Consider the following 115343-nt stretch of genomic DNA (forward strand, 5'->3'; position numbering starts at 1 on the left):
CTGGACGAATCGCGAAGCTGCCGAGCGGGATGCCCGGAATATTGTGCATGCCGTAAACCTGGTCGATCGCGAAACGATCCATCAGGCCGTCCTTGATCATCGCGGCGGCTCCGGCGCCGCCCTCCTCCGCCGGCTGAAAGATCATCACGGCATCGCCGGCAAAATTGCGGGTCTCGGAGAGATAACGCGCTGCGCCCAGCAGCATGGCGGTGTGGCCGTCATGGCCGCAGGCATGCATCTTGCCGGGGGTCTTCGACTGGTAGGGCAAATTGGTTTCTTCATGGATCGGCAGCGCATCCATGTCGGCACGCAGCCCGATCGCCTTGACGTTGCGGCCATCGGCCGGCTTGCGGCCCTTGATCACCCCGACCACGCCGGTCTGCCCGAGCCCGGTGACGACCTCATCGCACCCGAATTCCCTGAGACGATCGGCAACGAATCCAGCGGTCCGATGCACATCGTAGAGAAGCTCGGGATGGGCATGCAGGTCCCGGCGCCAGGCCATGATGTCGGGCTGGAATTCGGCGATACGATTGACGATAGGCATAATGACATTCCAAAGCAGAGCTGCCTGCGGCAGCCAACATTCGATCCGTCATCTCTACCATGGGTGCATGGTCAGCCCAATATCCGGCAGGCGCCAAAAAGCAGGCGAATTGACCGAAAAATGGGATGATATCGTGTTTTTCGAGCGCGATACTCTACGATTTCGGCATCAAACCGGGCGCATTGTCGGGCCACTTCGCGATTGTCGCCTCGTCGATATTCAGATGCTGGGCGACCAGCGCCGGCGGCGTATGGGTCAGCCAGTTGGTCAGTGACACCTCTTCATAGCGAGAGGCGCGGAACACCCCGATGAATTGCAGATCCGTATCGCCGATATTCTCCACATAGTGTCCGAAATTGCGCTTGACGTAACCGATATCGCCAGCCGTGAAATCCGTGGTCCTGGCGTTCGGTCCGGTGTTGAAAACCGTCATGCGCGCCTTGCCCTTGATATAGTACTGCCACTCGTCCGCGTTCGGATGCCAGTGCATCTCGCGCACGCCACCGGGGCGGACCGTGACCAGCGCGGCTGAGATCGATGTGGAGACGGTGAAGTTGCTGCTGTCGGCCACCCGCACATCACCACCGGCGTTCTGCTTCGTCGGCGGTGACGACGCAAGCGAGAAGACGAACGGATGCGGCGCTGCGCTTGCATTCCTGCCGGCCGCCTTGCGATCGGCGGCGAGGTCGCCGGGTAAAGTCCCTTGAAAGATCCAGAGATTTTGCAGCGGGATTTTCGCGAATGTCTCCGCCGGCACACCGAAATTCTTGGCCAGCACCTCCGGCGGCGTATGGGCGAACCAGTCGGACAGCAGCAGGGTGTTGAACTCGTTGGCCTTGCCATCGTCGAAGCAGATCACGAACTCGCAGCCGTCCGGTCCCAGCCCCTGCAGCGAGTGCGGCGCGCCGGCGGGGAAATACCAGAGGTCGCCCGCTTTGACGTCGGCGACATAAGGCCGCCCATGCACGTCGAGAACCGTCACACGGCAATTGCCGTAGGTCATGATCGCCCACTCGGCGGCCTGGTGCCAATGCAGTTCGCGGATGCCGCCGGCCGTCAGCCGCATGTTGACGCCGGAGATCTCCTCCGAAATCGCGAAGTCAGCCTGCGTCACCTGGCGCGCCCAGCCTCCGTTCTGAATGCGCTTCGGCGCGATGTTGAATGACGCCCAATCCAGCGGCAAACCGCCGATGTGGGTGGCCGGTGGAGATTGGGACGAGGGAAATTGACCGGCGATCGCCGGGTTCTGCGGGCCGGGGTCGGTCAGATTTCCTGGTCCCCTGGCGTTGACAGCACCTTGCGGCGGTTGGTCGGGATTGCCGAACGAGGCGGCACTTGCAGCCGAAGCGGTCATGACGGCGCCTGCCGCCGACACTGCCAATAGATCTCGTCTTGAAAACATGGCGATCACCCCTGATGAAAATCAACTCACCAGAGACATAAGCCGCTCGCGGTCCCGTACCATTAAATTACGATTTAGAGGACTGAAGGGAGACCATGAACCGAGATCGGTGCAGCACCGTTGTGCGTCAAATCGGTTTCCCCCCTCGCCCGAAAATGCTCTAACGCCATGATCAAAAAGCGGACATGCCACGGGATCGGGAATGACCAGACGGCTTGAGGGAGACTTCGACTACATCGTTGTGGGTGCAGGAACGGCAGGCTGCATTGTCGCCAACCGCCTCTCCGCCGATCCCCGCAAGCGGGTGTTGATTCTGGAGGCCGGCGGCAGGGACAACTGGATCTGGTTTCATATCCCGGTCGGTTACCTCTTCGCGATCGGTAATCCCCGCTCCGACTGGATGTTCAAGACCGAGCCCGAGCCCGGCCTCAACGGCCGCGCGCTGGCCTATCCCCGCGGCAAGGTGATCGGCGGCTCGTCGGCGATCAACGCCATGATCTCGATGCGCGGCCAGGCCGCCGATTACGACCACTGGCGGCAGCTGGGCCTGACCGGCTGGGGCTGGGACGATGTGCTGCCCGCCTTCAAGACGCTGGAGGATCATTTCCTCGGCGCCAGCGAGCACCATGGCGTTGGCGGCGGCTGGCGCATCGAGGCGCCGCGGTTGTCGTGGAAGGTGCTGGATGCGGTGGCCGATGCCGCGGCCCAAATGGGAATTCGACGCACCGGCGATTTCAACACCGGCAACAACGAAGGCATCGGTTATTTCCACGTCAACCAGAAGCGCGGCCGGCGCTGGTCCGCCGCGCGCGGCTTCCTCAAGCCGGCCCTGACGCGTCCGAACCTGCGGCTCGAAACCAATGTGCTCGCCGATCGCCTGATTGTGGAGAACGGTCGCGCCGTCGGCGTGCGCTTTATCCAGGGCGGAGAGATTGTCGAAGCGCGGACCAAAGGCGAAGTCATTCTGTGCTCGGGCTCGATCGGGTCGACCCAGGTGCTGCAGCGCTCCGGCATCGGACCGCGGGAGTGGCTGGCGCCGCTCGGCATCGATACGGTGCTGGCGCGCGAGGGGGTCGGCCGCAATCTGCAGGACCATCTGCAGCAACGCGCGATCTACAAGGTGAACGGCATCCGCACCTTGAACGAGACCTATTATTCGCTGCCACGTCGCGGCTGGATGGGGCTGGATTATCTGCTGCGCCGGCGTGGACCGCTGACCATGGCGCCCTCGCAACTCGGCATCTTCACCCGCTCCGATCCACATCAGGAGCGCGCCAACATCCAGTTCCACGTGCAGCCGCTGTCGCTCGACAAATTCGGCGAGCCGCTGCATCGCTTTCCTGCCATCACGGTCGCAGCCTGCAACCTGCGGCCAAGTTCACGCGGCAGCATCCGTTTGCGGGACGCCAAGCCGGACGCCGCGCCGATCATCGCACCGAACTATCTCGATACGTCGGACGATCGCCAGGTAGCGGCGGACGCCATCCGCGTCACCCGCCGGCTGATGCGGCAGGCCGCGCTCTCGCCTTATCGTCCCGACGAGTATTTGCCCGGCCCCACTATCGGCGACGACGATGCCGCACTGGCCAAGGCCGCCGGCGACATCGGCACCACGATCTTCCATCCGGTGGGCACCGCCAAGATGGGCCACACTGATGATCCGATGGCGGTGGTCGACGAGCGACTGCGCGTTCACGGCATCGACGGGCTGCGGGTGATCGACGCCTCGGTGATGCCGACCATCACCTCGGGCAATACCAATACGCCGACCGCGATGATCGCCGAGAAAGGCGCAGCGATGGTGGTTGCGGACGCGCGGTAAGCAATAGCAACTCGCAGACGAATGAGTGTGGCGGACGATGCGTCGGGCGTTATCCGGAAAATAGATGGCAGTCAGGCATGTCGGCTTTGGCCCAACCGGAAGTGCCGTCTAGTTGACGCCCCTAGCCTTGCCATCCTTCTTCCAAAGCGCCTCGTCGTATTCAGCTTGCGAGAGGCTATCCCTGATCCGCGTGAACGCTTGCTCAGCCTCAACTTGGGCCTGCTCAAGCGTGGGAGCACGGCCTCGGCACCAGTCAGGCATGTCCATCATCGGGAAGTTGATGGACCACATCCAGTGCTCCACAGGTGACGCGGGGACAAGCAGGGTTAGCGGAGCGATTGTGCCGACGTTGTCGCCATCTACAACCGGCCAATAGGTGGTGAGATCGAGGGTCGTCTCCGGCCACATCGCGATGGCGTTCGTCTCCAGCCGCATCGTGAGGGCGTATGTCATGCTCGTGACTCGCATTTTTGCCGCCGCAATCAACGCATGGTTACCTTAACGGCCGCATCCGGACAATCTCCAAGGAGAATTTGCAGGCGGCGAACTGTGGAATCGTCGTCCGCAACGGGCCAAAGCGGACAAACACCATCGATCGCCTGGCATCCATCGGCGATCAAGGGCGAAGGGATAATTGAAGAATGCACCCCGGCGTCGGGCGTTTCTGAAGATGCCCCGTCAACGACGCTGGCTGAGCAGCCGGAACACCCGTTCACAACTCTGTTATTGCGACCCGTCGCGCTCTTCGCCTGCCTCAACTGGCCACTTCGCCCTTGTTGTTGTACCCTGAGCGGAGCAACTGCACGATCGCCAGGAGGAATTCGCATGACCGCCGTCGTGTTCAACCGTCGCAACCTCCTCGCCGCCGGCGGCTCCGTCGTGGCAACCGGAGTCCTTGCAACCGGGATTTCCGGGTTCCTGTTGCCCGCCCGCGCGGCAGGCCTCGCACCGACCGATTCGATGTCGGGCGGGGCGAACAACTACCGCAAGGGTGCGCCGACTGTGGATCGGATCGGCAAGGGTGGCTTCTGGATGAGTGGCACTGTACGCCGCGCAGGCGACGGGGCTCCGCTTGCCGGGCAGCGCATCCAGATTTGGGCGCACACCACCGAAGGGCAGGAACACGAGCCGCAGAGCCATGGCGCCACGCTCACCGACAAGAACGGGGTGTTCCGTCTCGAGATGCCGCAGATCATTCCGATCTTTGGCCAACCGCATGGTCACCTGGCCTATGACAGCGGTGAATTCAAAACCGTCTTTCTGCGTCCCGTGATGCGGAGCGCAAAAGAGACCAGCCTGGAAGCGCACTTCGTCCTTCAACCGGCCTGACCGAGTTGGACGCAAAAAGAATGAGATTGGCCCGGGTGACCATGATCTGGGCCACCCTTACCGTCGCCGTTTGCCTGCCGATCGCCGCTGCCGCGGCGAGCCCGCTGCTCGCATGGCGCGGTCCGATCTACATAATCGCCGGCTTCGCGGGGATTATCGCACTGGGTCTTGTGCTGGTTCAGCCTTTGCTGATTGGCGGATACTTGCCTGGACTGTCAGCTTATCGCGGGCGGCGCGCGCATCACTGGATCGGAGGTGCGCTGGTCGTGGCGGTGGTGATCCATGTCGGGGGACTTTGGTTCACCAGTCCGCCGGACATGATTGACGCCCTCCTCTTCTCATCGCCGACGCCGTTCTCCCTTTGGGGTGTGACCGCGATGTGGGCCATCTTCGCCGTCGCGCTTTTGGCAGCACTCCGCCGGCGATTGGGACTGCGACTGCGAACATGGCGCATTGCCCATATACCCCTTGCGGTGGTGATCGTCATAGGCAGCGTGGTCCATGGCATGCTGGTCGAGGGCACGATGGAGACGATGTCGAAGGCGGCGCTTTGCACGCTGGTCCTCGGCGCGACCATCAAAGTCATGGCTGACTTGTGGAGAAAGCGATCGACGTCGCGCGGAGAAAGCAGTGTGCGACAGTAAAGATGCGAGCCGGGTCGTGATCGCAAGACGCGCGCCACAGCAATGAGACCGTGAGCGCACCCAACTCCACCGAAGCCGGCGAGCCAGTCGGGCACGCCAGGCCACATCTACACACTTCACACGCCGGCTCGGCGGTACGATCGACATCAACGTTGTCATCTTTCCCAGCGCAGCGGACGTTTCCAACGGCCATTCCGGCGGCCGGCAAAATTGCACTGAATACAATACTTATATTGCACCGAGTCACCGCTCGGAGCATTCTAGTACCCGGAATCATAGCCAAGTGACACGAGCAAACACTGTACGTGCCCACCGATTCTGAATCACGTTTGATCAAAGTGGGTACTAGCACCATCGAACCGGACAACACGCAGCGATGAACCCGCGCGCCGGGGCGCGGCAATCCTTGGAGATTTTTGGAGAGGAGCAATGGAACTCACGGTCACCACGGTCCTGATTGCGTTTGCCGGCGTGTTCCTGATCTGCTTCATGAAAGGCGCATTCGGCGGCGGATTTTCCATTGTCGGCATTCCGCTGTTGTCATTCGTAATGGATCCGGTGACGGCTGGCGGCCTTCTGGCGCCGTTGTTCATCGCAATGGACCTGTTCGCACTTCGCTACTGGAAGCCTTCGACATGGTCGAAGCCGGATCTTGCGATGCTGTTGCCAGGGCTCGTGATCGGCATCGGGCTCGGCTATCTGCTGTTCCGCGCGATGGACCATCGTGCCGTAGCGATCGTGATGGCGATGGTGACCTTGCTCTTTGTCGGTCTGTGGCTTGCCGGAGGCTCGGAGGTCACAATTCGTCCGCGGTCGACACCGAAGGCGATCACGGCCGGTCTCGCTTCGGGCGTGACCACCATGGTCGCGCACTCCGGTGGGCCGCCGCTTGCGATGTACCTGCTGCCGCTCGGCCTCACCAAGGAGATCTACGCGGGAACGACGAGCATGTTCTTCACGGTCGGCAACGTGACCAAGGCGGTGCCGTGGCTGCTGCTGGTGAGGCCGACAGGCAACGTCTGGATCGTGATGGCGGCCTGTCTGCTCGCCATACCCGCCGGCGTCTGGCTCGGCTGGCGACTTCACGGCAGGCTGGACCAGCAACAGATCTATCGGGCCTGCTACGGACTGCTGGTCGTGACGGCGTTGAAGTTACTGTGGGACGGTGTGTCCGGCTATCTCGCATAAATTGGACTACGGCGCGCTCAGCGCGCCGCAGCCACCGGAGCCGTCTTGGTTGGAGAAGCCTTGGTTGGAGAAGCCTTGCCCGGCACCACCAGATTGACGATGACAGCCACCGCGATGTTCAGCGACAGCGCCAGCAGGCCGGTATACATCGTGATGGCCGTGTCGCCGAAATGCAGTGTGTGCAGCGGCTTGAGCCCGTCGGCATAGGCGAAGTACGTGCCGCCGAGGAAGCCGACCGCCCAGCCCGCGAGCAGCGCCGGGGCGCGGAACCAGCCGATGAACAGCCCAAACACCAGCGCGGGCAGCGTCTGGATGATCCACATGCCGCCAAGCAGTTGCAGATCGAGCGCGAACTGGATCGGCAGGACGATAATCGCCAGCAACGCACCGAGCTTGACCACCAGCGAGGTCACCTTCGCCACCTGCGCTTCACCGGCATCGCTGATGTCCGGATTGACATAAGCACGCCAGAAATTGCGGGTGAACAGGTTGGCGGCGCCTATGCTCATCACCGCGGCCGGCACCAGCGCGCCGATCGCGATCGCGGCGAACGCGAAGCCGGCGAACCAACTCGGGAACAAGGTCTGGAACAGCGCCGGCACCACGTCGTTGTTGCTGGAGAGTTGCAGGTGCGCCGCATGGCCCATGTAGCCGAGCAGCGCCAGCAAGCCGAGCAGCAGCGTGTAGGCCGGCAGCAGGATCGCATTCTTGCGAATGGTGTTGGCGCCGTTGCTGGCGAATATGCCGGTCAGTGTGTGCGGATACATGAAGGCCGCCAGCGCGGATCCCAGCGCCAGCGTGGCGTAGGCGACGTACTGATTGCCGCCGAGCAGAATGCTGCCGCTCCCCTTGGCCTTGAACGCGGCGTCGGCCGCGTTGAACACCGCGGCGTAACCGCCGAGCTTCGAGGGGATCAGCGCCACCGCCGCGATCACGGCGATGTAGATCATGATGTCCTTGACGAAGGCAATCAGCGCCGGCGCACGCAGCCCCGACGAATAGGTGTAGAATGCCAACACCAGGAAGGCGATGATCAGCGGCAGTTCACCGCTGAGACCGAGCGCCTTGATCACGGCCGCCATGCCGATCAGCTGCAGCGCGATGTAGGGCATGGTGGCGATGACACCGGTCACGGCGACCGCAAGCTCCAGCGCCTTGGATCCGTATTGGCCGCGCACGACGTCGCCTGCCGTGATGTAGCCATGGTCCTTGGCGACCTGCCACAACTTCGGCATCACCGCGAACACGAAGGGATAGACAATGATGGTGTAGGGCAGCGCGAAGAAACCGTAAGCACCCACTGCATAAACCAATGCGGGCGCTGCAATCACCGTATAGGCGGTGTAGAAATCGCCGCCGATCAGAAACCAGGTGATCCAGGTGCCGAAGTTGCGGCCGCCGAGCCCCCATTCATCGATGCGCGCCAGCGTCTCCGGCTTGCGCCATCGTGCGGCGAAGAACCCCATGATGGTGACGAGGACGAAGAAGAAAACGAAAACACCGAGTGCGACCGCATCGATCTCAGTCTTCATGCTTCACACTCCTGTATGCGAGCCAGATCAACAGGGAGGTGATGGGCACCCAGGCGAGCTGATACCAATAGAAGAATGGAAATCCGAGAACCACGGGATCATGGGTGTTGTAGAGCGGCACCCAGAGCAGGCCGATGTACGGAAGAACAAGCAGCCAGAGCCACCGGTTGGTTTTCATGATGATCCGGTCCCCGCAACAATCATGTCAAAATGTTGGAGACTGGATAGCCAGAGTGTCGCAGCAGGTAAAGAGCCGTGGCTGCAGAAGCGTCGTGCGGAACCGCACCGATGATCTGCCATGCGTCTCGCAACGACATCGTTGTGCAGTTGCGAGAACTGCACAACGATGCGGAAAACTACGGCCTGATCGCCATCGTCACCGGTCCCGGTGCGCGCACCGGTTCCGCCAGCCGCGCAAAGTCACATAACAGTGATCGTGTTTTGCGCGGGTCGATGATTTCTTCTACCCAGAATTTTTCGGCCGTGCGAAACGGCGAACGCAATTTGTTCAATCGATCTTCGATTTCCGCAAGCTTGGCTGCGGGATCGGTTGCCTCATCGATATCAGCGCGATAGGCCGCTTCGATGCCGCCTTCCAGCGGCAGCGATCCCCAATAACCCGACGGCCACGCATAACGCAGCGACAGCCGACCAGCCGGCTGGTTGGCGGCCCCCGCAACGCCGAACGCATTGCGAATAATGACGGTGCACCACGGAATCTTCGTCTGGTTCATCGCCGTCATCGCGCGCACGCCATGACGGATGGTGGCGGCCTTCTCGGCTTCAAGGCCGATCAGGAATCCCGGACAATCCTGCAGGTAGACCACCGGCAGATGGAAGGTCTCGGCGAGATCGACAAAACGCACGATCTTCTGGCAAGCTTCCGCGGTCCAGGCGCCACCGTAGTGATAGGGATCGCTGGCGAGCAGCGCGACGGCCCGGCCATCGAACCGCGCGAAGCCGGTGATGATCGAGCGCCCGAAGTTCTGGCCCATTTCGAAGAACGAGCCCTTGTCGACCACCGTCTCGACAATGCAGCGCATCTTGTAGACCTGCCGACGGTTGCGCGGCACGGCTTTCATCAGGCTCTCGTCGGCGCGTTCCGGATCGTCATCGCAGACGATGGTCGGCGGCAAGCCGTAGACCGAGGACGGCAGATACGACAGGAAACGCCGCGCGCAGGCAAACGCCTCCTCCTCGGTGTCGACGGCATGATCGACCGCGCCACTGCGGGTCTGGATCTCCCAGCCACCCAGTTCCTGCTTCTCGAGCTTCTGGCCGAGGCGCGCGACCACCGGAGGCCCGGCGACGAACATCGCCGAAGTCTTCGTCATCACTGAATAGTGGCTCGCGGCCAACCGCGCGGCACCAAGGCCCGCCACCGATCCGAGGCCGAGCCCCACGACGGGCACGACCGCCATATTGGCCATGGTGAAATAGAAGCCACGCGTGCCGCCGACACCGCCGGGCAGATTTGCGGCGCCGGTGGTCTCGATGGTTTTCACCGAACCGCCGCCGCCGGAGCCCTCGATCACGCGAATGATCGGCAGCCGGAATTCCGCCGCCATGGTTTCCGCCATCAACGGCTTCTGCGGGATCGACGCATCGGCCGAGCCGCCGCGCACGGTGAAGTCGTCGCCGACCACCACCACGGGCCGGCCGTCGATGCGACCGCGGCCGAACACACAGTTGGCCGGCGTCAGGGTCTTGAGCTCGCCCTTGTCATCGTATTCGGCGCTGCCGGCAGTCGCGCCGACTTCATGAAAGCTTTCGGTATCGACCAGCTTGTCGATCCGCTCGCGGACCGTCAGCCGGCCGGACTCATGTTGCCGCCTGACCTTGTCGGGGCCGCCCATCTGCTGCGCGAAGGCTTTTCGGCGCGCCAACTCGTCCAGCTCCGGCTTCCAGTTCATTCCGTTTCTCCCAGCCGCCGGTGACGATAAGCGATTGTTTTTTTATGGATTGGGACGCTGTCGTCTCGACGAAGGGATTGTCCTCGACGCTGTCCGACATGTTGAGCACGGCCTGCGACAGTTTCAGCAGTTTCGGCGCGACCTCGACGCGCAGCCGGGTTTCATCATACATCGCCGCGAGCAGCCCGATGGTGATCACCAGGAAGTCGCGGTACTGCGGCGACCATAGCGGCACCGAAATGCCGGTGACATGCGGATTCCACAATCCATTGGAAATCACGTAGCCATTGTCGCGCAGCGAGCGGCGGTTGGCCTCGATCCGCGGCTGCAGCAACCGCGCGTCGTCGGGAATCTCGCGCTGCATTTCGGCCAGCAGCGCGGCACAGGCATCGGGATGCAGCGCCGCGGTGTAGCCGTGGCCCGCCGCGGTGCGCGCGATGTCGATCCGGCTTCCGGTGGTCGACTGCAGGCCGACCGCATCGTGCGCCCGCGCATACTCGAGATAGACCATGTGGAAACGATCCGGCGCGACAAAGCCGATGGTGCCGGGAATCTGTTCGGCGACATCTTGCATCAACAGGCGAACCAGGGAGCGAAACCGCAGCCCCCGCATCATGGATGTGCTCATCGCAACGGCGCCGGGTCCGAGCCGGTACTTCTGATCCTGCGGCAGATACACAAGCTGGCCCATGCGGGTCAGTGTGTGGGTTAGCCGCGACACTGTGGAGCGCGGCAGACGGCAGCGGTTGGCGATCTCCAGATTGCCCAGCCGCGCTTCGTGGCCCTCAAAGCAGCGCATCACGTCGAAGGCGCGCGACACCACCTGAATGACATCGTTTTCCGCAGTGCCGTCACTGGCGAGCCCACTCTGCCGGCCCAGGCGTTCGGATCGTCGTCCCATTAGACCGTGCTCCCGCTGACCGTGACGGGATTCGCGCACCTGACTGCGACTGGACTTGGCATGCTTCTTCCCATGATTTTCCGTTATACGGAATAAAATTTCCGCTTGTGGAATAGGCTACCTCAGGCAATCTCCGGCCACAACAACAACAGCGCCGGCGCATGGGCACCCGCGCCAACAGAATGGTCTGGGGGAGGACACGTGGCTGACATCAAGATCACGAGCGACGTCGCGGGACGTGTCTGCGAATTGCTTCTCGGCACCGGCGCAACCGTCGCCAATGGCGACGACATTGCGTTGGTCGAGGCCATGAAAATGGAAATACCAGTCGCCTCGACCGTATCAGGCAAAATCAAGTCGGTGCTGGTGAGTGTCGACGACATGGTGGCCGAGGGCCAGACCATCGCGGTGATCGAGACGTAACACGACACGTCGCTGCCGTGCCGCGATCCAGTCGGGATCGCGGACCCGGCACCCGGTCAAATCAAGGCCAGTTGGATGTGCGACAGGCCGAGGCGATGGCCCGCGCGGCTGAATCAGACTGGGCGCCGGACAACTGCCGCACCAGACAAGCATAATAACCCTTGTTGCTTTCGTGCAATAAGGAGTCGCCGTTGAGTGCGAGCCAGTTGCAGGCGGAACGAATGTACTGGACAGCCACGGCGGATCTCGTGTCGTGGATCGCAGACAGCACGCATTGAGCCTGCACTTTCATGCTGTTGGTTTGCGCGATGACGGATCCAGAGGACAAAAGAAGCGTTCCGGCAACGACAATGGCTGCGAGAGCCGTCAACAGCACGCGTGATTGACCCGCCAGTTCGCGCAGCGCCGTCTTCAGGACCTTGCCATAGTTGTTCTTCGGCAACTCGGTGAGTTCGACATAACGCTTCGGTCGCTTGAAACGCGCAATGTGTGCAAGGCAGTGGGCGTCGAGCGCGACCTGGTCGAACACAGCCCCCGGCGCAATAACGAGATAGGCGACGATGTTTTCGCCCCACTCCGGATCGGGCACGCCGATGACGGAAACCTCCTTGACCGAGGGATGCGCCAGCAGCACCTCCTCGACCTCGCGCGGGTAGATGTTGGTGCCGCCGGAAATGATCACGTCCTTGGAGCGGTCGGACAACGTCAAAAAGCCGTCGGCATCGAGCCGGCCGACATCACCGGTGCGCAGCCAGCCGTCGACCAGCGTCTCCGCCGTAGCCTTCGGATTGTTCCAGTAGCCCAGCATCACCGGTGGCCCCTTGGCTTCGATCTCCCCGACCTCGCCCGCCGGCAACGCTTTTCCGTCGGGGCCGGTGACCCTCACGGATACCGCGCTCTGTGCAACGCCGACCGAGGCCAGACGTTCGACATAACGCGGGTGATCGACATCACCGTGACGCACCCGCGACAGCGATGTGATGGTCATCGGCGATTCACCCTGACCGTAGATCTGGACAAAGCGCTGGCCCATCACCGTCATCGCCGCCTTGATATCGGCGAGATACATCGGACCGCCGCCATAGACCACGGTCTTGAGCCCTTCACCGGTCTCACCGCGAACGCGTGCGGTGGCGACCAGCCGCTGCACCATGGTGGGCGCGGCGAACATCGACACCGATCCGATCTGGCGCGCCAGGGTCAGTACCTCGTCCGCATCGAACCCTCCCGATGGCGCCACCACATGCCGGCAGGCCATCCGCACATGGATGAAATTGTAAAGACCGGCGCCGTGAGAAATCGGCGCGGCATAGAGCACTGCATCGGACGGCTGCACGTCGTCGACATCAGCGAGATAACACAGCGACATGGCAACGAGATTGCCGTTGCTGAGCATCACACCCTTCGGCCGCCCCGTGGTGCCGGAGGTATAGAACAGCCACGCCAGATCGTTCACCTCGCGTTGCACCGGCGGCGCGATCACTCGCGCCTCGCGCAGCGCCGCAAAAGCGGTGCTCCCGACATCGATCAGTGTCAGCCCGTTCGGGAGGTCTTCTCTGACCTCGCCAAGCGCCGGCCCGGTCTCGCCATCGACGAACGCCAGTTTGGCTTCCGCATTGCTGCAGATCCACGCGGCTTCCCGGGCGTGCAGCTTGGCATTGATCGGGATCGCAGCGGCGCCCGCCCACCAGATGCCGTACAGGCACTCCAGGTATTCGGTGCAATTGTGCATGAACACCGCCACCCGATCGCCGGGTTGGATGTCATGTGCCCTGAGATTGGCGGCAATCGACGCGGCGCGCCGCGCGAAGGTGGCGTAGTCGGCCTTGAGCTCGGTGCCGCTCAACAGCGCGGGCGCTGAGGGCGACAGCCGCGCGCTGGCCGCGAGCCATTCGGCAACATTCATAGGTTAGCGCGTCGGCTCAAGGATCGAAACGTAGTTCGCGACCGCAGCACCGCCCATGTTGAAGATGCCGGCGAGCTTCGGACTGGCAAGCTGCATGCCTTGCGGCGCTTCGCCGGCGAGTTGCATCGCGCTCATCACATGCATCGAGACGCCGGTGGCGCCGATCGGATGCCCTTTCGCCTTCAGGCCGCCGGACGCATTGACCGGAAGCTTGCCGCCGATCTGGGTCCAGCCTTCTTTGATGGCGCGGGCGCCCTGCCCCTTCGGCGTCAGTCCCATCGCTTCATATTCGATGAGCTCGGCGATGGTGAAGCAGTCATGGGTTTCGACGAAAGACAGATCCGACAGCGTGATGCCGGCGGACTGCAGCGCCCGTCCCCAGGCCACGGAGCAGCCTTCGAAATCGATGATGTTGCGCTTGGACATCGGCAGGAAATCCTGCGCATGTGCCGTGGCGCGGATCGAGATCGCCCGGCGCATCGACTTTGCGGTCTCGGCATCCGTCAGCACCAGTGCGGCGGCGCCGTCCGACACCAGCGAGCAGTCGGTGCGCTTCAGGGGACCCGCCACAAATGGATTCTTGTCGCCTTCGGAGCGGCAATAGTCGAAGCCGAGATCCTTGCGCATCTGCGCAAAGGGATTGGCGACGCCGTTCTTGTGGTTCTTCGCGGCGATCATCGCCAGTGCATCGGACTGATCGCCATAGCGCTGGAAATACTGCTCGGCGATCTTGCCGAACACCCCGGCGAAGCCCGCAGGCGTGTCGCCGTCTTCCGGCAGATAGGAGGCGCGCAGCAGGTTGCGGCCGATCTCCGGACCCGGCGTCCTGGTCATCTGCTCGACGCCGACCACCAGCACGATTTTCGCGGCCCCTGCGCGAATGGTTTTGATGGCCTGATGCACCGCTGCCGAGCCGGTGGCGCAGGCGTTCTCGACCCGCAGCGCCGGCTTGAAGCGCAGCTCCGGCGAGGCCTGCAGCACCAGCGACGCCGTGAAATCCTGCGCCGAGAAACCTGCGTTGAAATGTCCCAGCACGATTTCATCGACGTCGCCCGGCGCGATGCCGGCGTCCGCCATCGCATCGGTCGCAACCCGCACGACCAGGCTTTCGATTGTCTCAGCCTCCAGTTTCCCGAACGGCGTGTGTGCCCAGCCGACGATCGATGCAGTCATGCTATCCTCCCGGAACTCGTTGTCAGACAAACCGCCGCGCGGGCGCCCATCGTTGACTTGCACGGGACTTAATCATTCCCCTCGGACGACATCAACCTGCAGGGTGACACTCCCACCATGCACGCCGGCTTGCTCTGTCATGTGTCGGTGGGCATTGCCCGCATGGCGAGAACCGATAGCATCGCGTCCTCATGCGACAATGGGGCTCCGCTTTGACCAATTCCTCTCCCACTCTGAACGATCTGTCCCAGGCGCTTGCCGATGGCAAGATCACGAGCCGCACGCTTGCGGAGGCCTGTCTGGAACGGATCCAGGACAAGGATGGCGAAGGCAGCCGCACATTCCTGCAGGTGGATGCGGACAAGGTCCGGCAGACCGCCGACGCCATGGACAAACTGCGCGCCGCGAACGCCGCGCCCTCGCGGTTCGCGGGCATTCCGATCTCGGTCAAGGACCTGTTCGACGTGCAAGGTGACGTCACGCGTGCCGGCTCCAGGGCGCTGGCCGACTCCCCATCCGCGGCGCGAGATGCCACCGTGATCGCCCGGGTGCGGCAGGCCGGCTTTGTCATCATCGGCCGGACCAACATGACCGAATTCGCCTATTCCGGCCTCGGCATCAATCCACATTATGGCACCCCGGCCAATCCATGGCAGCGGGCAACGCCGCGGGTGCCTGGTGGGTCGTCCTCAGGCGCGGCGATTTCGGTGTCGGATGGCATGGCCCACGCGGCGCTCGGCACCGACACCGGCGGCTCCTGCCGGATTCCCGCGGCGTTCGCCGGCATCGTCGGCTACAAGCCGACCGCGCGTCTGATCCCGCAGGATGGCATCGTGCCGTTGGCGCCCTCGCTCGATGCCGCAGGTCCGCTGGCCCGGTCGGTTGGCTGCTGCGCGAGTGTGCACGCGCTGTTGAGCGGACAGCCCGAGATCGAGCTCTCGAGACTCGACCTCTCCGGATTGCGTTTCGCCATTCCGCAGACCTTCGCGCTCGACGATCTCGACAAGCCGGTGGCGAGAGCTTTCGAAGCTGCGATTGACCGGCTCTCGCGGGCCGGCGCGCGCATCGTCAACGTGCCGTTCGAATCGTTCCGCCGGATACCGCCGATGAACGCCAAGGGCGGTTTCGCGGCGATGGAAAGCTATGCCTGGCATCGCGCGCTGATCGACAAGAAGCGCGCGGTGTACGATCCGCGGGTGGTCAACCGTATCGTCAAGGGTGCCGATGGCACGGCCGTGGACTATCTCGAGCTGCTGGCCGCGCGCAAGGCGCTGATAGCCGCCGCCGACGCAGAGCTTGCCCCGTTCGATGCGTTGTTGATGCCGACCGTCGCCATCGTGCCGCCGCGGATCGCCGATCTGGCCGGTGACGAGGCCTATAGCCGAGCCAACATCCTGTCACTGCGCAACACCAGCCTGATCAACGCCACCGACGGCTGCGCGATCTCGCTGCCGATACACGAACCGGACGACGCGCCGGTCGGGTTGATGCTTGCCGGCCGCGGCGGTGACGACCAGCGGCTGTTGGCGCTGGCCGCGGCGGTGGAGACGGCGCTGGCAGTTGCGTAAGCGGAGTTCAGCTAGTACCCGGAATCATAGCCAAGTGACACGAGCAAACACTGTACGTGCCCACCGATTCTGAATCACGTTTGATCAAAAGTGGGTACTAGCGGCGTTCCGGCGTCGCTGCGACGGAATCGCGTTCCACCAGTGCGCATTCCAGCTTGGTGATCGGATGCCGCCCCCTGCCGGCGCGAGGCGCCCCCTCGAGCTGTTCGATCGCCCATTGCCCCATCGCCAGATGCGGCAGGATCGCCGTGGTCAGCGCCGGAAACAGATGCCGGGAGATCTCCTCGTCATCGTAGCCGACCACGGAGATATCGTGGGGAATGCGCAGACCGGCCTCCTTCAGCGCCTCATAACAGCCGATTGCGGTCCGGTCGTTCTGGCAGAAGATGGCGCTGGGGCGTTCGTTGAGCGACAGCAGCTTCCGTGTGGCCGCATAACCCGCGCTGGCTGACCAATCGCCCTCCACCACGAGATCCGGATCGAACGGAATGTCCGCGGTGGCCAGCGCGCGCCTGTATCCGGCCAGGCGTTCCTGTGCCGCCTGCATCCATGGCTCGCCGGTGATGGTGGCGATGCGGCGATGACCGTGCTCGACGAGATGATGCGTCACGCGCTGACCGCCGGCGATCTCGCTCGGGATCACGGCGGGAAATGCCCGATCGGCGGTGTAGCAGTTGAGCAGGATGACCGGGATATCGAGATCGTGGAGAAACTCCGGCGCGGTGATCTCTCGCGTAAAGATCGTCATGTAGATCAGCGCGGAAATCCCGCGCGCGGTGAGCGACTGGATCGCGCGCGGCTCCATCACGGCATCGTTCATGGTCTGGGCGACCAGCAGCACATTGCCGGCATCCCATGACGCCTGCCGCGCCCCCTCGATGGCGACAACGGCCTCGGGGCTGGTGGCGAGCTGATCGACCACAAATCCGATGGTGCCATCGAGCATTGAGGATGGGACCGCGGCGCGGAGCGCAGGCATCTCCGGCGGGCTGTAGCCAAGCACGCGCGCCGCCTCGATCACCCGCTCGCGTGTCTGCGGCGACAGCCGGATACCTTGCGTGTTGTTGAGAACGAAGGAGACCGTTGCCTGGGAGCAGCCTGCGGCCCGGGCGATGTCGGTCATGGTGACACGCCGGAGCTGGCCGTCATCCCCGGCTTTTCGCCGCGACCGCTTCGAGGCGGCGCGCGATGTCGCTCTTGGCCTTTCTCTTGGAGCTGTCCCGGAGGCTGGCCCGGGCGAGTCCTTGGTGTCGTTCATCTCCATTCCGTCGCAGTTTCATTTCGCTAATATATATTAGCATTGAGCAACGGGCGACGACAACAAGCGGCACCAAGGGCCGCCCGGCTCCCGTCGATCGGTTCAGCGCCAAATCAAGCTTATGATATAAATACATATTTATCGAAAACCGAATTCACCGCGCAGTATCGACGGGTGCGGCGCAAAAAGTAATACTTATTTACTATTATAAATAAACCGCCTAGCCTCCCCCTTGCAGGTTGGACGCAGCATCCACCCGGACCCGCCCTGGGGAGGAACAATAGCCGTCCGCATCCGTAAAATGGCCCGGCACCCAACGCCGGAGCGAATGGGAGGAGTGACATGAAAACCATCATCACGGCCGTCTTCGCCACCACCACGCTTCTGCTCGGCACGTCTCTCGCAACTCAGGCCCAGGACAAGCCCACGCTGGCCTTTGTGGTGAATGGCGCCTCCGACTTCTGGAAAGCGGCCGAAGCCGGCGTGCGCAAGGCGCAGGCCGAACTGCCGGCCTACAACCTGACCCTGAAATATCCGGAACAGGCCGCGGTCGCGATCCAGCAGCGGCTGATGGACGATCTCGTCGCCGCCGGCGTCAAGGCCATCATGGTCTCGGCCGTGGATCCGAAGACCTCGACCGAAGCGCTGAACAAACTTGCGTCGCAGACCACGCTGTTCACCACCGACAGCGACGCGCCGCAGACCAACCGCATCGCCTATATCGGCTCGTCCAACGTCGATGCCGGCAAGCAGGCCGCCGAGATCGCCAAGAAGGCGATGCCGAACGGCGGCAAATGTTTGGGCTTCGTCGGCCTGCTCGGCGCCGACAACGCCAAAGAGCGCATCCAGGGCATGAAGGACGGCCTCTCCGGCAGCAAGATCGAACTGGTCGACGTGCGCGGCGACGACATCGACCAGACCCGCGCCAAGGCCAATGTTCAGGATGCGCTGGTCGCGAACCCGAACATCACCTGCATGGTCGGCTTCTATTCCTACAACACGCCGCGCATCTATGAGGCGCTGCGCGACGCGGGCAAGCTCGGCCAGATCACGGTGGTCGGCTTCGACGACGATCCGATTACGCTCGGCGGCATCAAGGAAGGCACCATCGCCGCGACCGTGGTGCAGCAGCCGTATGAGTGGGCCTATCAGGGCATGAAGCTGATGGCCGCCTATCTCAAGGGCGACAAGTCCGGCATTCCGGCGAACAAGCTGATCATCGTTCCGACCAAGATCATCGCCAAGGGTGATGTCGATGCCTATGCTGCCAACCTGAAGGCCATGGCGACGGGAAAATGACGGCCGGGACGTAACCGCTGCCACGTTGAAGACACCGCGAGAGACAGTATCCGGTCTGCGTCGATAGCGCGACCGGATACTGCCGCGTGATCCATCCGGCCAAATCGCTCATGCTGAACACGTTATCCGAAGACAGCACCGCCACCGCATCGCCCGCGACGACCTTCCTCGATCTGCAGGGCGTACGCAAGACCTATCCCGGCGTTGTGGCGCTGGACGGCTTCTCCATGCAGGTGGGCGGGGGTGAAGTGATCGGCCTGGTCGGCGAGAACGGGGCCGGCAAATCGACGCTGATGAAGATCCTCGGCGGCATCACCACTCCCGATCAGGGCACCATCACCATCGATGGCGTGCCGCATCAGGGCCTGACGGTCGACAGCAGCATGAAAGCGGGCATCGCCTTCGTGCATCAGGAACTCAATCTGTTCGACAATCTCGACGTCGCCGCCAACGTCTTCCTCGGCCGCGAGCGGCTGTGGGGTGGGCCGCTGCGGCTGATCGATCGCACCGCGCTGCGCTCAGCCTGCGCGCCCTTCCTCAAGCAGGTCGGCGCGAACTTCGGCCCGGACACGCCGGTGGCGTCGCTGTCGCTGGCCCAGCAGCAGATGGTCGAAATCGCCAAGGCGCTGTCGATGCGCGCACGCCTGGTGATCCTGGACGAACCGACATCGAGCCTGCCGGTGGCCGAGACCGACAAGCTGCTCGATGTCGTCGCCGGGCTGAAGCGCGATGGCATCAGCGTGATCTTCATCTCTCACCGGCTGCACGAGATCGAACGCGCTGCCGACCGCGTTGTGGTGATGCGGGATGGTACCCTGGCCGGGATGCTGCCGAAGGACGCCGTCCATCACGACACCATGGTCAAGTTGATGATCGGCCGGGCGCTGAAGGCGCGCGATCTGCCGCCGGCCCGGCAGCCGGGCGCGGTGGTGCTTTCGGCGCGTGGAATCCGCACCTCGGCCTACCCGCTGCGCAGGGTCGATCTCGAACTGCGACAGGGAGAAATCCTCGGCCTTGCCGGCCTTGTCGGCTCGGGCCGCACTGAACTCGCGCGGGTGCTGTTCGGCATTGATCGAAGCCTCGCGGGCACGCTGCATCTGGACGGCCGCGACCTGACATTGACATCGGCCACGCAGGCGGTGGGGCGCGGCATCTTCCTCGTTCCCGAGGACCGCAAGCTCGCCGGTGTGCTGCTCGACCTTCCGATCTGCCAGAACATCTCGCTGCCGGACCTGGACCGGCATGCCAGCCGGTTCCTGGTGTCGGCGGCCAGCGAAGCGCGGCTTGCCGAGACACAGCGATCCGCGCTTGGCATCAAGGCGCCATCGGTGACGACGCTGACCGGAACGCTGTCCGGCGGCAACCAGCAGAAGGTGGTGCTGGCGAAGTGGCTGGCGATGAAGCCCAGGGTCATCATCCTCGACGAACCGACGCGGGGCATCGACATCGGCGCCAAGGCCGAGATCTACACCCTGATGCGCAACCTCGCCGACGCCGGCGTCGCGGTGCTGATGATCTCCAGCGACATGGAGGAAGTGATCGGTGTATCCGACCGGGTCGCGGTCATGCACGAAGGACACATCTCCGGCTTCCTCGGAGGCGAGCAACTGACCCAGGAGAACGTGCTACTGCTCGCGGTCGGCAAACCGGCACGATGATGCAAACATCAAACGACATCCGATCACAGCGGCGATCGACGAGAAACGAAAGAGGAAGAGGAAGAGATGAGCAAGAAGGATCTGGGCCTGCTGATCCTGATCGTGGTGGTGGGCATCGTCGTCACCATTATCAATCCAAGATTCCTGCTGCCGATCAATCTCGCCAACACCTCCAACCTGATCGGGCTGTTCGGGGTCCTGGCGATCGGGCAGGCCTTCGTCATCATTACCGGCGGCATCGAGCTGTCGGTCGGCTCACTGGTGGCGCTGCTCGGCGTGCTGTTTGTCGACATGATCGCGGTGCGCGAACTGCCCTGGCCCATCGCCCTGCCCCTCATTCTGCTGCTGGGCGCCGTGATCGGGCTGGTGCACGGCTGGCTGGTCGCCCGGCTCAAGCTGCAGCCCTTCGTGGTGACGCTGTGCGGCCTTCTGATTTACCGCGGCATCGCCCGCTTCTACACCACCGACGGCACCGCGGGCTTCGCCTTCGGACAGAGCTTCCCGACCCTGGAATTCCTCACCGCCGGCCGCACCTATGGCGTGCCGAATTCGTTCATTGCGCTGCTAATCATCGCGCTGGTGATGTGGGTGGTGCTGCACCGCTCGGTGTTCGGGCGCTATCTCTACGCCATTGGCAAGAACGAGGAGGCGGCGAAATACTCCGGCATCCGCACCGACCGGGTGGTGATGAGCGCCTATGTCATCTGCGGCGCGCTGACGGCGCTCGCCGCGGTCTACTTCGCCATGTACACGCGCTCGATCTCGCCCGCGAGCCACGGGCAGTTCTACGAGCTCTACGCCATCGCGGCCGCCGTGCTGGGCGGCTTCTCGCTGCGCGGCGGCGAAGGCTCGCTGGTCGGCGTGGTGCTCGGCATCGTGCTGCTGCAGGAGTTGCAGAACCTGGTCAACCTGCTCGGCATCCCCTCCTCGCTCAACTTCGCGGTAATGGGCGGGGTGATCCTGATCGGCGTGCTGATCGATCAGCAATGGAGCGCCTTCCGCTCGCGCCGCATCGTGGCGGACGCGGCGCGCGGCGGCATGCAGGAGGCCGCATCCTGAGGGGACGCTACCCCCGGGCGAACAGCGCGTTGAGCTCGCCGTGAGCGATGGATCGCCCGAGAAAACTCATGGTGCCGCGATCGCGGATTTCACAGGCGCTATCGCGCAAGAAGCCGAGAGCCGAGCGCGCGATGGAGCCGCCGAGGCTGACCCGCTTCACACCGGCGTCGATGAGGGCATGGGCGTTGCCGGCAATGTTGCCCAATCCCATCACCACATTCAACGGACCGGCGATTTCCTTCACCAGCATGGCATGAACAGCGAGATCGCCGGGCCCCGGCGTGTAGGTACAATCGGCGCCGGCCTCGAGAAAGAGATTGGCCCGCTTGATGGCCACGCCTGCGGCGCCTTCCCTGAGCACCGCAAAGGCATCGGTTCGGCCCGTCAGTACGAAACTGGATTTTAAGGCCACGATACGCTCGCGGGCCGCGACAATGCGCTCGACCGCTAGCGTCTCGTCATAGAGTTCATTCGAGAGCGGCCGCTTGTCTTCGATATTGCCGCCAGCGAGGCCGGCCGCAATCGCATCCTCGATCGTCTGCGCCACATCCTCCGGGCGGTCGCCGTAGCCGGCCTCGAGATCGCCGTTGACCGGCAGATCGACCGCACTGGCGATCGCCCGCATGCAGTTGAACATCTCGTCCCGCGACACCGAGAGCCGCCTGTCGGCGACATGGTAATCCTGCCGTCCCAGCGAAAACGCGATGCCGGCGCTGGTGGTCGCGATGGCCTTGAAGCCGACGGACTGCAGCACGACAGCGCTCCCCGCATCCCAGGCATTGGGCATGACGAACCCGGGTTCGCCCTTTGCATGCAGCTTGAGGAAATCTCTGGCGTAACTGGCTTGCATTTTGATCCCTGAATAAACGCTCGATTTCGACGGCCGCCCACCTTCTAGGCCTTCAAAGTGGGTGCCGTCTAATGCATAATATAGGTCGATATCATCAGTTATTTGCATATAGAGGAACGATGGACTCCGACGCACTGATTACGTTTCTTGCGGTTCATCAGGTCGGCGGCATTTCGAAAGCCGCGATCAAGCTGCGACGCTCGCAGCCAGCCATCAGCCGGCGCATCGCGTTGCTGGAGCAGCAGCTGAAAGTTCCTTTGTTCGATCGCATCGGAAGTGGCCTCGCGCTCAGCGAGGCCGGCCGCATCCTGCTGCCGTTCGCCGAGCGCCTTGTCGCCACGCTCAAGGATGCCGGCGACGCAATGACATCCTTTCACAAGGCAGAAACCGGATCCGTGTCCGTTGCGGTGGTCGGTACGCTTGCCGACTTGAAACTGACCAAGGTCTTAAAACGCTTTCAGCTGGAAACACCCGACGTGCAGATCAAGCTCCAGACGGCGACAAGCGCCGATGTGAGCGCGCTGGTCCGGCGGGGCGAAGCGACCATCGGTCTTCGTTATCTCAACGATCCGTCGCCAGAGGTCGAAAGCCGCGACCTCAAGCCGGAGGCCCTGGTGATCGCCTGCAGCGCCGATCATCCGACGGCGGGCCGCCGGGTCAGCTCGATCGCGGCATTGAGGCATGAGAGATGGCTGGCGTTTCCACGCCGGCCCGGCGGACGGGATGACGCCGAGGCGATTATCGCGGCGCATTTCACGACGCACAACATCTTCGATGTCGCCTTTACGCCTGTCGACAGCCTCACCGCCCACAAGCGGCTGATCGAAGCCGGCTACGGCATCGCGCTGCTTGCGGACAGCGCGATCCGGGAGGAAAGAGCCCGGGGATCAATCGCCGTGATCTCGGTCCGGGGCTTCAAGGCGACAAACCCCGTCAAGCTCGTCACCCGGAAGGACGGTTATCTCAGTCCGGCCTCACGACGTTTCATCAAGTACGTCATGAGCGAGTTCTAGCAACGTACGGCGTTATCGCAGGGCCGGCGCAACCACTCTGCTGCCTCCCGCGGTCGTTCCGATGGCGATGCCGGCGAGGATCATGGCTGTTGACACGACAAGAGCAGCGTCAATCGTCTCTCCGAGAAAGATCGCTGAAATCGTGATCCCGACCACCGGCGTCGCGAGAACGCCGAGTGATGTCGTTGTCGCCGATACATGGCTGTTCACAACGGCCATGGCCCAATAGGCGAGCGCCGTGCCGATGACACCGCTGAAGCCGAACGCAACCATCAGCTTGGCATTCCAGACAACCTGCGGCTTTCCCTCAAACACGACGGCCATGATGGCCAGGACCACGGTCGCCAGCAGCGCCTGCCAGAGTACCAGCTGAAAGGGCGTCGAAATCCAGCGATGCACGCGCGTGTAGAGAATACTGACGGACCAGGCCAGCGCCGCCAGCAGCAACAGGCCGTTGCCCAGCAGCGCGCTCTGGTCGCGCCAGTCGAACGCACTCGGATTGAACATCAGAAGTAAACCGGCGACGCCGAGGGCGACGCCGGCGGCGCGTCGTGGGGGCATCGGCTCCCCGAGAAACATCCAGGCCGCGGGAGCCACCCAGAGCGGCGTGGTATAGCCGAGCACAATCGACCGGCCGACCGGCACATATTTCAATCCGGCGGCCATCAGTGCTGCGAACGCCACCATATGGAACAGGGAAATCACCAACACGATCGGAATGTCGCCGCGTCGTGGCACGACAAATTTTCCGGTTATCAAAAGCGCCGGCGCCAGCACGGCGACGGCAATGCCGGTTCGGATCGTCATTGCCCACAGCGGGGATACCTGCCCGACAATCACCTTGGTGACGACCCAGTTGATTCCCCAGGCCAGCACCACGAAGGCGAATAGGGCGATCGCGGATCTCGATGAGGGTGTTGGAGCAGTCATGTCGTCTCCGCAGCTTCAACACGCCGGTCATCGAGCGCCGCCCGATTGCAGCCGAGGCCGATTTTGGCTGGTCACACCACCGTGCGGTGGCGTTCGATGCAGGTGCGCAACACCTCGTCCATCGGCTTCGACCACCAGTCGTGGGAGAAGATTTCTATCTCCGAATAGCCTTCGAAGCCTTCGGCTTCGACAGCCCTGCGCAGTGAGGGAATGTCGATGGCGCCGTCGCCCATCATGCCGCGATCGTTGAGGATGTCCTTCGTGGGCACCATCCAGTCGCAGACATGAAACGCCAGCAATCGCTTCTTGCCGGTACGTTTGATCTGCGCATGGATCTCCGGATCCCACCAGATGTGATAGACATCGAGCGCGACGCCGAGCATGCCTGACGACGCCGGATCGAGCCGGTCGCAGAGGTCGAGGGCGTGCTTGGTGGTGTTGACGCAGGCACGATCCGCCGCATAGGCCGGGTGCAGCGGCTCGATGGCGAGCGGCATGTTGACCGATTTGGCATACTCCAGCATCTCCGCGATGCCGTCCTCGACCTGGCGATGCGCGGCGCCGAGGTCCTTCGAAGGGGCACTGCCCGGCCGCGAATATTGCGGTAGGCCGCCGACCACCAGCACGACGCAGGGCGCATTCAGCGCCTTGGCCTCATCCACCGCGCGACGGTTGTCGTCGCGCATGTCCTGGCGATGCGCCGCATCGGATGGGAACATGCCACCACGGCAGTAGCCTGACAGTTCGAGGCCGGCGTCGCGCACAGCCTTGACCGCACGCTCCAGCCCCACGGTCGCGACCTGATCACGCCACGGAGAGACCGCGCGGATGCCCATCCGCGCGCACGCATCGACGATTTGAACAAAATCGCCCTGCTTGCGGACTGTCGCCGTGTTCAGCGACAGCCAGCGATGATCTTTCGAAAAATCCCGCATCTCAGCCTTCAATGCCTCGCGTTGCCAGCACCGCCTTCATGCGCGCGGTGGCGCGCGCCGGGTCGGCGAACAGGCCGGCCTGGTCGGCAAGACGGAAGATCTCGGCCAGATGCACGGTGGAGCGCGTGCTCTCCTGCCCGCCGATCATGGTGAAATGGTCCTGGTGGCCGTTGAGATGGGCCATGAAAACCACGCCGGTCTTGTAGAACCGGGTCGGCGCCTTGAAGATGTGGCGTGACAGCGGCACCGTCGGCCCCAGCACATCGTGGAATTCCTTGACGTCGCCCGCCGCCAGCCGCGACACGGCATAGGACGCCGCAGGCGCGATGGCGTCGAAGATGCCGAGCAGCGCGTGGGAAAAGCCCTGCTCGTCGCCGGCAATCAGTTCGGCATAATTGAAATCATCGCCGGTATACATCTTCACGCGCGGGTCGAGGCGACGGCGCATGTCGATTTCGCGCTGCTTGTCGAGCAGCGACACCTTGACGCCGTCGACCTTGGCGGCATTGGCATTGATGATGCCGACCGCGGTGTCCATCGCGACATTGAGATCGCCGGTGCCCCAATAATCCTTCAGCGCCGGATCGAACATGTCGCCCAGCCAGTGAATGATCACGGGCTCGCGCACCTGCGACAGGATGCGGTTGTAGACCTTGGCGTAGTCGTCGGCGTTGCGGCCGATTTTGGCCAGCGCGCGCGACGCCATCAGGATAATCTGGCCGCCGGCCTTTTCGACGGCTTCGACCTGCTCTTCATAAGCACGGATCACATCATCGATCGTTTTGGCATCTTCCGGCGCCAGATGATCGGTGCCGGCACCGGAGGCCACCAGCGCGCCGCCGCGCGCCTTCGCCGCAGCCACCGAGCGCTGGATCAACTCCAGCGATGTCGGCCAGTCCAGCCCCATGCCACGTTGTGCGGTATCCATGGCTTCGGCGACACCGAGGCCGAGATCCCAGACATGTTCACGGAAAGCGATGGTCTTGTCCCAGTCGATCGCAGCGGTCAGCCACGGATCAACATCGGCGCGCGGATCGGCCACCACATGGGCGGCCGAATACACCACGCGATTGAGCGTGCCTTCCAGCCTGGCTGGAAAGGCCTTGGGCACGGCCGGATGATAGGTCTCAAGCGAGCCATCGGCGCGCGGCAATTGCAGCGACAGCCCCGATGCTGACGTCGTGTGCTTGTTCATGACAACCTCCCTCAGGCGCTGATGGCCGGCACGTCGATCCAGCGGCGCTCGCGCCAGCTCTGCAGGGCGCATTCGACCAGTTGCACGCCCTTGGCACCTTCCAGCAGCGTGTACCTGTACGGCGCGTCCTCGCAGACGTGGCGGATGAACATTTCCCACTGCTCCTTGAAGCCGTTGTCGTAGACGGCGTTGTCCGGAACCTTCTGCCAGTCGGCGTAGAAATCGTGGGTGCGCTTCTCGTCCGGGTTCCAGACCGGCCGCGGCGTGCCCTGGCGCGCCTGGATCACGCATTCGGTCAGCCCGGCCACCGCCGAGCCGTGGGTGCCGTCGACCTGGAACGTGACCAGGTCGTCGCGGTAGACCCGCGTCGCCCAGGACATGTTCATGTGGGCGATCACACCGCCCTTGAGCTTGAAGGTGGCGTAGGCGGAATCGTCGGCGGTCGCCTTGTACTTCTTGCCGCCCTCGTCCCAGCGCTCGGGAATGTCGGTGGTGCCCAGGCACGTCAGGCTCTCGACTTCGCCGAACAGATTATCCAGCACATAACGCCAGTGGCAGACCATATCGAGGATCATGCCGCCGCCATCCTCAGAACGATAGTTCCATGATGGACGCTGCGCCTGCTGCCAATCGCCTTCGAACACCCAGTAGCCAAACTCGCCGCGAACCGAGAGCATGCGACCGAAGAAACCGGAGTCGCGCAGCATCTTGAGTTTCTTCAGCCCGGGCAGGAACAGCTTGTCCTGCACGGTGCCGTGCTTGACGCCCTTGGCGTTGGCGAGCTTCACCACCGCCACGGCCTCTTCCAGGTTGGTTGCAATCGGCTTCTCGCAATAAATGTGCTTGCCGGCATTGATCGCCTTGGTCAGCAGGCCGGGACGCGCTTGCGTAGTGGCGGCATCGAAGAAGATGGTGTCGTTCTTGTCGGCCAGCGCCTTGTCGAGGTCGGTGGTCCAGCGCGTCACGTTCCAGGATTTCGCCAGCCGCTCGATCTTGTCGGCGTTGCGGCCGACCAGAATCGGATCCGGTACCACGCGGTCGCCATTGGCAAGCACCACGCCACCCTGGTCGCGGATCGCGACGATCGAACGGATCAAATGCTGGTTGAGGCCCATGCGGCCGGTGACGCCGTTCATGATCACGCCAAGACGTTGTGTCGCCATACTCAGTGCTCCTGAAGAAGTTTGGTCTGTGTTGATTGAAGGGACGAAAGCGAAGTCCAGTCCGGATGCACGCCGGAGGCAAAGCCGGCCGCGTGCAGGGAAGATGTCGACAGCGTGCCATCCTGGATCGACAGGCTGATACCGCCGCCATGGTCGGCGTAAAGATCGGGATGGGCCTGCGCGAACGCCATGGCCTCGTGCGCCGGCGCATCGCCAAAACCTGCGACGTAGTGATGGCCATTGCGCTCGGCATCAGCGAGACCGAGAAAAGCGCCAAGCGCCAGATCCTGTTGCACGCCGAGTCCGGCCTGGCAGGTCAGATCCTCGCCCGTGATGAAGAAGGTGTCGTGGTCGCCGCTCCATGTGGCCGCACGGGTCGCGTTCAGGAGCGATTTATAAAGCCCCTTGCAGGATTTCGACGACACGCCGCGATATCCCAGCGCCTTCGCCGCGGGAAAGGCGCCATAGGAATCGTCGGCCTCGTCGATGATGACAGCGACTTGCTCGAGTCCGTGCAACGGAGTTCGGGCAGTGACGTCCCGCGGCATCGGTTGTTCGATGTAAAGCAAACGCTGCGAAATCGCCCTCAACGCGATATCCTGCTTTAGCCGACCGACCAGATCGTGAAGCGCAGCGATGTCGGCGTATTGCTCGTTGGCGTCGAGGCTGAGGCGGACGTCACCGGGGAGCGTTTCAATCTCCTGCGCAATGGCCGCGAGCCGCGCCGCATCCGCCTCGACCGTACCGCCAAGCTTGAGCTTGAAATAATGCGTCCGTGTCGCGGCACCGATCGCACTGATGCCCTTCGGGCCGCTGACGTCATCGTCGAGCCCGACCGTGTGGCGGATCGCCACCCGGGGTGACGGCCTGCGGCTGCCGAGAAAGCGCGCGATCTCCGCGTCATCGAGGTCCGGTGTCAGCCGGTGATCGATCCCCGCGACATTACCGGCCATGCCTTCGAAAAAACCGATGCCGAACGCACGCAACAGCGCATCGAGAACGGCCTTGTCGATCTCCGCCGGCCCGAACGCGGCCGCCAGCGGCGGAATGTCCTCTTTCGCGCAGGCCGCGAATTGTGCTGCAATCCGCGCCGCATGCAGGGCAAACGGCGTCTCAAAGCCGTCGGTCGTCAGATAAAGGTCGCGGGCAATGGCGAGGGAACACCGCAGTTCATTGATGGTGTCGTCGATGCTGAGCTGCGGCCGTTTGTCGAACCATTTCGGCATCATCATCTCGGCGCTGGCGCCGACTGCTGTTCCCCTGCCCTCGACCTCGATCTCGACCCGCACGAATGCCTGCGGCGCACGGTCCACGGTCACCGCGCCGAACCGGAACGGCTTTTCGAACCGCATCGGACGCTCATAAAGCGCGATATCGCGTATGGTCAGTCGTGGGTTCATAGGGTCGTGCGTCATCGCCTGCTGCGCTTGACGATCCGGTCCGATCGAAAAGGGCGCGTTAAGTTGTTAAGTTCGAGCGCGCCGGTCGACGCGCGGTCTTGGGTCAGGGCTCGCTCAGTCGAGCGTGCCCTGCTTGTTTTTGGCGCGCTTAATCAAGCGCGCCCTGGGACTGGAAGTGCCCGCGGATCTTCTGAGTCAGTGCGATGAATTGCGGGTCGGCCATGATGTCGAGTGTCCGCGGCCGCGGCAGCGGTACGTCGTAGATCGCCGCGATCGCACCGGGACGTTCGGTCATCACCAGCACACGATCGGCCAAAAACACCGCTTCCGGGATCGAGTGGGTGATCAGCAGGACCGTCTTGCGGGTTTCGCGCTGGATGCGCTGCAGTTCGACATTCATGCGCTCGCGGGTCATGGCATCGAGCGCGCCGAACGGCTCGTCCATCAGCATGATCTTGGGATCGTGCACTAACGCGCGGCAGATCGAGGCGCGCTGCTGCATGCCACCGGACAATTGCCATGGCAGCTTCTTCTCGAACCCCTCGAGGCCGACCATCTTGAGCAATGCCTTGGCCCGCGGCAGGTACTTGTCGCGCGGCAGGCGTTTCATGTCGATCGGCAGCATGACGTTGCCGAGAATGGTCCGCCACGGCAACAGCAGCGCGTTCTGGAACACGATGCCGACATTGCCATGCGGCTTGGTGACCTTCTCGCCCTCGACCAGCACTTCACCGGTCGACGGTGGCAGCAGCCCAGAGATCAGCTTCAACAGCGTGGACTTGCCGCAGCCGGACGGCCCCACCACGACGAAGAACTCGCCGTCATTGATGTGAAAGTCGAGCGGCCGCAACGACGGCACGTCGCCGTCGCGGCTGCGATAGGTCTTGGAGACGCCGGAAATCTGGATTCCCGGCGTTCCCCGCATTTCGGTCTGGACCAGATAGGGCCGAGACTGAACCTTCGATGTCATCGCCATGATGTGTCGGTGCCGTGCTCAGATTTCAGGGCGTCTTGTTTCAAGGTGTCTTGTTTCAAGGTGTCTTGGGCGGCAGATAGTCGTTGGTGTAGAACGCCTTCGGATTTTCCAGTGCTTTGGAATCCAGGCCGCCGTACTCGACCATCAGGCTGACCGACTCGGTCATGTTCTTGTCGGTGACGCGGAACGGACGCTCGCCCTTGGTCTCCGGCGTGCGGTAGAGCGGAATGGTCAGTTCGAAGCCCTGGGTCAGGGTGTCGATCTTGCCGCCCTTCGGATTGGCGGTGAGGATCGATTGCGCCGCGGCCTTCGGATCCTTTTCAGCAGCCTCCACCGCCTTTGTCGTCGCCGCCATGAAGCGCTTCACCAAAGCTGCGTTCTGCTTGACATAGTCGGTGTTGGCGATGATGCCCGAGGACACCATGTGGATGCCGTAGTCGGCGAACTTGATCGGATAGACGTCCTTGCCGGTGGCGTCCTTGATCTTCATCGACTGGTCCATGACATAGCCGAGCAGCAGATCGGCCTGGCCGTTGATCACGGCGTTGAGCTTGGTCTGGCCGTCGCCCGCCACCGTCTTGAAGTCGGCTTCCTTAAGACCAGTGCGCTTGAGGAACAGCGGCCAGATCTGGGTCATAGAATCCGCCGGCGTGATCGCAACGGTCTTGCCTTTGATGTCTTCGGGCTTGCGGATATTCTTGTCGACAAATCCCATTGCCGACATCGGGCTGGTCTGCAGCAACACGCCGGTCGCAATCACCGGCGCGCCCTTGATCGCCGCGCGCATCATGGTGGGAACGTCGACATAACCGAAGTCCGCGGTCTTGGCGGCCACGGCCTGGGTGGTTGCCGCGGATCCGCGGCCTTCCTGGATTTCGAGATCGATGCCTTCGGCGGCGTAGATGCCTTTTTCCTTGCCGTAATAGAACGGCGCATGCTCGCCATAGACATACCAATTGAGCATCAGCACCACCTTGTCGGCGGCCGCAGCCGGTGTAACGGCGGACACGGCCGCCCAGGCCAGCGTGGTGATCGTAGCAATCAGGTATTTCATAACCGTCCTCCTCCAACTGATGCAGCCGTTCTGTGGGCTGCTTTTGCCGAAATATTATGCGGCGATCACGAGATCGCCGCGCTGGCTGACATGCCAGGGAATCACGAGCCGCTCGATGCGGTCGACGATCCAGAACAGCACGACGCCCATCAGCGCCAGGATCACCAGCGCCGCGAACATGGTCGGCAGGTCGAATGTTCCGATCGAGCGCTGCAGCACATAACCGATGCCCGAGTTCGAGCCGACGAACTCGCCGACCACGGCACCGACCACCGCAAGCGTCACCGAAACTTTCAGGCCGGAAAAAATCGCCGGCATGGCGTGGGGCAGATTGACCGCGCGGAACACATGGAAGCGGCTGCCCTGCATGGCGCGCGCGAGATCGACCATGTCGGGATCGACCGACTTGAAACCCTGCACTGCGGAGACGACCACCGGAAAAAATCCCAGCAGGAACGCGGCGATGATCTTCGGAATGATGCCGAAGCCGAACCAGACCACGAACAGCGGCGCGATCGCGACCTTCGGGATCGACTGCGAGAATACCAGCAGCGGATAGACATAACTTTCGACGGTCTTGGAGCCGGCAATCAGCATGGCGATGGGAATGCCGAACAGCGCCGAGAACAGGAAGCCCGCCAAGGTGGCGTAAGTGGTCGGCCACGCCTGCTGCAGCAGTTCCGGCCATGATTCCCAAAGCACCTTCACGACATCGAAGGGTGACGGGATCTGGTAGGCCGGAATGTGGAACAGACGGATCGAGAGATCCCAGAGCAGGATCAGAAACGCCAAAAAAAAGAACGGGCGAACCCAGCCGCTGCGCAGCAGCGCGCCAAAGCCCCCGGGGCTTGTCGGATCGCTCATGGTGTCCCCTCCCGCCGTGCCGACCAACGGGCCGGATAGAATTTAACTCGTTGGATAAATACTACCTCGCGAGCGACGAATGTCAAATGCGGCGGTTCGCCGCCGGACATGAACTAAAGTCGATTGAAAGACAGCAATGCTGACGCGACCGTCAGGGAACCGCGAAAAAGGAGCCGTAAAAATCAGACGACGGTCGTAGTGAGCGCGCCGGTCTTGGTCACTTTTTTCTTTGGCGAATTGGACTTAGCCGCCGACGGCTTGGCCGGCCCGGATTTGGCTGAATGGGCCCCCGGTTTGCCGGTCAGGGCCGCCAGCACCAGGCCGACAATATGCTCCAGCCGCTCGTCCTTGGCTTCCGGAGACAGCAGGTTGCGCCCGAAAATGACGCTGAGGGTGGCGCTGTTGGACAAATAGAAAAAGCACAGCGCGGCGATGGAGATGTAGAGCTGCACCGGATCCATCGCGACCAGGAAATCGCCGCGCTCGACGCCGCGGGTCACCACCGTGCGGATCATTTCGACAAACGGCGAGTGCATCGACTTCACCTTGGTGGAGCGCTTCAGATGCGCCGCGCGCTCAAGGTTTTCGGTGTTGAGCAGTGCCAGGAATTCCGGATTGCGGATGAAATAATTCCAAGTGAAGCTGATCAGACGTTCGATCGCCGCGGGCGGATCAAGATGCTCGAGATCGAGCGTCCGCTCTTCCACGCGGATCGCCTCATAGGCGCCTTCCAGCACGGTGAGATAGAGATCTTCCTTGTTGCCAACGTGGTAGTACAGCATCCGCTTGTTGGCGCCCGCCTCCTCCGCAATGCGGTCGACGCGCGCGCCGGCGAGGCCATAAGCCGCAAACTCATTCTTGGCGGCCGCGAGAATGCGAAGCCGCATTCCCTCGGGATCGCGCTGCCATTTTGCGGGGCGGCCGGCTTTTGCCAAAATCGAATGTCCTTTAAATGAGGCGAGTTACGAAACTCACCTCACGCTGTAGCACGTAGCCGGCCGCTTGAGAACGACCGGCACGGTGCCGCAATGGACAGAACCGGGAGCGTCGGGTCAGTGGATTTCCGGCTCGGGTGTCGGCGCGCGGTCGGACGGCGTCTCGAGAAAATCGAAATCGCAGCCTTTGTCGGCCTGGCTGACGTGCTTCAGATAAAGCAGGCCGTAACCGCGTTCGAACTTCGCCGGCGGCGGAACCCACGCCGCCTTGCGGCTGGCCAATTCCGCATCCGAGATCAGCATGTTCAGTTTCCGTGCCGGAACATCGAGCTCGATCATGTCGCCGTCGCGCACCAGTGCCAGCGGTCCACCGACGGCCGCTTCGGGCGTGACATGCAGCACGCAGGCACCGTAGCTGGTGCCGCTCATGCGCGCATCGGAAATGCGCACCATGTCGCGGACGCCTTTTTCCAGCAGCTTTTTGGGGATCGGCAACTGTCCCCACTCGGGCATACCGGGCGCGCCGTGGGGGCCGGCATTCTGCAGCACGATCACGCAAGTCTCGTCGATGTCGAGCGCGGGATCGTCGATCCGCTTCGCCATGTCGTTATATGTGGCGAACACCACCGCGCGTCCTGTGTGACGATGCAGCCTGGTCTCCGCCGCCGGCGGCTTGATGACGGCGCCATCCGGCGCCAGATTGCCGCGCAGCACCGCAAGACCGTCGCGCTCGACCAGCGGCTTGTCGCGGGCGCGGATCACATCATCATTGAACACCTCGGCACCGGCGATGTTTTCGCCAAGCGTGCGGCCGTTGACGGTCAACTCGCCGCCATCGATCAGATCGCCAAGCTTCACCAGCAGTGCCCGCAGCCCGCCGGCATAATAAAAATCCTCCATCAGGTATTTGCCCGACGGCCGCATATTGGCCAGCACCGGCACCCGGCGCGCCAGTTCATCGAAACGATCGATGGTGAGATCGACCCCGACGCGGCGCGCCATCGCGATCAGATGCACGATGGCGTTGGTCGATCCCGACAGCGACAGCACCGTGGTGACGGCGTTGTCGAATGAACGCGAAGTCAGAATGTCGCCCGGCTTCAGGTCCTCCCACACCATGTCGACGATGCGGCGGCCCGACAGCGCGGCCATCTGGCCATGCCGCGAATCGGATGCCGGGATCGAAGCCGCCCCCGGCAGCGTCAGCCCGAGGGCTTCCGCCGCGCTGGTCATGGTCGAGGCCGTGCCCATGGTCATGCAATGGCCGGCGGAACGCGCGATGCCGTCCTCGACGCCCTGCCAATCGCTCTGGGTGATCTTGCCGGCGCGCAGGTCGGCCCAGTACTTCCAGGTGTCGGACCCGCTGCCCAGCGTGACGCCGTTCCAGTTACCGCGCAGCATCGGCCCCGCGGGCACGAAAATCGCGGGCAGGTTCATTGAAATGGCGCCCATGATCAGCGCCGGCGTGGTCTTGTCGCAGCCACCCATCAGGACAGCACCATCGGCCGGGTAGGAGCGCAGCAATTCCTCAGCCTCCATCGCCAGCAGGTTGCGATAGAGCATGGTGGTCGGCTTCTGGAACGGCTCGGACAGGCTGATCGCCGGCATCTCGACCGGGAATCCGCCGGCCTGCCAGACGCCGCGTTTGACCTCCTCAACCCGCTGCTTGAAATGGCTGTGGCAGGGGTTGATGTCGCTCCAGGTATTGATGATCGAGATGACAGGCTTTCCGGCATAATCCGAGCGGTGATAGCCCATCTGGGCGGTGCGGGAGCGATGCCCGAACGAGCGCATGTCCTGCACGCCATACCAGCGGTGGCTACGCAGATCCTCGGGGTTTTTCCGTGCCTTGTCGTTTCCCATATCCCTGCCTGTGATGTTTCCGCCGGTGGTATTTTTGATCAGCCTGCGTAACTCAGCGGTTGCGCTCGGGCAAGGCGACGGGGCGCGCTGTTGGATTGTTTCTGGTAATTGCTGCGAACAGACGTGCCACCGGTCGCGGCCGCAACCGCCGGTTTTGCTTTCAAGCAGAAGTGATACGAAAGGCTAACGCACGGCTCGTTTCAGCGTGTTGTTGTTCACTGGCAACGTGAGAAAGTCGGAAAAATTAGGGCTGAATATTACATTTTTGCAAGAAAACACGTTCGTCATTTCGCATTGCAGCGCGTTCAGGCTTAATGCGCCGCCCGGTTAATTTCCGGATGTTGGGAATCAGAAAGACGATCAATGACGGCTCGACGGTTATTTCTTGTCGGACTCACGCTTCTTGTCTGCGTGGGCCTCTACTATGGCTACGGGCGCTTCTATGGAACGCCTGAGCGGGCTTCGAACGCAGCGAAGGCGCGCGCGGTCGCCGCCGTGCCAGTTACGGTCACCACCGCCCAGACCAAAACGTTCCCCGTGGTGCTGAGCGGGCTCGGGACGATCCAGGCCTTCAATTCCGTCACCGCGCGAACCCGGGTCGACGGCGAAGTCGTCAAGATCCTGTTCAAGGAAGGCCAGACCGTCAAACAGGGCGACCTGCTGGCCCAGATCGACCCGCGCCCCTACCAGGCCTCGGTCGACCAGGCCACCGCCAAGAAAGCGCAGGACCAGGCGACGCTGCACAATTCCGAACTCGACCTGCAGCGCTATTCCACCCTCGCCAAGCAGGACTTCGCATCGCGCCAACAGCTCGACACCCAGACCGCTGCGGTGGCTCAGAACACCGCTCTGGTCGCGGCTGATACCGCCGCGCTCGAGAACGCGCAGACGCAACTCGACTACACCAACATCCGCTCCCCGATCACGGGCCGCGTCGGTTTCCGACTGGTCGACCAGGGCAATATCGTCAACGCCTCGAGCGCGACCGGAATCGTCACCATCACCCAGGTCCAGCCGATCACGGCCCTCTTCACCCTGCCCGAAGGCCAGATCAGCGACATCAACAGCGCAATGCAGAAAGGCCCGGTGACGGCGCTCGCCTACAGCGCCGACGGCAACCGCAAACTGGCGGACGGCACGCTGACGGTGGTCAACAACCAGGTCGACCCCACCACCGCCACCATCCAGATCAAGGCCACGTTCGAGAATCTCGACAATGCGTTGTGGCCCGGTCTTGCGGTCGTGGTGCGTGTTCCGATTCAGACCCTGGACAATGTGATCGTGCTGCCGCAGGCGGCGATCCAGCACGGCCAGCAGGGATTGACGGCGTATGTCATCGGCGGCGACCAGAAAGCCAGCCTGCGGCAGGTCGAGATCGGTGCTGCGAACAATGACAGCGCCGTGGTCACCAAGGGCATCGCCGCCGGCGACCGCATCGTGGTGTCCGGACAATACCGCTTGCAGAACGGCACGACGGTCTCGGCGACCGACGCCAACGCCACTATCGGCCAGAGTACACAGCGATGAGCGACGGCGGCCTCTCAGGACCATTCATCAAACGCCCGATCGCTACCTCGCTAATGATGGCGGGGGTGCTGTTCGTCGGATTGATCGCCTACCCGCTATTGGGCGTCGCTCCGCTGCCGCAGATCGATTTCCCAACCATCCAGGTGTCCGCCAGCCTGCCCGGCGCCAGCCCCGACACCATGGCGTCGTCGGTGGCGCAGCCGCTGGAAAACCAGTTCGCGCAGATCGCCGGGGTCGCGGAACTGACCTCGACCAGTTCGCTGGGGTCGTCCTCGATCACCATCCAGTTCGATCTCAATCGCAACATCGACGGCGCCGCCAACGACGTGCAGGCCGCCATCAACGCGGCCAGCGGCCAGCTGCCGAAAACGCTGCCAAGCCCGCCGACCTATCGCAAGGTCAATCCGGCCGACTCGCCGATCCTGCTGTTATCGGCGACATCGGATTCGATGCCGCTGACCGAATTGGACGACAACGTCGAAACCAAGATCTCGCAACAGATCAGCCAGTTGCCCGGCGTCGGCCTGGTCACCATCGGCGGCCAGCAGAAACCCGCCATCCGCATCCAGCTGGATCCAGCCCGGCTCGCCACCAAGGGACTGTCGCTCGAAGACGTCCGCACCCAGCTCGTCGCCACCACGGTCAACAGCCCCAAGGGCGCGCTTGACGGCACCACGCGCAGCTACACGATCTACGCCAACGACCAGTTGCCCGTCGCCAAGGACTGGAACGACGTCATCATCGCCTATCGCAACGGCGCGCCGCTGCGCATTCGCGACGTCGGACAGGCCATCGCCGGCCCCGAGGACACCAAACAGGCGGCGTGGGCGAACGGTCAGCGCGGCGTGTTCCTGGTCATCTTCAAGCAACCCGGCGCCAACGTCATCGAAACGGTGGACCGCATCAAGTCCGCGCTGCCGCGCCTCGAACTGGCGCTGCCGCCCGCCATCAAGATCAACATCCTGAGCGATCGTACCCAGACCATTCGCGCATCGGTGTCCGACGTGCAATTCACGCTCGCGATCACCATCGGCCTGGTCATCCTGGTGATCTTCGCCTTCCTGCGTAATGTCTGGGCTACCATCATTCCGGCTGTGACGGTGCCACTGGCCTTGCTCGGCGCCTGCGCGCTGATGTGGATGAGCGGCTACACCCTCGACAACCTGTCGTTGATGGCGTTGACGATTTCGGTCGGCTTCGTGGTCGACGACGCCATCGTCATGCTGGAGAACATCACCCGCTATATCGAAGAGGGCGAGAGCCCGATGAAGGCTGCCTTCAAGGGCGCCGGCGAAATCGGCTTCACGATCTTCTCGATTTCGCTGTCGCTGATCGCGGTGCTGATCCCGCTGCTGCTGATGGGCGGCATCATCGGACGCCTGTTCCGCGAATTTGCCATTGTGCTATCGATGACCATCGTGGTCTCGGCCTTCGTGTCACTGACATTGACGCCGATGATGGCTTCGCGGTTCCTGAAGCCGCACAGCGAGGAGCATCACGGCCGCCTGTTCAATGCCAGCGAACGGGTTTTCGATGCCATGCTCAATGGCTACAAAAGCGTGCTGGATTTCGCCTTGCGCTTCAGGCTGATTACACTGGGCGTCTTCTTCGCGTCACTGGCGGCGACGATCGCCCTGTTCGTGATCATTCCGAAGGGCTTCTTTCCGCAGCAGGACACCGGCCTGATCAGCGGCCAGTCGGAAGCCGCCCAGGAAATTTCGTTCCAGGACATGATGCGCAAGCAGCAGCAACTCGGCGCCATCGTGCAGGCCGACCCCGCAGTCGCCAGCGTCGCGATGTCGGTCGGCGGCACCGGCGGCAATTCGCTCAATACCGGCCGCTTTTTCATCACCCTGAAGCCGCGCGACGATCGTGACGTCAACGCCGACCAGATCATCGCGCGGCTGCGTCCGAAACTCGATCAGGTCGAAGGCGCCCGGCTGTTCCTGCAGGCGGCACAGGACGTGCGAATCGGTGGCCGCGCCACACGCACGCAGTACCAACTTGCGCTGCAGGATGCCGACATCAACGAACTGAACACCTGGGCGCCGAAGATCCTCGACAAGCTGAAGACCCTGAAGGAATTGCGCGACGTCGCCACCGACCAGCAGACCCAGGGCAACACCCTGACGCTGACCATCGACCGCGATCAGGCCTCGCGCCTCGGCATCCAGCCGCAGGTGATCGACGACACGCTGTATGACGCGTTCGGCCAGCGCCAGGTGACCCAGTACTTCACCCAGACCAACACCTATCACGTCATCATGGAGGTGCTGCCGAAGCAGCAGGGCGACGTCGAAACGCTCAACAGCATCTATGTGAAATCGCCGACAACCGGACAGAACGTGCCGCTGTCGTCGTTCGTGCGCTGGACCACGCTGCCGGTGCAGCCGCTGTCGATCGGCCACCAGGGCCAGTTCCCGGCGGTGACGCTGAGCTTCAACCTCGCGCAGGGTGTGGCGCTTGGTCAGGCGACCGATGCCATCGAACAGGCCCAGCGCGACCTGCAAATTCCGGGCGCGTTGACCATGCGCTTCCAGGGAACGGCACAGGCATTCCAGCAATCACTGAGCACCGTTCCGCTGCTGATCGTGGCGGCACTGATCGTGGTGTATCTGATCCTGGGCATCCTGTACGAAAGCTACATCCACCCGCTGACAATCCTGTCGACCTTGCCGTCGGCGGCACTCGGCGCGCTCGCAACCCTGATGCTGGGCGGCTACGACTTCAGCCTGATCGCACTGATCGGCGTCATCCTGCTGATCGGCATCGTGAAGAAGAACGGCATCATGATGGTCGATTTCGCCATCGCCGGCGAACGCGATCAGGGCATGTCGAGCGAGGAAAGCATTCGCCAGGCCGCGATCCTCCGCTTCCGCCCGATCATGATGACCACCATGGCGGCACTGCTCGGCGCCGTGCCGCTGATGTTGGGTCACGGCACCGGCTCCGAACTGCGCCAGCCGCTGGGCTGGTCGATGGTCGGCGGCCTGATCGTCAGCCAGGCGCTGACGCTGTTCACGACCCCGGTGATCTACCTCTATCTCGACCGTCTCTCGAACTGGATGAGCCCGCGCAAGCACGAGGCGCCGCCGGAGATCCCCGCGGACCACGACGACGATTATCCAGAGAAGCTGCGCTCGGCGGCCAGCCGGTAGAGTGGCAAACGACAGCCCGCGGCGACGCCGTCGCATACCGCGGGTCAATTATTTCATCGATAGTCACATGCCGGCGTGATGCGCCAGCTCGACCGCGACGTTGCGCCACTGCACGCAGGGAATGTCCTCGGCGGCGATGTGCACGGTCTTCATCATGCGCACTTCGCGCCAGTCGCCAGGCGTGTTGGTGAAGCTGTAGCCGGCCTTGCGCGCCAGCGACTGCATCTGGTTGTTGGTGCGCAGCGTATCGCCGAAAACGCGATGCACACCGAACGCCGCCGCACGGCATTCGAGATTGGAGAGAAGCGCAAAGCCGATGCCCTGCCCGCGATGCGCGTCATCAACCGAAAGGCCGAACTCGAGGGTGCCGGCCGTCTCGTCCACCCTGTAGCGCGCTTCGCCGACAATGGTTCTGATGCCGTCGATCGTCATCTCGGCAATGACCGCAAAGCGATTGTCGTCGCCGATGTGCAGCAGCACATCGAGCTCATGATTGGACAATCCGTTGCTGGCGCCGGTGAAGCGATTGTAGCGCGCTTCCGGCGACAGCGTCTTGAAGTAGGCCTGCAGCGCGGGGCCGTCCCGCGGCTCGACGAAGCGCACCGTGACCGACTGGCCGTTGCGCAGCCGCAGCACATCGGAGAACCGGCGCAGGTCCTGCCGGCTCCAGTCCAGATGATCAGCGGTTGACATCGCAGCCATGGCAGCGCTCGTTCGGTTGCAGTTCGGCTCAATCAGATCTTGATCTGGGGTGAACGTCAGCCGCGCCAGAACGGCTTTTCGATCTCGTGGGCGACGTCATCCCAGGACAATCCCACGTCATTCAGATCGCGGTCGGTCCAGGCGGCGAGTTCACCCCGCTCGACGTAGCGGCGGTGCCAGGTGTGCAGGACCTCGCCGACTTGGCCCAAGAACCCTGACTCATGATGATTTGTCATTGCTTGATCGGTACGAACGAACATAATGACCTCCTATGGCAATCAATTGACCGAAAATATCTGCCTCAGAACCCACATTGACAAACGACACTTTGTCCTCCAATTCATGATATAATCTCATACATGAGGAGGGCCCATGACCACCCGGTTACCTTCCCTGAACGGTTTGCGGGCGTTTGAGGCGGCGGCCCGCCATCTCAGCTTCACCAACGCGGCCGCCGAGCTGAATGTGACCCAGACCGCGATCAGCCATCAGATCCGGCGGCTCGAGGAGGAACTCGGGATTGCGCTGTTCGTCAGGCAGAACCGGACGCTCGCGCTGACCCCGGCGGCGCGGGACTATCTCCCCGGCATCCGGGCCGCATTTCAGGACCTGCGGCAGGCGACCGACCGCCTGCTGCGCAAGGACAACGAACGCGTGCTCACCATCAGCACGCTGGCCTCCTTCGCCGCGAAATGGCTGCTGCCGCGGCTGGCCTCTTTCCAGGAGGCGCATCCCGGCATCGATGTGCGCATCACCACGTCGACCGAACTGGTGAATTTTCAGAGGGACAATGTGGATGCGGCGATCCGCTACGGCCGCGGCCAATGGCCGGGCCTGCACGCCGTGTGGCTGCTCGCGGATGAGCTGTTTCCGGTCTGCAGTCCGGCACTGCTCAAGGGCGAACGCCCCCTGAAGCAGCCGGAAGATCTCGCCCACCACACGCTGCTCTACACCAGCCTGACCAGTGAGGACTGGCGCCTGTGGCTCACCGCCGCGGGCTTGCCGATCGAGACCATCGCGCATCGCGGACTGACGTTCGATATGTCCTTCATGACGATCCAGGCCGCGATCGATGGCCTCGGCGTTGCCATCGGCCAGACATCCTACGTCCAGGACGACATCGAGAAAGGGCGCCTGGTCGTTCCCTTTGACATGGCGATGCCCGCCGACGCGGGCTTCTACATTGTGTCACCGGAGGCGACGGCCAACACACCGAACCTGGCCGCATTCCGGAAATGGCTGGTCACCACAGCAAAGCATGGCGACCAGACTTCGCAGTCTTATCCCGCAACCGTGGAGAAGTCAGGCTGACGGCGCTCGGCGAACGCGGCGAATGCTTCGCGCGCTTCCGCGGTCTTCAGCCTCTCCTGGAAGATCGCGCCCTCGCGATCCATCTGCGCGGAGATCGCCTCAACCGGACGCATCAGGGCCTTGGTATGGGCCAGCGCGCCGAGCGGCCGCTTGGTCAGGGCTTCCGCGGCACTCCGCGCCTTCGCACGCAGCTCCGCCACCGGGACCACGGCATTCGCAAGACCGATTGACGCCGCCGTTGCCCCATCGACCGGCTCGCCGAGCGCAAACATCGCATAAGCACGGGCATGGCCGACACGTGCCGGCAACAGATGACTGGATGCGGCTTCAGGCACCAGCGCCAGATTCACAAACGGCGTCATCAGCCGCGCGGTATCGGCCACATACACCAGATCGCAATGCAGCAGCATGGTGGTGCCGACCCCGACCGCGTTGCCTTGCACGGCAGCGACCAGCGGCCGCGTCGCCTTGGCGAGATTCTTCAGGAAACGAAACACATGCTTCTCGCCCTCGTGCGTGCCCTTTGACTGCGCGCTGAAATCGGCGAGATCGTTACCGGCCGTAAAGCTGTCGCCGTCGCCCTGGATCAGCACTACGCGGATCGCCGGGTCCTTCTCCGCGCGATCAAGCGCGTCGGCCAGCGCGCCATACATCGCATTGGTCAGCGCATTTTTCTTGTCCGCCCGCGCGAGCGTGATGGTCAGGATGCCGGCCTCGACATCGGTCTTCACATGGTCAGTCATGGGTTGCTCCTTCGGAATTTTTGGGGAATTTTGTCTGCAGGCTGGTGAGCCAGCGCGCGACGATCTCGATTTCCTTTTCGGAAAAGCCTTCCATCATCTTGCTGTTGAGCATTTGCGTGCGCGCCACCGCACGCTTGCGCACGTCAGTCCCCCTTGGTGTCAGATGCACGCGCGACGACCGCCCGTCGTCGCCGTCGGGCTTGCGCTGCACCAGGCCGGCGCGCTCCATCCGGTCGGCCAGCCCCGTCATCGCCGACGGCACCAGATCGAGCGCCTCGGCAATCTCGCCGATCAGCGCGCCATCGTTGCGGCCGAGATAAAACAATACTCCTGACTGCGCCGACGTCGGGCCCTTTTCCTCGACCATCTGCTGCTCCACCCAGCGCTGCAGCCGGCGCTGCGCAACGTTCAACAGAAAGATCAGCCGGCGATCGGGAGGCGTCATGGCCCGGAGAATATATTTCGCATGCGAAATATCAAGCCATGCGTATCGAACGCACGAGCATGGCTGCCCCGCCGCCAGCTAACTAAATGAAAACAGCAACGTTTTGCCGCGCGATGGCAATCGCCTTGCCGCTCGCATTCCATACTGTCAGGGTCTGGCTGGAGTAGCCATCGACGATGTTTTCCGCAGCGGAGCGCACCAGCCACCAGCCGTCTTCGGTTTCGAACCGGTCGGTGAGAAGATCGATGGTCCATGTCATGGTGCTGATCGGCGCGAATTTTTCGAACATCACCATCGCTGCCGGCGGCGGCGCGTCCGCAAGCGCGATCAGCCCGGTCACGGAGCTCGGTGCCGAACCGCGGTGACTCAACCACATCAACAGCGTCGGATCGTTCGATCGGTCCAGCGGGTAACCACCGCCTGCGCGCCGGCTCTCGAAGTGCTGCATAAAGCTGATCAGGGGCTTGTCCGGAAAGAACGGCGGGCACGCGTCCCAGCGCGGGACGATGGGCGCAACGATCGTCTCATGATTCAGTGCCGACTGACGGGCCGCGCCGAAGCATAGCGTCGCGCGCGTCGCGAGCCCGCCCTCTCCATTCAGATCCACCGCGACAAAAGCCGTCGACTTGCCACGCCGCAGCATGGCCGGTTGCGCAGTGAGACGCCCCGCGGCCGGCCCAACAAATGAGAACTGTGCCGACCGCAACGGTGGCAGATCGGGAATGTCCCGCAGCGTACTCTCGACGCAGATCGCCGCCGCGAGGCCGCCATAGATCGTGCGCCCCTGCAGCCAGTCCTCGGTCACCGTGATCGCGTGATGATCCGCGTCCCTGGTGAGCCCCTGCATCAACGTCGACAGATCAATCATGTCCCGCCTCAAATCCATCTCACCGGCACCGAGCGATTATCTCGCCGATTGCCTGAATTCGAATTTTCGTATGATAAATATCATACTATGCCAAGCGTTCAGGTTGTCCGCTCCGGTATGCATGCCGGGGTTGCCACGACCCAGGCCAAGCCACAACTCCATGCCTTGAGGTACCGCGAGCGAATGTTTCCGCCGCACCACAAGCCCCAGTCGGGCTGCTCAGAGGAATTGCATACAATAGGGGATATTTGATTGTTTTATGGGCAGAAACGAGCTTGCCTGCTTTTTGAACTGAAACAAAGAATACAAAAATCAAAATAAATTCAATTAGATAAATGGATTCGCCGTTTTCAGAACCATTGGCACAAAGCTTGCGATCCCCTTAACGAGCCCCGCCTGGCCCGGCGAGGTAACGCATTGACCGGCGATCGCCCCACCAGGACGCCAAGGGAGCATTCCAATGCCAATCCACACCATTTCAAGACGACATCTGTTGCAAGGCAGCGCAGCCCTGGCGCTCGGCGCCACCGCCGGCATCCGACCGGCCGCCGCCAAGGACACCACCATCGGCTTCATCTATGTCGGCTCGCGCGACGACTATGGTTACAATCAGGCCCACGCGCAGGGCGCCGCCGCCCTGAAGAAGCTCGCAGGCATCAAGGTCATCGAAGAGGAGAAGGTGCCGGAGACCGACGCTGTCGAAAAGACCATGGAGTCGATGATCAATCTCGACGGCGCGACACTCATTTTCCCGACCTCGTTCGGCTACTACAGCCCGCACATGATCAAGATCGCCAACAAGTTTCCGAAGCTGCGCTTCGAGCATTGCGGCGGACTGTGGAGCGAGAAGGATCCCAAGAACGCCGGCAGCTATTTCGGCTATATCGACGAGGCGCAATACATCAGCGGCATCATTGCCGGCTACACCAGCAAGACCGGCAAGCTCGGCTTCGTTGGCGCCAAGCCGATCCCGCAGGTGCTTCGCAACATCAACGCATTCACGCTCGGCGCAAAACTCGCCAATCCGAAAGCGACCACACAGGTGATCTTCACCGGCGACTGGTCGATGCCGGTGAAGGAAGCCGAAGCCACCAACAGCCTGATCGATCAGGGCGTCGACGTCCTGACCTGCCACGTCGATGGTCCCAAGACGATGGTCGAGAACGCCGCACGGCGCGGGGCGATGGTGTGCGGCTATCACGTCAATCAATCGACGCTGGCGCCGCAGGCCTATCTCACCGGCGCCGAGTGGAACTGGGAGGTGCTGTATCCGCGCTTTGTCAAGATGATCGCGGACGGCGAGGCCATTCCGAATTTCTATCGCGGTGGCCTGAAGGAAGGCCTCGTCAAGGTCTCGCCCTATGGGCCGCTGGTCTCGGAAGCCGCGCGCAAGCATGCCGATGACATCAAAGCGAAGCTGACGGCAGGCACCTACACCATCTTCAAGGGGCCGCTCAGTGACAACAAGGGCAACGCGGTGATCGCCGCAGGGACCGAACGCGGCTCGACCGATGTCGAACTCGAGAAGATGAACTATCTGATCGACGGCGTGATCGGAGCCGTTGCGTGAGCGTCGAGGTCGACAAGCCGATCGCGACGACAACCGGCTCGACCGGCTTTCGTCAGGGACTTGGCCACCGACTTGGCGAAGCGTCGGAATACATCGTCATTCCGGCGCTGGCGCTCATCGCCGCACTGGGCCTGTTCGGCCTTTTCGTGGCGCTGTTCGGCAAGAACCCGCTCGACCTCTATTTCTACATGTACCAGGGCGCGTTCGGCACCTGGTTCTCCTGGCAGAACACCCTGACCCGCGCCGCGCCGCTGATCCTCACGGCGCTGTGCACGGCCCTGCCCGCGCAACTCGGCATGGTCATCATCGGTGGCGAAGGCGCACTCCTGATCGGCGCACTGACCGCGACCGGTGCCGCGCTGGCGCTGCAATCCGCATCGCCTCTCGTCGTCCAGGTCGGCATGGCCTGCGCCGGCATGATCGGCGGCGGGCTCTGGATCGTGCTGTCGGGCGCGCTGCGGCAGTATCGCGGCGTCAACGAAACAATCTCCAGCCTGCTGCTGGTCTATATCGCGCTCGCGGTCCTCAACCATCTGGTCGAAGGACCGATGCGCGATCCCTCCAGCCTCAACAAGCCGTCGACACGCGAGATCGGCGCCGTGAACATGATCGGCACCATTCCGGGCACCGATATTCACTGGGGACTCGTTTTCGGCATCATCGCGGCGGTGCTGGCCTACGTGCTCATTTTCCACACCACGTTCGGCTTTGCCGCGCGCGTGGCCGGCGGCAATCTCCGTGCCGCCAAGATCGTCGGGCTCGGGGTCGGCAAACTCATCCTGATCACCTGCTTCCTCGCCGGCGCCGCCGCAGGTCTGGCCGGCATGGTGGAAGTCGCCGCGGTCCAGGGCCGCACCAATGCCAATCTCGCCGTCGGTTATGGCTTCACCGGCATCCTGGTGGCGTTCCTGGCGCGCCACAATCCGCTGGCGGTGATCCCGGTGGCGATCCTGCTCGGCGGAATCAGTGCCAGCGGCGGCCTGCTGCAACGGCGGCTGGGCTTGCCGGACGCCTCGGTGCTGGTGCTGCAAGGTCTCATCTTCGTCTGCGTGCTGGCGAGCGACACGCTGTACGGCCGGCTCGGCAATATCCTCAAAGGCAGGAGCTGACCATGGCAGACGCGGCCTCGATCGGCCTGTGGACGGTGCCGCTGGCGGTGCTCGGCGGCGCCATCCGCGTCAGCACACCCTTCCTGTTCGTCAGCCTCGGCGAGTGCATCACCGAGCGCAGCGGCCGCATCAACCTCGGCCTTGAGGGCACGCTGGTGATGGGCGCGATGTGCGCCTACGGCACTTCCTACCTCACCGGATCGCCCTGGCTCGGCGTGCTCGCCGCGGGCTTTGCCGGCGCGCTGCTGGGGGCGCTGCACGCCGCGATCTGCGGCCTGCCGCGGGTCAACGACATCGCTGTCGGCATCGCGCTGATGCTGTTCGGCACCGGCCTCGCCTTCTTCCTCGGCAAGCCGCTGATCGAGCCGACCGCGGCGCATCTGCCGTCAATCGAATTCGGCTGGTGGAGCGACATCCCGCAGGTGAAGGCCGCGCTGCGGATCAATGTGCTGTTCCTGATCGGCGTCGCGCTCGCCCCGATCCTGGTATGGGCGCTGCGGACCACCCGCTGGGGCATGCTGGTGCGCACCGCCGGCGAAAGCGCCGACGCCGCGCGCGCCATGGGCTATTCGGTCAACGCCATCCGGATGCGCGCCACGATGCTGGGCGGCTTTTTCGCCGGCATCGGCGGCTCGTTCCTGTCGCTGTTCTATCCGGGAAGCTGGAACGAAGGCCTCTCCAGCGGCCAGGGCGTCACCGCCGTGGCACTGGTGATCTTCGCGCGCTGGGACCCGAAACTGTGCCTCGCCGCCTCGCTGCTGTTCGGTGGCGCCGCCGCACTCGGGCCGGCGCTGCAGTCGGTCGGCGTGACGTCGGGCTACTATCTGTTCAACGCTGCGCCTTACCTGCTGACGCTGCTGATCATGATCATCACCTGCTCGCCGAAACGCACCCTCACCGGCGCGCCGGCCGAGCTGTCGATTACCAGATAACGCGAACTGCGGAAGTCGAACCAATGACCGAGACCCACGTTGCGTCCGAACCCTACGCCTGGCCCTACAATGGCGACCTGCGCCCGCAGAACACCGCGCTGATCGTGATCGACATGCAGACCGACTTCTGCGGCGTCGGCGGTTATGTCGACAAGATGGGCTACGACCTGTCGCTGACCCGCGCGCCGATCGAACCAATCAAGCGGCTGCTGGTGACGATGCGCGCCAAGGGTTTCCACATCATCCACACCCGGGAAGGCCATCGTGCCGACCTCAGCGACCTGCCGGCCAACAAGCGCTGGCGCTCGCGCCAGATCGGCGCCGGCATCGGCGACGCCGGCCCGTGCGGACGCATCCTGGTGCGCGGCGAGCCGGGCTGGGAGATCATCCCGGATCTCGCCCCCCTGCCCGGCGAACCGATCATCGACAAGCCGGGCAAGGGATCGTTCTGCGCCACCGATCTCGAACTGATGCTGCGGGTGCGCGGCATCGACAACATCATCCTCACCGGCATCACCACAGACGTCTGCGTGCACACCACCATGCGCGAGGCCAATGACCGCGGCTTCGAATGCGTGCTGCTGGAGGACTGCTGCGCCGCCACCGACCGCAGCAACCACGAGCATGCCATCAAGATGATCAAGATGCAGGGCGGCGTGTTCGGCGCGGTCGCCTCGTCCGGCGCCATCATAAAGGCGATCGCCTGATGCCGATCGAGCTCCACGCCACTCCACCGGATACGATCGGCGTCGAAGCGATCGCCATGACCAAGCGGTTCGGCGACTTTGTTGCGCTGGACAATATCTCGCTGAAGGTGCGACCCGGTTCATTCCATGCGCTGCTGGGCGAGAACGGTGCCGGCAAAAGCACGCTCGTCAAATGCATCATGGGCTACTACCAGCCGGACGAAGGCGACATCGTGGTCAGCGGCCGCGAACAGACCATCGGCAATCCCCGCGCGGCGCATGCGCTGGGGCTCGGCATGGTGTATCAGCACTTCACGCTGGTGCCGGCGATGACGGTGGCCGAAAACCTGGTGCTGGCGCGCGACACATTGCCCGCTGTGATCGACTGGGCGAAGGAAACCCGCGACCTCGAAGGCTTCCTGCAGCGCATGCCGTTCAAGGTCCCGCTGCATGCGAAGGTCTCGGCTATTTCCGCCGGCGAGCGGCAGAAGTGCGAGATCCTCAAGCAGCTGTACCTGCAGCGCCGCTTCCTGATCCTCGACGAGCCGACCTCGGTGCTGACGCCGGCGGAAGCCGACGAAGTGCTGGGATTGCTGCGCAAGATGGTGGAACGCGGCGAACTCACCATCCTGATGATCACCCACAAATTCCGCGAGGTGATGGCATTCGCCGACGACGTCACCATCCTGCGCCGCGGCAAGCTCGCAGGCCAGGGCCGTGTCGCCGACCTCACCCCCGACATGATGGCCCGCACCATGATCGGCGCCGAGGAATTGACGGTGCAGCCGTCGCGGACCGGTGAATTCGGCGCGGCACGACTGGAGATCGACAGGCTCAACGCCCTCGACGACGCCGGCGCCATTGCCGTGAACAATGTCTCGCTGGCAATTCGTTCGGGCGAAATCGTCGGCGTGGCCGGCGTCTCCGGCAACGGCCAGCGCCAGCTGGTCGAAGTGCTGGCCGGCCAGCGCGAGGCGGAAGGCGGCGAGATCCGGATCGGCGGCGACAGTTATCATGCGACTCGCGAGGAGATGCGGCAGCACAAATTGTCGTTGCTGCCAGAGGAGCCACTGAAGAACGCCTGCGTCGGCAGCATGAGCGTCGCCGACAACATTGCCTTTCGCGAATTCGACCGCGCGCCATTCGCGGCCGGCGGCTGGTGGCTCAATCGCTCGGCCTTCCGCGACAACGCCGCCGACAAGATCGCGCAATACAAGATCAAGACCCGGACGCCGGACACGCCGATCTCGGCGCTGTCGGGGGGCAACGTGCAGCGTGCGGTGCTGGCGCGCGAGCTCGGCGGCGACGTCGAGGTGCTGGTCGCCGCCAATCCCTGCTTCGGCCTCGATTTCGCGGCGGTGGCGCAGATCCATGCGGAGATCATGGCGGCACGTAACCGCGGCGCGGCAGTGCTGCTGGTCAGCGAAGACCTGGACGAACTGCTGGAGTTGTCGGACCGGATTGTGGTGATGTTCCACGGCCAGCTGGTCTACGAGGCTCGGGCCAGCGAGGCCAATCTCACTGAAATCGGCCGGCATATGGCCGGCCATTGACGGTCCGTCCGGGCATCGTTCCGCCAATATTTTGATTTGCGACCACGGCGAGAATGACACAGACTGTGCACGGTTGAGCGAAAAGAAACATCGCCAACCTCTGGATATCCAACGCAACACGCATTTCGACTGAGAAGAGCTTTTTGAACCAACCATCCCGCGCGGTCATTCATTGCATGGAGACGCACGATGGAATTTTTATATGACAACGTCAGGAATGCCCGGTTTGGGCTTCACTCCGCCAAGCGATCGGAGGGGGGACGCAGCGTTTTTGTTCTCCAGCTTGTTAATTTGCAAACCAACGCCATCGACAAGGAAAAGATATTCCATAGCTGGCAGGAGTATTCGAACTGGTACCAGCAGATGCATATGATGCTGCAGAACGCACCATAGAGCGTTTTCGAGCGAAGTGGATACCGGTTCGCGTGAAGAAAACGCGTCAAAACAAAAAGCTAGAGCCTCTGTTGTGATTCAACCAGAACGGAAAAGGCTCTAGAAACGCTATGTGCTGGATAATCCCCGCACGGGCCATCACTTGCTCAATGGGAGGCGCTCAGACCAGAGCGCTTTCCACGGGGATGACATCGACGCCGACATCCAGCTCCTGCGCGCCCGATCCCAGGAACACCCCGTAGATCGGGGAGACGTCGGAAAAATCCCGTCCCGTCGCCAGCACGATGTGATCGTTGCCGACGTCGATGGCGTTGGTGGGATCGATGCCGAACCAGCCGACATCGTGCCCGCACCAGACCGAGACCCAGGCGTGCGAGGCGTCGGCGCCTTCCAGTCGCTTGGTGCCGGGCGCGGGAATGGTCCGGATATAGCCGCTGACATAGGCCGCCGGGATGCCCAGCCCACGCAGCCCGGAAATCATGATATGCGCGAAATCCTGACAGACGCCGCGGCGTTGCGCGAACGCCTGGTCGAGCGGCGTCGAGACTTCTGTCGAATTCGGCTTGTAGGCAAACTCCTTGCGAATGCGGCGTGCAAGGTCACGCGCGCCGTCGACGATCGGCATTCCCGCCGGGAAGCTGAGCGCGGCATAGGCTGCAACATCGGGCACCAGCGCAACGCGCGGGCTGGGAAACAGATGATGCACCGGCGACGCCGCATCGAGCGTGTCATCATCGATCGCGGCTTCGGCGATCACGCGCCAATCCGCGCTTGCCCCGGCCAGCAGCGCCACGGGCCGCAAGACCTCCACCCGCGCGGTGGCTTCCACCTCGAGATCGACCAAACCAGTATCGATCAACGCAATAGTCACGTCGTTGCCGAAAAAATCCCGCTCATGGATCAACTGCCGCGGCTTCGGCCGGATGGTCAGGGCATGACGCAGGCAACGCTGTCCGACGCCATCGCCCGGCGTCAGGCGCAGCGCCAGTTTCGCGGAACTGACCCGCGCTTCGTAGGAATATTTCGTGACATGGCGAATATCGTAAATCACGCCAGACCGCTCGCGCTCTTGGTTTTCAGGCCATCCGGCCGCTGCAGGAAGTAACGGGATGCGATCGCGTCGGCGAAGCGCATCAAGGTCTGTTCGAATGCCAGCACCGACGACGGCTCGATATCGTCGGCCGCGGCGCTGGCGATCTCGCCGGCAAACAGGTCGATGAAGCGCTTGGGCTCTTCGGGGATGCCGTCGTCATTGAGTGTCGGCAGCGTGTCCAGGTGGTCGCGCAACAGGTTGATCTGGAAGCTGACCGAGCGCGGGTTATAAGGGTCGAGCAGCGCCATGTCCCGCACTGGCGCGAGCGCCACACCGGTGAGATAGCGCGAGTGATAAGTGATCTGGGAATCGATCAGGTCGAGCAGAATCTCGAGATCGTCGGCGCTAGCCTTGTCGCCGGCGAAATTACGCACAAACCGGCAGGTGTTGATCGCACGCTCGACACGGCGTCCGATGTCGAGAAAACGCCAGCCGGCAACCCGGTTGATGTTTTCCTGGGCGAGGCCCGAGATTGCGGCCAGCGTCACCAGCGCGCGGTCGGCCACCTCGAACGCTTCCGCTTCGGTGGCGAGATCGCTCGGCTTGAGCACCAGCTGCGCCTCCAGCTTGCCAAGCAGCTTCCAGCTGTCGACCGACAGCCGTTCGCGGATCACCGAGGCGGCACCATAGGCCATCCGGACGTTGGACAGCACCGAGCCGTAGTTGGCGACCGAGCCGAGCGCGGTCGCAATGATCGACAGTGAACGTTGTCCGATATTGTCGGCGGGAACCGCTCCCCACGCCACCAGCAGTCCCGCCAGCCGCTGCAGCGGCCCAGCGGCATCTCCCACCGCGAGATCGACATCGACGCTCTTCGCGCACAGGCAGCGCACGATCCGCAGCATCGCCTCGGCACGCTCCAGATAGCGTCCGAACCAGAACAGATTGTCGGCGGCGCGGCTCGGCAGATTACCAAGGATGCGCCGGATACTGACATTCTCGTTGGACGGCAGCAGTGTCTCGACCGGCACCGGACTTTGCGACAGCACCCAGACGTCGGCCGACTGCACGCCATCGCCCATGCTGACCGCGCGCGCATCGGCCTTGTCGGAAATCAGGCAGAAGCCGCCGGGCATCACATGCCAGCCGTCCGGCGTCGCGGCCGCGAACACCCGCAGCACGAACGGACGCGGCACCAGACGATCGCTCTCGAACACCGGCGCAGTCGACAGCCGCACCAGTTCCTGTCCGACAAAATCCAGCCCGCGCGCCTTGATCGCGGCCTTCACCTTGTCCGCCGTCGCCTTGCCGAGATCCGGCATGACCAGGTTCTGGCGATCAGCAAATCCGGGCACACGGTCTTCGAACGCGCCCGCGATCGACATGGTGTCAAAATTTTCGAGGACTTTGTCGCGCGCACGCTGCTGTCCGCACCACCAGGTCGCGATATTGGGCATCGCCAGATCTTCGCCGGTCAAATGCCGGGCGATGCGCGGCATGAAGCTCAGCAGCGCACGGGATTCGATGAAGCCTGAGCCCGGCATGTTGGCGACGACCACACTGCCGTCACGGATGGTCGAGGTCAGCTGCGGCACGCCGAGACGCGAGATGCCGTTCAATTCCAGCGGATCGATGAAGTCGGCATCCACCCGCCGCCACAGCACATCGGCGCGCTTCAATCCCGCGATGGTGCGCACATGCACCTTGCCGTCATGAACCACGAGATCGTCGCCCTCGACCAGCAGGAAGCCGAGATAGCGCGCCAGATACGACTGCTCGGAATAAGTCTGGCTGTAAGGGCCGGGTGTCATCAGGCAGATACGCGGATCGGAGCGATCGGCCTTGGCGGCGAGCCCGCCGCGAAAGGCGCGGAAGAACGGCGCGAGACGCTGCACGTTCATGCTGGCGTAGGTCGAGTGATAGGCCCGCGACATCGCCAGCCGGTTTTCCAGCGCATAGCCGGCGCCGGACGGCGCCTGCGCCCGATCGTTCAGCACCCACCAGCGGCCGTCGGGGCCGCGGCCGATGTCGGCGGCATAGAGATGCAGCCAGCGACCGCCGGGAGGATTAATCCCCACCAGCGGCCGCAGGAATTCCTTGCTGCCGGCAACCACCGCGGCCGGCAACACGCCATCGGTCACGAGCTTCGCCGGCCCATAGATGTCGGCGAGCAGCGTCTCGAATATCGACGCGCGCTGTGCGATGCCCGCGGTAATCTCCTGCCACTCGTTCTGCTCGATCAGCAGCGGCAGGCTGGAGACTGGCCAGATCCGCTCCTTGGCTTCATCGCCGACGCGGTAGGAAATCCCGAGGTCGCGGATGTGCCGTCGCGCCACCGCCAGCGAGCGGTCCATGTCCTTTTCGGAGAGATGGCCGAGCAAGGTTCGCCAATATGGCTTCGGCTTGCCGTCGGCACCGATGAATTCATCCGGAATGCCCGGCAGCGGCTTATAATCCGCGTAGGACGCAGCCCAGCTGTCCTCGAAAGAGGCCGGCTTGGGTTGGTTCCCTGCGGCGGGATTCATGCATTCACCAGTTCGCGCGTCGCCTGAGATCAAGCGTCAAGGGAAACTCCCCGACCGGCTCCGCAGCGGGAGAATCGACGGGGCCGCCAGTATGGCCATGATCCTGGAAGCGCGCCAGCCGCCGTGCCTGCGCCTCGTATGAATTTACCGGGAAGGTATCGTAACTGCGGCCGCCCGGATGGGCGACATGATAGACGCAGCCGCCCAGCGAGCGGCGATTCCAGCTGTCGATCAGATCGAAGGTCAGCGGCACATGCACGGGAATGGCCGGATGCAGGCCGGTGGCCGGCTGCCAGGCCTTGAAACGCACGCCGGCGACGGCTTCTCCGGAGACACCGGTGGAGGTCAACGGCAGTCTGCGGCCGTTGCAGGTCACGACATGGCGGCCAGGCACCAGGCCATTGGCCTTGATCTGCAGGCGTTCGACCGACGAATCGACAAAGCGAACGGTGCCGCCGCCGACATCCTCCTCGCCCAGCACATGCCAGGGCTCCAGCGCCTGCCGCAGCTCGAGCTTGACCCCGGAATATTCCACCGCGCCGTAGAACGGAAAACGAAATTCGCGTTGCGCTTGAAACCACTCCGGCTCGAAATGATAACCCGCACTATCGAGGTCGGCGAGGACGTCGAGGAAATCCGCCCAGGCGAAATGCGGCAGCATGAAACGATCATGCAGGGCCGTTCCCCACCGCACCAGCGCGCCGCTCTGCGGTGCCTGCCAGAACCACGCGATCAGGGCGCGCAGCAGCAGTTGCTGGGCCAGACTCATGCGCGCGTCCGGCGGCATCTCGAACGAGCGGAATTCGATCAGGCCGAGGCGGCCAGTCGGACCATCCGGCGAATAGAGCTTGTCGATGCAGATCTCGGCGCGATGGGTGTTACCGCTGACGTCGGTCAGCAGGTTACGGAACAGACGGTCGACCAGCCACAGCGGAATGCTGCCGGCTTCCGGATCCGGCACCTGCGCCAGCGCAATCTCGAGTTCGTACAGACTATCCAGCCGCGCCTCGTCGATCCGCGGCGCCTGACTGGTCGGGCCGATGAACAGGCCGGAGAAGAGATACGACAGCGAGGGGTGACGCTGCCAATAGACCAGCATGCTGCGCAGCAGATCGGGGCGGCGCAGGAACGGGGAATCCGTCGGTTTCGCACCACCGAACACCACATGGTTGCCGCCGCCGGTGCCGACATGACGGCCGTCGATCATGTATTTGTCGGTGCCGAGGCGGCATTGCCGCGCGTCCTCGTAAACACCTGTCGTGGTTTCCACGGCCTGCCGCCAGGTCTCGGCCGGATGAACGTTGACCTCGATGACACCGGGATCCGGCGTCACTTTGATGACATTGAGACGGGGATCGACCGGTGGCGGATAACCTTCGATATGGACTGGGCAGCCGGTCTCTCGCGCGCTGCGCTCAATCACGGCGATCAGCGCCAGATAATCCTCGAGACGCTCCACCGGCGGCATGAACACGCAGAGGATGCCGTCGCGCGACTCGACTGACAGCGCGGTGCGCACATAGCCGCCAACATCGGAGGCGCCGGGTGGCACCGCTCCGCGCGACGCCTCGCGAGCGCGTGGCGGCTTCTGAGTCTGCAGTCTGGCCAGTTCTTCCATCGACGGCAGCGGCGGCAGCGGCTGCGTCGGATCCTGTTCATGGGTGTAGGGAAATTCCGACGGCGGGACCCAGGGCAAGCTGCCAAGCGGCAGCCGCAAGCCGATTGCGGAATCACCCGGCATCAGAAACAGGCGACCGCGGCGCAGCTGCCACTTCTCGCTCCGCCAGCGCCAGTCGCGCGCTTCGGCATTCCAGGGCTGAACCGGAAGCACAAAGCCGACCGGCTTCGACAGCCCGCGCTCGAACGTCCGCAACATCCGCGCGCGCGCTTCCGCGTCGTCGATCTTGGAATCCAGCACGTCAACATTGGCCGGAAGCTCACCCTCCTTGAGCAGCCAATGCGCCGGATCTTCAAAAGCGGGAAGAACGTTCTCGGCGCCAATGCCGAGATTGGTGGCAATACCCGCGGTCAGTTGCTCGGCCTGCTCGACCGTCGCCTGGTGCGAATCGCGCTCATTGGCAACCAGCGCCGGATCGGACCAGATCGGCAGGCCATCCTTGCGCCAGTACAGCGCAAACGCCCAGCGCGGCAGGCTCTCTCCCGGATACCATTTGCCCTGGCCGTAATGCAGGAAACCGTTCGGCGCAAAACGCGTGCGCAAGCGCCGGATGAGATCGTCGGCGAACTGGCGTTTGGTCGGGCCGACCGCCCCGGTGTTCCACTCGGCACCATCGAAGTCATCGATCGAAATGAACGTCGGCTCACCGCCCATGGTGAGGCGGACATCCCGGGATTTGAGATCACGGTCGACGATATCGCCCAGCGCGTCGAGCTTCGCCCATGCTTCATCGGAAAACGGCCGGGTGACCCGCGGCGCCTCGTGAATGCGCGTCACGTTCATCTCGAAGCCGAATTCGGTTTTCGCCGGCTCCGTCATGCCCGCGATCGGCGCCGCCGCGCGATAGTGAGGCGCCGCGAACAACGGAATGTGGCCCTCGGCGCACAGCATTCCGGAGGTGGCGTCAAAACCGATCCATCCCGCACCCGGAATGTAGATTTCGGCCCAGGCATGCAGATCGCAGAAATCATGATCCGTGCCCTGCGGACCATCGAGCGGATCGATGTCGGCTTTCAACTGGATCAGATAACCGGAGACGAACCGCGCCGCGAGACCCAGACGGCGGGCGATCTGCACCAGCAGCCACGCCGAGTCACGGCACGAACCCGAACCGAGCGACAGGGTTTCTTCCGGCTCCTGAACGCCGGGCTCCATCCGGATCACATAGGCGATATCCTTCTGCAGCCGCGCATTGAGGGCGACCAGCATGTCGACCGTGCGCGGGGCTCGCTTGGGCAAGCTCGCCAACAGAGCCGCCAAACGCGGGCCGGCCGGCTCCGGCGTTCGATACGCCGCGAGTTCGCCGATCAGGTCTTCCGGATAGGCGAAGGGATAGGATTCCGCGAACGGTTCGACGAAAAAGTCGAATGGATTGACCACCGACATGTCAGCCGTGAGATCAACCTGAATCGAGAACTCTTTGGACTTCTCGGGGAAGACAAACCGCGCGAACCAGTTGCCGTGGGGGTCCTGCTGCCAGTTGATGAAGTGTTCCGACGGCGTGACCTTGAGCGAATAACTCGGGATCCTGGTGCGGCTGTGCGGCGCCGGACGCAGGCGAACCACCTGGGGGCCGAGCGAGATCGGGCGGTCGTAGGTGTACCGCGTGAGATGATGGAGCGAGACGAGGATGGACAAAGGCGTGGGTCCCGCGTTGAAGAGAAAGAGAAGGTATCCAGAGTTCAGCGCAAATCGGTGACTGTCAACGTGGCGAAGCCACCAAACCCGGCTAATCCATTGAAATTGCCTGACTTTGCGGCAGCCTGCTCATAAAGCAGCCAAAATGAGCTAAAATCCACGGCAGAATCGCCAGCGGCTGGCCACCAGCCGGGACAGCGACCTCAAACCCGAGATTGATGGATGTACGGACGCGATCCGTGATGGAACTGGGCATATTGAGGCCTGTTATCACGGGCCTCGTTACGGGCCGGTTACGCGTATCGGGATAGTTATAGGCGACAGGGAATTTCAATACGATGAGGCTGTTCAAGTGCGCCGTCTGCGCGCAACTGCTGTATTTCGAGAATACCCGCTGCGAGAAGTGCGGGCATGTCCTTGGTTATGAACCCGGGCAGAATAGACTGCTTGCGCTCGACCCGCATGAGCCGCAAGACACCGCCCCTCAGGATCGCAACTCCCCGAAATCGCCGCCTCAAGCACCGGAGTCTCAACAACCCTCCCCCGCCGAACCCCTGGCCAACCTGTGGCGCGAGGTCCCGGCATCTGACGCGACCTACAAATTCTGCTTCAACAGCAAATTCGGCATCTGCAACTGGCTGGTCGATGGCACCTCATCCGAAAATTTCTGCGTGGCTTGCCGGCACAACGGCATCATTCCCGATCTGTCACAATCGCAGAATGTCGCGAACTGGCAAAAGATCGAGGCGGCCAAGCATCGGTTGTTCTACACCCTGCTGCGTCTGAATCTTCCACTGCAGACCCGTGCCGAAAATCCGGAAGGGCTGCTGTTCAACTTCCTGGCGGATTCGCCGTTCGATACCAACGCAAGGGTGATGACCGGCCACGACAGCGGATTGATCACGCTGGCCATTACTGAGGCCGACGATGTCGAGCGGGAGCGACGGCGCTCACTAATGGGTGAGCCGTACCGCACCCTGCTGGGACATTTCCGGCACGAGGTCGGGCACTACTTCTGGGACCGGCTGGTCCGCGACCGCGACGGCCAGGATGCCTTTCGGGCGGTGTTCGGCGATGACAGCCGGAATTATCAGGAGGGGCTGCAGATCTATTACAGCCAGGGCGCGCCGCAAGACTGGCAGGATCATTTCGTCAGCGCCTACGCAACGTCGCATCCCTGGGAGGATTTCGCGGAAACCTGGGCGCATTATCTGCACATCGTCGATACGATGGAGATGGCCCGCGCCTTCAACCTGCATGTCGAACCGCGGATCGACGACAGCGGGCAGCTCGAGGCGACCATCGATTTCAATTCCTACAAGATCGCGAGTTTCCAGATCATCGTGGATGGCTGGCTGCCGGTGTCGTTCGCCATGAACAACATCAACCGCTGCATGGGGCAGCCCGACCTCTATCCATTCATTCTTTCACCGGCGGTGATCGACAAGCTCGCGTTCATCCATGAGCTGGTGCGGGAAAAGCCGTCTCCGGTCAGCGTAGAGCAGGCGGCGGAAGCGGCAGCCAATTGATCACCCAGTGTCCCCCAGTGCACCGCTAGGCATATTGCTGTGCCATGATTGCTGCTGCATGCAAAATTGACGGTACTCAAGTCGAAAAACGTTGCTAGCATCGCCGCCGACTGAAATCCAAATAACAAGGATACCCGGTGGGATCACATCAGGAGCTTTTGCAGGCGACCGCCTGCGACATCGTCGACCGCCTGCACCGCAATGACATCACCTCGCATGACCTGCTTGATGCGCTGGAGGCGCGGATCGCCGAGGTCGATGGCAAGGTGAATGCGCTCCCCACCCTGTGCTTCGATCGCGCGCGTGCCCATGCCGATGCGCTGGCAAAAAAGCCCGGGGATCAGCGCGGCCTGCTCGCTGGGCTGCCGATCCCGATCAAGGACCTGACGGAAGTCGAGGGCGTGCTCACCACCCAGGGGTCACCGATCTTTCGCGACAACATCCCGGCGCAATCCGACGTACTGGTTAAGCATCTCGAAACCAACGGCGCGGTTGTTTACGCCAAATCGAATACCCCGGAATTCGGCGCCGGCGCCAACACCTTCAATGAGGTGTTCGGCGCCACACGCAACCCGTGGAATTTATCGCGCTCCGCCGCCGGATCATCGGGCGGCGCCGCAGCAGCCCTTGCCAGCGGCACGGCCTGGGTGGCCCACGGCTCCGATATGGGCGGCTCACTGCGCAATCCTGCAAGCTTCTGCGGCATCGTCGGACTGCGGCCGAGTGTCGGCCGCGTAGCGCATACGCCGAAGGCCAAGGTCGACCGCACCCTCGGCGTGCAGGGACCGATGGCCCGCAACGTCGAGGACGTCGCGCTGTTGCTCGATGCGATGAGCGGCGAGCACGCCGCGGACCCGCTGTCGCTGCCGCAATTGTCGACGTCATTTCTCGCTGCGGCGCGATCAGGCAATCGCCCGCGCAAGGTGGCCTATTCACCCGATCTCGGCATCACTCCGGTCGACCCCGAGGTTGCGGCCATCACGCGCCAGGCCGCGCAGAAATTCGCCGACGCCGGCGTCATCGTGGAGGAAGCCCATCCCGACCTGCGCGAGGCGCACGAGTGTTTCCAGACCCTGCGCGCGTTCGATTTCGCCGTCAGCAAAGCCAAGCTGCTGCGTGACCATCGCGACCTGCTCAAGCCCGAAGTGATCTGGAACATCGAAAAGGGCCTGCAGCTCAGCGTCGAACAAATTGAAAAGGCCGAGGCGCAGCGGATCGCCATGGCGGCGCGCGCGCTGGCGTTCTTCGAGAGCTACGACCTGCTGCTGGCGCCGGCGACCATCGTTGCCGCCTTCCCGGTCGAACAGCGCTATCTCGCGGAATGCGCCGGCAAAAAATTTGAGAACTATGTCGAATGGCTGGCGATCGTCTACGCCATCACGCTGGCGTGCTGCCCGGCATTGTCGATGCCATGCGGCTTTACCAAGGAAGGGTTACCGGTCGGACTGCAGGTCATCGCCGCACCGCGCGCCGAAGCTCAGCTTCTCGCTGGCGCCAAGGTGCTCGAGGATCTGCTGGATCTGCGCGGCATGACGCCGATTGATCCGAGAGGCTAATTCGAGGACCCCATTCAAGACGGATCGCTGCAGAGCAAAGCGGGATGAGATCGCTCTCATCCCGCTTTTTGTTTCAGCGCCGTTCGACCGATCACTCGGCCTTGTCGATATTCCAGAACACCGGCGTCGCCGGGCCGCCGACGATGCCCGTCAGTTCCTTGCGCCAGACGCTCGGCGCCTCGTACTGACCGAGCGGAATATAGGCAACCTTCTCGTAGACCTCCTTCTGAATCTCGGCGGCGATCTTCTTCTGCTCGTCCGGCGATTCGGCGCGAACGAATGCATCGCGCAGCGATTCAATCTTGGCATCTTCGAACCAGCCGAACCAGCCGCCGGTGGCCTTGCCCCGGCCGCTGAGAGACAGGTTTGCGACGGGGTTCAGCACGTCGGGACCTGCCCAGTTGGTGAAGAACATGTTCCAGCCGCCCTCTTTCGGCGGCTTCTGGCTGGCGCGGCGCGTCACCACCGTCTGCCAGTCCGTCGCCTGGAGGTCGACCTTGAAACCCGCTTCGCGCAGCTGCTGCGCCACGATGATCGGCTGCGCCTTGAGAGTCACCACGTCGCCCGGCGCCATGATCACCACTGGCGTGCCGTCATAACCGGATTCGGCCAATAGCTTTTTGGCTTCCGCCAGGCCGTTGCCCTTCACCAGCGTCTCCGATCCAACGTCGGTCGCAAGCGGCGTGTTGCAGCCGAACACAGCGCCACAGATCTCGTAGTATTTCGGATTGCCGACCAGGGCATCAAGCACGTCCTTCTGCTTGATCGCCAGGAAGGCAGCGCGACGCACCTTGACGTTGTCGAACGGCGGATGGAGGAAATTCATCCGTCCCACGGTCTGGAAGCCGAGCTTGCTCAAGGTGTCGACCTTCATATCCTTGTTGGCTTCGAGCAGCGGCAACAGGTCGAACGAAGGGTTCTCGATGAAATCGATATCCCCGGACTGGATCGCATTCACCGCAGTCTGCGCGTCGGGCATCGTGATCCATTCGACGCGGTCGACTTTCACCACCTTGCCGCCCGAGGTCCAACTCGGCGGCTCGGAGCGCGGCACATAATCCTTGTTCTTCTCGTAGACGGCTTTTACGCCGGGCTGGAATTCCGCCTGCACGAATTTGAACGGACCGGAGCCGATCTGTTCCGGGATAGCTTTGTCCGGCGGGGTCTCGGCAATGCGTTTCGGCATCATGAAGGGCACCACGGAGGACGGCTTGCCGATCGATTCCAGCACCAGGCCGTAGGGCTCCTTCAGCTTCAGCGTGATGGTCTTTTCATCGGTGGCTTCGATGCTGGCGGTGAAGTCCATCAGCTTCTGGCCCATGCCGTCACGGGCACCCCAGCGCTTCAGCGAGGCCACACAATCTTCCGCCGTCACCGGCTTGCCGTCATGCCACTTCAGGCCGTCGCGCAGCGTGAAGGTGTAGGTCAGCCGGTCGTCGGAAACCTTCCAGTTCGCCATCTGCGGCTGGACCTTGAAGTTGGAGTCCATTGCCAGCAGGGTGTCGTAGACCATGTAGCCGTGGTCGCGGGTGATATAGGCAGTGGTGATGATCGGATCGATCACCCGCAGGTCGGAGTGCATGACCGCGGTGATCGTTTTGGCTTGCGCCCATGCCGGCAACGCCAGCAGCGCGGAGGCTATCAGGCCTCGCATCGCCAATCTCGCGAACGCAGACGAATTCTTTCCACGCGAAACAACAGACATCACACCTCTCCTGGATTGGATCCGCATCCTGTTATGGCTTGATCCCGTCACGGCTTGAGCATGACGGCGACGAATTGGGGCCTGCAGCGCGACACTAAGATGTTGAGCGCTCTGATGATTTGAGAGTTGCATCAACCTCGCGGGGCGTCAATCGCGATTTCACCGGTGCTCATCATCATTGGCCGAAGTCGAGCGGGTTGTCGCAGATGTCGTGCAGGCCGCATTGCAAAATTCGAATGGGATGAGCGATTGTATATGGGTGGGGGATCGATATCCTCCCGCCGCCACCCACCAAACAAGCCGAACAATAACAAGAGAGAGCCCCGCGTGATAAACCCCGCCAAACTTCCATTCGATGCCGAAGTCATGCTTCAGGGCCTGCGCCGATGGGTTGAGTGCGAAAGCCCGACCTGGGACGCCACCGCGGTCAATCGTATGCTCGACCTGGCCGCGCGGGATCTCGCAGTTGCGGGCGCCAGCATTGAGCGGATCGCCGGCCGCAGCGGCTTCGGCGGATGCCTCCGCGCCCGCTTTCCCCATCCCAAACAGGATCAGCCGGGCGTCCTGATCGCCGGTCATATGGATACCGTTCACCCGGTCGGAACGCTGGACAAGCTGGCCTGGCGCCGCGACGGCAGCAAATGCTACGGGCCCGGCATCTTCGACATGAAGGGCGGCAACTACCTCTCGCTGGAAGCTGTCCGGCAACTGCAGCGCGCTTCGTTCACGACGCCCCTGCCCGTCACTTTCCTGTTTACCCCCGACGAGGAGGTCGGCACTCCGAGCACCCGGGACATCATCGAGGCCGAAGCGGCCCGCAACAAGTACGTGCTGGTGCCGGAGCCTGCGCGCGGCGAGACCGGCGTCGTCACCGGCCGCTACGCCATCGCCCGCTTCAACCTCGACGCCGTGGGCAAGCCGAGCCATGCCGGCGCCACGCTCTCGGCGGGCCGCTCCGCCATTCGCGAAATGGCGCGCCAGATCATCGCCATCGACGGCATGACCACCGACGACTGCACCTTCAGTGTCGGCATCGTGCATGGCGGCCAATGGGTGAACTGCGTCGCGTCGCGTTGCACCGGCGAAGCGCTGAGCATGGCCAAGCGGCAGGGCGATCTCGATCGCGGCGTCCAAAGGATGCTGGCACTTTCGGGAAGCGCCAATGACGTCACCTTCACGGTGACGCGCGGCGTCACGCGCCCGGTCTGGGAGCCGGATGCGAAAACCATGGCGCTGTTCGAGACTGCGCGCGGCGTCGCGAAGACTCTCGGCGTCGATTTGACGCACGGCAGCGTCGGTGGCGGATCCGACGGCAATTTCACCGGCGCGATGGGCATCGCCACTCTGGACGGGCTCGGCGTCCGTGGCGCGAATGCACATACGCTTGAAGAACACATCGAGGTCGCAAGCCTCGCCGAGCGCGGCCGTCTGATGGCCGGACTGCTGGCGGTGCTCGAATAAACAGTCTCCTCACACGCCCAACACCGAGGCAAACGCTGGGCGAAATTTAGCCTTGTCTGCTTTGGCAGTGCACCATACCGTTTGATCGTCCATCGCGACGATGCGGGAGAGATTGAAGCGAAAACATTGTTTGTTTTCGCTTCAACGCCGACGGAGCAACCGCCCCGGAAACTCTCAGGCACAAGGACCGTGTCGTCAGGACGATCTGGAGAGAGACGTCATATCCACGATATGACGTCCACCGAAGGGGATATCCGTCGATGAGCCATGCATTGAGCAATGGCTCGGGCGGATCAAGCTCTCAGGTACCGTGACAGATGGGGCGCTCCCGCTGGCCTTGCCGGCGCTCGGGGCGACTCTGACCTGTGGGAGCCCTGAGACAACATGCCTCACATCGCCTTCGTTTTGCGCGTCTCTCAGCGGCGCAACGCTTGCTTATGCGCTGCTGAAACGTGGCGAAGGCGATGAGACATCTTTCTTTCGCTGCCACCTCACTCAACGACCCACGCGACTTCAATCAGGAGATGTGATGTCTTTTACTTTGCGAGGAACGAGCTCAACGGCCGGCGCCAGAGGCGCGCTGCGAGGGCTGCTTGTCGCGGCAACGCTTGCGGTACCGAGCTGGGCGCAGGCCAAAACCATCCGAGCGGTGATGCACTCCGACCTGCGGGTGATCGATCCGATCATCACCACCGCCTATATCACCCGCGACCATGGCTACATGGTCTACGACACCCTGCTGGCGATGGACTCCAACTTCAAGGTTCAGCCGCAGATGGCGGACTGGAAGGTATCCGAGGACCGGCTGACCTACACCTTCACACTGCGCGACGGCCTGAAATGGCATGACGGCAAGCCCGTGACGGCGGAAGATTGCGTAGCCTCGTTGAGGCGCTGGGGTGCCCGTGACGGCATGGGCCAGAAGCTGATGGAGTTCACCGCGAGCCTCGAGGCCACCGACGCGAAAACCATCACGCTGAAACTGAAGGAGCCCTACGGCCTGGTGCTGGAATCGATCGGCAAGCCGTCGTCGGTGGTGCCCTTCATGATGCCGAAACGCATCGCCGAGACCCCGCCGGACAAAGCTATCCCGGAACAGATCGGCTCCGGGCCGTTCAAGTTCGAACAGGCGGATTTCCAGCCTGGAGTCAGGGCGGTCTATGTGAAGAACAAGGATTACGTGCCGCGCTCCGAGCCGCCGAGCTGGACCTCGGGCGGCAAGGTGGTGAAGGTCGACCGCGTCGAATGGATCACGATGCCCGACCCGCAGACCGCGATGAATGCAATCCAGTCCGGAGACATCGACTTCATCGAAACGCCGCTGTTCGACCTGCTGCCGGTGCTGGAAGCCAACAAGGAGCTGGAATCGCGCGTTCTCAATATTCTCGGTTATCAGACGCTGGGACGGATGAATTTCCTCTATCCTCCATTCGACAATGTCAAGGTGCGTCGCGCCGCCCTCCTCGCGCTCAACCAGAAAAACGTGCTCGACGCGCTGGTCGGCAACCCGAAATACTACAAGGTCTGCGGAGCCATCTTTGGCTGCGACACGCCGTATGCGACCGATGTCGGATCGGAATCCCTGGTCAAGGGCGACGGCATGGCGGAAGCGAAAAAGCTGCTCGCCGAATCCGGCTACGACGGCACGCCGGTGGTGATCATGGCGCCGGGCGACGTGGTCACGCTGAAGGCACAGCCGATCGTCTCCGCGCAGTTGCTGCGCGCGGCAGGCTTTCAGGTCAACGTGCTCGCGATGGACTGGCAGACGGTGGTGACACTGCGCGCCAGCCAGAAGCCGCCGAAGGAAGGCGGCTGGAACATGTTCTTCACCAACTGGGTTGGTGCCGACATTCTCAATCCCGTCGTGCATGTCACTCTGAACGGCAAAGGCAAAAGCGGCGGCTGGTTCGGCTGGCCGGACGATCCCAAGATGGAAGCTCTGCGCGATGCCTTCGTGCGTGCCGAATCTCCCGATGAACGCAAGAAAATCGCAACGGACATTCAGCAGCGAAACTACGAACAGGTCACCTACATCCCGCTCGGGGAATACAGGGTTCCGAGTGTCTGGCGGAAGGAATTGACCGGCGTGCTCGACGGCGCGGCAACGCCGGTGTTCTGGAATGTCGACAAGGCCGACTAAGCGGCCGCAACAGCCCGATGAACGACACGGGGCGAGAGCGATCTCGTCCCGTTTTCTTTTCAGATCATGCCGGCGCTTTTTCTTGCGATCACCGCACTGCACAAACGAACGGCAATGTGGGATGGAAATTTAGCCTTGCCCAGTTTTGAGGCTTATCCTATGGATTGCATGTCCAAATGACGATGCGGGAGAGATCGAAACGAGAGCCGAGTGTTTTTAAAGCACAATGTTTTTGTTTCGACGCCGACGGAGCAACCGCCCCGGAAACTCTCAGGCACAAGGACCGTAACGTCAGGACAATCTGGAGAGAGACGGCCTGTTCACAATGGGTCGTCCACCGAAGGGGATAATCCGTCAACGAGCCCTTCGCTCGTGCGGATCAAGCTCTCAGGTACCGTGACAGATGGGGCGCCTCGACCGGTTTTTGCCGGTGTGGGGGCGACTCTAACGCACGGGAGCTTCGAGACACATGCCTCACATCGCCATCGTCGGCGCCGGGATCACCGGCGTAACGACTGCTTACGCCCTGCTTGAACGCGGCTATACGGTCACTGTCCTCGACAGGCATCGTTACGCAGCGATGGAAACATCGTTCGCCAATGGCGGCCAGTTGTCCGCCAGCAATGCCGAGGTCTGGAACAGCACTTCGACCATCCTCAAGGGCCTGCGCTGGATGCTCACAAGCGATGCCCCGCTTCTGATGAATCCGAAGCCGAGCTGGCACAAATATTCCTGGATGAGCGAATTCATCGGGAACATCGGCAACTACCGCAAGAACACCATCGCAACCACGCAACTCGCGATCGAAGCGCGCCGACATCTGTTCGCCATCGCCGAACGCGAGAACATCGCGTTCGATCTCGAGCGCCGCGGCATTCTCCACATCTATCACGACAAGACAGGCTTCGACGCCGGCCTGCGCGTCAATACGCTGCTGCAACAAGGTGGACTCGATCGCCGCCCGGTGACACCGGACGAAATCCGCAGCATCGAGCCGACACTGCAGAAAACCTATTACGGCGGCTTCTTCACACCGTCGGACGCGACCGGCGATATTCATAAATTCACCCGTGGCCTTGCCGAAGCCTGCATCCGCCGCGGCGCGACGTTCATTCACGAAGCCGATATCGACACCATCGCCCGTGCCGGCTCCGGTTTCAGCATCGGCTGGAACGACATGGCAGACGAGGGGTCGGCACCGTCCCGGGGCGAGCTGCAAGCAGACGGCCTCGTCATCTGCGCCGGTGTTGCAAGCCGCGATTTCGCAGCCATGCTCGGCGATCGGGTGAATGTCTATCCGGTAAAGGGCTACTCGATCACGGTGCAGCTCGATGCATCGCAGAGCCGACACGCCGCCCCCCGGGTCAGCCTGCTCGACGAGGCCGCGAAAATCGTCACCAGCCGGCTGGGCACCGATCGCTTCCGGGTGGCCGGCACCGCCGAATTCAACGGCTTCAATCGTGACATTCGTGACGACCGCGTTCGACCGCTGGTGGACTGGGTGCGCCATAACTTTCCCGATATCGACACCTCGAAAGTCATACCCTGGGCAGGGCTCCGCCCCATGATGCCGAGCATGATGCCGGTGGTGCGCCCCGGACGGACACCCGGCGTGTTCTACAATACCGGCCACGGACATCTGGGCTGGACCCTCTCGGCCGCAACGGCTCAGATCATCGCCCATGTCATCGAGGGCTGGCGCGGATCCAACGTCCCACCCACTTCGCCATCCCTCAGTCTTGAGCATGACGACGTGGGAGCGTCCTCCGCAGGCTTCAAACAGGCTTTATCACCCCTTGATAGAACGCCGCCGTTAGCACACTATTTGCCCCGAAATCATGGCCTCTCTGGCCAGTTTTCCAACCAAAAATGACGAGATACGCATGACACACATCGTGGGGGGACCATGAGTTCGTTGCGACACGGCCTCGGCTTCACAACCCTGTGTAGCCGGAGATAGACGCCAATGCTCGGCTATCTCATTCGACGCCTGTTAGCCGCTATTCCCGTCATGGGGGTGGTCGCGCTGTTCGTATTCCTGCTGCTGCGCCTCACGCCCGGCGACCCCGCGGCGATCATCGCCGGCGACATGGCAACGCCGGAACAACTGGAACGCATCCGCACTTCTCTGGGCCTCAACGAACCGCTGACGACACAGTTCGTCACCTGGGTCGGCAAGATCCTGCACGGCGATCTCGGCGTCTCGCTGATTTCGAACGTCCCCGTGCTGAGCATGATCGGCCAGCGGCTCGAGCCGACCATCAGCATCGCCCTGACCACCATGATCCTGGCGATCCTTATCGCAGTGCCACTCGGCGTGATCGCCGCGTGGAAGCATGGGACCTGGATCGATCGCTTCGTGATGGGGCTGTCGGTACTGGGATTTTCAGTGCCGGTGTTCGTGGTCGGTTACGTCCTGGTGCAGGTGTTCGCGATCGACATGCGCTGGTTGCCGGTGCAGGGCTTCCGCAGCATCACACGCGGCTTCGGCCCGTTCTTCGAACGCGCGCTGCTGCCGACGCTGGCGCTGTCGTTCATCTACATCGCGCTCATTGCCCGCATGACCCGCGCGTCGATGCTCGACGTGCTGGGTGAAGATTACGTCCGCACCGCCCGCGCCAAGGGCATTGCGGAAGGCGGCGTGCTGATGAAGCACGCGTTGCGCAATGCGGCAGTGCCCGTCATCACCGTGATCGGTACCGGCTTCGGCCTGTTGATTTCAGGCGTGGTGGTCACCGAAAGCGTGTTCAACCTGCCCGGCATCGGACGCCTGACCGTCGATGCGGTGCTCGCGCGCGACTATCCTGTGATCCAGGGCGTCATTCTTCTGACCAGTGGACTTTACGTGGCGATCAATCTCCTGATCGACGTCGCCTACACATTCCTCGATCCGCGGATTCGTTACTGATGGCCATCGAACCTGTCATGGACTCCCCTGTTCCGCTGACGATGCCCGGCGGCTCACGGCTGAAATTCCTCGCCTCCGGCCCGATCGTCACCACCGCCACGGTGTGCCTGACGCTTGTCGTCGCATCGGCGATTTTCGCAACCTGGCTGGCCCCGCACGATCCACTGCAATTGATGCCATCGCTGCGACTGAAGCCGGCCAGCGCGGAATTTCCGCTCGGCACGGATGCCTATGGCCGCGATCTGCTGTCGCGCATCCTTTACGGCGGCCGGATCTCACTGCTGATCGGAATCGGTGCCGCCGTGATCAGCATCGCGATTGGGCTGTCGATCGGACTGGTGTCGGGCTTCTTCAAATGGATCGATGCGGTCGTCATGCGCATCATGGATGGCCTGATGGCGATCCCCAGCATCCTGCTCGCCATCGCCGTGATCTCGCTCTCCGGCGCCAGCCTCAAGACGGTTCTGGTCGCTATCGTCATTCCGGAGATCCCACGCGTGGTGCGGCTGGTGCGTTCGGTGGTGTTGTCCGCGCGCGAAGAACCTTATGTCGAGGCCGCCTTTGCCATGGGGTCGAGCCTGCCGAAAATTCTATGGCGGCACCTGATGCCCAATACCATCGCGCCGCTGATCGTCCAGGGCACATACATCTGCGCCTCCGCCATCCTGACCGAGGCGATCCTGTCGTTCCTCGGCGCCGGTATCAGCCCGGAAACGCCGACCTGGGGCAACATCATGGCCGAGGGCCGCGCGTTCTTTCAGATCAAGCCATCGCTGATCTTCTGGCCGGGCCTGTTGCTCTCGATCGCAATTCTGTCGATCAACCTGATTGGCGATGCCACACGTGACGCGCTCGATCCGCGCATGAAACAGCGGGAGGGCGGCAAATGAGCATGGCACCTGTTCTCGATATCAAGGATCTGGTCGTCGAGCTGCGAGCACGACGGGGCGGCGAGCGAATCATCGACGGCATTTCCCTGCAGGCGCATGCCGGCAAGACCCTGTGCGTGGTCGGCGAAAGCGGGTCCGGCAAATCGGTCACATCGCTCGCAACCATGGGGCTGCTGCCGAAAAAGTCACTGGCAGTCGCTGGCGGCAGCATCACACTGGTTGGCGAGGCGATCCGTTCCGCCAGCGATCGCCGCCTGCGGCAGCTGCGCGCCACCACCATGGCAATGATCTTCCAGGAACCGATGACGGCGCTTAATCCGGTGGTTCCGGTGGGCCGCCAGATCGACGAAGTGCTGCGCACGCACACGACGCTCGATGCGCGTGCCCGGCGCCAGCGCATCCTCTCCATGATGGAACACGTGCGACTGCCGGATGTGGAGCGGATCTTCTCCTCTTATCCGCACCGTCTGTCCGGCGGTCAGCGCCAGCGCATCATGATCGCGATGGCGCTGATCCTCGAACCGAAACTGCTGATCGCCGACGAGCCGACCACAGCGCTCGACGTTACCACGCAAAAGCAGATCCTGACCCTGATCCGTGACCTGCAGAAGGATCACGGCACCGCGGTGCTGTTCATCACCCACGACATGGGTGTGGTGGCCGAGATCGCCGATCAGGTCGCAGTGATGCGGCACGGCCGCCTCGTTGAACAAGGCGCCTTGCAGGACGTGCTGCGCAATCCGACCCAGGATTACACCCGCAACCTGTTGTCGACGGTGCCAAGCCTGATTCCCCGCGCCGCGCGAGAGGCTACTCAGGAACCCGTGGTGCTCGACACCACCGGTCTCAGCAAGGTCTATCGCGAGCGGTCGCTGTTCGGGGGCGTGCGTGAAGTTGCCGCCGCCAAGGATGTGACGCTGACGCTGCACAAGGGCCGTACCCTGGGCATCGTTGGCGAGAGCGGATCGGGCAAATCGACCGTTGCCCGCTGCATCGTACGCCTGATCGACCCAACGTCGGGCGGCATCCGGCTTGGCGGGCACGAGATTTCGTTCCTGTCGCGCCGCCTGCTACAGCCGCACCGCAAGCGTATCCAGATGATCTTCCAGGATCCCTATCGCTCGCTCAATCCACGGCTCACAGTCGGAGAGACCATCGCGGAGGGTCCTGTCAATTACGGAACGCCGCATCAGACCGCGCTGGCGCGTGCGCGCGAGTTGCTGAAGCTCGTGGACCTGCCAACCGACGCAATCTCGCGCTACCCGCACCAGTTCTCCGGTGGCCAGCGCCAGCGTATCGCCATTGCGCGCGCACTCGCCATGGATCCGGACGTGCTGGTCGCCGATGAGGCGGTCTCCGCACTCGACGTCTCGGTGCAGGCGCAGGTGTTGAAGCTGCTCGACGATATCCAGGCCCGGCTCGGCATTGCGTTGCTGTTCATCACCCATGATCTGCGAGTTGCAGCCCAGATCTGCGATGACGTCATGGTGATGCAGCACGGCCGCATCGTCGAACAGGGCCCAGCGGGCGAGATTCTCACCCATCCGCAGCAGGCCTACACCAAGCAGCTACTGGAAGCCGCACCCGGACGAGACTGGGACTTCGCGAATTTTCGTCCTATGATCGTCCAGTAGATCCATCCCACAAACGCAAGTCAGAAGACGCGAAAAGCGCAAGGTAAATTAATGTCGGCATTCCGGATCGCCGTTGGCGGCTTCCTGCACGAAACCAACACATTCGCTCCGACCAAAGCCGAATACGACGGCTTTGTGCATGGCGGCGGCTGGCCGGCGATGGAGACCGGCGCGGACGTCACCCGGAAAATTCGCAACATCAATGTCGGGCTCGCCGGCTTTATCGATGACGCCGAAACAAACGGCTGGGAGCTGGTGCCGACAATCTGGTGCGCGGCCAGCCCCTCCGCGCATGTCCGCAAGGGCGCGTATGAACGCATCGCCACCAGCATCGTCGACGGCATCGCCGCTGCAGGCAAGCTTGATGGTGTCTATCTCGATCTGCACGGCGCCATGGTCACAGAGCATTTCGACGACGGCGAAGGCGAATTGCTGGCACGCGTGCGCAAGGTGATCGGCAAGGACCTTCCGCTGGTTGTCAGCCTCGATCTGCACGCCAACATCACGCCTGCGATGGTCGAGCATGCCGATGCACTGGTCGCTTATCGTACCTATCCGCATATCGACATGGCCGACACCGGGCGGGCCGCGGCCCGTCACCTGGCACTGCTGCTTGGATCAAAACGGCGCTTTGCCAAAGCGTTCCGGCAAATGCCGTTCCTGATTCCGATCAGCTGGCAGTGCACCAGCGTCGAGCCGTGCAAAAGCATCTATGCGCACCTTGCCGAACTCGAAAGCGAGACCGTGCCGACGCTGTCATTCGCACCCGGATTTCCCGCAGCCGACTTCCCCGACTGCGGTCCGGTCGTCGTTGCCTACGGCAAGACCCAGGACGATGCCGACAAGGCCGCCGATATCATCTGCAAGCTGATCGCCGATCAGGAAAACGCATTCGATGGCAAGATCTTCGCGCCTGACGAGGGCGTCGTCCATGCGATGGCGCTGGCTGCGACCGCGACCAAACCGATCGTGATCGCGGACACCCAGGACAATCCCGGCGCTGGCGGCGATTCCGACACCACCGGCATGCTGCGCGCGCTTTTGAAGAACGGCGCCACAAAAGCCGCCATCGGCGTCATCGTCGATCCGGAATCCGCGCGCGCGGCGCATGCCGCAGGCGCTGGAAATACCGTGACGCTTGCGCTCGGTGGCAAGTCGGGTATTCCCGGCGATGCACCGTTCAAGGAGAGTTTCGTGGTCGAGAGCCTGTCCGATGGGCGCTTCGTTGCCCCCGGCCCCTATTTCGGCGGCAGCCAGATGAACCTCGGCCCCTCGGCCTGCCTGCGGATCGGCGACGTGCGGATCGTGCTCGGATCGCGCAAGGCACAGCTCGCGGACCAGGCCATGTTCCGTTTTGTCGGAATCGAGCCAACCGCGCAGTCGATCCTGGTCAACAAGAGTTCGGTGCACTTCCGCGCCGATTTCGAGCCGATCGCAGAGACCATCATCGTTTGCGCGGCGCCCGGCGCGATGCCGGCCGATACCGCGGCATTGCCGTGGACGCGGTTGCGCGCCGGCGTCCGCATCAAACCGAACGGCCCGGCCTTCAAGCCGCAATAATCAGATCAACAATTGAATCGGACAAACCATGCCTAATCTCGATCGCATTGACAGCTTCGCTTCCGAACTCACCGCCATTCGTCGCGACATCCACGCCCATCCCGAAATCGGCTTCGAAGAGCACCGTACATCGGGAATCGTCGCCGATAAGTTGCAGCAATGGGGCATCGAAGTGCATCGCGGCGTCGGCGGCACCGGCGTCGTCGGGCTGTTGAAGGGCAAGGGTGGCGGCAGCCGCCGCATTGGACTGCGCGCGGACATGGATGCGTTGCCGATGGAAGAGAAGACCAACCTGCCCTGGCGCTCGACCATTCCGAACCGCTTTCATGGCTGCGGCCATGACGGCCACACCACCATCCTGCTGGGCACCGCACGCTACCTGGCGGAAACCCGCAATTTCGATGGCACCGCGGTGTTTATCTTCCAGCCTGCCGAGGAAGGCCTCGGTGGTGCCCGCGCGATGATCGCAGACAAGCTGTTCCAGCGCTTTCCCTGCGACGAAGTCTATGGCCTGCACAACGCCCCCGATCTCGGGCCGCGGCAGCTCACGGTGTTTCCGGGGCCAAGCATGGCCGGAGCGGACTTCTTCGACATCACGATCTCGGGTTATGGCAGCCACGGCGCGATGCCGGAGCGCTCGAAGGACCCGGTGGTGATCGCGATGGCGCTGGGCCAGGCGCTGCAAACCATCGTCAGCCGCAACGTCGATCCGCTCAAGTCCGCAGTGCTGTCGATCACCCAGATCCACGCCGGCTCGGCCTATAACGTCATTCCCGGCGAAGCGAAACTCGCCGGCACCGTTCGTGCCTTCTCCGACGACGTGCGCAAGCTGGTGCGCGAGCGCATGCGTACGATCTCGGCGGGCATCGCCGCGGCTTTCCAGGTCGAAATCGACGTCAACATTCGCGACATCTTCTCGGTACTGGTCAACCACGAGGAACATGCCAACGCGGTGGCCGAAGTGGCACGCGAAATCGTCGGCAGCGAGAATGTCTCGACCACGCCGAGCCCGAAAATGGGCAGCGAGGATTTCGCCGACATGCTGCAGGCGGTGCCCGGTGCCTATTTCTGGCTGGGCCACGAAGGCTCGGTGCCGGTGCACAATCCCGGTTTCGTGCTCGACGACGCTATCCTTCCGGTCGGCGCCAGCCTGTTCTCGCGCATCATCGAGACGCGCCTGCCGCTGTCCGCATAAGCAAAAGCAAAAGCCAGCGCCGGCGAAAGCCGGCGCTGTGTGCTGTCATGATTTGTCGGCGTACGTAACCCGCAGTTCGCGTTTCAAGAGCTTGCCTGCCGTGTTGCGCGGCAGGTTCTGCGTGAAGAAGAACTGCTTCGGCACCTTGAACGGCGCCAGATGTTCGCGCGCATGCGCCGTGAGACCGGCCTCGTCCGGCTCATGGCCCGGCCGCAGCACCACGATGGCGGTGACAGCCTCGATCCATTTCGGGTCAGGCAGCCCGATAACGGCGACTTCCGACACCGCGGGATGCTTGAACAGCACCTCCTCAACCTCACGGCCTGCAACCACGACCCCGCCGGTCTTGATGATGTCCTTGACCCGGTCGACAACGAAGATATAGCCGCCCTCGTCCATGTAGCCGACGTCGCCAGAATGAAACCAGCCGCCCTCGAACGCCTCCGTGGTCTCGTCGGGCTTGTCCCAATAGCCCTGCAGCAGTTGCGGTGAGCGGTGGATGATCTCGCCTTGCGTCCCCGGTGGAACGTCGCGCATCTCCGGGTCGACGATACGCGTCTCCACATTGATGATGGGACGGCCTGCGGAGGCCGGACGCTCGTCATGCTCCTCCGGCCGCAGCACGGTCGCGAGCGGCCCGATCTCGCTCTGGCCATAACAATTGAAGGCGCGAATCCCGGGCAAGCGCTGTCGCAGTTCCTGCAGCACCGGTACCGGCATGATCGACGCGCCATAATAGACATTGCGCAGCGACGAGAGATTGCGCCGATCAAAATCGGGGTGCCGCAGCAGACTGATCCACACCGTGGGCGGGGCAAAGAACGATGTGATCCGATGTTCCTCGATCAGGCGCAACACGAGATCAGGCGCCGGCGCCTCGATCAAATGGGTGGTCGCTCCGACCAGGAGTTGCGGTATCGAGAAGCAATGCATTTGCGCGGAATGGTAAAGCGGCAACGCCGCCAGCGCGATGTCTGCCCCGCTAAATTCAAGCTCGATGATGCAGCTGGCATATTCCGCCATCAATGCACGATGGGTCATCATCGCGCCCTTGGGCGCCGCCGTGGTGCCGGAGGTGTAGAGAAACTGGGCGAGATCGCCGTCGGCGACATCAGCGGTCTCCAGACAGGCCGCAGTGCTATCATTTGCAATCGCCAGCACATTGAACTCACCGGCCTCAGAGCTCGTGAATCGGCCGTAGAATTCGACACCGGCCTCTGCGCGAATGGATGCGACAGTCGCGGCAAGTTCGGCGTCGTAAACCAGCGCTCGCGCGCCTGATTGCGTGACGATGTATTTCAGTTCGCCGCTTGTCAGCGCATAATTGATCGGGACATGCACCAGCCCGGTTCGATTACATGCCAGCCAAAGGATCAGATAGGCATCAGAATTGCGGGCATAGGCGGCGACGCGGTCGCCCTTTTTCAGGCCGAGCGCGACAAGCCGGTGAGCGACCCGCCCTGCGGCAATCTCCAGCGACATAAACGTCCATTGTCGGTCGGCAAAGGTCAGTGCAATGCGATCGCGAAATTTGGCCGCAGCCCGCCGGGTTCCGTCGGCAATCGTGTTGCGGCGCAATTCAACCGGTCCCGGATGTCCACCCTGCATTCCCGCTCTCCCCTGATCGTTTTTTCTTGAAGCGATCGGAGAAGATTAGAGCATGATCCGAAAAAGTGGAAACCAGCTTTCCAGGCGCGCGTCGTGCCTCAACGCAAGAGGGAGCGACTGCTTCTCGGCAGTCGCTCCCTCTGCTTACGATTCGAACGATGTCAGGTCGGCTTCAGCTCTAACGACGCGATATCCTGCGCCCGGTCCGACTTGGCGGCCGCGCGGTGATCGGTCGCGATCGCCACGTACACGGCCGGCAACACGAACAGCGTGAACAGCGTGCCAATCAGCATGCCGGCCACCACCACAAGACCGATCGAGAACCGGCTGGCGGCGCCAGCACCGTTGGCGGTCAGAAGCGGAAACAAGCCTGCGACCATCGCCGCGGTGGTCATCAAAATCGGCCGCAGCCGGACCCGGGCAGCCATCTCGATCGCAGACCTGCGGTCGAGACCTTCCTTCAGCTGCAGTTCGTTGGCGAACTCGACCATCAGGATGCCGTGCTTGCTGATCAGGCCGACCAGGGTCAACAACCCGACCTGGGTATAGATATTGATGGTGGCCACGCCGAAGAACAGCGGAATCAACGCACCGCTGATCGCCATCGGTACACTGATCAGGATGACAAACGGATCTCGCAGGCTTTCGAACTGCGCCGCCAGCACCAGGAAAATGATGATCAGCGCAAAGCCGAAGGTCACGGCAAGCTGATTGCCTTCCTTCACATACTGGCGGGAGTCGGCCAGGAAGTCGTGATTGTAGCCCGCGGGGAGCTTCTTCGCTTCGCTCTCCAGGAATTCCACCGCCTTGCCCATGGTCACGCCGGGCATCGGCACGGCCTGGAAGGTTGAGGAATTGAGCTGGTTGAAGTGGGTCAGCGCGTTCGGATCGGTATCGGTCTGGATCGAGACCAGCGTCGACAGCGGCACCTGCTGGCCGTTGGGCGCTGACACGTAATAGCCACCCAGCATTTCCGGCGACAGCCGCAGACCACGCGGCACCTGCGGGATCACCTGATATGAGCGCCCCTCCAGGTTGAAGCGGTTGATGTAATTGCCGCCGAGCAGCACGGCGAGCGAACTGCCGATCTGCTGCATGGTGATCCCGAGCTCGTTGGCCTTCGAACGATCGATCTTCACCCGCACAACGGGCTGATTGTAGTCCAGATCGCTGTCGCTGACGATGAACAGCCCGCTCTTGCGCGCTGCAGCCTTCAGCTTCTGCATGTCTTCATAGACAGCCCGGAAGTCCTTGGTGGAGCTGATCACCATCTGCACTGGCAGGCCGCCCGGTCCGCCGGGCAGCGCCGGCAGATTGAAGGCGAATGCCTGTACACCCTCGATCTTGCTCAACTCGTTCTGAACGTCCTGCTTCATCGCCGTCGATGATCGCTTTCGCTGATCCCACGGCTTCAGGATCATGCCGGCGATGCCTTGCCCGGTCGTGGGCAGGCCATTGAGGACGAAGCGCAGGTCGGTTTCCGGAAACTTGGCAAACGCCTTATCGAGCTTGTCGCCATAATAGTCGACATAGTCGATGTTGGCATATTTCGGCGCCTTGGTGATCGAGAACAGGATGCCCTGGTCCTCCTCGGGCGCGAGCTCCTTGGACGTATTGACGTACATGAAGCCGACAAGGCCGAGGATGGTGATCGCAAACAGCCCGGTAATCGGCCGGTAGTCGAGCGAGCGGTCGAGTTGGCGACCGTACCAGCGGGTCACCGAACGGAATACCCGGTCCACCGCCTTGGCGAAGCGGCCCGGCTCCGAATGAGTCAGCAGCACCGAGCACATCATCGGCGACAACGTCAGCGCGATGACACCCGACACGATCACCGATCCGGCCAGCGTGAACGCGAACTCCTTGAACAGTGCGCCGGTGACGCCGCCGAGGAAACCAATCGGCGCATACACCGCGGCGAGCGTAATGGTCATCGAGATGACTGGGCCTACGATTTCGCGCGCGCCGACAAGTGATGCCTGTACTGGAGATTTGCCCTCCTCCAGATGGCGATGGATATTTTCCACCACCACGATCGCATCGTCGACCACGAGCCCGATCGCCAGCACCATCGCCAGCAGGGTCAGCAGATTGAAGCTGAAGCCCATGGCCAGCATCAGCATGCAGACGCCGATCAGCGACAGCGGGATGGTCACCACCGGAATGATGACCGAGCGGAACGATGCCAGGAACAGGAAGATCACGACAATGACGATACCCACCGCCTCGATCAGGGTCTTCTGCACCTCGTCGATCGACGACTGAATGAAATTCGTCGAATCATACGCGACTTTCATCTTCAGCGACGGCGGAAGATTGCGTTCGATTTCCGGAAACAGCGCACGCACCCCCTTGACGATGTTGAGGGGGTTGCCCTGTGGCGTGGCGTTCACACCGATGAAAATCGCGTGCTCGCCGTCCATCGCGACGCTGGCGTCGGTACTCTGAGCGGCGAGTTCGACGGTGGCAACGTCCTCGATACGGACCAGTGCGCCGTCCTTGGCCTTCACGGTCATGCGCCTGAACTGGTCGAGGTTGGTCAGGTCGGTGTTGGTCGACACATTGCTGACGGTGAGGTAGCCCTTCGACTGTCCCGCGGCTGCCTGGAAATTGTTGGCCTGGATCGCAGCCGCAATGTCACCGGCCGACACGCTGCGGCCGGCCATCCGCGCGGGATCCAGCCAGATACGCATCGCGAACTGCTGGTTGCCCAGGATCTGCGCTTCCGCGACGCCATCGACCGTGGACAGGATCGGCTGCACCACACGCGTCATATAGTCGGAGATCGCCGAACCCGTGAGTTCGTCGCTGGAGAATCCAATGTACATCACCGAGGTGGTCTGGCCGGTCGATTTCAGGATCACCGGGTCGTTGGACTCTTTCGGTATCAGGTATTTGACAGAATTGACCTTGGCCAACACCTCGGTCAACGCTTGGTTGGGATCGAAGTTCAGCTTCACATACACCGAGATCGTGCTGACGCCCTGCACCGACGACGAGGTGATGTAGTCGACGCCCTCGGCAGAGGCCACCGCCTGCTCGATCGGCGTGGTGATGAAGCCCTGCATCAGATCCGGTGACGCGCCGGGATAGGACGTCGTCACCGTGATCACGGTGTTCGACAGCTTGGGATACTGCCTGATCGGGAGATTGAGCGCGGCGTTCAGGCCGATCAGCAGGATCAGCAGGCTGACGACGACCGACAGCACCGGGCGCTTGATGAAGATATCGGTGAAAACCATGATGTTTGCCTGCTACTGCCCGATCAATACCGCGGCGGATTGGCTGGCTGCGGCGGCGGCGGATTCGACGAGATCACCACCGGTCCACCGGACTGCAGCTTGAGCTGGCCAACAGCGACCACGCGATCGCCGGCCTTTAGACCCGACAGGATCACGGTACGTCCGTCGACGCGCTTGCCTGTGCGCACAAAACTGCGCTCGGCGGTCAGGCTGCTCTCGCCCTTGTCGTTCTTGGTCTCCTTGATGACGAACACGGAGTCACCATAGAGCGTGTAGTCGACCGCCGTCTCCGGCACGGTGATGACGGGCGCCTCCGGCGGCAAAACCACCGTGGTCGACGCGAACATGCCCGGCTTCAGGCTGTGATCGGTGTTGTCGATGGTGGCCTGGATCCTAATGTTGCGGGTATCGGAATTGATCTGCGGTTCGATGGTCGTGATTTTTCCCTCGAACACGCGGTTGGGATATGCGTCGACATTCACCTTCACCGTCTGCCCGACGGCCAGAATGGCGCGATCCTTCTCAGCCGCCGTGAAGTTGAGGAACACCTTGGACAGATCGGTCAGCGATACGATCTGGGTGCCAGCGCTGAGATACTGCCCGACTTCGACGCGACGCACGCCGAGGTCACCACCGAACGGCGCCTTGACCAGCTTCTGCGAGATCACCGCTTCGGTCTTGGCGATCGCGGCATTGGCCTGATCGAAAGCTGCCTGGTTCTGATCGACCGTCGCCTGCGGGCCGAACTGGCGCGAGGCCAGCGACTTCGAACGCTCGAGTGCAAGCGCTGCCGCCGTCGCCTGCGCCTTGAAGCTGAGGAGATCGGCCTGATCGGGCTCGTCGAACAACTGGACAAGCGGATCGCCCGCCTTCACGCGTGCACCGGCCTCAAACATGATCTTGGTGATGCGCCCGGCCGCATCGGTCGTGACGTCAACCTGATGCACCGCTGCGAGATCGCCGATACCGGTCAGCAGATGCGGAATGACTTCCGATTTCGCCTCCACCACCGATACGTTGCTTGGCGGCGGCTTCATGGTGGCGAAGAACTGCGCGATCATGTGGTTGCGGAAGGCATTGAAGCCGACCAGCGCGCCGACCAGAACAACCAGCGCGGTGCCGACGATCAAGAACCAGCGCCCCATACGAACGGGTCGCACACGCGGCTTCTCCTCGATCGACTTGTCGGGCGATTTGGCCGGAATATTAGCCTCCGTAGAGATCGTCATGTCATGCACTCTCTGAAACCAATGGGGTCTCGATGGGCCGGGCCTGCAAAGCGCGGGCGAGATAGGTCGCAATTGCGCGCTCATTAAGGCCCAGTCCGCGAAGGACGAATTCACTCACCTGACGCCGCAGACTCTCGGTATCGCCATAGGACAGCGTCGGGAGTGACGGGATTCTGGACAGCGCCACCATGTGGATCAGCTGGTGAGCGAACCAGAACAGATTGATCGGCTTGCCACTGGTCGGCGACGCGTCGCCCACCTCTATGGCTCGATGCAGCGACGCAGCGAAGATCGGACCGATGATGTCGGCGATCTTCTGATACAGCAGCCTGGCGAACTCGCCATCTTCCAGATGGGAGGAGATCAACAGCTTCATGCGCTGGAGATCCTCATCCTCGGGACGATCGACCGCTTCCAGGAAATGCCGGATCATCTCCCGCACCAGATAGACCAGCGTCTCGGTCGACGGCTCAAGCGCCTGCAAACGCTGCAGCTCCGGATCGGCCTCGCAGGCCTCGTCCAGAATTTCGGCATAGAGCGCTGATTTCGTTGCGAAATGCTTGAACAGCAAGGCTTCGGAAATTCCCGCAGCCACCGCCACGCTTTTGGTTGTGGTCCCGGCAAAACCGTGACGCGCGAAGCAAGCCTTGGCGGCAGCAAGGATCGTTTCCCGACGGGCTTCGCTCGTGAGTCTGATGGGCGGCATATGATGAGTAAGCACTCACTAAGCACCAAAAGTCAACCAATTTTTGCACGTGCGAGCAGATCCAGGCCCGAAACGAGCCGTTTGGCCCTGAAATCCGGGATCGCCTGTAAGGGTTGGCTAACAGAAGTCGGCTTCAGTCGATCGGCCAAGAGTGCCCTCCGTCGGATCCTGGACCGTGCTTACGTCGATCAATCTGTTCGATGCCGTCATTTATGCCGCCGCGCTGGTCACGGCCCTCACCGGCTTTAGCGCCGGCTTGATCCGCAGCCTCGCCGTCATTCTCGGTTACGCGGCGGCCATGCCCCTTGCAATCACGGTCACACCCCTCTTTTCCCCCGCCATACAAGGTCAGACGGCGTCCCCCTGGGCGCAGAACTCGCTGGTATTTTTTGCGGTGTTCCTGATCGCAGGGGTGGCGATCGGGGCCCTGCTGCGCTTCGCTGTCAACGACATGCTGGGCCCGAGCGTCACGCTGCCGGATCGACTCGCCGGATCAGCCCTCGGAATCGTCCGGGTCGGCCTCGTCGCCGTCGCTCTCGTGGTCGTGTTCGACCGGATCATTCCGAACGATCGCCAGCCGACATTCCTGCGCGAGTCCAGTCTCAGGCCGCTCCTGTCCAACGCGGGCCAGCGCGGGCTCAAATCGCTGCCGCCCGAACTCGCGAGCTACATCGATCAGCTGAAGAAAGAATACAGAATTTAGCCGCAGCGAAAACGCCGCGCTGGCTTGCCCACAATCCGGCTTTGACGAACCGCTCCAGTATGCGAGGAAGAACCGCTTTCAAGGAGAGTGGAATATGGTTGTGCGCGCAGGACGTGAATTCCTTGCTATCCCCGGTCCGACAACGATGCCCGACGAGGTGCTGCGCGCCATGCACCGCCCGGCCGCCGACATCTATGACGGCGGATTGCTTGCGCTGACCGAAAGCCTGCACGCCGACCTGAGCAAACTATTTCATACCAGAGGGCGCTCCTACATCTATATCGCCAACGGCCATGGCGCCTGGGAGGCCGCACTCACCAACGTCTTGTCGCGCGGTGACAAGATCCTGGTGCTGGAGAGCGGACGCTTCGCCATCGGATGGGGTGACGCCGCGGAACGGCTCGGCGTCGAGATCGAGATTCTGAAAGGCACCTGGGACCGCGCGGTGCGGCCTGACGAGGTCGAAGCCCGGCTGCGGCAGGACAAGGAGCGCCGCATCAAGGCGGTACTGACCGTGCAGATCGACACCGCGTCGGGTGTGGTTAACGACATCCCGGCGATCGGCCGGGCAATCCGTGCCGCCGGCCATGACGCGCTGTTCATGGTCGACGCGGTGGCATCTCTCGGCTGCATGCCGTTCCAGATGGACGACTGGCACATCGATGTCGCGATGTCGGCCTCGCAAAAGGGTTTGATGACGCCGCCCGGCCTCGGGTTCGTGGCCGTGAGCGAACGCGCACGTGAAGTCCATCGCAAGGCCGATCTCAGGAGCCCCTATTGGGACTGGACCGCGCGTGACGGCCAAGAGCATTATCAGAAATACGCCGGTACACCGCCGGTGCACCTGCTCTACGCACTGCGTCAGGCGCTCGATATGCTGTTTGAGGAAGGCGCCGAAAATACTTTCCTGCGTCATCGGCTGCTGGCGGAAGCTGTCCGCCGCGCGGTCGGGGTCTGGTCCGAGAAAGGCGCGCTCAGTTTCAATATCCTGGCGCCGTCGGAGCGATCCGACACAGTCACCACGGTCCTTGTCAGGAGTGAGCGGACGGCGAATGACCTCAAGGACTACTGTCGTGACAAGTGCGGCGTGGTTCTCGGCAACGGCATCGGCGCGCTGTCGGGCCAGGCTTTCCGGATCGCACATATGGGTCACGTCAACGCTCCGATGATCCTGGGCGTTCTCGGCGTCGTCGAGGTCGGCCTCAATGCGCTTCGGATCCCGCACGGCGAAGGCGGCGTGCTCGCCGCAACCCGCTGGCTTGGCGACAACGTGCCAGCTTGATCGAGAAAGCAACGCTGCCATCCGCTTTTGCGGAACAACAGCGCTGTGTTTAAAAGCTGTCCGCTGACACAATCAATGCTGGAACGTCGCGCCTTCGAGGCGCGCGCCAAAAAGACAAACGACAGGGAGGACACATGACCTACAAGTTCGTCGACGTGAAACGCAACGGCCGGATCACGGTGGTGACGCTGAATCGGCCGGAGGTCATGAATGCCCTCCACACCGACGCCCATTTCGAATTGCATGACGTGTTCGATGCGTTCGCTGCCGACCCGGAGCAGTGGGTGGCGATCGTCACCGGTGCAGGTGACCGAGCGTTCTCCGCCGGCAACGATCTAAAGTGGCAGGCTGCCGGCGGCAAACGCGGCTGGAACACCAGCGGCTTCGCCGGCCTGACAGCACGGTTCGATTGCGACAAACCGATCATCGCCGCCGTCAACGGCGTCGCCATGGGTGGTGGTTTTGAAATTGCGCTGGCCTGCGACCTGATCATCGCGGCCGAGAACGCGACATTCGCCCTACCGGAGCCCCGCGTAGGTCTCGCGGCACTCGCCGGCGGCCTGCACCGCCTGCCGCGCCAGATCGGGTTGAAACGCGCGATGGGCATGATCCTGACGGCGCGTCACGTCAGTGCCCGCGAAGGTTATGAGCTTGGCTTTGTCAACGAAGTCGTGCCGAAGGGCGAATCCCTGAAGGCTGCCGAACGATGGGCCGAGACGATCTGCCAGAACAGCCCGATGTCGATCCGGGCTTCGAAGCAGACCATCAACAAGGGCATGAACGTGTCGCTCGAGCAGGCGATCGCCGAGCAGCGCGACTATCCGGCGGTGAAAGCGATGGCGGCGTCCGAGGACTACATCGAAGGCCCGAAGGCATTCTCCGAAAAGCGCCCGCCGCAATGGAAGGGTAAATGAATCTTGCAGGCGATGCGCTCGTCATCTGGCGCATCGCCATCGAGCAAAAGATCGAAGCTTACCTGCCGGTGAATTTCGCGGGGCGCTTTTCCAGGAACGCCGTCACGCCTTCCTTGAAGTCCTCCGCGGCGCCGGCCTGCTGCTGGCACCGGCGTTCGAGATCGATCTGCTGTTCGAACGAATTTTCCAGGCTGTCCCAATAGAGCTTGCGGATCAGCGAGAGCGCGACAGTCGGACCGTTGGCCAGGTCGCGGGCGAGCTTCAGCGCCTCCTCCATCAACACCGCATCATCGTGAACGCGGTTGATCAGCCCCCAGGACAGCGCGGTCTCAGCTGGGAGCCGCTCGCCGAGCAACGACAGCTCGATGGCGCGGGCCTTGCCGACCAGCCGCGGCAGCAGCCAGGTCGAGCCGCAATCCGGAACAAGTCCGATGCGGCGGAAGGCCTGCAGGAAATACGCCGAGCGCGCGGCCAGGACGATGTCGCCCATCAAGGCGAAGCTCATGCCAGCACCCGCCGCCGGGCCGTTCACCGCCGTGACCAGCGGACAATGCAGGTTTCGCAGGCGGCGCAGGAACGGATGAAACGCTGTCTCCAGGGTGGCGCCGGCATTGCGGCGCACCGAGCCCTGCTGGTTGTTGCGCCCCTGCAAATTCGCACCGGTGCAGAAGGCACGGCCCGCGCCGGTCAGCACGATGCACCGGACATCGGAGCGACGCTCGTCGATGGCATCGAGCACATCGCCGAGGCCCTGCAGCATGTCGACCGACACCGCGTTCATCACCTCCTGATGATCAAGGCGAATGATGGCGACCGGTGCGTCGATTTCCAGGCTCACATGTTTGAATTGCATCGCGTCCTCTTTCGGCAATCCGCGCTTTCCGCGCGACGTTTCCTCAACGGGTTCGACCGCGATATTCGATATTCGAGCGGCCGTTGTCCATGGCCATCGCCCTGCAATGCAGCCATGAATTGGATCGGCGATACCGCCGTGCGGAATTGATCCGCGATCAGAGCGGAAGCATGGTGGTGTACTTCAGCTGGCGCAGCGCGAAGTCGGACTGGGCGGTTGCGACCTTCGGATGTGCAAGCAGCTTGTGCATCAGAAAATCTTCATAGGCCGCGACGTCCTCGGCACGGATGATCAGCACATAATCGTGCGGACCGGTCACGGAAAAACATTCGAGCACATTGGGCTGATCGGCGATGAAGCGTTCGAACGCCTCGCGCGATTGCGTGCTGTGATCGCGCAGATTGGCGTGCACGAAAACGCAGACGCCCAGTCCGATTTTCGATGGATCGAGCAACGTGACCCGCGACGCGATCAGACCGGCCGCCTCGAACTCCTGGATACGCCGCCACACCGTCGACTGCGACATCGCCAATCGCTCGGCGAGATCCTTCAGCGACAAGGTCGCGTCGCGCTGGATTTCGCGCAGCAGCCGGCGGTCGGGTTCGGATAGTTTCATTGAAATAGTCTAGTCTCTTTTCAATCATTCGTGAACGGAATATTTCACTTTTTCGCCACCTGAGAAAATATCGAGACATAACCTGCCGGGCGTTTTACCGTGGCAGCGAACCAACGGGAGCGGGCAATGACCACGACGACAAGCACGGCAATGATCACCGGGGCGGCGGGAAATCTCGGACGCGCGGTTGCCGCCGTGCTTGCGGATGATTTCCGGCTTGCGCTGGTGGGCAGCAGCCTGGCGCATCTGCGCACGACATTTCCGCAGGCGCCCGCGACATGGCGTCTTGTCGATGTCGACCTCACCAAGCAGGAAGCCAGCGACAAGCGCCTTGGCGAGGTGATTGCCGACATCGGGCCCGTCGACGTGCTCTGCAGTATCGCCGGCGCATTCCACATGGGCGAGCCGGTGCACGCGATGGCCGCGAGCAGCTTCGACGCGATGATCGACGTCAATGTGCGCACGCTCCTGAACGCCGTGCGGTCCGTGGTACCGGGCATGATCGCGCGCGGCCGCGGTCGCGTCATCACCGTCGGCGCCTTGTCCGCCCAGCGCGGCGGGGCCGAGATGGGCGCCTATGCCGCAGCCAAGAGCGCGGTGATGCGGCTGACGGAATCGATGGCCGCCGAGCTCGGCCCCAAGGGCATCAACGTCAATTGCGTGCTGCCGAGCCTCATCGACACACCGCAGAACCGCGCGGCGATGCCCGATGCCGATCCTGCCGGCTGGGTGAAGCCGCAGGATCTTGCCGCGGTGATCGGCTTTCTCGCCTCCGAGCGCGCCGTCGCCGTCAACGGCGCGCTGATCCCGGTGACCGGGCGCGGATAGCCTTAGAACGAGCCCGGCGGCAGCCGGTAGACGTCCGGGGTCTTGGCGTCGGCGACATAGAACAGCAGCAGCGCGGTCGGCGTCAGCACGCGCTGATTGTTCTCGCCCTGGGCGATGCTGCCCTGCAGGATCAGCATCGTGGTGCGATCCTTGTCGTCGCTGCCGCGGAACATCAGGATGCCGCCGTTGATCGGCATGTTGGTGGCGATGGTGTCCTGCTTGTAGCCCTGCGACACGAAGTGCGTGCGCAACACCGTGGAGTTGGAGAACAACTGATCCGGCGTCATCTTGTCGTCGGTCGCCTTCGACCAGGTGACGCCGACCTGGATCAGCTTCTTGGTCTTGAAGCCGAACACGTAGGACACTTCCGACGCGCCGCCGCCGGCCAGCACCTCGGGCGCCTTGACCAGCAGCACATGGGTCTGCTCGCTCTTGTTGTCCTCGGAGCGGATCGCCTCCGGCTTGACGCCGAGATCCTTGATAATGGCGCTGCGCACCTCGGCTTCGGTCATGCCGAACCTGGCCGAGCGAAATCCTTCGACCGCAGCCGTGGCTCCGCTGATCGGCGGCTGCGACGTGGTCGCGGCCGGCGTGACCGGCGCAGGCGCCGGCGCATCTTTCCGCGCGGCCTGTGCGTACACGGCACCAGTGCCGCAGGACACCAGCAGCAAGGAAGCAACACACCAGGCCAGACGTTTTTTAACAACTCCAATCACTACAAAGTCTCCTTGTCGATCTAAGTGTTGCACTCGCTAAGCGTAGCACTGTCTCGCCATCATAGCGTCTGGGCAACAGGGAACAGCAACAGCGGCCGCAGGATACCGCGGAAATAGGCCTGGTAGCGGGGCTGCCCCGGAACCACGTTGTTGTCCCAGGGGAAGCCTATGCTGGACTCCAGCGTGAACGCGACATGCGGCGTCCAGGACAGGCCTGCGCCTGCGGACGTCAGTTCGGATGGGGCGGGAATGTCGAGAACACCTCGCCGCGATCGATGAAAGCAAAGACATCGAGGCCGGTGATGTATTGCGTCAAATTGTTGTGCAGTTCGAAGTTCGCATAATAGCCGCTATCGCCGGCCACCGAATTGGTCGGTTCATCCGGTGCCAGGCGCGGCGAACAGATCCGTCGCTCAGGTCCGGGACCGCAGATCCATGATTCGAATGCCGCTTTCGATCTAAAGGCCCAGGAACGAGCTTGCGGCAAAGGGTGCAAGACCTTCAGCACCCAGCACCCGACTAAAGGCGAATAGTGCCAAAGGTATAGCCAAGCGGATACTACTAGTGGTTGCTGCCGGGGAGCTCTCGCCCGGTGGGAAAAATCAAAAAGAGTGCCCGCATGACGCCGGATCCCGTCGCCCTCTTCGCTCTTGTCATCCTGCTGCTTCCGATTGCGTATTTGCTGCTGGCAGCGCCGGCCTTCCTGCTGGTGAAACTGGACATCCCGGCCGTCGCCCAGCTGTTGCGCGGCATGTTCAATGTCTACTTCGTGATGCTGAGCATCGCCGGTGTCATCGCAGCGGTCGCCTTTGCCACGGAAGGGCGGATCGCTTGCGTCATCGGCATTGGCTTGATCGCGGCTTTCGCGTTTTGGGCACGCGGCTGGTTTCTACAGGAGATGGATGCCCAGATCAGGCATCAAGGCGATGCCGATGCGGCGCGCCGGCTGCGTCGGCTGCATTGGGGCGGCATGGTGGGCAATGCGATCCAGCTTGTCGCCATCATGAGCGCCATTCCTTATATCGCGCCGGCTTGATCGGATGGCCTCACATCTCACGCCGTCATTGCCGGGCTTGACTTGACCTCAGCGACTTGACCGCGCCAAGTCGCCGGGCAATCCCGGTGATAACGCTGAATGTGGCGAACCGCGTTTACGAACTCTCCAACATCATGGACCGATTTTCGCGCGCGCCGATGACTGCACCGCCGCGCTCCGCTCGAACCGCGCTGCAAACGCGCCCGACAGCCAGTCGATGAACACCCGCACCCGCGGTGACAACTGGCGGCTGTGGGGATAGAGCACGGATACCGGTGTCGGCGACGGTGGCGTCTCGGTGAGAATTTCGACCAGCGCACCCGAGGCGAGATCGGCCTCGACATGATAGCGCGGCACCTGGATCAGGCCGAGCCCGAGCTTCGCCAGCGCGACATTCGTTTCTGCACCGGTCACTGAAATCGCGGCAGTCAGCGTCAGATGACGCAGTTTGCCGTCGACGGTGAACTCGAGCGGAAAGAAATTTCCCGTGGTCGAGGAGACGAAGCCGATCATGCGATGCGACGACAGATCGTCCGGCGAGACCGGCGTGCCATAGATGGCAAGATAGCCCGGGCTGGCGCAGGTGACTTCCTCCAGCATGGCGATGCGGCGGCCGATCATCGCGCTATCCCTGGGCTCGCCGACCCGCACCACGCAATCGACACCCTCGCGGATGAGATCGACCAGCCGATCGCCCTCGCCGAGATGCAGCTTGATGTCGGGATACGCAGCCAGGAAATCCGGCAGCGCCGGCAGGATGAAGTGCCGCATCAAGGTGCCGTGCACATCGATCTTCAGAAGACCATACGGCTTGATTCCGCTGAAGGCTGCTTCCGCGTCTTCGATGTCGGCGATGATGGCCAGGCAGCGCCGATAATAAGCCTCGCCGTCCAGGGTGGCGCTCACATGCCGGGTGGTCCGCTGCAGCAGCCGGACGCCGAGGCGTTTTTCGATGTGCTGGATGGCCTCGGTCACCGTCGAACGCGGCAATCCCAGATCCTGTGACGCCAGCGTGAAACTGCGCCGCTCCACCACGCGGGCAAAAACCCTCATGGAATCAAGAGTATCCATTCAACTCATCTGTTCGCTATTTCCGAATAGTATTGTCAATTTATAGGAGATTATCCGATATTACGAAAGGTCTATTCCATCTCCATCGCAATCACACACCCCGTTGGAGACCGACCATGACCAAGACCTCCCCAAAAGTCGCCATCGTCACCGGCGCATCCCGCGGCATCGGCGCGACCGTCGCCGAACGCCTCGCCGACGACGGCTTCGCCGTGATCATCAACTATTCCAGCGATGCGGCACCCGCCGAAGCGCTGGTGCGCAAGATCGAAGCGGCCGGCGGCCGCGCCCTGGCCGCCAAGGCCGACGTCAGCGACCCGGCCGCGGTGCGGCATATGTTCGATGCCGCGGAGGCCGCGTTCGGCGGGGTCGACGTGCTGGTCAATAATGCCGGCATCATGCCGCTGGCGACCATCGCCGAGATGGACGACGCGACCTTCGATCGCACCATCGCCATCAACCTGAAGGGAAGCTTCAACACCTTGCGCGAGGCGGCGCGGCGGCTGCGCAACGACGGCCGCATCATCAACTTCTCGTCCAGCATGGTCGGGCTGTTGTTGCCGACATATGCCACCTACGCCGCGACCAAGGCCGGCATCGAGGCGATCACCAACATCCTCGCCAAGGAATTGCGCGGCCGCAACATCACCGTCAACGCGGTCGCGCCGGGACCGACGGCAACCGACCTCTTCCTGCACGGCAAGCCGCAGGAGGTGATCGACCGCATGGCGAAGCAGCCGCCGCTCGAGCGGCTGGGCCAGCCGGAGGACACGGCCGACGTCGTCGCTTTCCTCGCCAGCCCCGCCGGCGGCTGGGTCAACGGCCAGACCGTTCGCGTCAATGGCGGGATCATCTGATCCCGTCCCTCCCCCTTCATTGCACACCACGCACAACTTGAAAGAGCACAGCCATGAACAACGTCATTGTCATCACCGGTGCATCGAGCGGCTTCGGTCTTTTGACCGCCCAGACCCTCGCCCGTGCCGGCCACACCGTCTATGCCAGCATGCGCGAGACCACCGGACGCAATGCGCCCCGTGTCGCCGAACTCAAGGCTTATGCGACCGAGCATCATGTCGACCTGCGCACGGTCGAACTCGATGTTGCCTCGCAGGCGTCAGCAGACGCAGCCGTTGCCAAGATTCTCGCCGACAATGGCCGTCTTGACGTGGTGATCCACAATGCCGGCCACATGAGCTTCGGGCCGGCGGAAGCCTTCACGCCCGAACAATACGCCGAGCTCTACGACATCAACGTGCTGAGCACCCAACGCGTGAACCGCGCGGCGCTGCCGCAATTGCGCCAGCAAGGCCATGGCCTCGTGGTGTGGGTATCGTCGAGCAGCGCCCGCGGCGGCACGCCGCCCTATCTCGCGCCTTATTTCGCCGCCAAGGCGGCGATGGACTCGCTGGCGGTGAGTTATGCCGGCGAGCTGGCACGCTGGGGCATCGAGACCTCGATCGTCGTTCCCGGCGCCTTCACCAAGGGCACCAACCATTTCGTCCACTCCGGCTCACCTGCCGACAAAGCCCGCGCCGACGACTACGCCAACGGGCCGACCGCCGACATTCCGGACGTCGCACTGAAGGGCCTGGCGTCGCTCGAGCCTGACGATGCGAACGCGGCCACCGTTGCCGACGCGATCGCCTATGTGGTGGACCTGCCGTTCGGCAAGCGCCCGTTCCGCATCCACATCGATCCGTCGCAAGACGGCGCCGAGATCGTCAACGGTGTCGCCGACCGCGTCCGCGCCGAACTGCTGCGCCGGATCGGCCTCGCCGACGTGCTGATCCCCCGCGTCATCGGCTGACGCCCATCCCCAACTTCATGCCCAAGGAGGAAACCCGTGACCACACCAACCGAGACGAATCGCCTCGTTTTCCCGCAACTCGCGCGGTTCTACGCCATGGCGACGCCACTGGCCTACGCGGTGCAGCGGGTCGCCATCGGCGGAACACTCATGACCCACGGCCTGCCCAAACTGACCGGCAGCGCGCATGGCTCGATGGCCAATCCGATGGCCGGCTCGATCAACCTGATCGCCAACAAGCTGTACCTGCCCGCCGCCGAACATCTCGGCGCCTTCGTTGCCTATCTGGAAACCTTCGGCGGCGTGGCCCTTGCCGTCGGCCTCTTGACCCGGATCGTGGCGCCGATGTTCGCGGTGCAGATGGCCTGCATCTGTCTCGCACTGGGGCAGACCTGGCCGCCAAACTGGCCCTGGATCGACCGCGGCATCGAATATCCGTTCCTGCTGGGCTTGTTCCTGCTGCACATTGCCTTCGCCGGAGGTGGCCGGTTGTCCGCAGACCGCTTGGTCGGGCGGGAGATCTAGCGCCAGCCGATGGCCGGTCTGCGCGGAACCACGCTTCAACAGCGCGGGCCGGCCATGCTATGCAGGTGTCATGAACGCACGCGCAAAAATCGACATCAAGCATTCCACCTGCCCGCACGATTGCCCCTCGGCCTGCGCCCTGGATATCGAGGTGATCGACGGGTCCTCGATCGGCCGGGTCCGCGGCTCGAAAGTGCAGACCTACACGGCGGGCGTGGTCTGCGCCAAGGTGGCGCGCTATGCGGAGCGTATTCATCATCCCGAGCGGCTAAAGTATCCGATGCGCCGCAGCGGCCCGAAGGGATCCGGGCATTTCACCCGCATCTCGTGGGACGAAGCGCTGGACGAGATCGCGCGGCGGTTCGACGAGGCCGAGCGCGACTTCGGCGCGGAGTCGGTCTGGCCTTATTACTATGCCGGCACCATGGGGCTGGTGATGCGCGACGGCATCAACCGGCTGGCCAATGTGAAGCGCTATTCGCGCTTCTACAGCACGATCTGCTCGACGGTGGCCTGGGCGGGTTATGCCGCCGGTGTCGGCAAGGTCGCCGGCGTCGACCCGCGCGAGATGGGCAAGTCCGACCTGATCGTGATCTGGGGCACCAACCCGGTGTCGACCCAGGTCAATGTGATGACCCACGCCTCGCGCGCCCGCAAGGAACGCGGCGCGCGGATCGCTGCGGTCGACATCTACGACAACGACACCATGAAGCAGGCCGACATCAAGATCCTGCTGCGCCCGGGCACCGACGGTGCGTTCGCCTGCGGCGTGATGCATGTGCTGTTTCGCGACGGCCTCGCCGATCGCGCCTATCTCGACACCTACACCGATTGTCCGGCGGAGCTGGAGGCTCATCTCGCCACGCGGACGCCGGAATGGGCCTCCGCGATCTGCGGCGTGCCGGTCGCCGAGATCGAGGCCTTCGCGCACGCCGTCGGCAAGACGCCGCGCACGTTCTTCCGCCTCGGTTACGGCTTTACCCGCAGCCGCAACGGCGCGACCCAGATGCATGCAGCGCTGTGCATTCCCGCCGTGACCGGTGCCTGGCAGCACGAAGGCGGCGGCGCCTTCTTCAACAACGGCTCGATCTGGAAGTTCGACAAGACCCTGATCGAAGGCCTGGACGAGATCGATCCCAACACCCGGCGGCTGGATCAATCGAAGATCGGCCGCGTCCTGACCGGCGACGCCGAGGCGCTGCGTGGTGGTGCGCCCGTGAAGGCGATGGTGATACAGAACACCAATCCGGTGAACGTCGCGCCGGAGCAGGCGCTGGTGCGCCAGGGTTTTGCGCGCGAGGATCTGTTTGTCGCGGTGCATGAGCAGTTCATGACCGAGACCGCGCTGATGGCCGACATCGTGCTGCCGGCCACCATGTTCATGGAGCACGACGACCTTTATTACGGCGGCGGCCACCAGCACATTTCCGTCGGTGCCAAGCTGATCGACCCGCCCGGCGAATGCCGCTCCAATCACCAGGTGCTGCAGGAGCTCGCCAAACGGCTGGGCGCCGAGCATAAGGCGTTCACTATGACGCCGCGCGAGATCATCAACGACACGTTGAAGGCGAGCGGGCACGGCGACATCGAGAGCCTCGAAGCCGACCTCTGGCGCGACCTGCAACCGGATTTCCGCGCCTCGCATTATCTCGACGGCTTCGCCCACACCGACGGCAAATTTCATTTCAAGGCCGACTGGACGTCGGTGCCGGTGCCGCGCAACCAGTTGATGGGCGCGTGGCAGCAGATGCCGTCGCTGCCCGACCACTGGGCCGTGATCGAGACCGCGGACGAGCAGCATCCGTTCCGCCTGGCCACCAGCCCGTCGCGCAGCTATCTCAACAGCAGCTTCAGCGAGACACCATCATCGCAGGCGCGCGAGGGCGCGCCGACGGTGATGATGCATCCGGCCGACGCCGAACGGCTCGATGTGACCGACGGCGACCTGGTGACCCTGGGCAATCCGCGCGGCGAGACCACGCTTGCGGTGAAAATCTTCGACGGCCTGCGCCGCGGCGTGCTGGTAGCGGAATCGATCCATCCCAACCGCACCCATGCCGGCGGACGCGGCATCAATGTGCTGACCGGCGCCGAAGCCGTGGCACCGCATGGCGGCGCCGCGTTCCACGACAACAAGGTGTGGGCGAAGAAGGCGGCGGCGCCAGCGTAGGCTGCCGTAGAGCGTAGGCGGATTAATTCTGCGGCGTCATATCTCCTCATGGTGAGGAGCGCGGAACGCGCGTCTCGAACCATGAGGCCCCGAATTGCGGCGTCCGTGGCCTCGTCCTTCGAGACGGCGCTTCGCGCCTCCTCAGGATGAGGAGTTAAGTTTGTGTGTGACGCGGCAGAACCATTCCGCCCATGCCCTACTTCTTCGCCACCATCGGGCAACCGCCCTGATCGAGCGGACGGAAGGCTTCCGCCGCCGGAATGGTTTCGATCAGCTTGTAATAATCCCAGGCGCCCTTCGACTCCGCCGGCGTCTTGACCTGGAACAGGTACATGTTGTGGATGTGGCGGCCGTCGGCGCGCACCTGGCCCTCGCCGAACAGCGGATCCTTCGACGGCATCTCCTTCATCTTGGCCACCACGATCTGAGCATCCGAGCTGTTGGCGGCCGCTGCCGCGCGCAGGTAATGCAGCGTGCCGGCATAGACACCGGCCTGGTTGGCGGTCGGCCGCTTGCCGCTCATCTGGGCGGCAAAACGATCGGCGAACTTGCGGGTGCCGTCGTTCATGTCCCAATAAAAACCTTCGGTGAGATACAGGCCCTTGGCGTCTTTCAGGCCGATGGCATGCACGTCGGTGAGCTGCATCAAGAGCGCCGCCAGATCCTGACCGCCGGCGGTGAGGCCGAACTCGCCGGCCTGCTTCACCGAATTGATGGTGTCGCCGACCGCATTCGCCAGCGCCACCACCTTGGCCTTGCTGGACTGCGCCTGCAGCAGGAACGAGGAGAAGTCGGATGTGCCGGTGGGATGGCGCACGGTTCCCAGCACCTTGCCGCCTTCAGCCTTCACCACCGCGGCGGCATCGTTTTCCAGCGCGTGGCCGAAGGCATAGTCGGCGGTGACGAAGAACCAGGTGTCCTTCTTCGCGCGCAGCAACGCGAGCGCGGTGCCATGCGCCAATGCCCAGGTGTCGTAGGTCCAGTGCACGGTGTTCGGCGAACACTTCTCGCCGGTCAGCACCGCGGTACCGGGGCCCGACGCGACGAACGCAGTCTTGCTGCCGCGCACGGTCTCCTGCACCGCCAGCGCCACCGAGGAGAAGGGAACATCGAGGATCACATCGACCTTGTCGACATCAAGCCAGCGCCGCGCCAGTGCGGCGCCGATATCGGCCTTGTTCTGATGATCGGCCTGGATCACCTCGACCGCAATGCCGGGCTTCTCCGCCTTGAAATCCTCGACCGCGAGTTTGGCCGCGACCACGGAGCCCAGCCCCGTCGAGTCGGCGGCGAAACCGCTGAGATCGGTCAGCACGCCCAGCTTGATGGTGTTGTTGGCGATCTCGGCATTGGCCGCGCCCACGACCATCCAGGCCATCGCAGCGCCCGCAAGCGCCCGCTTCATCACACCCGACATGTTTCCTCCCTCTGTTATGACTTTGCTGGTTCTGATTTTGATGTTGGTCCCGTCGACACTCACCCGCCGCGCAGTCCCGCAAGAACAGTCTCGGCGACATCGATGCGGACCGTACCCTTGGCCACCAGCGCGCGCGCCACCGCGTCGACTTCGTCGCCGACTGCGCCCGCCATCATGGCGATGTTCTGGGCATGCAGGTCCATATGGCCTTTCTGGATGCCGACGGTCGCCAGCGCCTTCAGTGCGGAAAAATTCTGCGCCAGCCCGACCGCGGCAATGATCCGCGCCAGCCGTTCCGCCGTCCGCACGCCCAGAATTTTCAGGCAGGCCTGGGCGGTCGGGTGGATCTTGGTGGCGCCGCCGATCAGGCCCACCGCCATCGGCAGTTCGATCGAGGCGCTGAGATCGCCTGATGCGGTGACCTCGTAATGCGTGAGGCTGGTGTAACGACCCGAACGCGCCGCATAGGCGTGCGCCCCGGCCTCGACCGCGCGGGTGTCGTTGCCGGTGGCGAGCACCACGGCGCTGACGCCGTTCATGATGCCCTTGTTGTGGGTGGCGGCGCGATAGGGATCGGCGGCGGCGAAATGATAGGCGCTGAGGATGCCGTCGCGCACGTCCGTGCCGCCGATCTCGGCGAGCTTCCACGTCGCATGCGCCCGCGCCAGCCGGCGGTCGGCGAGATTGGACAGAATGCGCAGATAAACGCGACCGCCGCTCCACGTCGCGATATGCGGTGCAATCTTTTCCGCCATGGTGTTGACGGCGTTGGCGCCCATGGCGTCGCGGGTGTCGACGATCAGGTGGCTGACCAGCATCGGACCACTGCTGGTGTCCAGGATACGCACCTCGATGTCGCGGAAGCCACCGCCAAGCTTGACGAGAAGCGGATCGCAGTCGTCGCAGATCGCCTTGATGTCGTCGCGCCGCTCCAGCAGGCGCAAGCGCGCGGCAAACGGATCCGGTACGTTCACCGCTTGCACCTGGGCGATCATCAAGGTGCCGGACATCGAGGTGGTGAAGCCTGTCTCATAGGTCTGGCGCGCGGCGTTGCAGACAGCGGCGACGACCGAGGACTCCTCAGTCGCCATCGGCACCAGCACGTCCTCGCCGTCGACCTTCATGTTGGTGGCGATGCCGATCGGCACGTTCATGGTGGCCACCACGTTCTCGATCAGCTTGTCGGCGAGCGGCACCAGAAGATTGCCCATGTCGGCAAGATGTGCGCGGGTCGCCGCGTCGAGATCGGCGAATGCCGCCACCAGGTCCAATCGCTCCGCGGGCGATTTGCGGTGGAAGCCGCCGATCCGCGAACTGCGGTTGTGACCGTGACCGGTGGTCTGCATCTGGTAGCCCTCGTCATCAGCGCCACTGGGCGGCGTCGGTGTGGCAGGAGCGGCAAGGCCGAACGCAAGGTGGTGGCCGTCATCGCCACGCGCGCCAACACGCCGTGGGCCCCGCCTCCCCATCGTCCGGCCTTCTTGCGGGCCTGCGATGGTCGCGACTGTATGCAATGAGAGGTACAGAACAAGGAACGCTTTGCACATTTTGGCCAAGGTCCGTACCATTCGTCCGATGGGTACAGTTGGACCAGAGCCCGGCGCGAAGTCGCGCATCGACACCGTCATCGAGAGCTTCACCGGGCGGATCGAGCGCGGCCTGATGCGCGGTGGCGAACGGCTGCCGTCGATTCGCGCGGCGGCAGAGGACTTCGGCGTGTCGAAGAACACGGTGGTGGATGCCTATGAGCGGCTGGTTGCCACCGGGCTGATCGACAGCCGGCCCGGATCCGGATTCTATGTGGCGACGCGCCGCACCAAGGCCGCCGCCTCACCGGCACCGGACAAGGTCGATGCGGTCGACAGTGTCTGGTTGCTGCGCGAGCAACTGGAGAAGCGCTACACCGTGCGGGTCGGCGACGGCCGCCCGCCGCCGGCCTGGATGGAGGGCTCGGAGGTCGGCCGCTATCTGCGGCCGGTGAACAAGCCGGGCCAGCGCAGCATTCCGGAAAGCTACGGCAGCCCCTACGGCCTGTTACCGCTGCGCGAGCGCATCGCGACGCTGCTGGCGGAACGTTCGATCGCGGTGACGCCGGCGCAGCTGCTGCTGACCCATGGCGCCAACGATGCGCTGGACATGATCGTGCGGCATTTCATCGAACCGGGCGACACGGTGCTGGTGGACAGCCCCGGCTATTATCCGCTGTTCGGCAAGCTGCGGCTGGCGCGGGCGAAAATCATCGGCGTGCGGCGCAATGCTGACGGCCCCGATCCCGACGACCTTGCAGCACAGGCGGCCGCGAGCGGGGCCAAGCTGTTCTTCACCCAGTCGCTGGCGCACAATCCCACGGGATGCTCAATCAGCCTGCCGGTGGCCTATCGGGTGATGCGGGTGGCGACCGACAACGACCTCACCATCGTCGACAGCGATCCCTTCGCCGACGTGATGCCGACCAACAGCGCGCGGCTAGCGGCGCTGGACCAGCTCGATCGCGTCATCCTGGTCGGCACCTTCGCCAAGACACTGTCGGCCAGTCTGCGCTCCGGCTACATCGCGGCCCGCACTGACATCGCCGCCGCGCTGGCCGACCTCAAGATGATCACCCGCACCAACAGCTCCGGTTATGTCGAACAGATCATCCACGATTTGATCGTCAGCGGGCGCTATCGCGGCCATGTGAAGCGGCTGACCGCGCGCATTCTCGAAGCCACCCATCAGGCCCATGACACGCTCAAGCGCCTGGGCCTGCCGGTATTCGGCGATCCCGGCGGCGGCTTCTACATGTGGTGCGCGCTGCCGCCTGACATCAGCGACAAGGAGCTGTCGCGAACCGCCGCCGAGCGCGGCATCCTGCTGGCGCCGGGATCGGCGTTCGATCCGGACGGCCGCTCCGGCGGGCCCGCGATGCGGATCAACATCGCCTATCTCGGGGATCCGCGTTTCGAGGCGTTCATGGCGGAAGTGACGGGGTGAGCCGCGCCGGCCATTGCCAAATTATGTCTACATTCGTATACTTTTTGCATGATGACCGCGTCCAAGAGAGCCATGAAAAAACCTGCGACAAAGATCGCCGGCAAAAGCAAGACAGCCGGCAAAACGAAGCCGCCGGCCCGCAGCCGCAACGCCGTCGCCACGCGTGCAGCGATCCTCGATTCGGCGCGGCAGGCGTTCGCGCGTTCGGGATATGACGGCGCCGGCGTGCGGGAGATCGCGGCCGGGGCCGGCGTGACGGCGATGCTGGTCAACCGCTACTTCGGTTCGAAAGAAGAGCTGTTCGCCGAGGTGATCACCACGAGCATGGCGACGCCGACCATCCTGACGCCGCAGACTTTGCAGGCGCTGGCGTCAGCTGATATCGGCAAGACCTTCGCGTCCGCGCTGGTCGGCATCACCACCAGCGGCACCACTCCGCTCGAGGGGTTCCTGATCATGATGCATTCGGCCGCGAGCAAGCGAGCCGCGGAAATCGGCCGTGAGCAGATCGAAAAGCACTATCAGAAGACGTTGAGCAGCGCCTTGAGTGGAGAGCTGGCGCCGCAACGCGCGGCGCTGCTGTTCTCACTGGTGGCCGGCGTGCAGGTGATGCGGCAGATGATCGGCCTGTCCGCACTCGCAAAGGCCGAGCCGGCCGCCCTGATCAAGCTGCTGGCGCCGCTGTTTCAACAGTTGATCGCGGGGAACGACAAAACCTGAGTTAGCCGGCCAGCATGCCGGCAAGTGCACGGAAACGATCGAGCTGGTTCGCCTTCAGCTCGCGCGCCTCGTCGCGGCCGACAAACACCTTGAACATGATGCCGCCATCGACATTGAGGAAGGCGATGAAGGCCGAGGCCTTGTTCATGAAGGGGCGTTCGACAAAGGCGACGCCGCCGCAGCGGGTGTGCCGGAAGTGGCCATGCAGCCCCTTGGGCTGCATCAGGTTGAAATAGCCGCGTCCGATCTCGCCACTCGGAATCGATCCCGTGAACTCGAAGATCGCATCATCCGTGTGCACGATCAGGGTAACCTCGCCCCATTTGGCGACGTCCTGCATCGCATCGACAAAAGCGTCGCCGCTGCCGATCCGCACCATGCCGGCGGGCAGCGCTTCCAGCACCGCACGCGGGGTGACGCCGCGTTCGCGCGCGACGTCCTCGATCACGGCGCCGGGGTTGGCCGCCATATGGGTCTTGAGATCGTCCAAACCGGCGTTCACTAGCTTGATCCTTCAAACGGTCGCGGCGGCGTCAGGCCGCCACGCTCGACTTGCGCTCGGACTGGATGATCTCGAAACCCTCGAACTTGGGATGGCCGAGATAGAGGCTCTCACCGGTGCTGTTGCCGGCGCGCGCATGAGCCGCACGGAATTCTTCCGACCGCGTCCAGGCTTCGAACGTCGCCTTGCTGGTCCAGATGGTGTGGGTGGAATAGAGCCGGTGATCCTCGGCCTCCGGCCCGCGCAGCAGGTTGAATTCGACGAAGCCGTCCATCCGGTCGAGATAGGTCTCGCGGCTGGCCCAGACCTTTTCGAAGGCCTCTTCCGAGCCCTTTTTGACCTGGAAGCGGTTCATGGCAATGAACATCGGAAATCTCCTGTTGAGTTGGTGCCATCTTACATGGCTGCCGGAAAGAGACAAAGAGCCGCGCCTGGACATCGGCGCGGCCCTGGAAGCAGAGCAGTGAGGCGATGGGGTCGTCACGCTCCGCCGAAGTGAACCTTCAAACCGCCTTTGTAGGTGATGCCGGGACCGGGACTGGTCCACAGGATATCGTTGACCGTCTGACCGTCGGCGGACGGACCGGGGATGGCATAAGGGCGATAATAACGGTTGGCGATGTTGTCGATGGAGAAGTTGAGCGTGATGTCCGCCGTCGGCTGGTAGGCCAGATACAGATTGACGATGTCGCCCGAGGTGGCCGGGATATAGCTTGCCGGCACGTCGGTGTTGGAGGCGAAGGAGATCCACTGCGCCGACACCGTGAGACGGCGATCGAGGAAGCGCAGGCCTGCGGTGCTGACGACCTTTTTCGGCTGGATCAGCGTGGCAAGGCCGATATTGGTGGCGGTGTTCTTGCCTTCCATCACGTTGCCGGCGACCGCGGCGAACCACGATCCGGCATCATAGCTGATCTCGCCTTCGAAGCCCTGAATGCGCGCGTTAGTAATGTTCTGGTACTGGTAGTACTTGCTGGACGGGATGCCGAAGAACAGCGACGGTTCCGGCGGCGACGCAACCAGATCGATGTAGTCATCGATGTCGTTGCGGAACACGTTCAGTTTGGCACGGAACGAGTCGCCCGCAGTGAAGATGCCGTCGTACTTCAGGTTAACGCCGATTTCCTTGTTCTTGCCGACCTCGGGCCGCAGGTTCGGATTGCGCAAGAAGCAGAACAGGCCGCTGTTGCCATCAGGGCAATTGAAGAAGATCGGGCCGCCGCCGGTCGAGTGGGTGCCGAAAATCAGGGTTTCGGTGATCGATGGCGCGCGATAGCCCTCGGCATAGCTGACGTACGGCGTGAAGCCCGGCACTGGCGTAATGCCGACCGTGATCTTCGGCGACAGCCGATCGCCACTCGATGTGGTGCCGCCGGATTCCAGCTTGTAACGATCATATCTGGCCGCACCAATGACCTCGAGCCATGTCGAGTAATTGGCTTTCCACTGGACAAAAGCGCCCGACACCGTGCGCTGCCCGCTCGGCGTGGTGACGTTGGAGTTGCCGCTCTTGTCGAAGGTCGACACATTGTCGAGGAAACCATCGACGCCATAGGTCAGGGCGTTGCGCCACTCGCCGATCGCAAATCGCGACGTGTTGTTCAGGTCGATGCCGGCAGTGTTGAGCAGATAGCTGCGGTTGTCGCCAACGCAGCCCGAGATGTTGTTGCCCGGATTTGCCAGCGTACAGGCGGGCGGAAAGCCGCCAACCGTAATCCGGTTGTTGTAGGTCTTGACTTGGTCGTTCTCGGTCCGGTTCGCATAGAGCGTCGCATTCCAATCGAACAGGTTGTCGTCAGGCTTGCTGTAACGCCAGTTGATGGTGCCAGTGTAGTTCTTGGCATTGGAGTCGTAGACCGAGGTGCCGGCAAGCAGCGCCGGCGGCGCCGAGGTGGTCGTCGACCCACGGTTGAGCTGGCCAATGGTGTAATTGTAATCCTGGAAGATGCCGCCGATCTTCACGGTGTGCCCGTCCGCCGGGCGCGTGGTCACCTTCAGCATGCCCGCGGCAAGCTCATTGCCGGTATTGCCGATTTCCGTGCCGGCGCCGTCCTTGTAGTTACCCTGGTTGCGATAAACCGCACCGCCGAACACATCCAGCGTGGGATCGACGCGGATGCCGCCGAACATCGAGCCGACGCCGCCGAAACCATTGGATTTCACGGTGCCGCCGAGATCGACACCCCAGCGCTCGCCGGGGCGCAGCACGTCTTCGATGTCCTTGGTGCGAAACGAGACAAGGCCACCGATCGCACCGGAGCCATAGATGTTGGAGGTCGGGCCGCGCACCACATCGATGCCGCCGATCAGTTCCGGATCGAGGAAGAACGAGCCATTGGCGTTGTGGCCGGTGCGCTGATAGTTCTGCCGGGCGCCGTCGACCAGCACCGCGACACGGCCGAAATCCTGCAGGCCGCGAATGTTGACGGAGGTCGAGGCATCGTCGCCGCGATCCTGCAAGCTCACGCCGGGCAGCGTGCGCAGCACGTCGCCGACGCGGTTGGGCTGCAATCCCTGAATCTGGCCTGCCGTCACGACACTGACCGGCGCCAGCGCGTCGATCGCCCGCTCCTCGGTCTTGCTCGCCGACACAGTGATGGTGTCGAGGGTCTGCACGTTCGACGAGCCCGCCTGCGCATTGGCGTTGCGCACGGCTTCGGTCGGCTGCGGTGCGGGTTGCCGCTTGGCGGTGCGGCGTTTTGCTGGTTTCGGCGCGTCCGGCTTGGCTTGCTCGGCGCGCGGCGCCTGCGGTTGTTGCGCCGGCGCACTCTGCGCGCGACCCAATGACGCACCACCCAAACTCAACGCCAGCACAGATGTGCCCCAGACGAGCACATGCGTGCTCCCGGCCCGATTAGCCATGACTGCCCCCACTTGTTCTCAGACTGGTCGTGGCTGGCGGGCGGCCGGTGATGCGGCGGCTGGCTGGCTAACGCGCTCAAATGACGAGCACAAACCAATGTTACTTTTTCGTAAGTCCGGCCCGGTGCACGGTCAAGCTCGCGCTGCTGCAGTTTATATCAATTGTAAATTGCGGTGCTTGGAGGTGGCGGTTCGGAAACCGTATATCCAGTGCTCATTGGGGCATCGATACCACACAATGGGCCAGGACACCCGGCACGACATGCAACGCGGCGCGGCAGGCACAGCCGCCGCGACAGCGCAGGCGGTTAGCGAGAACCGTCAGATCGCTCTCACCGCCAACCGTATTGACGCCCGCGACCTGTTTGTCGCGACACGCGAGATCACCATCGCCCATGGCGAAGAGACCTACCGGCTGCGGCTGACCTCCCAGAACAAGCTGATCCTGACCAAATGAACCGACGCCGCTCCTACATTGCATCCGCGCTGATCGCGGCACTCGCCCTGACGGCAGGCGCGGTCACAGGCTTTCGCCCCTCATTGGCCGTCGATGCGCCAGCCGTAGCGCAAACGGCGCCGTCGCCGACGCGGATCGTTTCCATCGGCGGCGCCGTGACGGAAATTCTCTATGCCTTGGGGCTGGAAAACCGGATCGTCGGCATCGATGTCACCAGCCTCTATCCTCCCGAGGCGCTGAAGCAGAAGCCGAATGTCGGCTACATGCGCCAGCTGTCGCCGGAAGGCATTCTCGGCCTCAATCCGCAGTTGATCCTCGCCATCGAGGGCTCCGGGCCGAAGGAAACCGTGGCGGTGCTGAAGGAAGCCAAGGTGCCGCTGATGACGGTGCCGGAGGTGTTCACCGAACAAGGCATCCTGGACAAGATCGGCTTCATTGCCGGACAGATGAATGTCAAGGAGCGCGGCGCCTGTCTCTCCGAGGCCGTCACGCGCGACCTGTCATCGATGCGCGCCCTGCGCGACCGCGTCACCAGCAAGCGCCGGGTAATGTTCGTGATCTCGCTGGTCAACGGCCGCTCCATGATCGCCGGTCACAAGACCGCGGCGGACGCCATCATCGACCTTGCCGGCGGCATCAACGCCGTTGATGCGTATGACGGCTACAAGCCGGTCAGCGACGAGGCGATTGTCGCGGCCAAGCCCGACGTGATCCTGACCATGCAGCGCGGCGCCGATTCCGTGACGTCCGAGATGGTGTTCGCCAACCCGGCCTTCGCCATGACGCCTGCGGCCCAGACCAAAGCCTTCGTGGCGATGGACGGGCTCTATCTGCTGGGCTTCGGGCCGCGCACCGCGGCCGCCGCCCACGACCTCGCCGGCCGGCTGTATCCGGACCTCTCCTCGGAAAAAGATCACTGGACATCCCGCGTTCTCGCGACCGATTGTCGAAGCTGATGTCGGCAGCCGAGACGAATGTGGCGGGGGCCCAGCTCCCCGCACAAGCAACGCCGCGTCCGCGCGCGTTCCCGGTGATCGTGCTGCTGACGGCGGGCCTGATCGCTTGCGCGATCATCGCCGCGACCATCGGCGCGGCCGGAATCCCGCTGGCGCGCCTGCCCGCAGCACTAGGCCTCGCCGCCTCGACGACTGAGCCGGCCGTGCTGGCGCGCGATGCGCTGGTGCTGTGGTCGATCCGGATTCCACGCATCGCGCTCACCGCCATGGTCGGCGCCATGCTGGCGGTGGCCGGTGCGATCATGCAGGGCTTGTTCCGCAATCCGCTGGCCGATCCGGCACTGGTCGGGGTCTCCAGCGGGGGCGCGTTCGCGGCAGCGGGCACGATCGTGCTGATGGACAGCTCCTTTGCCAGCAAGCTGCCGTTGCCGCAGTTCGAACTGCTGCCGGTCGCCGCCTTCATCGGCTCACTGCTGACCACCTACATTCTCTATCGGATCGCCAGCCGCAACGGCCGCACGTCGGTCGCGATCTTCCTGCTGTCGGGGCTCGCCATCGCGGCGCTGTGCAACGCTGGCATCGGGCTTCTGGTGTTCGTCGCCGACGATCGGCAGCTGCGCGACATCGCCGTCTGGCTGCTCGGCTCGTTCTCCGGCGCGACCTGGTCGAAGGCCGCGGTGATTGCGCCTGTGATGGTGGTGGTGCTGCTCGCCACCGCGCTGATCGCCCGCGGGCTCGATGTGCTGGTGCTCGGCGAAGCCGAGGCGTTCCACAGCGGCATCAATGTCGAGCGGCTGAAGACCATCGCCATCGTGCTGGTGTCGGCGATGACAGGAGCTGCGGTGTCGGTCTCGGGCATCATCGGCTTTGTCGGCATCGTGGTGCCGCATTTGCTGCGTCTGGCCATCGGCCCCGGACATCGCCTGCTGCTGCCGTCGTCGGCGCTGCTCGGCGCCTCGCTGATGGTCGGCGCCGATACGCTGGCGCGCACGCTCGCCGCCCCCACCGAAGTCCCGATTGGCGTGCTGACCGCGGCCATCGGCGCGCCGTTCTTCCTGATGATCCTGCTGCGCCAGCGCGCCTCGGCCCTCGCATGACCGTGGCCTACGCGCTCACTGCCGTCGGTGCCAGGGTCAAGACGGCGACACTGCTGGACGACATCTCACTCAGCGTCAGCGCCGGCGAAACCGTAGCGATCGTCGGCCCCAACGGCGCCGGCAAGTCGACCCTGATGCGCATCCTGTCCGGCGACTTCACTGCCTCCTCTGGTTCGGTCCAATTGCGGGGCCGCAACATCGCGGGCTATCGTGCTGACGAACTTGCTGCCGCGCGTGCCGTGCTGTCTCAACATATCCAGGTGACGTTTCCCTTCACCGTCGACGAGATCATCCGGATGGGCGGCGGCCAGCAGCCCCGCGCCGTGGTGGATCCGCTGGTCGCCGCAGCGCTCACGGAAGCCGATCTCACCGCCTTCGCGCATCGCGAACTGCCGACCCTGTCGGGCGGCGAACAGCAGCGCGCGCACTTCGCCCGTGTGCTGGTGCAGCTCGCCTGCGGCGAAACAGGTCACGGACCCGGCGCGCTGCTGCTGGATGAACCGACATCGAGCCTCGATCTTCGTCACCAGATCAACCTGCTGGAATCGGCGCGACGCCGCGCCGGCCGGGGAACAGCGGTGATCGCCGTGCTGCACGACCTCAATCTCGCCGCGCGGTTCGCCGACCGGATTGTGGTGTTGCGGAAGGGCCGCCTGGTTGCGGACGGCACGCCCGCCGAGACCATCACTGACCAGTTGCTGAAACACGTGTTCGAGGTCGACGCCAACGTCGGCCGCACGCCCGAAGGATTGCCGTTCGTGCTGCCGCAGCAGATGGCGCAGATCGCGTAAGCCCTTAAAGAAACGCCGACGCCAGCGCCGGCGATTCTTCCAGCGCATGCGCCATGTATTCCAGCGCGCCCTTGACCTGCGCCCGGCTGGTCGGGCCACCAATGCAGACCCTGACCGCTTCGGGCGGCGCGCCGTTCGCTACGAAGACATCGCTCGCCACCACGCCGATGCCGGTGGAGCGCATATGCTCCACAAACGAGGAGCGCGTCCACGGCGCCGGCAGCGGCACCCACATGTTGAAGCTGAGCAGATCAGCGCGATAGGAGTCCTTCGGCAGGATTTCCAGCGCGAGCTTCTGCCGCGCCGCGGTTTCCGCCCGGATGAACCGCAGCAGCGTGTCGGCAGTGCCGTCCTCGATCCAGCGCGTGACCAGCGCAACAGTGAGCGGGGATGCCATCACCGTTGCCGAGCGCAGGGCCGAGGCGAACGGCCAGGCCGAGCGTGTATCAGGCACCACCACATAGGCCGCCCGCAGTCCAGCGCCGATGCATTTGGCAAGGCCGGCGACATGCCAGGTCAGATCCGGCGCGATCGCCGCAAACGGCGAATGGCCGTGGCCATGTTCGGGGATGAAGCCATAGGCGTCGTCCTCGATGATGGGCATGTCGAATTGGCGCGCGATCGCGACGATCTCGCGGCGACGCTGGTCCGGCACAGTCAATGTGGTCGGATTCTGCAAAGTCGGATTGAGATAGATCGCCTTCGGCTTGAGCTTCTTGCAGACGTCCATCAGGGCTTGCGGCTCGACGCCATTGGCGTCCATCGGCAATCCCACAAGATTGAGGCCGAGCTGCGCCGCGATCGAGCGGATGCCGGGATAGGTGATGGCTTCGCACAGCACCGTCTCGCCGGACTTTGCCAGAATGCTCAGGATGCCGAGCAATGCCGGATGCGCGCCGGGTGACACGAATACGCGTTCCTGCGCCGGCACCAGCGCCCGCCGCCCGAGCCAACTCGACGCCGCGTCCTTGTCGGCCTGGGTGCCGCCAAAACCCTGGTAGCGCAGCAGAGAGACGATATCGCGGGTGACGTAATCAACGCCGGCCTGCATCCGCGCGATCAGCTCCGGATCGTCCGGCTCCGGTGGAAGGTTCATCGAGAGGTCAACGGGCCGCGGCGGCAGCGCCGCCGTCAGGCGCCGCGGGCGCGGCTTGTCGCGCACGAATGTTCCCTGCCCGACCTTGGATTCGATCAGCCCGCGCTTCTGCGCTTCGACATAGCCGCGCGCGACCGTGGTGAAATCGATGCCGAGACGTTTGGCGAGCTTGCGCTGCGGCGGCAAGCGATCGCCGATCACCAGCCGCCCGGCGGAGATGTCGTCGGCGATGACATCCGCGATCGCGAGATAACGCGGCTTGTCGCTGTTGGAGAGATCGGGACGCCAGTCGGCCATGCGATATCCGAAGATCAATTGAAGCCATATTGACTGTATATTGTTGCATGATGGATCGCAAACTTGGCCGGCTCAGCGCGCGCATCTCGCGGCGTCCAGGCAAGTTCCCGCAAACCGCTTTGCTCAACGAAATAGCTTGCTGCCTAGCGTTTTTAAGCACCCTGAAAGGTATTCCGGAAGCAGCCCGTCAAGTTTCCATTCAACATTGATAGCATACTTGAATGCAAATTGAATGTTCTGATGCTTCGATGTGCAAATCGGCATCTGGCACATTGATTGCAATTCTTGATCTCGATCCGGGAGGCCGGACGAGAGCAAGGAGTGGACGATGCCCGCAGTCACAGTGCCCGCGCGACAGAAAGGCGACTTTCTGGTCGATTACGAAGAGAAGGTGTTCGAGGACGTCAAAGCCAAGCCCGGCGAAAAAGCATTGGTGACGTTTCATACCGTCGCCTTCGAGGGCTCGATCGGCTTCGTCAACATGCTCCAGGCCACGCGCCTGATGCGCAAGGGCTTCGAAACCTCGATCCTGCTGTACGGCCCCGGCGTCACTCTCGGCGTGCAGCGCGGTTTCCCGAAGATCGGCGACGAAGCGTTTCCCGGCCATCAGAACTTCAACAACACCCTGACCAAGTTCATGGCCGAAGGCGGCAAGGTCTATGCCTGCCGGTTCGCGCTGCAGGCGCTGTACGGCCACGGCGAACCGTCGCTGATCCCCGGCATCACACCGATCAGCCCGCTCGATGTACTCGACCTGATCCTGCTGCACCGCAGGGACGACGCCTTCCAGCTTCATACCTGGACACTTTAGGTCCGGACACTCTGATCGGCCAGCGCGGCGGACGAGGGAGAACAATGATGTCAGGCCAACGAATGGTCAGGGTCGCCGCGGTGCAGATTGCGCCGGACCTCGACACGTCGACCGGCACGCTGGACCGGGTGCTTGCGGCCATTGCGGAGGCCGCAGGCAAAGGCGTGCAGCTCGTGGTGTTTCCGGAGACATTCGTTCCCTGGTATCCCTACTTCTCTTTCATCCGCCCGCCGATGCTCAGCGGCGCCGACCATATCCGTCTCTACGACAATGCCGTGGTGGTGCCGGGTCCTGTCACGGACGCGGTCGCGCAAGCCGCAAAACGGCACAACATGGTGGTCGTGCTCGGTGTCAACGAGCGCGATCACGGCTCGCTCTACAACGCCCAGCTCGTTTTCGATGCCGACGGCAGCTTGCGGCTGAAGCGGCGCAAGCTCACCCCGACATTTCATGAGCGGATGATCTGGGGCCAGGGCGATGGCGCCGGCCTGAAAGTGGTCGACACCGCGGTCGGGCGCGTCGGCGCGCTGGCCTGCTGGGAGCACTACAATCCCCTCGCCCGTTATGCGCTGATGGCGCAGCACGAAGAGATCCATGTCGCGCAATTCCCGGGGTCGCTGGTCGGCCAGGTGTTTGCCGACCAGATCGAAGTCACGATACGCCACCACGCACTGGAGAGCGGCTGCTTCGTGGTCAACGCCACCGGCTGGCTGACCGAAGAGCAGATCGCAAAGATCTCGCCGGACGAAAGCCTGCGCAAGGGCCTGCGTGGCGGCTGCATGACGGCAATCATCTCGCCGGAGGGCAATCACATCGTGCCGCCGCTGACATCAGGCGAAGGCATCCTGGTCGCCGATCTGGACATGGCACTGATCGTCAAGCGCAAGCGGATGATGGACTCGGTCGGCCACTATGCCCGTCCCGAGTTGCTGTCGCTGATCATCGACGACCGGCCGACCGCGCCGATGCGCGGCGCCTATCCAAACCGTTCCATGCCCGCCACCGGAGATCTGTCCGATGAAACCGCTGATGTCGCACGACCTGCCAGCGCCGATGCCGACGGAGCAACTGATCAACGAGTTGCAGTCCTTCGGAGTTCGTCTCGTTGATCCGAAGGCCAGCAGCGTAAGCCGCCGCGGCGGCGCCGGGCCCTCCGACCACACGCCATTCACCATCGACGGCGCCACGGTGATGGTGCCGGTTCATAACGCGCCGGCATTCGAGAGCCCGTATTTGGTCGACAAGCCGGACGCGCTGGGCAACAGCCGGATCAGCCGCGACGGCGTTGAACTTGGCAAGGTGTCGTTTCCGCTGCGACCCAAGTTCTACGATCTCTCCACCGCCGACGGCATTCCCTATTCGAAACTCGCGACACTGCACGGGCGCGACGTGCTCGCAACCACCGTGCTGCAGAGCTGCATCCGCTACCAGAGCCGCACCAAGACCTGCCAGTTCTGCGCCATCGGCCAGTCGCTCGCCGCCGGCCGCACCATCGAACGCAAGACGCCGGCGCAGCTTGCCGAAGTCGCCAAGGCCGCGGTCGAACTCGACGGCGTCAAGCACATGGTTATGACCACGGGCACCCCGCCCGGCAGCGACCGCGGCGCGGCCATCCTGATCGAGAGCACGAAGGCAGTGAAAGCCGCAGTCGATCTGCCGGTCCAGGTGCAGTGCGAGCCGCCCGACGACGACATCTGGTTCCAGCGCATGAAAGATGCGGGCGTGGACTCCCTCGGCATGCACCTGGAAGCGGTGACGCCGGAGGTGCGTCGCCGAATCATGCCGGGCAAGGCGCAGGTTTCGGTCGAACGTTATTTCAGCGCATTCGAGGCGGCGGTGCCGGTGTTTGGCCGCGGTCAGGTGTCGACCTACATCCTCGCCGGTCTGGGCGACAGCAGCGCCGATATCCTCTCGATCTGCGAGCGGCTGGTCGGCATCGGCGTCTATCCCTTCGTGGTGCCGTTCGTCCCGATCGCCGGCACGCCACTGGAAAGCCATCCGACACCACCGCCCGCCTTCATGCACGGCATCCTGCAGCCGCTGGCGGCCATGTTGCGGTCGGCTAGCCTGAACTCGCGCGACATCAAGGCCGGCTGCGGCAAGTGCGGCGCCTGCTCGGCGCTCTCGACCTACGAGCAGAGGACCGACGCATGATCTTCGAACCATTCAAGCCGTTTCTCGCCGCAGGTTTTCAGGTGAAGTTCGCCACCGAACGCTGGGAGCAAGCTGCGGCCGCCAGCCTTCGTCGCAAAGTCTTCTGCGGGGAGCAGCAGATTTTTACGGACGACGATCGCGACGCGATCGACGACGTGGCGATCCCGCTGGTGGCCGTCTCGCTGCTCGGCGTTGCCGCCGATGACGTGGTTGGCACCGTACGCATTCATCCCGACGAGACCGATGCCGAGACCTGGTGGGGCTCGCGGCTTGCTGTGGAAAAGAGCTACCGCCGGCTCGGCGCCGTCGGTGCAGGCCTGATCCGTCTGGCGGTCTGCTCAGCCCATGCCCGTGGCTGCCGGCGCTTCCTCGCCAACGTGCAGAGCCAGAACGCGTTGCTGTTCCAGCACATGCACTGGCGCTCCCTCGGCGAGTTCGACTGGTTTGGACGCCCGCATCATCACATGGAGGCGGACCTCGACCATTATCCGCCCTTCGTCACGCCCGAGATCGGCTTTCTGTCGCTACCGAAAATGGTGGCCTGAGTCATGGCGACCCGGTTTGCGCTCGATCAGCTTGCGGAGCGGCTGCGCCAAAGCAAAGGCCTGGCTGCAAAAAGCGACATCGCAACAGTCGCCGCCTCGCTCGGCTTGTCCGGCGCGGACGCAATCCCGGTCGGCGACGACTGCGCGGCGATCCCCGACGCCGATGGTTTCACGTTGTTCGCCATCGAAGGCTTCATGAACGAATTCGTCGCCACCGATCCCTGGTTCGCGGGCTGGTGCGGCGTCATGGTGAACATCTCCGATGTCGCCGCCATGGGCGGACGGCCGCTGGCCGTGGTCAATGCGATCTGGGCCGATGGGGCTGGTAATGCCACGCCGGTGCTTGACGGCATGAAGGCGGCTTCACGCGCATTCGGCGTGCCGGTAGTTGGCGGCCACAGCAACATCCGCACCGACCGCGGTCAGTTCGCCGTCGCCATTCTTGGACGGGCGAAGCACCTGCTGACCAGCTTCGATGCCGAACCCGGCGACCACCTGATCGCGGCGATCGACTTGCGTGGACGCTACCGCGAGCCATTCTCGAACTGGGAAGCGGCCACCGATGCACCGGCCCATCGCCTGCGTGGTGACCTCGACCTGCTGCCCGCGATCGCCGAGGCCGGGCTTTGCAAAGCCGCCAAGGACATCAGCCAGGGCGGCATCATTGGCACCGCGGCCATGCTGGCGGAATGCTCGGGTGTGGGCGTCTCGATCGACATCGCTGCCATTCCGAAACCGGACGGGATCGCGCTCGAGCACTGGCTGCAGACTTTCCCGAGCTTCGGCTATCTGCTGTCCGTCCGCCTCGATCGCCTTGCCGAGACGCTGGCGCGTTTTCATGCCCGCGGCATCGCCGCTGCTGATATCGGTGAGATCAATGCCGGCGCAACGGTTTCGATCCGTGACGGCGACACGCAAGAAATCATCTGGGATTTTGCGCGGCAGCCCCTGATCGGCTGCGGTTCGCCGACGGTCGGCCGCAGGAGGGAGGTCGCATGACATCGATCCCGCTCCGGATCGCGATGCTGGCGCATTCAACCAACGCACGTGGTGGCGTCGTCCATGCGCTCGAACTGGCCGAGGCGTTGACCCGTCTCGGACACACCGTCGCGGTGCATGCGCCCGATCCTGACGGCAACGGATTCTTTCGCCAGACGCGTGTGCCGACCGTCTCGGTCAAGGCCGCGCGGACCACCGGCGACGTCGCCACCATGGTCGAAACCCGCATCGCCGAGTATGTCAGCCATTTCGAGAATTCGGCCCATCGTGGCTTCGATATCTTCCATGCGCAGGACGGCATCTCCGGCAATGCCCTGGTGACGCTGAAGCAGCGCGGCCTGGTCTCGCATTTCGCCCGCACCGTCCATCATGTCGACGACTTCAGCGATCCGCGGCTGCAGGCCCTGGAGCAGCGCTCGATCGCCAGCGCCGACCGCATCTTCGTGGTCAGCCGGATGTGGCAGCGACAGCTTGCGGCAACATCGGCGTCGCCCATCACGGTGGTCGGCAACGGCGTGGATGCCTTGCGTTTCGCGCCCAAACGCAGCGACCTCGACACCGCGCTGCGCACCCGCCTCGGGCTGCGCGAAGGACCGGTGCTGCTCACGGTCGGCGGGATCGAGCAGCGCAAGAACACCATTCATATCCTGGAGGCCTTCCGGCAATTGCACGCCGTCCGCCCTACGGCGCAACTGCTGATCGCCGGCGGTGCATCGGTGCTCGACCATCAGGCCTATCAGGCCGAGTTCAGCACGCGGCTCGACGCCGCAGGCCTGCCGCGATCGGCCGTCATCCGCGCCGGCGTGATCGCTGATACGGACATGCCGTCGCTCTACCGGTTGGCGGACACGCTGGTCTTTGCCTCGGTCCGGGAAGGGTTCGGACTTGCGGTGCTGGAAGCGATGGCCAGCGGCATTCCGGTGATCGCCTCCCATATCGCTCCGTTCACCGAATACCTCGGCGACAATGATGTGGTCTGGTGCGACCCGCTCAATGTCGGCTCGATCGCAAACGCGATGGCGACCATCCTTGCCAAACCACTGCGGACGCGGCTCTCGCTCAACGGCCTGGTGGTGGCGCACCGCCATGACTGGCTGCAAACCGCGCGGGCTCATATCCCGGTCTACGACGGCCTACGGGAGTTGCACCATGCCTGAAATGTATTTCCACGTGCGCTGGCCCGATGGTGCGACCGAGGTCTGTTATTCGCCGTCACTGGTGATCAAGGACCACCTGCTGATCGGCAAGACCTACCCCCTGCCGGACTTCCTGCGGCGCAGCCGCGCGGCGCTGACCATCGCAAGCGAACGGGTGCGTGAGAAATACGGCATGCCCTGCACCCGGGCACTCAGCCAACTGGCACGCATTGAAGCGACTGCCGGCCGCTTCAATGCGGCGCCGGACTGCCATGTCACCGTGACTGCATTTGAAGACTAGAGCCTGGAGATCGACATGTCCTCTGCACCTCACTATCCGGCCATCGTTATCGGCGGCGGACAGGCCGGCCTTGCAATGAGTTATCAGCTCGGCCAGGCCGGTATCGACCATATCGTGATCGAGAAGAACACCATTGCCCATTCCTGGAAGACCCAGCGCTGGGATGCCTTCTGCCTGGTGACACCGAACTGGCAATGCCAGCTTCCGGGTTATCCTTATGCCGGCCCCGATCCAAAGGGGTTCATGCTGCGTGATGAGATCGTCGACTATGTCGAGAGTTACGCCAGGTGGATCGACGCACCGGTGCGTGAAGGCGTCGCCGTCACGCGATTGGTTCGGGCGGCTGATGGGCGTTTCGTGCTCGACACCACCGCCGGCGCCATGACCGCCGACAACGTCGTGCTCGCGGTCAGCGGCTATCACATTGCGAACGTGCCGCGCATGGCGGATCGGATCGCGCCCAGCGTCCTGCAGATGCACTCCTCGGCCTACCGCAATCCCGGCCAGCTGCCTGACGGCGACGTTCTTGTGGTCGGCAGCGGCCAGTCCGGCTGCCAGATCGCCGAAGACCTGCATCTCTCCGGGCGCAAAGTCCACCTTGCGGTGGGCAGCGCGCCACGCTGCCCCCGGGTCTATCGGGGACGCGACGCGGTCGAATGGCTCGACGACTTGGGACAGTACGACCTGCCGGTCGACCAGCATTCGCTGAAGGAGAAGGTGCGCAAGAATGCTAACCACTATTTGACCGGACGCGACGGCGGCCGCGATATCGACCTGCGCCGCTTTGCACTGGAGGGCATGCAGCTTTACGGCCGGCTCAAGGACGTCCAGGACGGACGGCTGCAATTCGCTGATGATCTAGCAGGCAATCTCGACAATGCGGACAAGGTCTACAACGGAATCTGCGGCCTGATCGACAAGCACATCGCCGAGAATGGCATCTCGGCTCCGGATCAGCAACACTATACGCCGGTGTGGCAACCTTCAGGTATTCCAACTGAAGTCGACCTCGCAACATCCGGCATCGGCAGTATCATCTGGACCACCGGCTTCCGCTCGGACTGGTCATGGGTGGATCTGCCGATGTTCGACGGCGCGGCATACCCCACGCATGTGCGCGGGGTCACGTCGGTCGACGGCGTCTATCTGATCGGAATGCCCTGGCTCTATACGTGGGGATCGGGACGCTTCGTTGGCGTTGGGCGGGATGCGGGTTTCGTGGCCGAGCGAATCGTGGAGCGCCGCGCTGCGGCGGATGCGCCGGCGGCGATTGAGAGCCCGACGCTGGCAGCGAGTGCGGCGTGAGATAGGAAGCGCAACTACAAGTGATGCGCGCGGCGCTTCCACATCACATATGTCATCACCGGGCTTGTCCCGGTGATCCCGCTTAGGAAGGCACTGCGTCCTTAAGCGGGGTTGTTTCCGCGACTTCGGCAAAGCTGAAGTCGCTGAGGGCAAGCCCGGCAACGACAAAGGAAGGTGATTGCTCGCCGCCCTCAACCCTCCTTGAACCCATACTCCGGCACGTTGCCGCTGGCGCCGTAATACTTGAACGGCAGGAACTTGCCGGACATGGTGATCTTGACGCGGTCGCCCTTCGGGTTCGGCAGGCGTTCCATCACCATGTCGAAATCGATCGCCGACATGATGCCGTCGCCATATTCCTCCTCGATCAGTGCCTTCCAGGCCAGGCCATTCACCATCACCAGTTCGTAGAAACGGTATATCAGCGGATCGGTCGGCGGCATCGGCGTGCCACGCATCGGGGTCTCGTTCAGCATGGCGATTTCGGATTTCGACAGCCCGAACAGCTCGCCGGCGTTGGCGGCCTGCGGCTTGGTCAGCTTCATCTGACCAAGGATCGCGCCGGTGATCAGCACCTCGGAATAACCGCCGATCTTTTCGCAGATGTATTTCCAGGTCCACTCGTTGTCGCGCTTGATGTCGAGCAGCTTTTCAGTGAGGTCGGAACGCTTCATGGTGGTATCTCCCGTGATGATTAGCTGGCGTTGAGATGGCTCGCGCCGGACGATGGCGGCGCGCGATGGCCGGTGGCGATGATGGAGGGTTCGACCAGCCCCGGCCGCACCACCGGCACGTTGCGCGGATCGTGGTCTTTGGTGGCTTCGACGAAGGTCTTGCTGCGGCTGACCAGGAAATCCACGATGTGGTTGCGGGTGGCGTAATACAGCGGATGGCGATGCAGATCGATCCGCGCGCGATCCTTGGGCAGCGGGTTCTCGACGATTTCCGCCAGCACCGCGCCGGGGCCGTTGGTCATCAGGAAGATCTTGTCGGCGAGATAGATCGCTTCATCCACATCATGGGTGATCATGAAGGTGGTCTGGCCGGTTTCCAGGCAGATGCGCCGCACCTCGTCCTGCAGCGTGCCGCGGGTCAGCGCGTCCAGCGCCGAGAACGGCTCGTCCATCAGCATGATCTTGGGTGTGATGGACAGCGCCCGTGCAATGCCGACGCGCTGCTTCATGCCACCGGAGAGCTCCGAAGGGTGTTTCAATTCCGAGCCGGTCAGCCCGACCAGGTCGATGAAGGTCTGTGCGTGCTCCCTTACCTTGGCCGTATTCCATTTCGGCCATTTCGACGACACCGCGAAAGCGACATTGCCGCGCACCGTTCGCCACGGCAGCAGGGCGTGGCTCTGGAAGATCACCGCGCGGTCAAGACTGGTGCCTTCTATCGCCTGCCCGTCGACAATGACAGCGCCTTCACTCGGCTCGTCGAGGCCGGCGAGAATGTTCAGCACCGTGGTCTTGCCGCAGCCGGAGTGGCCGATGATGCAGCCGAACTCGCCGCGCTGCATCGACAGCCACAGATTCTCGAAAATGGTGGTGGTGCCGCCACCGGTTTTGGCCGGATAACGCTTAGCGATGCCTTCGATGGAAATGAACCCCGCCATCACATCACTCCGGGAACGTGACCAGGCGCGTGACGCGCGCCAGGATCTGGTCGAACAGCATGCCCACGATGCCGATCACGAGAATGGCGATGATGACGTTGGTGATGGAGAGATTGTTCCACTCGTTCCAGACGAAGTAACCGATGCCGGTGCCGCCCACCAGCATCTCGGCGGCAACGATCACCAGCCAGGCGATGCCGATGGAAATCCGCATGCCGGTGAGGATGGTCGGCGCCGCCGCCGGCAGGATCACCGTGAAGGCACGGCGCAACGTGCCGACCTCCAGCGTGCGCGCCACGTTGATCCATTCCTTGCGCACGGAGGCGACACCGAACGCGGTGTTGATCAACATCGGCCAGATCGCACAGATGAAGATGACGAAGATCGCCGAGATGCCGGAATCCTTGATGGTGTAGAGCGCCAGCGGCATCCAGGCGAGCGGCGAGATCGGCTTCATCACCTGGATGAAAGGATCGAGCGCCCGGCTCAGCAGCGGCGACATCCCGATCAGGAAGCCGAACGGAATGGCGACGATCACGGCGAGGCCATACCCCAGCAGCACCCGGGCGATGGAATATCCGAGCTGGATGCCGAGGCCCTTGTCGTTCGGTCCGTTGTCATAGAACGGACGCCTGATGTGCTCCCACAGCTTGGCGCCGACATCGAGCGGGCCCGGCATCGCCGACTTGCCCTGAGTCGCAGTCGCGCCCATCAGCCGCGCATACTCCGGGCTCATCGCGGCGGTGGTGCCGGT

At 63.1% G+C, this 115343-nt stretch carries 100 protein-coding genes and 4 riboswitches (2 of these 104 running past the window's edge); of the genes, 52 read left to right on the forward strand and 48 right to left on the reverse strand.

The genetic code is table 11. The features are described 5' to 3' along the window. Together RS897_RS39385 and RS897_RS39390 are read right to left on the reverse strand one after the other, a co-directional pair. Window positions 1-547 carry the beginning of a M20 aminoacylase family protein gene (locus tag RS897_RS39385; RefSeq protein WP_315834047.1) on the reverse strand. The gene continues 629 nt to the left of window position 1, outside the view, so 547 of the gene's 1176 nt are visible here — the first part of the coding sequence; it begins with the start codon at window positions 545-547; the stop codon falls past the left edge of the window. A gap of 154 nt (window positions 548-701) precedes the next feature. Then, window positions 702-1949, reverse strand: a complete 1248-nt coding sequence (locus tag RS897_RS39390; RefSeq protein ID WP_315834048.1) for an oxalate decarboxylase family bicupin — start codon at window positions 1947-1949, stop codon at window positions 702-704. A gap of 202 nt (window positions 1950-2151) precedes the next feature. On the opposite strand from RS897_RS39390, the gene RS897_RS39395 reads away from it, so the two are divergent. Then, the gene (locus tag RS897_RS39395) at window positions 2152-3771 is read left to right on the forward strand and encodes a GMC family oxidoreductase (protein ID WP_315834049.1); all 1620 of its coding nucleotides are present in this window, start codon (window positions 2152-2154) and stop codon (window positions 3769-3771) included. Window positions 3772-3879: 108 nt separating this feature from the next. On the opposite strand, the gene RS897_RS39400 is transcribed toward RS897_RS39395, so the two are convergent. Next, the gene (locus RS897_RS39400; protein ID WP_315834050.1) at window positions 3880-4224 is read right to left on the reverse strand and encodes a hypothetical protein; all 345 of its coding nucleotides are present in this window, start codon (window positions 4222-4224) and stop codon (window positions 3880-3882) included. Window positions 4225-4596: 372 nt separating this feature from the next. Between RS897_RS39400 and RS897_RS39405 the strand changes: the two genes are divergently transcribed. From RS897_RS39405 to RS897_RS39415, 3 genes are all read left to right on the forward strand, one after another. After that, window positions 4597-5100, forward strand: a complete 504-nt coding sequence (locus tag RS897_RS39405; protein WP_315834051.1) for a peptidase associated/transthyretin-like domain-containing protein — start codon at window positions 4597-4599, stop codon at window positions 5098-5100. A 20-nt stretch (window positions 5101-5120) separates the two neighbouring features. Beyond that, the gene (locus RS897_RS39410) at window positions 5121-5744 is read left to right on the forward strand and encodes a ferric reductase-like transmembrane domain-containing protein (protein ID WP_315834052.1); all 624 of its coding nucleotides are present in this window, start codon (window positions 5121-5123) and stop codon (window positions 5742-5744) included. Between the two features lie 429 nt (window positions 5745-6173). Then, window positions 6174-6932, forward strand: a complete 759-nt coding sequence (locus tag RS897_RS39415) for a sulfite exporter TauE/SafE family protein (RefSeq protein ID WP_315834053.1) — start codon at window positions 6174-6176, stop codon at window positions 6930-6932. A gap of 17 nt (window positions 6933-6949) precedes the next feature. Here RS897_RS39415 and mctP read toward each other — a convergent pair whose 3' ends face one another. The 4 genes from mctP to RS897_RS39435 all read right to left on the reverse strand — a co-directional run bounded on the left by mctP (window position 6950) and on the right by RS897_RS39435 (window position 11278). Then, window positions 6950-8464 (reverse strand): monocarboxylate uptake permease MctP, encoded by a 1515-nt coding sequence (gene mctP / locus RS897_RS39420; protein ID WP_315834054.1) that lies wholly within the window; start codon window positions 8462-8464, stop codon window positions 6950-6952. Next, on the reverse strand, window positions 8454-8642 hold the full coding sequence (locus RS897_RS39425) for a DUF3311 domain-containing protein (RefSeq protein WP_315834055.1): 189 nt from the start codon (window positions 8640-8642) through the stop codon (window positions 8454-8456). The genes mctP and RS897_RS39425 overlap by 11 nt, the downstream gene beginning before the upstream one ends. Before the next feature lie 178 nt (window positions 8643-8820). Beyond that, window positions 8821-10377, reverse strand: coding sequence for an acyl-CoA carboxylase subunit beta (locus tag RS897_RS39430; protein ID WP_315834056.1), 1557 nt, complete (start codon window positions 10375-10377; stop codon window positions 8821-8823). Beyond that, a complete protein-coding gene (locus RS897_RS39435; RefSeq protein WP_315834057.1) occupies window positions 10286-11278 on the reverse strand; it encodes an IclR family transcriptional regulator in 993 nt (330 codons plus the stop codon). The genes RS897_RS39430 and RS897_RS39435 overlap by 92 nt, the downstream gene beginning before the upstream one ends. Window positions 11279-11479: 201 nt before the next feature. On the opposite strand from RS897_RS39435, the gene RS897_RS39440 reads away from it, so the two are divergent. Continuing rightward, window positions 11480-11701: an acyl-CoA carboxylase biotin carboxyl carrier protein subunit gene (locus RS897_RS39440; RefSeq protein WP_315834058.1), complete on the forward strand. Its 222-nt coding sequence runs from the start codon at window positions 11480-11482 to the stop codon at window positions 11699-11701. A 61-nt stretch (window positions 11702-11762) separates the two neighbouring features. On the opposite strand, the gene RS897_RS39450 is transcribed toward RS897_RS39440, so the two are convergent. Next, window positions 11763-13607, reverse strand: coding sequence for a VF_A0006 family four-cysteine protein (locus RS897_RS39450; RefSeq protein WP_407654388.1), 1845 nt, complete (start codon window positions 13605-13607; stop codon window positions 11763-11765). A 3-nt stretch (window positions 13608-13610) separates the two neighbouring features. Further along, window positions 13611-14780 (reverse strand): acetyl-CoA acetyltransferase, encoded by a 1170-nt coding sequence (locus tag RS897_RS39455; RefSeq protein WP_315834059.1) that lies wholly within the window; start codon window positions 14778-14780, stop codon window positions 13611-13613. A gap of 191 nt (window positions 14781-14971) precedes the next feature. Here RS897_RS39455 and RS897_RS39460 point away from each other — a divergent pair, with 191 nt between their 5' ends. Then, window positions 14972-16348, forward strand: coding sequence for an amidase (locus RS897_RS39460; RefSeq protein ID WP_407654389.1), 1377 nt, complete (start codon window positions 14972-14974; stop codon window positions 16346-16348). Between the two features lie 97 nt (window positions 16349-16445). Here RS897_RS39460 and RS897_RS39465 read toward each other — a convergent pair whose 3' ends face one another. Beyond that, window positions 16446-17471, reverse strand: coding sequence for a LacI family DNA-binding transcriptional regulator (locus RS897_RS39465; RefSeq protein ID WP_407654390.1), 1026 nt, complete (start codon window positions 17469-17471; stop codon window positions 16446-16448). A 477-nt stretch (window positions 17472-17948) separates the two neighbouring features. Between RS897_RS39465 and RS897_RS39470 the strand changes: the two genes are divergently transcribed. The 3 genes from RS897_RS39470 (at window position 17949) to RS897_RS39480 (ending at window position 21622) form a co-directional block, all read left to right on the forward strand. Next, window positions 17949-18905, forward strand: coding sequence for a sugar-binding protein (locus RS897_RS39470; RefSeq protein WP_315834061.1), 957 nt, complete (start codon window positions 17949-17951; stop codon window positions 18903-18905). A 110-nt stretch (window positions 18906-19015) separates the two neighbouring features. After that, the gene (locus RS897_RS39475; RefSeq protein WP_315834062.1) at window positions 19016-20563 is read left to right on the forward strand and encodes a sugar ABC transporter ATP-binding protein; all 1548 of its coding nucleotides are present in this window, start codon (window positions 19016-19018) and stop codon (window positions 20561-20563) included. Between the two features lie 66 nt (window positions 20564-20629). Next, window positions 20630-21622, forward strand: coding sequence for an ABC transporter permease (locus RS897_RS39480; RefSeq protein WP_315834063.1), 993 nt, complete (start codon window positions 20630-20632; stop codon window positions 21620-21622). A gap of 7 nt (window positions 21623-21629) precedes the next feature. Here the strand turns inward: RS897_RS39480 and RS897_RS39485 are convergent, their stop codons facing one another. Next, entirely contained in the window at window positions 21630-22472 is an 843-nt protein-coding gene (locus RS897_RS39485; RefSeq protein ID WP_315834064.1) for an isocitrate lyase/PEP mutase family protein, read from the reverse strand. A gap of 119 nt (window positions 22473-22591) precedes the next feature. Between RS897_RS39485 and RS897_RS39490 the strand changes: the two genes are divergently transcribed. After that, complete coding sequence (locus RS897_RS39490) at window positions 22592-23485, forward strand: LysR family transcriptional regulator (RefSeq protein WP_315834065.1); 894 nt, start codon at window positions 22592-22594, stop codon at window positions 23483-23485. 12 nt (window positions 23486-23497) lie between these two features. Here the strand turns inward: RS897_RS39490 and RS897_RS39495 are convergent, their stop codons facing one another. The 10 genes from RS897_RS39495 to araD form a co-directional block, all read right to left on the reverse strand. Continuing rightward, entirely contained in the window at window positions 23498-24415 is a 918-nt protein-coding gene (locus RS897_RS39495) for a DMT family transporter (RefSeq protein ID WP_315834066.1), read from the reverse strand. Window positions 24416-24486: 71 nt separating this feature from the next. Further along, window positions 24487-25350 carry a sugar phosphate isomerase/epimerase family protein gene (locus RS897_RS39500; protein WP_315834067.1) on the reverse strand — a complete coding sequence of 288 codons (864 nt, stop codon included), beginning with the start codon at window positions 25348-25350 and terminating at the stop codon, window positions 24487-24489. Between the two features lies 1 nt (window position 25351). After that, window positions 25352-26545, reverse strand: a complete 1194-nt coding sequence (locus RS897_RS39505) for a dihydrodipicolinate synthase family protein (protein ID WP_315834068.1) — start codon at window positions 26543-26545, stop codon at window positions 25352-25354. A gap of 11 nt (window positions 26546-26556) precedes the next feature. Then, a complete protein-coding gene (locus RS897_RS39510; protein WP_315834069.1) occupies window positions 26557-27708 on the reverse strand; it encodes a Gfo/Idh/MocA family protein in 1152 nt (383 codons plus the stop codon). 2 nt (window positions 27709-27710) lie between these two features. Next, window positions 27711-29108, reverse strand: a complete 1398-nt coding sequence (locus tag RS897_RS39515; RefSeq protein WP_315838897.1) for a hypothetical protein — start codon at window positions 29106-29108, stop codon at window positions 27711-27713. Window positions 29109-29256: 148 nt separating this feature from the next. Beyond that, window positions 29257-30078 carry an ABC transporter ATP-binding protein gene (locus RS897_RS39520; RefSeq protein ID WP_315838898.1) on the reverse strand — a complete coding sequence of 274 codons (822 nt, stop codon included), beginning with the start codon at window positions 30076-30078 and terminating at the stop codon, window positions 29257-29259. Between the two features lie 61 nt (window positions 30079-30139). After that, window positions 30140-31138: an ABC transporter substrate-binding protein gene (locus tag RS897_RS39525; protein WP_315834070.1), complete on the reverse strand. Its 999-nt coding sequence runs from the start codon at window positions 31136-31138 to the stop codon at window positions 30140-30142. A 54-nt stretch (window positions 31139-31192) separates the two neighbouring features. Continuing rightward, complete coding sequence (locus RS897_RS39530; RefSeq protein ID WP_315834071.1) at window positions 31193-32002, reverse strand: ABC transporter permease; 810 nt, start codon at window positions 32000-32002, stop codon at window positions 31193-31195. A gap of 182 nt (window positions 32003-32184) precedes the next feature. Beyond that, window positions 32185-32937 carry a TetR family transcriptional regulator gene (locus tag RS897_RS39535; RefSeq protein ID WP_315834072.1) on the reverse strand — a complete coding sequence of 251 codons (753 nt, stop codon included), beginning with the start codon at window positions 32935-32937 and terminating at the stop codon, window positions 32185-32187. A 117-nt stretch (window positions 32938-33054) separates the two neighbouring features. Beyond that, a complete protein-coding gene (araD, locus tag RS897_RS39540) occupies window positions 33055-34800 on the reverse strand; it encodes an L-arabinonate dehydratase (protein WP_315834073.1) in 1746 nt (581 codons plus the stop codon). 363 nt (window positions 34801-35163) lie between these two features. Between araD and RS897_RS39545 the strand changes: the two genes are divergently transcribed. Both RS897_RS39545 and RS897_RS39550 read left to right on the forward strand, forming a co-directional pair. Then, window positions 35164-36327: an efflux RND transporter periplasmic adaptor subunit gene (locus RS897_RS39545; protein WP_315834074.1), complete on the forward strand. Its 1164-nt coding sequence runs from the start codon at window positions 35164-35166 to the stop codon at window positions 36325-36327. After that, on the forward strand, window positions 36324-39485 hold the full coding sequence (locus RS897_RS39550) for a multidrug efflux RND transporter permease subunit (RefSeq protein ID WP_315834075.1): 3162 nt from the start codon (window positions 36324-36326) through the stop codon (window positions 39483-39485). The genes RS897_RS39545 and RS897_RS39550 overlap by 4 nt, the downstream gene beginning before the upstream one ends. A gap of 63 nt (window positions 39486-39548) precedes the next feature. On the opposite strand, the gene RS897_RS39555 is transcribed toward RS897_RS39550, so the two are convergent. Both RS897_RS39555 and RS897_RS39560 read right to left on the reverse strand, forming a co-directional pair. Then, window positions 39549-40187, reverse strand: coding sequence for a GNAT family N-acetyltransferase (locus RS897_RS39555; RefSeq protein WP_315834076.1), 639 nt, complete (start codon window positions 40185-40187; stop codon window positions 39549-39551). Window positions 40188-40243: 56 nt separating this feature from the next. Continuing rightward, on the reverse strand, window positions 40244-40447 hold the full coding sequence (locus tag RS897_RS39560; RefSeq protein ID WP_315834077.1) for a DUF1127 domain-containing protein: 204 nt from the start codon (window positions 40445-40447) through the stop codon (window positions 40244-40246). Between the two features lie 112 nt (window positions 40448-40559). Here RS897_RS39560 and RS897_RS39565 point away from each other — a divergent pair, with 112 nt between their 5' ends. After that, window positions 40560-41498: a transcriptional regulator GcvA gene (locus tag RS897_RS39565; RefSeq protein WP_315834078.1), complete on the forward strand. Its 939-nt coding sequence runs from the start codon at window positions 40560-40562 to the stop codon at window positions 41496-41498. Here RS897_RS39565 and RS897_RS39570 read toward each other — a convergent pair. The 3 genes from RS897_RS39570 to RS897_RS39580 all read right to left on the reverse strand — a co-directional run bounded on the left by RS897_RS39570 (window position 41468) and on the right by RS897_RS39580 (window position 43554). Continuing rightward, on the reverse strand, window positions 41468-42241 hold the full coding sequence (locus RS897_RS39570; protein WP_315834079.1) for an enoyl-CoA hydratase-related protein: 774 nt from the start codon (window positions 42239-42241) through the stop codon (window positions 41468-41470). The two genes, RS897_RS39565 and RS897_RS39570, sit on opposite strands and share 31 nt — an antisense overlap. Continuing rightward, entirely contained in the window at window positions 42234-42686 is a 453-nt protein-coding gene (locus RS897_RS39575; protein ID WP_315834080.1) for a MarR family winged helix-turn-helix transcriptional regulator, read from the reverse strand. Before RS897_RS39575 ends, RS897_RS39570 begins: the two co-directional genes overlap by 8 nt. Window positions 42687-42768: 82 nt before the next feature. Then, the gene (locus tag RS897_RS39580; RefSeq protein ID WP_315834081.1) at window positions 42769-43554 is read right to left on the reverse strand and encodes a thioesterase family protein; all 786 of its coding nucleotides are present in this window, start codon (window positions 43552-43554) and stop codon (window positions 42769-42771) included. A 460-nt stretch (window positions 43555-44014) separates the two neighbouring features. Here RS897_RS39580 and RS897_RS39585 point away from each other — a divergent pair, with 460 nt between their 5' ends. From RS897_RS39585 to RS897_RS39610, 6 genes are all read left to right on the forward strand, one after another. After that, on the forward strand, window positions 44015-45124 hold the full coding sequence (locus tag RS897_RS39585) for a BMP family ABC transporter substrate-binding protein (RefSeq protein ID WP_315834082.1): 1110 nt from the start codon (window positions 44015-44017) through the stop codon (window positions 45122-45124). Window positions 45125-45144: 20 nt separating this feature from the next. Then, window positions 45145-46233 (forward strand): ABC transporter permease, encoded by a 1089-nt coding sequence (locus RS897_RS39590; RefSeq protein ID WP_407654597.1) that lies wholly within the window; start codon window positions 45145-45147, stop codon window positions 46231-46233. A gap of 2 nt (window positions 46234-46235) precedes the next feature. Further along, window positions 46236-47165, forward strand: a complete 930-nt coding sequence (locus RS897_RS39595; protein ID WP_315834084.1) for an ABC transporter permease — start codon at window positions 46236-46238, stop codon at window positions 47163-47165. A 23-nt stretch (window positions 47166-47188) separates the two neighbouring features. Further along, window positions 47189-47872, forward strand: coding sequence for a biuret amidohydrolase (biuH, locus tag RS897_RS39600; RefSeq protein WP_315834085.1), 684 nt, complete (start codon window positions 47189-47191; stop codon window positions 47870-47872). Further along, window positions 47872-49404, forward strand: a complete 1533-nt coding sequence (locus tag RS897_RS39605; RefSeq protein ID WP_315834086.1) for an ABC transporter ATP-binding protein — start codon at window positions 47872-47874, stop codon at window positions 49402-49404. Before biuH ends, RS897_RS39605 begins: the two co-directional genes overlap by 1 nt. A 189-nt stretch (window positions 49405-49593) precedes the next feature. Next, window positions 49594-49797 (forward strand): hypothetical protein, encoded by a 204-nt coding sequence (locus RS897_RS39610; protein WP_315834087.1) that lies wholly within the window; start codon window positions 49594-49596, stop codon window positions 49795-49797. 160 nt (window positions 49798-49957) lie between these two features. Here the strand turns inward: RS897_RS39610 and RS897_RS39615 are convergent, their stop codons facing one another. From RS897_RS39615 to RS897_RS39625, 3 genes are read right to left on the reverse strand one after another with little or no spacing between them, the layout of a single operon-like run. Beyond that, window positions 49958-50848, reverse strand: coding sequence for a transglutaminase family protein (locus RS897_RS39615; RefSeq protein ID WP_315834088.1), 891 nt, complete (start codon window positions 50846-50848; stop codon window positions 49958-49960). After that, window positions 50845-53355, reverse strand: coding sequence for a circularly permuted type 2 ATP-grasp protein (locus RS897_RS39620; RefSeq protein WP_315834089.1), 2511 nt, complete (start codon window positions 53353-53355; stop codon window positions 50845-50847). The genes RS897_RS39615 and RS897_RS39620 overlap by 4 nt, the downstream gene beginning before the upstream one ends. A gap of 4 nt (window positions 53356-53359) precedes the next feature. Then, a complete protein-coding gene (locus RS897_RS39625) occupies window positions 53360-56671 on the reverse strand; it encodes a transglutaminase family protein (protein ID WP_315834090.1) in 3312 nt (1103 codons plus the stop codon). 338 nt (window positions 56672-57009) lie between these two features. On the opposite strand from RS897_RS39625, the gene RS897_RS39630 reads away from it, so the two are divergent. Together RS897_RS39630 and RS897_RS39635 are read left to right on the forward strand one after the other, a co-directional pair. After that, a complete protein-coding gene (locus RS897_RS39630) occupies window positions 57010-58200 on the forward strand; it encodes a zinc-binding metallopeptidase family protein (RefSeq protein WP_315834091.1) in 1191 nt (396 codons plus the stop codon). Between the two features lie 137 nt (window positions 58201-58337). Further along, window positions 58338-59756 (forward strand): amidase, encoded by a 1419-nt coding sequence (locus RS897_RS39635; protein WP_315834092.1) that lies wholly within the window; start codon window positions 58338-58340, stop codon window positions 59754-59756. 91 nt (window positions 59757-59847) lie between these two features. Here the strand turns inward: RS897_RS39635 and RS897_RS39640 are convergent, their stop codons facing one another. Then, window positions 59848-61410, reverse strand: a complete 1563-nt coding sequence (locus RS897_RS39640) for an ABC transporter substrate-binding protein (protein ID WP_315834093.1) — start codon at window positions 61408-61410, stop codon at window positions 59848-59850. A 381-nt stretch (window positions 61411-61791) separates the two neighbouring features. Between RS897_RS39640 and RS897_RS39645 the strand changes: the two genes are divergently transcribed. The 8 genes from RS897_RS39645 to RS897_RS39680 all read left to right on the forward strand — a co-directional run bounded on the left by RS897_RS39645 (window position 61792) and on the right by RS897_RS39680 (window position 73249). Then, window positions 61792-62922, forward strand: coding sequence for a M20/M25/M40 family metallo-hydrolase (locus tag RS897_RS39645; RefSeq protein WP_315838899.1), 1131 nt, complete (start codon window positions 61792-61794; stop codon window positions 62920-62922). A gap of 93 nt (window positions 62923-63015) precedes the next feature. Continuing rightward, window positions 63016-63122: riboswitch (glycine riboswitch) on the forward strand. A gap of 3 nt (window positions 63123-63125) precedes the next feature. Then, a riboswitch (glycine riboswitch) is annotated at window positions 63126-63241 on the forward strand. A 210-nt stretch (window positions 63242-63451) separates the two neighbouring features. Further along, a complete protein-coding gene (locus tag RS897_RS39650; RefSeq protein ID WP_315834094.1) occupies window positions 63452-65062 on the forward strand; it encodes an ABC transporter substrate-binding protein in 1611 nt (536 codons plus the stop codon). 175 nt (window positions 65063-65237) lie between these two features. Next, a riboswitch (glycine riboswitch) is annotated at window positions 65238-65358 on the forward strand. A gap of 1 nt (window position 65359) precedes the next feature. Continuing rightward, window positions 65360-65469: riboswitch (glycine riboswitch) on the forward strand. Between the two features lie 62 nt (window positions 65470-65531). Continuing rightward, window positions 65532-66935 carry a D-amino acid dehydrogenase gene (locus RS897_RS39655; RefSeq protein ID WP_315834095.1) on the forward strand — a complete coding sequence of 468 codons (1404 nt, stop codon included), beginning with the start codon at window positions 65532-65534 and terminating at the stop codon, window positions 66933-66935. 93 nt (window positions 66936-67028) lie between these two features. Continuing rightward, complete coding sequence (locus RS897_RS39660) at window positions 67029-67970, forward strand: ABC transporter permease (protein ID WP_315834096.1); 942 nt, start codon at window positions 67029-67031, stop codon at window positions 67968-67970. Then, on the forward strand, window positions 67970-68860 hold the full coding sequence (locus tag RS897_RS39665; protein ID WP_315834097.1) for an ABC transporter permease: 891 nt from the start codon (window positions 67970-67972) through the stop codon (window positions 68858-68860). Before RS897_RS39660 ends, RS897_RS39665 begins: the two co-directional genes overlap by 1 nt. A 2-nt stretch (window positions 68861-68862) precedes the next feature. Beyond that, the gene (locus RS897_RS39670) at window positions 68863-70494 is read left to right on the forward strand and encodes an ABC transporter ATP-binding protein (RefSeq protein WP_315838900.1); all 1632 of its coding nucleotides are present in this window, start codon (window positions 68863-68865) and stop codon (window positions 70492-70494) included. 51 nt (window positions 70495-70545) lie between these two features. After that, on the forward strand, window positions 70546-72054 hold the full coding sequence (locus RS897_RS39675; protein WP_315834098.1) for a M81 family metallopeptidase: 1509 nt from the start codon (window positions 70546-70548) through the stop codon (window positions 72052-72054). 28 nt (window positions 72055-72082) lie between these two features. Then, complete coding sequence (locus tag RS897_RS39680; protein ID WP_315834099.1) at window positions 72083-73249, forward strand: M20 aminoacylase family protein; 1167 nt, start codon at window positions 72083-72085, stop codon at window positions 73247-73249. A 45-nt stretch (window positions 73250-73294) separates the two neighbouring features. On the opposite strand, the gene RS897_RS39685 is transcribed toward RS897_RS39680, so the two are convergent. The 4 genes from RS897_RS39685 to RS897_RS39700 all read right to left on the reverse strand — a co-directional run bounded on the left by RS897_RS39685 (window position 73295) and on the right by RS897_RS39700 (window position 80034). After that, the gene (locus tag RS897_RS39685; RefSeq protein WP_315834100.1) at window positions 73295-74857 is read right to left on the reverse strand and encodes an acyl-CoA synthetase; all 1563 of its coding nucleotides are present in this window, start codon (window positions 74855-74857) and stop codon (window positions 73295-73297) included. A 161-nt stretch (window positions 74858-75018) separates the two neighbouring features. Then, window positions 75019-78099, reverse strand: a complete 3081-nt coding sequence (locus RS897_RS39690) for a MexW/MexI family multidrug efflux RND transporter permease subunit (protein WP_315834101.1) — start codon at window positions 78097-78099, stop codon at window positions 75019-75021. 23 nt (window positions 78100-78122) lie between these two features. Then, window positions 78123-79328 carry an efflux RND transporter periplasmic adaptor subunit gene (locus RS897_RS39695; protein ID WP_315834102.1) on the reverse strand — a complete coding sequence of 402 codons (1206 nt, stop codon included), beginning with the start codon at window positions 79326-79328 and terminating at the stop codon, window positions 78123-78125. A gap of 1 nt (window position 79329) precedes the next feature. After that, entirely contained in the window at window positions 79330-80034 is a 705-nt protein-coding gene (locus tag RS897_RS39700) for a TetR/AcrR family transcriptional regulator (RefSeq protein ID WP_315834103.1), read from the reverse strand. A gap of 175 nt (window positions 80035-80209) precedes the next feature. Between RS897_RS39700 and RS897_RS39705 the strand changes: the two genes are divergently transcribed. From RS897_RS39705 to RS897_RS39715, 3 genes are all read left to right on the forward strand, one after another. Beyond that, window positions 80210-80737: a CvpA family protein gene (locus RS897_RS39705; RefSeq protein WP_315834104.1), complete on the forward strand. Its 528-nt coding sequence runs from the start codon at window positions 80210-80212 to the stop codon at window positions 80735-80737. Window positions 80738-80831: 94 nt separating this feature from the next. After that, window positions 80832-82019, forward strand: coding sequence for a pyridoxal-phosphate-dependent aminotransferase family protein (locus RS897_RS39710; RefSeq protein WP_315834105.1), 1188 nt, complete (start codon window positions 80832-80834; stop codon window positions 82017-82019). Between the two features lie 134 nt (window positions 82020-82153). Beyond that, the gene (locus tag RS897_RS39715; RefSeq protein WP_315834106.1) at window positions 82154-82933 is read left to right on the forward strand and encodes an enoyl-CoA hydratase-related protein; all 780 of its coding nucleotides are present in this window, start codon (window positions 82154-82156) and stop codon (window positions 82931-82933) included. A gap of 58 nt (window positions 82934-82991) precedes the next feature. Here the strand turns inward: RS897_RS39715 and RS897_RS39720 are convergent, their stop codons facing one another. Next, window positions 82992-83786 carry an enoyl-CoA hydratase/isomerase gene (locus RS897_RS39720; protein WP_315834107.1) on the reverse strand — a complete coding sequence of 265 codons (795 nt, stop codon included), beginning with the start codon at window positions 83784-83786 and terminating at the stop codon, window positions 82992-82994. A gap of 157 nt (window positions 83787-83943) precedes the next feature. Beyond that, a complete protein-coding gene (locus RS897_RS39725; RefSeq protein ID WP_315834108.1) occupies window positions 83944-84402 on the reverse strand; it encodes an Lrp/AsnC family transcriptional regulator in 459 nt (152 codons plus the stop codon). A gap of 126 nt (window positions 84403-84528) precedes the next feature. Here RS897_RS39725 and RS897_RS39730 point away from each other — a divergent pair, with 126 nt between their 5' ends. Then, window positions 84529-85230, forward strand: a complete 702-nt coding sequence (locus RS897_RS39730; protein WP_315834109.1) for an SDR family NAD(P)-dependent oxidoreductase — start codon at window positions 84529-84531, stop codon at window positions 85228-85230. 2 nt (window positions 85231-85232) lie between these two features. Here the strand turns inward: RS897_RS39730 and RS897_RS39735 are convergent, their stop codons facing one another. Both RS897_RS39735 and RS897_RS39740 read right to left on the reverse strand, forming a co-directional pair. Continuing rightward, window positions 85233-85946, reverse strand: a complete 714-nt coding sequence (locus RS897_RS39735) for a hypothetical protein (RefSeq protein ID WP_315834110.1) — start codon at window positions 85944-85946, stop codon at window positions 85233-85235. Between the two features lie 229 nt (window positions 85947-86175). Further along, window positions 86176-86310: a hypothetical protein gene (locus tag RS897_RS39740; RefSeq protein WP_315834111.1), complete on the reverse strand. Its 135-nt coding sequence runs from the start codon at window positions 86308-86310 to the stop codon at window positions 86176-86178. Between the two features lie 255 nt (window positions 86311-86565). Between RS897_RS39740 and RS897_RS39745 the strand changes: the two genes are divergently transcribed. Continuing rightward, window positions 86566-86982 (forward strand): hypothetical protein, encoded by a 417-nt coding sequence (locus RS897_RS39745; protein ID WP_315834112.1) that lies wholly within the window; start codon window positions 86566-86568, stop codon window positions 86980-86982. 132 nt (window positions 86983-87114) lie between these two features. On the opposite strand, the gene RS897_RS39750 is transcribed toward RS897_RS39745, so the two are convergent. Next, window positions 87115-88053, reverse strand: coding sequence for a LysR family transcriptional regulator (locus tag RS897_RS39750; RefSeq protein WP_315834113.1), 939 nt, complete (start codon window positions 88051-88053; stop codon window positions 87115-87117). 116 nt (window positions 88054-88169) lie between these two features. On the opposite strand from RS897_RS39750, the gene RS897_RS39755 reads away from it, so the two are divergent. The 4 genes from RS897_RS39755 (at window position 88170) to RS897_RS39770 (ending at window position 92558) form a co-directional block, all read left to right on the forward strand. Next, window positions 88170-88910, forward strand: a complete 741-nt coding sequence (locus RS897_RS39755; protein WP_315834114.1) for an SDR family oxidoreductase — start codon at window positions 88170-88172, stop codon at window positions 88908-88910. 53 nt (window positions 88911-88963) lie between these two features. Continuing rightward, complete coding sequence (locus tag RS897_RS39760) at window positions 88964-89863, forward strand: SDR family oxidoreductase (RefSeq protein WP_315834115.1); 900 nt, start codon at window positions 88964-88966, stop codon at window positions 89861-89863. 36 nt (window positions 89864-89899) lie between these two features. Further along, entirely contained in the window at window positions 89900-90388 is a 489-nt protein-coding gene (locus tag RS897_RS39765; protein ID WP_315834116.1) for a DoxX family protein, read from the forward strand. A 70-nt stretch (window positions 90389-90458) separates the two neighbouring features. Next, the gene (locus tag RS897_RS39770; protein ID WP_315834117.1) at window positions 90459-92558 is read left to right on the forward strand and encodes a molybdopterin oxidoreductase family protein; all 2100 of its coding nucleotides are present in this window, start codon (window positions 90459-90461) and stop codon (window positions 92556-92558) included. 196 nt (window positions 92559-92754) lie between these two features. On the opposite strand, the gene RS897_RS39775 is transcribed toward RS897_RS39770, so the two are convergent. Beyond that, complete coding sequence (locus tag RS897_RS39775) at window positions 92755-93975, reverse strand: ABC transporter substrate-binding protein (protein ID WP_315834118.1); 1221 nt, start codon at window positions 93973-93975, stop codon at window positions 92755-92757. A gap of 59 nt (window positions 93976-94034) precedes the next feature. Next, complete coding sequence (locus RS897_RS39780) at window positions 94035-95321, reverse strand: hydroxymethylglutaryl-CoA reductase, degradative (RefSeq protein WP_315838901.1); 1287 nt, start codon at window positions 95319-95321, stop codon at window positions 94035-94037. A 229-nt stretch (window positions 95322-95550) separates the two neighbouring features. On the opposite strand from RS897_RS39780, the gene RS897_RS39785 reads away from it, so the two are divergent. Beyond that, a complete protein-coding gene (locus tag RS897_RS39785; protein ID WP_315834119.1) occupies window positions 95551-96948 on the forward strand; it encodes an aminotransferase-like domain-containing protein in 1398 nt (465 codons plus the stop codon). Between the two features lie 72 nt (window positions 96949-97020). Next, window positions 97021-97668, forward strand: a complete 648-nt coding sequence (locus RS897_RS39790; RefSeq protein ID WP_315834120.1) for a TetR/AcrR family transcriptional regulator — start codon at window positions 97021-97023, stop codon at window positions 97666-97668. A 1-nt stretch (window position 97669) separates the two neighbouring features. On the opposite strand, the gene hutX is transcribed toward RS897_RS39790, so the two are convergent. The 3 genes from hutX to RS897_RS39805 form a co-directional block, all read right to left on the reverse strand. Next, window positions 97670-98137, reverse strand: a complete 468-nt coding sequence (gene hutX, locus RS897_RS39795; protein ID WP_315838902.1) for a heme utilization cystosolic carrier protein HutX — start codon at window positions 98135-98137, stop codon at window positions 97670-97672. Window positions 98138-98201: 64 nt separating this feature from the next. Further along, window positions 98202-98537, reverse strand: a complete 336-nt coding sequence (gene hmuQ, locus RS897_RS39800) for a heme-degrading protein HmuQ (protein ID WP_315834121.1) — start codon at window positions 98535-98537, stop codon at window positions 98202-98204. Between the two features lie 113 nt (window positions 98538-98650). Then, complete coding sequence (locus RS897_RS39805) at window positions 98651-101032, reverse strand: TonB-dependent hemoglobin/transferrin/lactoferrin family receptor (RefSeq protein ID WP_315834122.1); 2382 nt, start codon at window positions 101030-101032, stop codon at window positions 98651-98653. Between the two features lie 238 nt (window positions 101033-101270). On the opposite strand from RS897_RS39805, the gene hemP reads away from it, so the two are divergent. Genes hemP through RS897_RS39825 form a run of 4 tightly spaced genes read left to right on the forward strand, consistent with a single transcriptional unit; the run spans window position 101271 to window position 104333 of the window. Next, window positions 101271-101489 (forward strand): hemin uptake protein HemP, encoded by a 219-nt coding sequence (hemP, locus tag RS897_RS39810; protein WP_407654392.1) that lies wholly within the window; start codon window positions 101271-101273, stop codon window positions 101487-101489. Continuing rightward, entirely contained in the window at window positions 101486-102445 is a 960-nt protein-coding gene (locus RS897_RS39815) for a heme/hemin ABC transporter substrate-binding protein (RefSeq protein WP_315834123.1), read from the forward strand. Before hemP ends, RS897_RS39815 begins: the two co-directional genes overlap by 4 nt. Beyond that, window positions 102445-103542 carry a FecCD family ABC transporter permease gene (locus RS897_RS39820; protein ID WP_315834124.1) on the forward strand — a complete coding sequence of 366 codons (1098 nt, stop codon included), beginning with the start codon at window positions 102445-102447 and terminating at the stop codon, window positions 103540-103542. The genes RS897_RS39815 and RS897_RS39820 overlap by 1 nt, the downstream gene beginning before the upstream one ends. Further along, window positions 103539-104333, forward strand: a complete 795-nt coding sequence (locus RS897_RS39825) for a heme ABC transporter ATP-binding protein (RefSeq protein ID WP_315834125.1) — start codon at window positions 103539-103541, stop codon at window positions 104331-104333. Before RS897_RS39820 ends, RS897_RS39825 begins: the two co-directional genes overlap by 4 nt. Before the next feature lie 4 nt (window positions 104334-104337). Here the strand turns inward: RS897_RS39825 and RS897_RS39830 are convergent, their stop codons facing one another. Further along, window positions 104338-105726 (reverse strand): aminotransferase-like domain-containing protein, encoded by a 1389-nt coding sequence (locus RS897_RS39830; RefSeq protein WP_315834126.1) that lies wholly within the window; start codon window positions 105724-105726, stop codon window positions 104338-104340. Window positions 105727-106054: 328 nt separating this feature from the next. Here RS897_RS39830 and RS897_RS39835 point away from each other — a divergent pair, with 328 nt between their 5' ends. Genes RS897_RS39835 through RS897_RS39870 form a run of 8 tightly spaced genes read left to right on the forward strand, consistent with a single transcriptional unit; the run spans window position 106055 to window position 112977 of the window. Beyond that, window positions 106055-106537, forward strand: a complete 483-nt coding sequence (locus RS897_RS39835; RefSeq protein WP_315834127.1) for an MSMEG_0572/Sll0783 family nitrogen starvation response protein — start codon at window positions 106055-106057, stop codon at window positions 106535-106537. Window positions 106538-106584: 47 nt separating this feature from the next. Continuing rightward, window positions 106585-107646, forward strand: a complete 1062-nt coding sequence (locus RS897_RS39840; RefSeq protein WP_315834128.1) for a Nit6803 family nitrilase — start codon at window positions 106585-106587, stop codon at window positions 107644-107646. Beyond that, complete coding sequence (locus tag RS897_RS39845; RefSeq protein WP_322791169.1) at window positions 107555-108691, forward strand: MSMEG_0568 family radical SAM protein; 1137 nt, start codon at window positions 107555-107557, stop codon at window positions 108689-108691. Before RS897_RS39840 ends, RS897_RS39845 begins: the two co-directional genes overlap by 92 nt. After that, window positions 108688-109236 (forward strand): MSMEG_0567/Sll0786 family nitrogen starvation N-acetyltransferase, encoded by a 549-nt coding sequence (locus tag RS897_RS39850; RefSeq protein ID WP_315834129.1) that lies wholly within the window; start codon window positions 108688-108690, stop codon window positions 109234-109236. The genes RS897_RS39845 and RS897_RS39850 overlap by 4 nt, the downstream gene beginning before the upstream one ends. A gap of 3 nt (window positions 109237-109239) precedes the next feature. Next, window positions 109240-110235, forward strand: coding sequence for a sll0787 family AIR synthase-like protein (locus tag RS897_RS39855; protein WP_315834130.1), 996 nt, complete (start codon window positions 109240-109242; stop codon window positions 110233-110235). Then, complete coding sequence (locus RS897_RS39860; RefSeq protein ID WP_315834131.1) at window positions 110232-111392, forward strand: MSMEG_0565 family glycosyltransferase; 1161 nt, start codon at window positions 110232-110234, stop codon at window positions 111390-111392. The genes RS897_RS39855 and RS897_RS39860 overlap by 4 nt, the downstream gene beginning before the upstream one ends. Continuing rightward, the gene (locus RS897_RS39865; RefSeq protein ID WP_315834132.1) at window positions 111385-111672 is read left to right on the forward strand and encodes an MSMEG_0570 family nitrogen starvation response protein; all 288 of its coding nucleotides are present in this window, start codon (window positions 111385-111387) and stop codon (window positions 111670-111672) included. Before RS897_RS39860 ends, RS897_RS39865 begins: the two co-directional genes overlap by 8 nt. A gap of 15 nt (window positions 111673-111687) precedes the next feature. Then, window positions 111688-112977 carry an MSMEG_0569 family flavin-dependent oxidoreductase gene (locus RS897_RS39870; RefSeq protein WP_315834133.1) on the forward strand — a complete coding sequence of 430 codons (1290 nt, stop codon included), beginning with the start codon at window positions 111688-111690 and terminating at the stop codon, window positions 112975-112977. Window positions 112978-113168: 191 nt separating this feature from the next. Here RS897_RS39870 and cynS read toward each other — a convergent pair whose 3' ends face one another. The 3 genes in view from cynS to ntrB are tightly spaced (at most 20 nt apart) and all read right to left on the reverse strand, a layout consistent with a single transcriptional unit that may run on beyond the window. After that, window positions 113169-113651, reverse strand: coding sequence for a cyanase (gene cynS / locus RS897_RS39875; RefSeq protein ID WP_315834134.1), 483 nt, complete (start codon window positions 113649-113651; stop codon window positions 113169-113171). Between the two features lie 20 nt (window positions 113652-113671). Next, window positions 113672-114589 (reverse strand): ABC transporter ATP-binding protein, encoded by a 918-nt coding sequence (locus RS897_RS39880; RefSeq protein WP_407654393.1) that lies wholly within the window; start codon window positions 114587-114589, stop codon window positions 113672-113674. Window positions 114590-114593: 4 nt separating this feature from the next. Beyond that, on the reverse strand, window positions 114594-115343 hold the 3' portion of the coding sequence (gene ntrB, locus RS897_RS39885; RefSeq protein ID WP_315834136.1) for a nitrate ABC transporter permease. Its footprint extends 90 nt past the window's final position; the window shows 750 of its 840 coding nt (coding positions 91-840); its start codon lies off the right edge, out of view; it ends in the stop codon at window positions 114594-114596.

The sequence above is a fragment of the Bradyrhizobium prioriisuperbiae genome (assembly GCF_032397745.1).
GTDB lineage: Bacteria > Pseudomonadota > Alphaproteobacteria > Rhizobiales > Xanthobacteraceae > Bradyrhizobium_A > Bradyrhizobium_A prioriisuperbiae.

Bases quoted from the DNA above. Each gene is read 5' to 3' on its own strand.
- RS897_RS39685 (WP_315834100.1), bottom strand. From the start codon at position 74,857: ATGCAGGGTGGACATCCGGGACCGGTTGAATTGCGCCGCAACACGATT.
- RS897_RS39755 (WP_315834114.1), top strand. From the start codon at position 88,170: ATGACCAAGACCTCCCCAAAAGTCGCCATCGTCACCGGCGCATCCCGC.
- hutX (WP_315838902.1), bottom strand. From the start codon at position 98,137: ATGGCGGCCAACCCCGGCGCCGTGATCGAGGACGTCGCGCGCGAACGC.
- RS897_RS39720 (WP_315834107.1), bottom strand. From the start codon at position 83,786: ATGCAATTCAAACATGTGAGCCTGGAAATCGACGCACCGGTCGCCATC.
- RS897_RS39780 (WP_315838901.1), bottom strand. From the start codon at position 95,321: ATGCAGACCACCGGTCACGGTCACAACCGCAGTTCGCGGATCGGCGGC.
- hemP (WP_407654392.1), top strand. From the start codon at position 101,271: ATGGGCCAGGACACCCGGCACGACATGCAACGCGGCGCGGCAGGCACA.
- RS897_RS39680 (WP_315834099.1), top strand. From the start codon at position 72,083: ATGCCTAATCTCGATCGCATTGACAGCTTCGCTTCCGAACTCACCGCC.
- RS897_RS39655 (WP_315834095.1), top strand. From the start codon at position 65,532: ATGCCTCACATCGCCATCGTCGGCGCCGGGATCACCGGCGTAACGACT.
- RS897_RS39850 (WP_315834129.1), top strand. From the start codon at position 108,688: ATGATCTTCGAACCATTCAAGCCGTTTCTCGCCGCAGGTTTTCAGGTG.
- RS897_RS39775 (WP_315834118.1), bottom strand. From the start codon at position 93,975: ATGTCGGGTGTGATGAAGCGGGCGCTTGCGGGCGCTGCGATGGCCTGG.
- RS897_RS39505 (WP_315834068.1), bottom strand. From the start codon at position 26,545: ATGAACAAGCACACGACGTCAGCATCGGGGCTGTCGCTGCAATTGCCG.
- RS897_RS39460 (WP_407654389.1), top strand. From the start codon at position 14,972: ATGCGACAATGGGGCTCCGCTTTGACCAATTCCTCTCCCACTCTGAAC.
- RS897_RS39545 (WP_315834074.1), top strand. From the start codon at position 35,164: ATGACGGCTCGACGGTTATTTCTTGTCGGACTCACGCTTCTTGTCTGC.
- RS897_RS39435 (WP_315834057.1), bottom strand. From the start codon at position 11,278: ATGGGACGACGATCCGAACGCCTGGGCCGGCAGAGTGGGCTCGCCAGT.
- RS897_RS39390 (WP_315834048.1), bottom strand. From the start codon at position 1,949: ATGTTTTCAAGACGAGATCTATTGGCAGTGTCGGCGGCAGGCGCCGTC.
- RS897_RS39490 (WP_315834065.1), top strand. From the start codon at position 22,592: ATGGACTCCGACGCACTGATTACGTTTCTTGCGGTTCATCAGGTCGGC.
- RS897_RS39710 (WP_315834105.1), top strand. From the start codon at position 80,832: ATGGTTGTGCGCGCAGGACGTGAATTCCTTGCTATCCCCGGTCCGACA.
- RS897_RS39430 (WP_315834056.1), bottom strand. From the start codon at position 10,377: ATGAACTGGAAGCCGGAGCTGGACGAGTTGGCGCGCCGAAAAGCCTTC.
- RS897_RS39730 (WP_315834109.1), top strand. From the start codon at position 84,529: ATGACCACGACGACAAGCACGGCAATGATCACCGGGGCGGCGGGAAAT.
- RS897_RS39820 (WP_315834124.1), top strand. From the start codon at position 102,445: ATGTCGGCAGCCGAGACGAATGTGGCGGGGGCCCAGCTCCCCGCACAA.
- RS897_RS39550 (WP_315834075.1), top strand. From the start codon at position 36,324: ATGAGCGACGGCGGCCTCTCAGGACCATTCATCAAACGCCCGATCGCT.
- RS897_RS39530 (WP_315834071.1), bottom strand. From the start codon at position 32,002: ATGAGCGATCCGACAAGCCCCGGGGGCTTTGGCGCGCTGCTGCGCAGC.
- cynS (WP_315834134.1), bottom strand. From the start codon at position 113,651: ATGAAGCGTTCCGACCTCACTGAAAAGCTGCTCGACATCAAGCGCGAC.
- RS897_RS39750 (WP_315834113.1), bottom strand. From the start codon at position 88,053: ATGGATACTCTTGATTCCATGAGGGTTTTTGCCCGCGTGGTGGAGCGG.
- RS897_RS39860 (WP_315834131.1), top strand. From the start codon at position 110,232: ATGACATCGATCCCGCTCCGGATCGCGATGCTGGCGCATTCAACCAAC.
- RS897_RS39470 (WP_315834061.1), top strand. From the start codon at position 17,949: ATGAAAACCATCATCACGGCCGTCTTCGCCACCACCACGCTTCTGCTC.
- RS897_RS39650 (WP_315834094.1), top strand. From the start codon at position 63,452: ATGTCTTTTACTTTGCGAGGAACGAGCTCAACGGCCGGCGCCAGAGGC.
- RS897_RS39715 (WP_315834106.1), top strand. From the start codon at position 82,154: ATGACCTACAAGTTCGTCGACGTGAAACGCAACGGCCGGATCACGGTG.
- RS897_RS39585 (WP_315834082.1), top strand. From the start codon at position 44,015: ATGCCAATCCACACCATTTCAAGACGACATCTGTTGCAAGGCAGCGCA.
- hmuQ (WP_315834121.1), bottom strand. From the start codon at position 98,537: ATGTTCATTGCCATGAACCGCTTCCAGGTCAAAAAGGGCTCGGAAGAG.
- RS897_RS39760 (WP_315834115.1), top strand. From the start codon at position 88,964: ATGAACAACGTCATTGTCATCACCGGTGCATCGAGCGGCTTCGGTCTT.
- RS897_RS39400 (WP_315834050.1), bottom strand. From the start codon at position 4,224: ATGACATACGCCCTCACGATGCGGCTGGAGACGAACGCCATCGCGATG.
- araD (WP_315834073.1), bottom strand. From the start codon at position 34,800: ATGGGAAACGACAAGGCACGGAAAAACCCCGAGGATCTGCGTAGCCAC.
- RS897_RS39405 (WP_315834051.1), top strand. From the start codon at position 4,597: ATGACCGCCGTCGTGTTCAACCGTCGCAACCTCCTCGCCGCCGGCGGC.
- RS897_RS39555 (WP_315834076.1), bottom strand. From the start codon at position 40,187: ATGGCTGCGATGTCAACCGCTGATCATCTGGACTGGAGCCGGCAGGAC.
- RS897_RS39450 (WP_407654388.1), bottom strand. From the start codon at position 13,607: ATGAATGTTGCCGAATGGCTCGCGGCCAGCGCGCGGCTGTCGCCCTCA.
- RS897_RS39770 (WP_315834117.1), top strand. From the start codon at position 90,459: ATGAACGCACGCGCAAAAATCGACATCAAGCATTCCACCTGCCCGCAC.
- RS897_RS39630 (WP_315834091.1), top strand. From the start codon at position 57,010: ATGAGGCTGTTCAAGTGCGCCGTCTGCGCGCAACTGCTGTATTTCGAG.
- RS897_RS39665 (WP_315834097.1), top strand. From the start codon at position 67,970: ATGGCCATCGAACCTGTCATGGACTCCCCTGTTCCGCTGACGATGCCC.
- RS897_RS39725 (WP_315834108.1), bottom strand. From the start codon at position 84,402: ATGAAACTATCCGAACCCGACCGCCGGCTGCTGCGCGAAATCCAGCGC.
- RS897_RS39605 (WP_315834086.1), top strand. From the start codon at position 47,872: ATGCCGATCGAGCTCCACGCCACTCCACCGGATACGATCGGCGTCGAA.
- RS897_RS39745 (WP_315834112.1), top strand. From the start codon at position 86,566: ATGACGCCGGATCCCGTCGCCCTCTTCGCTCTTGTCATCCTGCTGCTT.
- RS897_RS39500 (WP_315834067.1), bottom strand. From the start codon at position 25,350: ATGCGGGATTTTTCGAAAGATCATCGCTGGCTGTCGCTGAACACGGCG.
- RS897_RS39830 (WP_315834126.1), bottom strand. From the start codon at position 105,726: ATGGCCGACTGGCGTCCCGATCTCTCCAACAGCGACAAGCCGCGTTAT.
- RS897_RS39515 (WP_315838897.1), bottom strand. From the start codon at position 29,108: ATGAACCCACGACTGACCATACGCGATATCGCGCTTTATGAGCGTCCG.
- RS897_RS39855 (WP_315834130.1), top strand. From the start codon at position 109,240: ATGGCGACCCGGTTTGCGCTCGATCAGCTTGCGGAGCGGCTGCGCCAA.
- RS897_RS39660 (WP_315834096.1), top strand. From the start codon at position 67,029: ATGCTCGGCTATCTCATTCGACGCCTGTTAGCCGCTATTCCCGTCATG.
- RS897_RS39805 (WP_315834122.1), bottom strand. From the start codon at position 101,032: ATGGCTAATCGGGCCGGGAGCACGCATGTGCTCGTCTGGGGCACATCT.
- RS897_RS39815 (WP_315834123.1), top strand. From the start codon at position 101,486: ATGAACCGACGCCGCTCCTACATTGCATCCGCGCTGATCGCGGCACTC.
- RS897_RS39870 (WP_315834133.1), top strand. From the start codon at position 111,688: ATGTCCTCTGCACCTCACTATCCGGCCATCGTTATCGGCGGCGGACAG.
- RS897_RS39475 (WP_315834062.1), top strand. From the start codon at position 19,016: ATGCTGAACACGTTATCCGAAGACAGCACCGCCACCGCATCGCCCGCG.
- RS897_RS39835 (WP_315834127.1), top strand. From the start codon at position 106,055: ATGCCCGCAGTCACAGTGCCCGCGCGACAGAAAGGCGACTTTCTGGTC.
- RS897_RS39415 (WP_315834053.1), top strand. From the start codon at position 6,174: ATGGAACTCACGGTCACCACGGTCCTGATTGCGTTTGCCGGCGTGTTC.
- RS897_RS39695 (WP_315834102.1), bottom strand. From the start codon at position 79,328: ATGACGATCTCTACGGAGGCTAATATTCCGGCCAAATCGCCCGACAAG.
- RS897_RS39560 (WP_315834077.1), bottom strand. From the start codon at position 40,447: ATGTTCGTTCGTACCGATCAAGCAATGACAAATCATCATGAGTCAGGG.
- biuH (WP_315834085.1), top strand. From the start codon at position 47,189: ATGACCGAGACCCACGTTGCGTCCGAACCCTACGCCTGGCCCTACAAT.
- RS897_RS39845 (WP_322791169.1), top strand. From the start codon at position 107,555: ATGAAACCGCTGATGTCGCACGACCTGCCAGCGCCGATGCCGACGGAG.
- RS897_RS39575 (WP_315834080.1), bottom strand. From the start codon at position 42,686: ATGACGCCTCCCGATCGCCGGCTGATCTTTCTGTTGAACGTTGCGCAG.
- RS897_RS39520 (WP_315838898.1), bottom strand. From the start codon at position 30,078: ATGACATCGAAGGTTCAGTCTCGGCCCTATCTGGTCCAGACCGAAATG.
- RS897_RS39410 (WP_315834052.1), top strand. From the start codon at position 5,121: ATGAGATTGGCCCGGGTGACCATGATCTGGGCCACCCTTACCGTCGCC.
- RS897_RS39480 (WP_315834063.1), top strand. From the start codon at position 20,630: ATGAGCAAGAAGGATCTGGGCCTGCTGATCCTGATCGTGGTGGTGGGC.
- RS897_RS39595 (WP_315834084.1), top strand. From the start codon at position 46,236: ATGGCAGACGCGGCCTCGATCGGCCTGTGGACGGTGCCGCTGGCGGTG.
- RS897_RS39565 (WP_315834078.1), top strand. From the start codon at position 40,560: ATGACCACCCGGTTACCTTCCCTGAACGGTTTGCGGGCGTTTGAGGCG.
- RS897_RS39700 (WP_315834103.1), bottom strand. From the start codon at position 80,034: ATGCCGCCCATCAGACTCACGAGCGAAGCCCGTCGGGAAACGATCCTT.
- RS897_RS39510 (WP_315834069.1), bottom strand. From the start codon at position 27,708: ATGGCGACACAACGTCTTGGCGTGATCATGAACGGCGTCACCGGCCGC.
- RS897_RS39640 (WP_315834093.1), bottom strand. From the start codon at position 61,410: ATGCGAGGCCTGATAGCCTCCGCGCTGCTGGCGTTGCCGGCATGGGCG.
- RS897_RS39620 (WP_315834089.1), bottom strand. From the start codon at position 53,355: ATGAATCCCGCCGCAGGGAACCAACCCAAGCCGGCCTCTTTCGAGGAC.
- mctP (WP_315834054.1), bottom strand. From the start codon at position 8,464: ATGAAGACTGAGATCGATGCGGTCGCACTCGGTGTTTTCGTTTTCTTC.
- RS897_RS39790 (WP_315834120.1), top strand. From the start codon at position 97,021: ATGAAAAAACCTGCGACAAAGATCGCCGGCAAAAGCAAGACAGCCGGC.
- RS897_RS39465 (WP_407654390.1), bottom strand. From the start codon at position 17,471: ATGACCGACATCGCCCGGGCCGCAGGCTGCTCCCAGGCAACGGTCTCC.
- RS897_RS39670 (WP_315838900.1), top strand. From the start codon at position 68,863: ATGGCACCTGTTCTCGATATCAAGGATCTGGTCGTCGAGCTGCGAGCA.
- RS897_RS39675 (WP_315834098.1), top strand. From the start codon at position 70,546: ATGTCGGCATTCCGGATCGCCGTTGGCGGCTTCCTGCACGAAACCAAC.
- RS897_RS39865 (WP_315834132.1), top strand. From the start codon at position 111,385: ATGCCTGAAATGTATTTCCACGTGCGCTGGCCCGATGGTGCGACCGAG.
- RS897_RS39690 (WP_315834101.1), bottom strand. From the start codon at position 78,099: ATGGTTTTCACCGATATCTTCATCAAGCGCCCGGTGCTGTCGGTCGTC.
- RS897_RS39785 (WP_315834119.1), top strand. From the start codon at position 95,551: ATGGGTACAGTTGGACCAGAGCCCGGCGCGAAGTCGCGCATCGACACC.
- RS897_RS39570 (WP_315834079.1), bottom strand. From the start codon at position 42,241: ATGACTGACCATGTGAAGACCGATGTCGAGGCCGGCATCCTGACCATC.
- RS897_RS39610 (WP_315834087.1), top strand. From the start codon at position 49,594: ATGGAATTTTTATATGACAACGTCAGGAATGCCCGGTTTGGGCTTCAC.
- RS897_RS39840 (WP_315834128.1), top strand. From the start codon at position 106,585: ATGTCAGGCCAACGAATGGTCAGGGTCGCCGCGGTGCAGATTGCGCCG.
- RS897_RS39525 (WP_315834070.1), bottom strand. From the start codon at position 31,138: ATGAAATACCTGATTGCTACGATCACCACGCTGGCCTGGGCGGCCGTG.
- RS897_RS39395 (WP_315834049.1), top strand. From the start codon at position 2,152: ATGACCAGACGGCTTGAGGGAGACTTCGACTACATCGTTGTGGGTGCA.
- RS897_RS39485 (WP_315834064.1), bottom strand. From the start codon at position 22,472: ATGCAAGCCAGTTACGCCAGAGATTTCCTCAAGCTGCATGCAAAGGGC.
- RS897_RS39425 (WP_315834055.1), bottom strand. From the start codon at position 8,642: ATGAAAACCAACCGGTGGCTCTGGCTGCTTGTTCTTCCGTACATCGGC.
- RS897_RS39455 (WP_315834059.1), bottom strand. From the start codon at position 14,780: ATGACTGCATCGATCGTCGGCTGGGCACACACGCCGTTCGGGAAACTG.
- RS897_RS39825 (WP_315834125.1), top strand. From the start codon at position 103,539: ATGACCGTGGCCTACGCGCTCACTGCCGTCGGTGCCAGGGTCAAGACG.
- RS897_RS39580 (WP_315834081.1), bottom strand. From the start codon at position 43,554: ATGATTGATCTGTCGACGTTGATGCAGGGGCTCACCAGGGACGCGGAT.
- RS897_RS39495 (WP_315834066.1), bottom strand. From the start codon at position 24,415: ATGACTGCTCCAACACCCTCATCGAGATCCGCGATCGCCCTATTCGCC.
- RS897_RS39880 (WP_407654393.1), bottom strand. From the start codon at position 114,589: ATGGCGGGGTTCATTTCCATCGAAGGCATCGCTAAGCGTTATCCGGCC.